General features: G+C 68.2%; 83 protein-coding genes and 1 pseudogene. 51 read left to right on the top strand and 33 right to left on the bottom strand.

Going from position 1 to position 90,512, the window contains the following annotated elements; genetic code table 11:
- Positions 1 to 31: 31 nt before the first annotated feature.
- Complete coding sequence (locus A5781_RS03555; RefSeq protein ID WP_082939202.1) at positions 32 to 1,234, bottom strand: serine/threonine-protein kinase; 1,203 nt, start codon at positions 1,232 to 1,234, stop codon at positions 32 to 34.
- Between the two features lie 172 nt (positions 1,235 to 1,406).
- Here A5781_RS03555 and A5781_RS25440 point away from each other — a divergent pair, with 172 nt between their 5' ends.
- From A5781_RS25440 to A5781_RS03590, 8 genes are all read left to right on the top strand, one after another.
- Positions 1,407 to 2,234: a hypothetical protein gene (locus A5781_RS25440; protein ID WP_156624357.1), complete on the top strand. Its 828-nt coding sequence runs from the start codon at positions 1,407 to 1,409 to the stop codon at positions 2,232 to 2,234.
- Between the two features lie 452 nt (positions 2,235 to 2,686).
- Positions 2,687 to 3,130, top strand: a complete 444-nt coding sequence (gene rplM, locus A5781_RS03560) for a 50S ribosomal protein L13 (RefSeq protein ID WP_067201282.1) — start codon at positions 2,687 to 2,689, stop codon at positions 3,128 to 3,130.
- Positions 3,127 to 3,642 (top strand): 30S ribosomal protein S9, encoded by a 516-nt coding sequence (rpsI, locus tag A5781_RS26040; RefSeq protein WP_067201285.1) that lies wholly within the window; start codon positions 3,127 to 3,129, stop codon positions 3,640 to 3,642. The genes rplM and rpsI overlap by 4 nt, the downstream gene beginning before the upstream one ends.
- Before the next feature lie 149 nt (positions 3,643 to 3,791).
- Positions 3,792 to 5,129, top strand: coding sequence for a phosphoglucosamine mutase (gene glmM / locus A5781_RS03570; protein ID WP_067201288.1), 1,338 nt, complete (start codon positions 3,792 to 3,794; stop codon positions 5,127 to 5,129).
- Between the two features lie 224 nt (positions 5,130 to 5,353).
- Positions 5,354 to 7,696 carry a hypothetical protein gene (locus tag A5781_RS03575; protein WP_067201291.1) on the top strand — a complete coding sequence of 781 codons (2,343 nt, stop codon included), beginning with the start codon at positions 5,354 to 5,356 and terminating at the stop codon, positions 7,694 to 7,696.
- Positions 7,693 to 8,526, top strand: coding sequence for a hypothetical protein (locus tag A5781_RS03580; protein ID WP_231990584.1), 834 nt, complete (start codon positions 7,693 to 7,695; stop codon positions 8,524 to 8,526). The genes A5781_RS03575 and A5781_RS03580 overlap by 4 nt, the downstream gene beginning before the upstream one ends.
- 157 nt (positions 8,527 to 8,683) lie before the next feature.
- Positions 8,684 to 9,013, top strand: a complete 330-nt coding sequence (locus A5781_RS03585; RefSeq protein WP_067201294.1) for a type VII secretion target — start codon at positions 8,684 to 8,686, stop codon at positions 9,011 to 9,013.
- A 2-nt stretch (positions 9,014 to 9,015) separates the two neighbouring features.
- Positions 9,016 to 10,374, top strand: a complete 1,359-nt coding sequence (locus A5781_RS03590; protein ID WP_067201297.1) for a hypothetical protein — start codon at positions 9,016 to 9,018, stop codon at positions 10,372 to 10,374.
- Positions 10,375 to 10,378: 4 nt separating this feature from the next.
- Here the strand turns inward: A5781_RS03590 and A5781_RS03595 are convergent, their stop codons facing one another.
- From A5781_RS03595 to A5781_RS03610, 4 genes are read right to left on the bottom strand one after another with little or no spacing between them, the layout of a single operon-like run.
- Positions 10,379 to 11,422, bottom strand: a complete 1,044-nt coding sequence (locus A5781_RS03595) for an LLM class F420-dependent oxidoreductase (RefSeq protein ID WP_067201499.1) — start codon at positions 11,420 to 11,422, stop codon at positions 10,379 to 10,381.
- Between the two features lie 50 nt (positions 11,423 to 11,472).
- The gene (locus A5781_RS03600) at positions 11,473 to 11,823 is read right to left on the bottom strand and encodes an ester cyclase (RefSeq protein WP_067201300.1); all 351 of its coding nucleotides are present in this window, start codon (positions 11,821 to 11,823) and stop codon (positions 11,473 to 11,475) included.
- A 25-nt stretch (positions 11,824 to 11,848) separates the two neighbouring features.
- A complete protein-coding gene (locus A5781_RS03605) occupies positions 11,849 to 12,688 on the bottom strand; it encodes a dienelactone hydrolase family protein (RefSeq protein WP_067201304.1) in 840 nt (279 codons plus the stop codon).
- 23 nt (positions 12,689 to 12,711) lie between these two features.
- Positions 12,712 to 12,924, bottom strand: coding sequence for an Rv1535 family protein (locus A5781_RS03610; protein ID WP_067201307.1), 213 nt, complete (start codon positions 12,922 to 12,924; stop codon positions 12,712 to 12,714).
- Between the two features lie 766 nt (positions 12,925 to 13,690).
- Here A5781_RS03610 and glmS point away from each other — a divergent pair.
- The 21 genes from glmS (at position 13,691) to A5781_RS03715 (ending at position 36,659) form a co-directional block, all read left to right on the top strand.
- Positions 13,691 to 15,556 carry a glutamine--fructose-6-phosphate transaminase (isomerizing) gene (gene glmS / locus A5781_RS03615; protein ID WP_067201310.1) on the top strand — a complete coding sequence of 622 codons (1,866 nt, stop codon included), beginning with the start codon at positions 13,691 to 13,693 and terminating at the stop codon, positions 15,554 to 15,556.
- A 90-nt stretch (positions 15,557 to 15,646) separates the two neighbouring features.
- Complete coding sequence (locus tag A5781_RS03620; protein WP_067201313.1) at positions 15,647 to 16,537, top strand: DUF4436 domain-containing protein; 891 nt, start codon at positions 15,647 to 15,649, stop codon at positions 16,535 to 16,537.
- Between the two features lie 123 nt (positions 16,538 to 16,660).
- Positions 16,661 to 17,512 carry a DUF4436 domain-containing protein gene (locus A5781_RS03625; protein WP_067201317.1) on the top strand — a complete coding sequence of 284 codons (852 nt, stop codon included), beginning with the start codon at positions 16,661 to 16,663 and terminating at the stop codon, positions 17,510 to 17,512.
- Between the two features lie 150 nt (positions 17,513 to 17,662).
- A complete protein-coding gene (locus tag A5781_RS03630) occupies positions 17,663 to 18,340 on the top strand; it encodes a rhomboid-like protein (RefSeq protein WP_067201321.1) in 678 nt (225 codons plus the stop codon).
- A gap of 33 nt (positions 18,341 to 18,373) precedes the next feature.
- A complete protein-coding gene (locus A5781_RS03635; protein ID WP_067201503.1) occupies positions 18,374 to 19,798 on the top strand; it encodes a bifunctional ADP-dependent NAD(P)H-hydrate dehydratase/NAD(P)H-hydrate epimerase in 1,425 nt (474 codons plus the stop codon).
- A 23-nt stretch (positions 19,799 to 19,821) separates the two neighbouring features.
- Positions 19,822 to 21,204 carry a glutamate decarboxylase gene (locus A5781_RS03640; RefSeq protein WP_067201324.1) on the top strand — a complete coding sequence of 461 codons (1,383 nt, stop codon included), beginning with the start codon at positions 19,822 to 19,824 and terminating at the stop codon, positions 21,202 to 21,204.
- 39 nt (positions 21,205 to 21,243) lie between these two features.
- On the top strand, positions 21,244 to 23,085 hold the full coding sequence (locus tag A5781_RS03645) for a molybdopterin-dependent oxidoreductase (RefSeq protein ID WP_082939203.1): 1,842 nt from the start codon (positions 21,244 to 21,246) through the stop codon (positions 23,083 to 23,085).
- Between the two features lie 131 nt (positions 23,086 to 23,216).
- Entirely contained in the window at positions 23,217 to 24,383 is a 1,167-nt protein-coding gene (gene alr / locus A5781_RS03650) for an alanine racemase (protein ID WP_197503684.1), read from the top strand.
- A 49-nt stretch (positions 24,384 to 24,432) separates the two neighbouring features.
- The gene (locus A5781_RS03655; RefSeq protein WP_197503685.1) at positions 24,433 to 25,485 is read left to right on the top strand and encodes an alpha/beta fold hydrolase; all 1,053 of its coding nucleotides are present in this window, start codon (positions 24,433 to 24,435) and stop codon (positions 25,483 to 25,485) included.
- Entirely contained in the window at positions 25,478 to 25,936 is a 459-nt protein-coding gene (gene tsaE, locus A5781_RS03660) for a tRNA (adenosine(37)-N6)-threonylcarbamoyltransferase complex ATPase subunit type 1 TsaE (RefSeq protein WP_067201333.1), read from the top strand. The genes A5781_RS03655 and tsaE overlap by 8 nt, the downstream gene beginning before the upstream one ends.
- Positions 25,933 to 26,556 (top strand): tRNA (adenosine(37)-N6)-threonylcarbamoyltransferase complex dimerization subunit type 1 TsaB, encoded by a 624-nt coding sequence (gene tsaB, locus A5781_RS03665; RefSeq protein WP_067201336.1) that lies wholly within the window; start codon positions 25,933 to 25,935, stop codon positions 26,554 to 26,556. Before tsaE ends, tsaB begins: the two co-directional genes overlap by 4 nt.
- Positions 26,553 to 27,020 (top strand): ribosomal protein S18-alanine N-acetyltransferase, encoded by a 468-nt coding sequence (gene rimI / locus A5781_RS03670; RefSeq protein WP_067201340.1) that lies wholly within the window; start codon positions 26,553 to 26,555, stop codon positions 27,018 to 27,020. Before tsaB ends, rimI begins: the two co-directional genes overlap by 4 nt.
- On the top strand, positions 27,017 to 28,051 hold the full coding sequence (tsaD, locus tag A5781_RS03675; protein ID WP_067201343.1) for a tRNA (adenosine(37)-N6)-threonylcarbamoyltransferase complex transferase subunit TsaD: 1,035 nt from the start codon (positions 27,017 to 27,019) through the stop codon (positions 28,049 to 28,051). Before rimI ends, tsaD begins: the two co-directional genes overlap by 4 nt.
- A gap of 199 nt (positions 28,052 to 28,250) precedes the next feature.
- Positions 28,251 to 28,553: a co-chaperone GroES gene (gene groES / locus A5781_RS03680; protein ID WP_007167930.1), complete on the top strand. Its 303-nt coding sequence runs from the start codon at positions 28,251 to 28,253 to the stop codon at positions 28,551 to 28,553.
- A 191-nt stretch (positions 28,554 to 28,744) separates the two neighbouring features.
- Positions 28,745 to 30,367 (top strand): chaperonin GroEL, encoded by a 1,623-nt coding sequence (groL, locus tag A5781_RS03685; RefSeq protein WP_067201346.1) that lies wholly within the window; start codon positions 28,745 to 28,747, stop codon positions 30,365 to 30,367.
- 217 nt (positions 30,368 to 30,584) lie between these two features.
- A complete protein-coding gene (locus A5781_RS25445) occupies positions 30,585 to 30,914 on the top strand; it encodes a hypothetical protein (protein ID WP_156624359.1) in 330 nt (109 codons plus the stop codon).
- Between the two features lie 166 nt (positions 30,915 to 31,080).
- Positions 31,081 to 31,812 (top strand): hypothetical protein, encoded by a 732-nt coding sequence (locus A5781_RS03690; protein WP_231990586.1) that lies wholly within the window; start codon positions 31,081 to 31,083, stop codon positions 31,810 to 31,812.
- 685 nt (positions 31,813 to 32,497) lie between these two features.
- Positions 32,498 to 33,598, top strand: a complete 1,101-nt coding sequence (locus tag A5781_RS03700) for a ferritin-like domain-containing protein (protein ID WP_067201351.1) — start codon at positions 32,498 to 32,500, stop codon at positions 33,596 to 33,598.
- A gap of 273 nt (positions 33,599 to 33,871) precedes the next feature.
- Positions 33,872 to 34,591, top strand: a complete 720-nt coding sequence (locus tag A5781_RS03705; RefSeq protein WP_067201514.1) for a nitroreductase — start codon at positions 33,872 to 33,874, stop codon at positions 34,589 to 34,591.
- A 96-nt stretch (positions 34,592 to 34,687) separates the two neighbouring features.
- Positions 34,688 to 35,086 carry a MarR family winged helix-turn-helix transcriptional regulator gene (locus tag A5781_RS03710; RefSeq protein WP_197503686.1) on the top strand — a complete coding sequence of 133 codons (399 nt, stop codon included), beginning with the start codon at positions 34,688 to 34,690 and terminating at the stop codon, positions 35,084 to 35,086.
- A gap of 70 nt (positions 35,087 to 35,156) precedes the next feature.
- Complete coding sequence (locus A5781_RS03715; RefSeq protein ID WP_067201357.1) at positions 35,157 to 36,659, top strand: adenylate/guanylate cyclase domain-containing protein; 1,503 nt, start codon at positions 35,157 to 35,159, stop codon at positions 36,657 to 36,659.
- A gap of 357 nt (positions 36,660 to 37,016) precedes the next feature.
- On the opposite strand, the gene A5781_RS03720 is transcribed toward A5781_RS03715, so the two are convergent.
- The 5 genes from A5781_RS03720 to A5781_RS03740 form a co-directional block, all read right to left on the bottom strand.
- A complete protein-coding gene (locus tag A5781_RS03720) occupies positions 37,017 to 37,424 on the bottom strand; it encodes a hydrogenase (protein ID WP_067201359.1) in 408 nt (135 codons plus the stop codon).
- Between the two features lie 131 nt (positions 37,425 to 37,555).
- Positions 37,556 to 38,323, bottom strand: coding sequence for a superoxide dismutase family protein (locus tag A5781_RS03725; RefSeq protein ID WP_067201361.1), 768 nt, complete (start codon positions 38,321 to 38,323; stop codon positions 37,556 to 37,558).
- 37 nt (positions 38,324 to 38,360) lie between these two features.
- On the bottom strand, positions 38,361 to 38,840 hold the full coding sequence (locus A5781_RS03730; protein WP_067201363.1) for a hemerythrin domain-containing protein: 480 nt from the start codon (positions 38,838 to 38,840) through the stop codon (positions 38,361 to 38,363).
- Positions 38,837 to 39,616, bottom strand: coding sequence for a Rieske 2Fe-2S domain-containing protein (locus A5781_RS03735; RefSeq protein WP_231990626.1), 780 nt, complete (start codon positions 39,614 to 39,616; stop codon positions 38,837 to 38,839). The genes A5781_RS03730 and A5781_RS03735 overlap by 4 nt, the downstream gene beginning before the upstream one ends.
- A 324-nt stretch (positions 39,617 to 39,940) precedes the next feature.
- Positions 39,941 to 40,249, bottom strand: coding sequence for a WhiB family transcriptional regulator (locus A5781_RS03740; protein WP_066907726.1), 309 nt, complete (start codon positions 40,247 to 40,249; stop codon positions 39,941 to 39,943).
- Positions 40,250 to 40,603: 354 nt separating this feature from the next.
- Here A5781_RS03740 and A5781_RS03745 point away from each other — a divergent pair, with 354 nt between their 5' ends.
- The 3 genes from A5781_RS03745 to A5781_RS03755 all read left to right on the top strand — a co-directional run bounded on the left by A5781_RS03745 (position 40,604) and on the right by A5781_RS03755 (position 42,839).
- On the top strand, positions 40,604 to 41,422 hold the full coding sequence (locus tag A5781_RS03745) for a hypothetical protein (RefSeq protein ID WP_197503687.1): 819 nt from the start codon (positions 40,604 to 40,606) through the stop codon (positions 41,420 to 41,422).
- Positions 41,423 to 41,512: 90 nt separating this feature from the next.
- Positions 41,513 to 42,088 carry a sigma-70 family RNA polymerase sigma factor gene (locus A5781_RS03750; RefSeq protein WP_067201369.1) on the top strand — a complete coding sequence of 192 codons (576 nt, stop codon included), beginning with the start codon at positions 41,513 to 41,515 and terminating at the stop codon, positions 42,086 to 42,088.
- Positions 42,075 to 42,839 (top strand): anti-sigma-D factor RsdA, encoded by a 765-nt coding sequence (locus A5781_RS03755; protein WP_231990588.1) that lies wholly within the window; start codon positions 42,075 to 42,077, stop codon positions 42,837 to 42,839. Before A5781_RS03750 ends, A5781_RS03755 begins: the two co-directional genes overlap by 14 nt.
- Positions 42,840 to 42,843: 4 nt before the next feature.
- Here the strand turns inward: A5781_RS03755 and A5781_RS03760 are convergent, their stop codons facing one another.
- A complete protein-coding gene (locus A5781_RS03760; RefSeq protein WP_046186907.1) occupies positions 42,844 to 43,251 on the bottom strand; it encodes a DUF5319 domain-containing protein in 408 nt (135 codons plus the stop codon).
- Between the two features lie 163 nt (positions 43,252 to 43,414).
- On the opposite strand from A5781_RS03760, the gene guaB reads away from it, so the two are divergent.
- The 3 genes from guaB to A5781_RS03775 are packed head-to-tail and all read left to right on the top strand — an operon-like array spanning position 43,415 to position 47,944.
- Positions 43,415 to 45,013 carry an IMP dehydrogenase gene (gene guaB, locus A5781_RS03765; RefSeq protein ID WP_067201377.1) on the top strand — a complete coding sequence of 533 codons (1,599 nt, stop codon included), beginning with the start codon at positions 43,415 to 43,417 and terminating at the stop codon, positions 45,011 to 45,013.
- A gap of 7 nt (positions 45,014 to 45,020) precedes the next feature.
- A complete protein-coding gene (locus A5781_RS03770) occupies positions 45,021 to 46,148 on the top strand; it encodes a GuaB3 family IMP dehydrogenase-related protein (RefSeq protein WP_067201380.1) in 1,128 nt (375 codons plus the stop codon).
- Between the two features lie 59 nt (positions 46,149 to 46,207).
- On the top strand, positions 46,208 to 47,944 hold the full coding sequence (locus A5781_RS03775) for a GMC oxidoreductase (RefSeq protein WP_067201383.1): 1,737 nt from the start codon (positions 46,208 to 46,210) through the stop codon (positions 47,942 to 47,944).
- On the opposite strand, the gene A5781_RS03780 is transcribed toward A5781_RS03775, so the two are convergent.
- On the bottom strand, positions 47,941 to 48,834 hold the full coding sequence (locus tag A5781_RS03780) for a TauD/TfdA family dioxygenase (protein WP_067201387.1): 894 nt from the start codon (positions 48,832 to 48,834) through the stop codon (positions 47,941 to 47,943). The two genes, A5781_RS03775 and A5781_RS03780, sit on opposite strands and share 4 nt — an antisense overlap.
- Positions 48,835 to 48,896: 62 nt before the next feature.
- On the opposite strand from A5781_RS03780, the gene A5781_RS03785 reads away from it, so the two are divergent.
- Positions 48,897 to 49,463 (top strand): TetR/AcrR family transcriptional regulator, encoded by a 567-nt coding sequence (locus A5781_RS03785; RefSeq protein ID WP_067201390.1) that lies wholly within the window; start codon positions 48,897 to 48,899, stop codon positions 49,461 to 49,463.
- Positions 49,464 to 49,466: 3 nt separating this feature from the next.
- Here the strand turns inward: A5781_RS03785 and A5781_RS03790 are convergent, their stop codons facing one another.
- The 7 genes from A5781_RS03790 to A5781_RS03820 form a co-directional block, all read right to left on the bottom strand.
- Complete coding sequence (locus A5781_RS03790) at positions 49,467 to 51,833, bottom strand: glycoside hydrolase family 65 protein (RefSeq protein ID WP_067201392.1); 2,367 nt, start codon at positions 51,831 to 51,833, stop codon at positions 49,467 to 49,469.
- Entirely contained in the window at positions 51,830 to 52,570 is a 741-nt protein-coding gene (locus A5781_RS03795; protein ID WP_067201395.1) for a beta-phosphoglucomutase family hydrolase, read from the bottom strand. The genes A5781_RS03790 and A5781_RS03795 overlap by 4 nt, the downstream gene beginning before the upstream one ends.
- A 104-nt stretch (positions 52,571 to 52,674) precedes the next feature.
- Positions 52,675 to 53,559, bottom strand: a complete 885-nt coding sequence (locus A5781_RS03800) for an alpha/beta fold hydrolase (protein WP_231990589.1) — start codon at positions 53,557 to 53,559, stop codon at positions 52,675 to 52,677.
- A gap of 5 nt (positions 53,560 to 53,564) precedes the next feature.
- The gene (locus A5781_RS03805; RefSeq protein ID WP_067201403.1) at positions 53,565 to 54,368 is read right to left on the bottom strand and encodes a class I SAM-dependent methyltransferase; all 804 of its coding nucleotides are present in this window, start codon (positions 54,366 to 54,368) and stop codon (positions 53,565 to 53,567) included.
- A complete protein-coding gene (locus tag A5781_RS03810; RefSeq protein WP_067201406.1) occupies positions 54,365 to 55,183 on the bottom strand; it encodes a methyltransferase domain-containing protein in 819 nt (272 codons plus the stop codon). The genes A5781_RS03805 and A5781_RS03810 overlap by 4 nt, the downstream gene beginning before the upstream one ends.
- Positions 55,180 to 56,259, bottom strand: a complete 1,080-nt coding sequence (locus A5781_RS03815) for an NmrA family NAD(P)-binding protein (RefSeq protein WP_067201409.1) — start codon at positions 56,257 to 56,259, stop codon at positions 55,180 to 55,182. Before A5781_RS03815 ends, A5781_RS03810 begins: the two co-directional genes overlap by 4 nt.
- Positions 56,256 to 57,773: an MFS transporter gene (locus tag A5781_RS03820; protein WP_067201413.1), complete on the bottom strand. Its 1,518-nt coding sequence runs from the start codon at positions 57,771 to 57,773 to the stop codon at positions 56,256 to 56,258. The genes A5781_RS03815 and A5781_RS03820 overlap by 4 nt, the downstream gene beginning before the upstream one ends.
- A 79-nt stretch (positions 57,774 to 57,852) precedes the next feature.
- Between A5781_RS03820 and A5781_RS03825 the strand changes: the two genes are divergently transcribed.
- Positions 57,853 to 58,494: a helix-turn-helix domain-containing protein gene (locus tag A5781_RS03825; RefSeq protein ID WP_067201416.1), complete on the top strand. Its 642-nt coding sequence runs from the start codon at positions 57,853 to 57,855 to the stop codon at positions 58,492 to 58,494.
- 3 nt (positions 58,495 to 58,497) lie between these two features.
- On the opposite strand, the gene A5781_RS03830 is transcribed toward A5781_RS03825, so the two are convergent.
- Positions 58,498 to 59,151, bottom strand: coding sequence for a TetR/AcrR family transcriptional regulator (locus tag A5781_RS03830; RefSeq protein ID WP_067201419.1), 654 nt, complete (start codon positions 59,149 to 59,151; stop codon positions 58,498 to 58,500).
- Positions 59,152 to 59,211: 60 nt separating this feature from the next.
- On the opposite strand from A5781_RS03830, the gene A5781_RS03835 reads away from it, so the two are divergent.
- The 5 genes from A5781_RS03835 (at position 59,212) to cmaA1 (ending at position 65,576) form a co-directional block, all read left to right on the top strand.
- Positions 59,212 to 60,402 (top strand): acyl-CoA dehydrogenase family protein, encoded by a 1,191-nt coding sequence (locus A5781_RS03835; RefSeq protein ID WP_067201423.1) that lies wholly within the window; start codon positions 59,212 to 59,214, stop codon positions 60,400 to 60,402.
- Positions 60,403 to 60,418: 16 nt separating this feature from the next.
- Positions 60,419 to 61,987: a glutamine-hydrolyzing GMP synthase gene (gene guaA / locus A5781_RS03840; protein ID WP_197503690.1), complete on the top strand. Its 1,569-nt coding sequence runs from the start codon at positions 60,419 to 60,421 to the stop codon at positions 61,985 to 61,987.
- 170 nt (positions 61,988 to 62,157) lie between these two features.
- A complete protein-coding gene (locus A5781_RS03845) occupies positions 62,158 to 62,838 on the top strand; it encodes a hypothetical protein (protein WP_067201430.1) in 681 nt (226 codons plus the stop codon).
- Positions 62,839 to 62,876: 38 nt separating this feature from the next.
- Positions 62,877 to 64,418 carry a DNA polymerase Y family protein gene (locus A5781_RS03850; protein WP_067201520.1) on the top strand — a complete coding sequence of 514 codons (1,542 nt, stop codon included), beginning with the start codon at positions 62,877 to 62,879 and terminating at the stop codon, positions 64,416 to 64,418.
- 270 nt (positions 64,419 to 64,688) lie between these two features.
- Positions 64,689 to 65,576 carry a cyclopropane mycolic acid synthase CmaA1 gene (gene cmaA1, locus A5781_RS03855; protein ID WP_067201433.1) on the top strand — a complete coding sequence of 296 codons (888 nt, stop codon included), beginning with the start codon at positions 64,689 to 64,691 and terminating at the stop codon, positions 65,574 to 65,576.
- A gap of 91 nt (positions 65,577 to 65,667) precedes the next feature.
- Here cmaA1 and A5781_RS03860 read toward each other — a convergent pair whose 3' ends face one another.
- The 5 genes from A5781_RS03860 to A5781_RS03880 are packed head-to-tail and all read right to left on the bottom strand — an operon-like array spanning position 65,668 to position 70,723.
- The gene (locus A5781_RS03860) at positions 65,668 to 66,126 is read right to left on the bottom strand and encodes a hypothetical protein (protein WP_067201436.1); all 459 of its coding nucleotides are present in this window, start codon (positions 66,124 to 66,126) and stop codon (positions 65,668 to 65,670) included.
- Positions 66,123 to 67,154, bottom strand: coding sequence for a nucleoside hydrolase (locus A5781_RS03865; RefSeq protein WP_082939205.1), 1,032 nt, complete (start codon positions 67,152 to 67,154; stop codon positions 66,123 to 66,125). The genes A5781_RS03860 and A5781_RS03865 overlap by 4 nt, the downstream gene beginning before the upstream one ends.
- Positions 67,155 to 67,174: 20 nt before the next feature.
- Positions 67,175 to 67,918, bottom strand: a complete 744-nt coding sequence (locus A5781_RS03870) for a 2OG-Fe dioxygenase family protein (protein WP_067201527.1) — start codon at positions 67,916 to 67,918, stop codon at positions 67,175 to 67,177.
- A gap of 43 nt (positions 67,919 to 67,961) precedes the next feature.
- Positions 67,962 to 69,959, bottom strand: coding sequence for an SDR family oxidoreductase (locus A5781_RS03875; protein WP_067201439.1), 1,998 nt, complete (start codon positions 69,957 to 69,959; stop codon positions 67,962 to 67,964).
- Positions 69,960 to 70,009: 50 nt separating this feature from the next.
- Positions 70,010 to 70,723 (bottom strand): histidine phosphatase family protein, encoded by a 714-nt coding sequence (locus A5781_RS03880; protein WP_067201443.1) that lies wholly within the window; start codon positions 70,721 to 70,723, stop codon positions 70,010 to 70,012.
- Positions 70,724 to 70,806: 83 nt separating this feature from the next.
- On the opposite strand from A5781_RS03880, the gene A5781_RS03885 reads away from it, so the two are divergent.
- Positions 70,807 to 71,679 (top strand): MaoC family dehydratase, encoded by an 873-nt coding sequence (locus A5781_RS03885; RefSeq protein WP_067201446.1) that lies wholly within the window; start codon positions 70,807 to 70,809, stop codon positions 71,677 to 71,679.
- Here the strand turns inward: A5781_RS03885 and otsB are convergent.
- Both otsB and A5781_RS03895 read right to left on the bottom strand, forming a co-directional pair.
- Positions 71,676 to 72,803 carry a trehalose-phosphatase gene (otsB, locus tag A5781_RS03890; protein ID WP_067201449.1) on the bottom strand — a complete coding sequence of 376 codons (1,128 nt, stop codon included), beginning with the start codon at positions 72,801 to 72,803 and terminating at the stop codon, positions 71,676 to 71,678. The genes A5781_RS03885 and otsB overlap by 4 nt on opposite strands.
- A 41-nt stretch (positions 72,804 to 72,844) precedes the next feature.
- Positions 72,845 to 74,191 carry a wax ester/triacylglycerol synthase domain-containing protein gene (locus A5781_RS03895; protein ID WP_067201453.1) on the bottom strand — a complete coding sequence of 449 codons (1,347 nt, stop codon included), beginning with the start codon at positions 74,189 to 74,191 and terminating at the stop codon, positions 72,845 to 72,847.
- A 173-nt stretch (positions 74,192 to 74,364) separates the two neighbouring features.
- On the opposite strand from A5781_RS03895, the gene A5781_RS03900 reads away from it, so the two are divergent.
- Positions 74,365 to 77,643, top strand: a complete 3,279-nt coding sequence (locus A5781_RS03900) for an error-prone DNA polymerase (protein ID WP_067201455.1) — start codon at positions 74,365 to 74,367, stop codon at positions 77,641 to 77,643.
- A 25-nt stretch (positions 77,644 to 77,668) separates the two neighbouring features.
- Here the strand turns inward: A5781_RS03900 and A5781_RS03905 are convergent, their stop codons facing one another.
- Positions 77,669 to 77,917, bottom strand: a complete 249-nt coding sequence (locus A5781_RS03905) for a hypothetical protein (protein ID WP_067201458.1) — start codon at positions 77,915 to 77,917, stop codon at positions 77,669 to 77,671.
- A gap of 167 nt (positions 77,918 to 78,084) precedes the next feature.
- Complete coding sequence (locus A5781_RS03910; protein WP_067201461.1) at positions 78,085 to 78,570, bottom strand: hypothetical protein; 486 nt, start codon at positions 78,568 to 78,570, stop codon at positions 78,085 to 78,087.
- A 241-nt stretch (positions 78,571 to 78,811) separates the two neighbouring features.
- On the opposite strand from A5781_RS03910, the gene A5781_RS03915 reads away from it, so the two are divergent.
- Complete coding sequence (locus tag A5781_RS03915) at positions 78,812 to 79,456, top strand: nitroreductase family protein (protein WP_067201464.1); 645 nt, start codon at positions 78,812 to 78,814, stop codon at positions 79,454 to 79,456.
- Here the strand turns inward: A5781_RS03915 and A5781_RS03920 are convergent, their stop codons facing one another.
- Positions 79,457 to 79,783, bottom strand: a complete 327-nt coding sequence (locus A5781_RS03920) for a YciI family protein (protein ID WP_067201467.1) — start codon at positions 79,781 to 79,783, stop codon at positions 79,457 to 79,459. It abuts the gene before it with no gap.
- Between the two features lie 37 nt (positions 79,784 to 79,820).
- Positions 79,821 to 80,285 (bottom strand): tRNA (cytidine(34)-2'-O)-methyltransferase, encoded by a 465-nt coding sequence (locus A5781_RS03925; protein WP_067201470.1) that lies wholly within the window; start codon positions 80,283 to 80,285, stop codon positions 79,821 to 79,823.
- A gap of 17 nt (positions 80,286 to 80,302) precedes the next feature.
- Between A5781_RS03925 and A5781_RS03930 the strand changes: the two genes are divergently transcribed.
- From A5781_RS03930 to A5781_RS03955, 6 genes are all read left to right on the top strand, one after another.
- On the top strand, positions 80,303 to 80,908 hold the full coding sequence (locus tag A5781_RS03930) for a bifunctional 2-polyprenyl-6-hydroxyphenol methylase/3-demethylubiquinol 3-O-methyltransferase UbiG (protein ID WP_067201473.1): 606 nt from the start codon (positions 80,303 to 80,305) through the stop codon (positions 80,906 to 80,908).
- 245 nt (positions 80,909 to 81,153) lie between these two features.
- Positions 81,154 to 83,892, top strand: coding sequence for a sensor histidine kinase (locus A5781_RS03935; protein WP_067201476.1), 2,739 nt, complete (start codon positions 81,154 to 81,156; stop codon positions 83,890 to 83,892).
- A complete protein-coding gene (locus A5781_RS03940) occupies positions 83,889 to 84,311 on the top strand; it encodes a roadblock/LC7 domain-containing protein (RefSeq protein ID WP_067201480.1) in 423 nt (140 codons plus the stop codon). Before A5781_RS03935 ends, A5781_RS03940 begins: the two co-directional genes overlap by 4 nt.
- Before the next feature lie 6 nt (positions 84,312 to 84,317).
- On the top strand, positions 84,318 to 84,692 hold the full coding sequence (locus A5781_RS03945) for a DUF742 domain-containing protein (RefSeq protein ID WP_067201483.1): 375 nt from the start codon (positions 84,318 to 84,320) through the stop codon (positions 84,690 to 84,692).
- A complete protein-coding gene (locus tag A5781_RS03950) occupies positions 84,673 to 85,269 on the top strand; it encodes an ATP/GTP-binding protein (RefSeq protein ID WP_156622592.1) in 597 nt (198 codons plus the stop codon). Before A5781_RS03945 ends, A5781_RS03950 begins: the two co-directional genes overlap by 20 nt.
- The gene (locus A5781_RS03955) at positions 85,266 to 85,817 is read left to right on the top strand and encodes a pentapeptide repeat-containing protein (protein WP_067201489.1); all 552 of its coding nucleotides are present in this window, start codon (positions 85,266 to 85,268) and stop codon (positions 85,815 to 85,817) included. The genes A5781_RS03950 and A5781_RS03955 overlap by 4 nt, the downstream gene beginning before the upstream one ends.
- A gap of 5 nt (positions 85,818 to 85,822) precedes the next feature.
- Here A5781_RS03955 and A5781_RS03960 read toward each other — a convergent pair whose 3' ends face one another.
- On the bottom strand, positions 85,823 to 88,384 hold the full coding sequence (locus A5781_RS03960; protein ID WP_067201492.1) for an ATP-binding cassette domain-containing protein: 2,562 nt from the start codon (positions 88,382 to 88,384) through the stop codon (positions 85,823 to 85,825).
- 1 nt (position 88,385) lies between these two features.
- Positions 88,386 to 90,470, bottom strand: a pseudogene (locus A5781_RS03965) (ATP-binding cassette domain-containing protein); the annotation flags it as partial.
- Positions 90,471 to 90,512 lie beyond the last annotated feature (42 nt).

The following is a 90,512-nucleotide window of genomic DNA, read 5'->3' on the forward strand; positions in this document are numbered from 1 at the left end:
GAATCGTTACCGGCACGAGACCAACGCGCCCCTAACATCGTGGGGTGCGGCTCATTCCATTGACGCTAGGCGCCGGAGGGGGTTGCACCAACGCTGGGCTCGGCGCCTGATAATTCGTCGGGAGCGCTGATGTGGAGCCAGCCGTCGGCGTAAGAGTGGTCGACGGAGAGTGGTTCTGCTGGGCGAGGAGTGCAATGACGACACCTATACCTCCTAGTAGGAGCACGGTGGCGAAGATGATCACAGCGGGCATCAGCCAGGGCCGGCCCTGGTCTGGAACCTGTTGATTGAATTGCCATGCAGGACGGGTTGGTTCGCTGGCGTAGTCTCCTGCGCCGCCAGCGCCGCTTGCGGCATGTTGGGGAGCCGCGAACGGACCGGTGCTGGGCCCTGACGAAGAGGTTGAGCCCAGAGCGCGTTGCGCGGCACGGCCAAGCGCTCCCGGGCTGCCGTAGCGGTCGTCGGGGTCTTTGGCCATTCCACGCGCAATCACCTCATCAATGGCGACGGGTAGCCGGGGATTGACTGCACTGGGTCGCGGCGGGGGGGATGACAGGTGGGCGGCCACGAGTTGGTCTATGCCGCTCGCTTGGAACGGGGCCTCACCAGTTAGCGCCTCATACAGCACTGCGGCCAATGAGTACACGTCTACCGCTGGAGTGCTTGGCCGGTCTTCGAACCGCTCGGGTGCCATATACGCGAAAGAGCCTATTGCCGAGCCCGCGACCGTCAACCGAGTGTCTCGAAGGTCATCCGCGATTCCAAAGTCGATCAGATAGGCGAAGTCTTCCGTTGACGTGACCAAGATGTTCTGCGGCTTGACATCCCGATGGATCAACCCCTGCGCATGGGCGGAATCCAGCGCCGATGCAATCTGGCGTACGATCGCGACGGCCCGCGCCGACCCGAGAGGACCGCGCTTTAGCAATTCTTGTAGATCGTGGCCTCTTATCAGCCGCATATCGATGAATAGACTGCCGTCAATCTCACCCCAGTCGTAAATAGGGATGACGTGAGGCTCCTCCAGCGCCGCTGCGACGCGGGACTCACGCTTAAATCTCGTCCGGAACTGCTCATCATGCGAGAACTCTTGGCGCAAGATCTTCAAGGCGACCATTCGGTCTTTACTCGTGTCGTAGGCCTCGTACACCTCGCCCATACCGCCTTGCCCGAGCAACCTATTCACCTTGTACTTTCCAAACATCGACCCGGCGCGAGCATTAGTTGCCGACACGGCACCCCCTTACGGAACTCAACTCGATTAGCAGTATCCGTCGCGGCCGTTAACCGCGGGCCGGTATGCCAAGACCCGTACGGCCGTGGAGGGCGGTTCAATCGTCACGGGAAGTGGTGCGACTAAAGGATTTCCGCACACCTCGTTCCGGCATGAGCGATAGCATCGGCGCATGGTGTCGAATCCGCCGCCAGGCTGGCAGGCCGGCGCTCCTGGCCCGTGGCAGGGTTATCCACAGCCGACTGGATCACAGGGGTTATCGAAGCAGAAGAACGTACTTGGGCGAATCGCACTGGTTGTAGGCATAGTTGGCTCCATCTTTGCGTGCATACCAGGGGCGCTCATTGTCGGATGGGTGCTGCTGCCAATCGCGTTCATCCTCGGCGTCGTGGGGTTGCTCTCGGCCGGTAAGGCCAAAGGGACAAGCATTGCTGCGGTCATAATCGCAATCGTCGGAACTGTTGTCGGCGTCAGCGTTTTTGCTGTTGTAGTGGGAAATTCGTTCAGCAAGGCTTTTGGGAAAGCAGACCTCTCCCCAACATCCCCGACAGCAACCAATGGGGACGGCGGCGAGCGCTCCGATGGTCGAGGTAGCAGGGACAATCCGCTTCCCATCGGCGAGACCGTAAGAAACCCAGACTGGCAGGTCACACTCGGAACTCCCCGCGAAGCATCGGCCGAAATAGCTGCGACAAACCAGTTCAACGAACCACCCAAAGCGGGCATGCAGTACTGGATTGTGCCAATCTCAGCTACCTACACCGGAGACAAAACCGGCAACCCAACGTTCGGGATCAGTGTCAAATTCGTGGGATCAGATAACCGAACCTATGACGGCCACTGTGGAGTGATCCCTGATCCCCTTACGGACGTTGGCGACCTCTACAAAGGCGGTGTGGCGAAGGGGAACACATGCGTCGCTGTCCCCGCCGGGGCCAACGGACTGTGGACTGTGTCCACCGGGTTCGTCGGGAAACCCGTCTTCTTTGTCGCCAGTTAGTGCGGGCACTGCAAAACCTTCCTGACCAAGCGTGGATTGCGATATAGAAGGCGTCTGCCTGCAAGCGCCGGCGTAGCCAGATCGGACATCGGCTCGTACGCCCTCTCCGCGTATTCAAGCCAAGGAATCGTCTGCGGCCGATGGGGATGATCTCGGCGCCGGGCTGACGGACCGACATGAGAGTCACTACGGATTGGCCCTCACCCACCGATCGCCGGGCCTGCGCGGGTCCGTCAGATCACCCGCTGCGAGAGGTTCGCGCTCATCTTCGACGTAATCGGGCACCAGCCGTTTTGACCTGCGGGGACGCTCATCGGTAAGCTCCTCGGTTGGCGTGCGGTACGCGGGGGCCTCGGGTCAATGCCGGCCGCCGAGATCAGCCCCCACCGCGAACGCCTGACCGGCACCCGGCTCGACCCGGGATCCACCTCGAGAAGAAGAAGGTAAGCGCTGTGCCCACCTACGCGCCAAAGGCGGGTGACACCACGCGGTCGTGGTACGTCATCGACGCCACGGACGTGGTGCTTGGCCGCCTTGCCGTCGCGGCAGCCACCCTGTTGCGCGGCAAGCACAAGCCGACGTTCGCCCCCAATGTCGATGGCGGTGACTTCGTCATCGTCATCAACGCCGACAAGGTCGCCCTGAGCGGCGACAAACTGCAGAGCAAGCTGGCTTACCGCCACTCGGGGTATCCCGGCGGCCTGCACTCGCGCACCACCGGCGAGCTGCTGGAAAAGCACCCCGACCGCGTCGTCGAGAAGGCGATCGTCGGCATGCTGCCCAAGAACAAGCTCAGCCGTCAGATCCAGCGCAAACTCCACGTCTACGCCGGCCCGGAGCACCCGCACGCCGCTCAAAAGCCGGTTCCGTACGAGATCAAGCAGGTGGCCCAGTGACCGAAACGACCGAGGCCCTGGAAACCACGGCCACCCCGGAAACCCTGGAAACCACGGCCACCCCGGAAACCCCGGACGTTCCGGCCGAGGCGCCCGCCCCCGCGGCCGCCGAGTCCTACGTCTTCGACCGGCCCATCCAGACCGTCGGCCGCCGCAAGGAGGCCGTGGTGCGGGTGCGCATGGTGCCCGGCACCGGCAAGTTCGACCTCAACGGCCGCAGCCTGGAGGACTACTTCCCCAACAAGGTGCACCAGCAGCTCATCAAGGCCCCGCTGGTCACCGTCGACCGGGTGGAGAACTTCGACATCTTCGCCCTGCTGCACGGCGGCGGCCCGTCCGGCCAGGCCGGTGCGCTGCGCCTGGGCATCGCCCGGGCGCTGATCGTGGCCCAGTCCGAGGACCGGCCCGCGCTGAAGAAGGCCGGCTTCCTCACCCGCGACCCGCGCGCCACCGAGCGCAAGAAGTACGGCCTGAAGAAGGCCCGCAAGGCGCCTCAGTACAGCAAGCGCTGATCAACCATCACTTTCTGGCCGCAACGGGGCCTCAAACGGGGAAGTCACGCGCTTTCTTCGGCGTGTCTGCGCGCAAACGCGCCCCGTTTCGGTCAGAAAAGAACGGGCACCATAGGTGCTAAACCGTCGATTGTGAGAGGTTTGTCCGCATGGGCCGACTATTCGGCACCGATGGTGTCCGCGGGGTCGCCAATCGGGAGTTGACCGCCGAGCTGGCGCTGGCGCTGGGTGCCGCCGCCGCGCGGCACTTGGCGAGCTCGGGTGGACCGGGCCGGCGCGTCGCCGTAATCGGGCGCGACCCGCGGGCCAGCGGCGAGATGCTGGAGGCCGCGGTGATCGCCGGGCTGACCAGCCAGGGCGTCGACGCGCTGCGGGTCGGGATCCTCCCCACGCCGGCGGTCGCCTACCTGACCGGCGCGTACGACGCCGACTTCGGGGTGATGATCTCGGCGTCGCACAACCCGATGCCCGACAACGGCATCAAGATCTTCGGCCCCGGAGGGCGCAAGCTCGACGACGACACCGAGGACCGGATCGAGGCGCTGCTGACCGCGGAACCCGGGCTGCGCCCCGTCGGCGCCGGCATCGGCCGCGTCATCGACGCCGAGGACGCCGACGACCGCTACCTGCGCCACCTGAGCAAGGCCAGCACGTTGCGGCTCGACGGCCTGACCGTGGTGGTCGACTGCGCCCACGGCGCGGCCTCGTCGGTCGCGCCGCGCGCCTACCGCGCGGCCGGCGCCCGGGTGATCGCGATCAACGCCGACCCCAACGGCCTGAACATCAACGACAACTGCGGCTCCACCCACCTGGACTCACTGCGCTCGGCGGTCATCGCGCACCGGGCCGACCTCGGCCTGGCCCACGACGGGGACGCCGACCGCTGCCTGGCCATCGACTCCAACGGCGAACTCGTCGACGGCGACCACATTATGGTCGTGCTCGCGCTGGCCATGCGCGACGCCGGCGAGCTGGCGTCGGACACGCTGGTGGCCACCGTGATGAGCAACCTCGGGCTGCACCTGGCCATGCGCTCCGCCGGGATCACCGTGCGCACCACCGGCGTCGGCGACCGCTACGTCCTCGAGGAACTGCGGGCCGGCGACTACAGCCTCGGCGGTGAGCAGTCCGGCCACATCGTGATGCCGGCGATGGGCTCCACCGGCGACGGCATCGTCACCGGGCTGCGCCTGATGAATCGCATGGTGCAGACCGGATCGTCACTGACCGCGCTCGCCGCGCCGATGCAGACGCTGCCGCAGGTGCTGATCAACGTCCGCGTCGCCGACAAGGACACCGCCGCCGCGGCGCCCGCCGTGCGCACCGCGGTCGGCGACGCCGAGGCCGAACTCGGCGACACCGGCCGGATCCTGTTGCGCCCCTCCGGAACCGAGCCCGTGATCCGGGTCATGGTCGAAGCCCCCGAGGCGGACGTCGCCCAGCGCGTTGCGAATCGGGTGGCCGAGGCGGTCAGCGCCGCGCGCTGAACGCGGCCGGAAGCCCCGCGCTCCCCGGTGCCGTGGGTGCTTTACCACGCCGCCGACGGGCGTGACTGAATTGATCCCCAGGCCTGGGACAGTAATCTTGTCGCCAGCGCGGAAGGGGTGGTGATGCTCGTCGGTGGCGGTTCGCGGCGAATCGGGGTTCGCTCCGCTGATCGGCGTGCGAAAAACGCGGTCGGCCGGCGATCGCGGCGCGGTGTGGAGCTGCGGTGCAGCTGAAGCATCTCACCATCGGGGAGCTGGTGGCCGGGGCCGGTGGTGATCCGTGGGAGGTCAACCGGACTCTGCAAGCCGGCCAGCCGGGGCAGATCTCCAACCTGGCCAACGCCTTTCATGGCGCTGGGCGCTCCACCGCCGAGGCCGACCACGCCTTCGAGCAAGCCCGCAAGCGCTTCGAGGCGGCCTGGAATCGTCAGAACGGGGATCACCCGATCAACGACGCCGCCGAAGTGCAGCGCACCGCCCAGGCGCTGGGAACGCAGTCCGAGCAGTTGCCCAAGATCGGCGCAGACCTGGAAAACATCGCCGCCGCGTTGGCCGAGGCGCAAAAAGCCGGCGCCGGAGAGATCGCCACGTTGGAAGGTCAGTTGGAGCAGCTCGACCATCTGATCGACTTGGCGATGCTGGACCTGCAGGACCATCCCGACGCGGCGAGCCAGCAGGAGCTGCAGTCGATTATCAGGGTGCTCAAAGCCGCAGCGGTCAGTGACACCAAAGATGCCCTCGACCAGCTGCATGCCACCCGCGACACCTATTCGAGTTCTCTTCGCCAAGCGCAGACCACCTTGGCTAACGACGGGTACGACCCCGGCCATGTCTTGGGTGTTGACGGTCACGAGGCCGAGACGCCCGAGCAAGCCGAACAAGACGTCAAGGGCGCGCTCGGGGGTGATAAAGGGGCCGCCGCCCGCGTTAACGGGGTGCTGAACTCGATCACGCCCGATCAGCGGGCCGGGAAGGTGCCGCTGACCGCCGAGCAGGCTTCGGTTTTGAGCCAGCTGCAAGCTCAAGAACACGGCATGTCGATCGATGCACTCAACACCGCTGAACAACGGCTCGGCGACGAGAAGGGCATGATCGGCAACTCCTGGCAGCTGATGAGTAACCCCAACCTCACGTTCCCCAAGACGCCGCTCCAGGTCGGCGCGAAACAGGGGACCGACACGGTCAAAGGTGGGGCCGCGCAGCTGCCGGAGAGTGTCCAGCAGGCGCTGAATTCCTCCGGCCTGGAATACATGCGCCAAACCAACGACATCGCCAACATCGTCAAGGACGGCGACAAGTCCTTCCAGACGAACACCGATCTGGATCGGGCGATGATCCGCAAGGCGGGGGCCATGATGGACACCCCGCTCTGGCAGCACGACCCGGCCAGCCAGGGCCAAAACGTCGAGCGCGATCCCGCCATGGACCCCGCGGTGTCCAACGTGCTGTCCGCGGTGTCTCCGGATCACCAGGTCGTCCACGACACGATGACCGGCAACGATCACGACAAGTTCCTGCAGAACCTGACCCATCACGCCTGGAAGGACAACGGCCAGGCGGTCGGTTCGCTGTTCTCCTGGACTGGCGACGCAGCGCAGGGACCCGAAGCCAAAATCGCCGGTGAAACCGCCCGCGCGTACTCGGATTACCTCGGCCATCATGCGTCCACAGACTTGCTACACCTCCCGGGCAACCACACCTTGGGGCAAGTGAACCCCAACCTCGTCCAAGCGATGGGCCACGGCCTCGACCCGTACGTCAACAACATCGCGGGAACATCGGGCGGACTTCCGGAATTCGGCAAACCGCTCGATAACAACGGTGACATCCATTCCGGCGCACTGCCTCTCGCCAAGGGCATCTTCTCGGTGATCGACAGCGACCCCACCGCGGCGCGCGACTTCAACAAGAACGCGTACACGCAGGCATTGCTTCACGACTCTTCTTTCGCGTTGAATCCGCATCATGACGGTTACAGCGACCAGCTCTACGACGCCGCCACATTGCGGGGGCTGGTCGACGTCGGCACCCACAATGCCTACCAAGCGAACGAACAAAACGGTTACCACCAACAGCTCTCGGAATACGACTCGAAGAAGCTGGCCTATGAAGACGGCGTCCAGGCCGCCAGCACGGCCGGTGGTTGGGTCCCGGGGGTGGGCAAAGTCACCGGGCCCGCGATTGGAATGCTCGGGCACAACCTCGAAAACGACATGTTGGGGCCGGCGCCCACCGCGCCGGGCCAGACGCCGATCCAACCCATGGACATCGGAAACGCCGACGAACACATGCTCGATGCGATGCTCGGGGCAAACCAACACATCTCGGGATTGCCGCCCGAATATCTCGTCTACGACCATGATCACCCCAACGGGCGAATTGCGACCCTAGACGAGATGCAAGCCAAACACCCTGATCTCACCGCCGGTCAATACAACAATGTCCTCGGCCCCGCGTTGTCCCAGACGCTTGACCTGCCGCCGAACGAGAAGATGTCGCCGGACCAATACATGGTCGACCGCTACAACAACATCATCGGGGTGCCCGAACCCCCTGGGAAGAAATGATCAGCATCCCGCGCGCACTGCGCACTTTGACGGCCCTGTCGACCATCACGGTCTCGATGGTCACCGGCTGCGCCTCAGGCAGTCACCCCGGCCAGCCCGCGTCGCCCACGTCCACGACGCCGGCCGGGTGGCCGCCGACGCTGAACGATTTAAGCGTGGTGTGGAGCGCGGAACCGGGTATTGCCGTGACCACCTGGCCCGCCGTGGTGGTGCGGGCCTACACCGAGTCCTACCTGCTGGCCTCCATCACGGGTGACGACAAGTTCCTGTACCCGGGATTCAAGCAGGCGGTAGATCCCAATAAGTCAATCGATAACCCGACCGGCAGCCGGTTCCTGTGGCCGAAAACCGATCGCAGGCCGGAAAAACCCTGGGTGGGAACCGAACAGGCCCATATCCTTTCGATCGCGACATCTGGCCGTGACGTGACGGTGGTGGTCTGTGACTATCTGTTCGGTACCGCGCAAGCACAGGGTCACGGATACACCCCGAACATCGCCCAGCCGCCCCCCGATTCGGGCATCGACCCGATGCGAATCACGATGACGGCTCCCGCCACCACCGGTCCGCAAATGCCCGACCAGCAGGGACCGGCGCGCGCGCCGTCGATCGATGTGTTCGGCGGTTGGAGGATTACCGGCCATCAGGGTGGTTACTTCGCCGAATACGGGCTCGCATCCGAATGGCCTGATGTTGCCCACGACACTGATGCCTGCCGTTCCAAAGCGCCCCCACACCCCGAACTCATCCGCGGCGGTGAATATCCCCGCTCCGACTTTCCCACCCTGCCGCCATCTCCCGGCTGGCCGGCTCCCAGCCCGAAGTCGTGAGGAGAGCGGTCAATTCTGCTCGGCCGCAACGAATTTCGATGTTGCGCTGGTGTCACATCGGTGGGCGCATCCGGCCCACGGTGCGGGATGGTCGGCGGTCAGCGCGTGCGTTGATTGCGGCCGGAACCACTGGGCGTTCCCCGGCGTCGGATTAGGCATGAGATTCGACAGGGGAGTACGACCGGCCACCGTGGCCCGCACCGAGATCGACGTCGCGGCGACGCACCGCATCGCCGACCAATTCAGCGCCGCCGCCGACATCATCGACCGCGCCCTCAGCGATCAGCTGGGCCGATTGACTTTCGGTGGGCCCAGCGCGGGGCGGGCGCACACCGCGCGCGGTGAGGCGCTGCGGGTCGAGCTGGAGCGCCTGGCCACCGAAGTAGCGCAGTGGTCGCGCGCGTCGGTCGAGATCGCCACGGTCCTGCGGGCCAGCGCCGACCGCTACGCCGACGCCGAACGGTATGCCGCGGCACGGATCGCCTGATCGTGGCCGACCGGTTGGACGTCGCCGAACGCCTCGCCGAGGGCCTGACCGCCGTCGAGCACACCCAGAGTTATGTACAGGCCTGCCATGTCGTGGGCTACCACCATCCCGACCTGACGGCGCACCTCGCCCAGGTCCGCGACTGGTACGACACCGAAGACGGCCTGGACCTGCGCACCCTCGACCGCGACTGCGTTGAACTGCGGGCGGCGGGCGAGGCGGTCATGGAAGCGCTGCGGATACAGCGCGCCCAGGCGGCCGAGCTGGCCACGGCGTGGACCGGGCCGGGCGGGGACGCCGCGGCGCGGTTCCCGGAGCGCCACTGCGACACCGCCAGCGCCCTGGCCACAGAACTGCGTGCGGCGGCCCAACGGTGCGAATCCCTGCGCGACAACCTGTGGTACCTGGTCGATACGAAGGTTGCGACCACCATCGCCGTCGACGACCGCACGCAGGCACAGCGGCCGGCGTGGTTGGCGGCCTCCGCCTCGGTCACGGCCGGGCTGAGCGATCGGCAAGCCGCCGAAGAGGTTGTGCGCGAGCAGGTAATGCCCTACGTGGACAATGAGATTCGCGACGACTGGCTGAGCACGATGCGCTCGACGCGCGACGGTGTGGCGACCTCGTACGACATGGTCACCGACAGAATGGCCGCCGCGCCGACGGCGCGCTTCGAAACCCCCGGTGATCTCGGGCCCGGCTACCAACCAATGCGGCCGTCCGCGTCCAGCGCACCGCCCGTCGCGGTCACGCCCGCGGCCGCGGCGGTCCCGAGCCCGTCGGTGGATCCGGCTCCGAGCCCGTCGGTCGATCCGGTACCGACCGCGGCGACGCTCGCGCCGGCTCCGCTCCAGGCCGCGCCGCAGCCGGACTGGGGAACCGCGCTTGGGGGCGGCGGCGGCATGCCGGCGGGCGATCTGGGCGGTGGGCTCGGCGGCGGTGGTGCCGGTCTCCTCGGGTTGGCCGGCAGGATCGTCGACGCGGTCGGCGGTCTGCTCGGCTCGGCCGGCGACGAGGCGGGCGCCGCCGATCCCTTTGGCGACGGAAACACGTTCGACGAGGACCCCTTTGAGGCCGACGACACGGACGACGCCGACGACGAGGACGACGAGCCCGCGAAAACGGAAGATAACGAGGACACCGAGGAAGCCAAGCCCGACGCGGCGGTTCAACCGGTCGACGCGCCGGTGCCCGTCGATCCGCCGGCACCTGCGGATCCGCCGCCACCACCGGCTGCCGCGCCGGTCGACGCACCCACACCGGTGGCCGCTCCAGCGGCGGGCGAGCCGGCGCCCCCGGCCACCGACGGGAAGACGCCCTGCGAGATCGCGGCGGACCAGTTGCCGCAGGCGGGGCAGTGACGGCTCAGGCCGGGCGCAGCCGCAGCACCTCCTCGACGAAGCGCACGGATTCGGCGCGGTCGGTGGCCAGCGGGCTGAGCAACAGCGTCGTCACCCCGGCCTCGGCGAAGGCGGCCAAGCGTTCGGCGACGTACCCGCGCGGGCCGACCAGCGACATGCCGCGCACCAATTCGTCGGGCACCGCATCAATGGCCTCCCGCTTACGGCCGGACAGGTACAGCTCCTGGATGCGGTCGGCGACCTCGCCGAACCCGTAACGCGTCGCCAGGGCGTGATAGAAATTGCGGCCCTTGGCGCCCATGCCGCCGAGGTACAGACCGAGCTGCGGCTTGACCCATGCCAGCCGCTCGTCGACGTCGTCGCCGATGGCCACCGACGCGTGCACCATGACGTCCAGCGGCCCCAGCGCCGGATCCCGCTTGGCCGCACCGGCCGCCAGCGCGTCACCCCACACCGAGGCGGCCTTATCCGGGAGATAGAAGACGGGCTGCCAACCTTCGGCGATCTCGGCGGTGAGCTCGACGTTCTTTGGGCCCAGCGCAGCGATCGTGATCGGAATGCGTTCGCGCACAGGATGATTGATGAGCTGCAGGGCCTTGCCCAGACCCGTTCCGCGGTCGGGCGGCAACGGGATCTGGTAGTGCTTGCCGTTGTGCTGCAGCCGTTCCCGGCGCCACACCTTCCGGCAGATCTCCACGATCTCTCGGGTGCGGCCCAGCGGCGCGTCGAACTCGACGCCGTGAAAGCCCTCGATCACCTGCGGTCCGGAGGTGCCGATCCCCAGCCGGAACCGCCCGTCGGACACGAAGTCCAGCCCCGCGGCCGTCATCGCCAGCAGCGAGGGCGTGCGGATGTAGATGGGAAACACCCCAGAGGCCAACTCGACGGTGTTCGTCTTGGCGGCCAAATACCCGAGCTGGCTCACCGCGTCGAAGGCATACGCCTCGGCCACCACGGCGATGTCGATGCCGGCCTTCTCGAGTTCGACGACGCGGTCCACGGCCTGGTGAAAGCCGCCCGAATAATCCAGAGCGATCCCGATGCGCATCCACGACAGATACCACGGCGGCACCCGCGCGCCGCGCGGGCTCGGGAACTTCAGCCCGCCGAGGTGCCCGTCCAGTACTCCGCGAACCGTCGACCGTCGCCGGCGAGGCGCAGGATGTCGTTGCCGGTGAAGGAGACCGGGCCGTCCGGGCCGTGGCCCGTGCCGACCCACCGGCCGGCGACCAGGTCGCCCTCGGACAGGGGGCCGAGCTCGATGGCGAAGGTCAAGTCCGCCATCATGTTTCGGGTCTCCTCGACGATCTGCTGCAGCTCCTCCGGACCATGCACGTCCCGGTCGGGCCAGTGACCGACGAAGTCGTCGGTGACGATCTCGGACCCGACGGGGCGGCCGGCCCAGAGCTCGGTGATCCAGCGGGTGTACAGCGCTTGCACGGTCGACACAGTGGGCAATTACCCAGTTACCGCATCACTTCAACAGCGCGACGATCTTCTCTTCCAGGGCGACCGGCGGCGCCTCGGGATCCAGCGGATCCGTCTTGGGCAAGTGGGCGTCGGGATCGGCGAAGTCGCGGTAGGTCTTGTCGCCGCCCAGCGTGTACAGCAGGTAGCCCGTGAGCAGTGCGCGGACCGTGCGCTGCGTGCGCCGGTGCGGGCTGGCCAGGCCGAACACTTTGGTCAACCGCCGGCCCTCCGCGAGTCCGCCGGGCTGGGCCTTGCTGACGATGCGCAGCGTGGCGGCGTCCCACGCGCGCGACAGCGACAAGGCGTTGGACGTCAGCGACTGCGGATCCCCCGGCGCGGTCAAGATCAACCCGGGGAGCTTGAGCGTCGTCGCCGGGGCCTCGGCCGGGGGGCTGGTGACGGCGGGAAACAGCGCTGCCGCCGCGGCCAGCTTGTTCGGCATGCCGGCCGCGGCGAACACCGCGGCCGAGCCGCCGAAACCGTGCCCGGCCACGCCGAGCTTGGCGGGATGCACGCTGATCTTGCCCGGCCCGAGCCGCACACCGGACACGATGTCCAGCGCGGTGCCGAGGTCGAAGGCGAAGTTCAGGACGGACGGGGCCAGCCCGCGCTCGGTGTCGGGAGCGCCGGCCACGATGCCCCACGACGCGAGGTGCTCGAGCAGACCCGAATAGTTGGCGGACTTGGTGAGCCAGTCGTGACCGAACGCGATCCCGGGCAGATTCAGCCCTTCCTCCGGGGTGTACACCACCCCGGGCAAACCGGCAAACGCCAGGTCACCACGTAAAACGCGGTGCGGGCCACGGCGGCTGAGGGCTGCGACGAGCTTGCGGGTGCGGGCCACGCGTCGACGTTAGCGCATCGCGCTCAGGCCCTGACCTCGATCACGCCCACCCGCCAGAGCGCCGCATACATGTGGCGCAGCGGGATGCTCAGCAACCGGGCGGCCGTGTCCACCATCGGGTCGCCACTGGCGATCGGCGCGCGGTGGCGCTTGGCGGCCGGTCTCGGTGCCGGCGCCAGCGTCAGGCTGGGTGCGGGCGAAGCCGTCATCACATCGTCGAACAGAACCGCAGTCATGATTCTCCCCTTGAAGAAGGCTACAAAAATTTCGGATTAACACTTATGAACGTTTATCTATCCGGCGGTTTACTTGTCTGTGTCCAGCCGAATTAATGGCAGGGTTTCAAACTCGCTTACCGGGTAGCTGGACTATCGGCTTTGATGTCAGTCATAAACGGTTATTGTTGAAAAGATTTGGTCGCGCTGCGCGCATGAGCACCGGAGAATCCAGTGATTAACCAGGTGGTGGGGATCAAGCGGGCGTCAACAAGCTGTCCTTTCTGCTGGCTTCGGCGGTTGCCAGTCATGGCCGATATGCAGAATTCTAGGTAGCTGTATTGCTAGATCGATGGCTCAGACGAAAACGTCACAAATACATCAGGTGAAAAACGTTTCTACCGTTTATGAAGACGGCATGAAGTGGACCGTCAGCGTCCTTGCGGTGGAAATCCGGGCGGATTTGGTCCACGACGTCCTCCCGACCCCGTCCCAGTAGCGGTGTCCGGGTCAACGAGGGTCGCCGTACCACCCCGGCGGCGGACCGGCGGCTGCGGGCGGGGCGGCGGCGCCGGGCTGTTCGGCGAACCTGCGCACCATCCGGATGGCGCTCCAATTGGAGATCAGCGGCCGTGCTGCCGGACGAAGACCGCGCCCGTGTGCTCGCACAGTGGGAGATGAAAGCGGCGATAAGGGCCGGTCAACGTGGGCCTTTCGCGCAGGTGGGCGGCCTAACGTTAGCGTCGGCATGCCGTGGCGGGCCGACGGCTGCACTACCCTGGTGTGAATGTGCGGAATCGTCGGCTACGTCGGGCAGCAGCCTGCCTGCCAGGTCGTCATGGATGCGCTGCGCCGGATGGAGTACCGGGGCTACGACTCGTCGGGGATCGCACTGGTCAACGGCGCCGGGACGCTCACCGTGTGCCGTCGCGCCGGGCGGCTGGCCAACCTGGAGGAAGCGGTAGCCCAGATGCCGCCGGAGTCGCTGGGCGGCACGACCGGCCTCGGCCACACCCGCTGGGCCACCCATGGGCGCCCCACCGACCGCAACGCGCACCCGCACCGCGACGCGGCCGGCAAGATCGCCGTCGTCCACAACGGCATCATCGAGAATTACCCGAGCCTGCGCCACGAGTTGGAGGCCCTGGGCGTGGAATTCACCAGCGACACCGACACCGAGGTGGCGGTGCACCTGGTGGCGCAGGCCTACCGGCACGGCGCGACCGCGGGTGACTTCGCCGCCTCGGTGCTGGCGGTGCTGCGGCGGCTGGAGGGCCACTTCACGCTGGTGTTCGCCAACGCCGACGAGCCCGGCACCATCGTGGCCGCCCGCCGCTCCACACCGCTGGTGATCGGGATCGGTGACGGCGAGATGTTCGTCGGCTCCGACGTGGCCGCGTTCATCCCGCACACGCGCAACGCCATCGAACTCGGCCAGGACCAGGCCGTGGTGATCACCGCCGACGGCTACCGGATCACCGACTTCCACGGCAACGACGACGTCGAGTACCGCGAGTTCCACATCGACTGGGACCTGGCCGCCGCGGAAAAGGGCGGCTACGAGTACTTCATGCTCAAGGAGATCGCCGAGCAGCCCGCCGCCGTGGCCGACACCTTGCTCGGGCATTTCGTCGACGGCCGGATCGTGCTCGACGAGCAGCGGCTCTCCGACCAGGAGCTCCGCGAGATCGACAAGGTGTTCGTGGTGGCCTGCGGCACCGCGTATCACTCCGGGCTGCTCGCGAAATACGCGATCGAGCACTGGACCCGGCTGCCGGTTGAGGTGGAGCTGGCGAGCGAATTCCGCTACCGGGACCCGGTGCTGGACCGCAGCACGCTGGTGGTCGCCATCTCGCAATCCGGCGAAACCGCCGACACCCTCGAAGCCGTGCGGCACGCCAAGGAGCAGAAGGCCAAGGTGCTGGCCATCTGCAACACCAACGGCTCGCAGATCCCGCGCGAATGCGACGCCGTGCTCTACACCCGCGCCGGTCCCGAGATCGGCGTCGCCTCGACGAAGACGTTCCTGGCGCAGATCGCAGCCAACTACCTGGTTGGCCTGGCGCTGGCGCAAGCCCGCGGCACCAAGTACCCCGACGAGGTCGAGCGGGAGTATCAGGAGCTGGAAGCCATGCCGGACCTGGTCGCGCGGGTGCTCGCGATGATCGAGCCGGTGGCCGCCCTGGCGAATCGGTTCGCGCAGTCTTCGACCGTGCTGTTCCTGGGGCGCCACGTCGGCTACCCGGTGGCGCTGGAAGGCGCGCTGAAACTCAAGGAACTGGCCTACATGCACGCCGAGGGATTCGCCGCCGGCGAACTCAAGCACGGGCCCATCGCGCTGATCGAGGACGACCTGCCCGTCATCGTCGTCATGCCCTCGCCCAAGGGGCAGGCCACGCTGCACTCCAAGCTGCTTTCGAACATCCGCGAGATCCAGGCCCGCGGCGCGGTCACCATCGTGATCGCCGAAGAAGGCGACGACACCGTGCGGCCCTACGCGGACCACCTGATCGAAATCCCATCGGTATCAACCCTTTTGCAGCCGCTGTTGTCGACCATCCCGCTTCAGGTGTTCGCCGCGTCGGTTGCCCAGGCCCGAGGTTACGACGTTGACAAACCGCGAAACCTCGCCAAGTCCGTCACGGTGGAATAGTTCAGCCGCTTCGGCTGTATCGCCGCGAGATCCACGGTCGCTCCGTTAGATTGCCCTGGGAAACAAGCCTTCCATAGCGGTAGGAGCAGCATGCGATCGGCGGCCAGAAGATTCGCCGCGGTGGGTTCCATCGTGCTCATCGTCGGGACCTACGTCGCGTTGGTCGAGCTCTACCAGAACACGGTCGAAGGATCTTCGGCCGGCACGCTGAGCGACAACGCGGAGACGGCCAGCCAGACTATGGCGACGTTGACCGTGGAAGAGATGCAGTCGAACTACAGCGCGGTGGTTGCCAACGTGGCTGTCGCGCCCGGACCCGCGATGCTGGATCCGGTCACCCACCGCCTCAAGGAAGACCTCATGCTGCGCGTCCGATCGTCGGCGCAGCCCAGTCGACGCGACTACACGAAAGGCATGCTTCCCGGCGTCTTTCCGCTCCCGCTGACCATCGCGGGTCACGTCGAACGATGGCCGTTCGATAACTACACCTCGGGACCGATCGAGGTGCAGCTATTCCACGGTGGCGACACGACGAAACCGCCCGAACTCATCCCGGTGCGACTCATCGACCACCTGCCCGGATTCAAAGTCTCCGCGACCAAGGTCGCCAGCCACGAGGGGTACAGACTGAGCGTGCGCCGCGCGCCGAGTACCGCGGTGTTCGGGATCGTGATTTGCGGCGTCCTCATCGCCATCGCCGGCCTGGGCCTGTTCGTGGCCATTCAGACGATGCGTGACCGGCGAAAGTTCCAGCCCCCGATGACGACGTGGTACGCGGCAATGCTGTTCGCGGTGGTACCTCTGCGCAACGCGCTTCCGGGCTCGCCCTCATTCGGGGCGTGGATCGATGTGACCATCGTGCTCTGGGTGATCGTCGCGTTGGTGGTAGCGATGCTGCTCTACATCGCCTGCTGGTGGCGCCATCTGAGGCCTGAGGTTGTCGCCCCGCCGCCGGATCCGGTCCCGGCGCCAACGAGCTGACCTTCGGTTGAATCGAATTCCTTCCGTTTCAAGGCGTTTCCGCCAGCCGTTCAACTACATTGCCCGTGGGCAAGCGATTCAACCGTTAGATGGCCTCGGTGGCCGGTTCGGGTAGGGGGCGTCGTGAGATACGGGATCATCGCGCTGATCGTGGGCATCATCGCGGCGTATGTCGGCTCGGTTGCGCTGTATGCCAACAGCGGCGGTCACCGCTACCACCAGGAAACCGCGGCCGGCGGTGACCGGAGCACGGCCACGCTGGTCATCGAAGACATCCAGTCCAACTACAGCGTGCTGATGGCCAACCTATCCATCTCGCCCGGATCGGCTCTGTTGGATCCGCAGACCGGGCACCTCAACGAAGACCTCAGCCTCCGAGTGCGATCCGTGGCGACGCCCGTCCGCCGCTCGTGGAGCAAGGGCATGCTGCCCGGTGTCTTCCCCGTTCCGCTCACCATCGCAGGGGAGATCGAGAATTGGCCCTTCGACCACTACGGCTCGGGGCCGGTAGAGATCGAGCTCATGCACGGCCCCGGCAATGTGCCCGAACGGGTGCCGGTGACCTTCGTCAACCACCTCTCCGGTTGGCAGGTTACCGCCGACGGGTCCGGCCCCTACCAGGTGAGCGTGCACCGCTCGCTCAGCGCGGCGGCGTTCGGAATCGTCATCCTCTGCGTCCTTGTCGCCATCGCCGGCCTGGGCCTGTTCGTCGCCGTTCAGACGGTGCGCGACCGCCGCAAGTTCCAGCCGCCCATGACGACCTGGTACGCGGCGATGCTCTTTGCGGTGGTACCGCTGCGCAACGCGCTTCCGGGTTCGCCACCCTTCGGGGGCTGGATCGACATCACGCTGGTGCTGTGGGTACTCGTCGTCCTGGTGGTCTCCATGCTGCTCTACATCATGTGCTGGTGGCGGCATCTGCGACCGGAGGTTCCCGTGCCGGCGAATCCGGTCCCGGCGCCGTCAAGCCCGTGACAACCCGGTTGCGGCAATGCTTTTCGCGGCCCCGCGGTCGCCAGATGGCCGACGGCCCGGCGCGTCCGCAGCTTAGGCGCCCCAGCGCGACGGGCCTCGTGCGAAGGTAATGAAGTGACGAATGCACCGGTGCGGTCCCGACTGCGCAAGATGGGGCTCGCGGTCTGGCACTACGTCAGCCACGCGCCGCTGACGTACGGGTGGCTGCTCGTCCTGCTGATCACGACGCTCGTCCGGCACTGGCTGCCCCAGCGGCAACTGCACTCGATGCTGATGCACCATTCCACCAACATCCACGGGTTGGCGCGGGACCCGCTCGATGTGCTGTTCTCCAGCCTGCTGTGGATCGACGGCGACAACCTGGCCCCGTACCTGATCCTGTTCTCGTTGTTCCTGGCCCCGGCCGAACACTGGCTGGGCCAGTTGCGCTGGCTCACAGTGGGATTGAGCGCCCACATCCTGTCCACATATTTCAGTGAGGGGCTGCTCTACTTCGCGATCGAGGAACACGATGCGTCGGAACGGCTGGTGCACGCCCGCGACATCGGCGTGAGCTACTTCCTGGTCGGGGTGATGGCCGTGCTGGCTTATCACATCGCTCGCCCGTGGCGCTGGGGTTACCTGGGTGTCCTGTTCATCATCTTCGGCTTCCCGTTGATCGCGATGGACCGGATTGAGCTGAACTTCACCGCGATCGGGCACTTCACCTCGATCCTCGTCGGGCTCTGCTTCTACCCGATGACGCGGCACATGGACCCCCGGCAGCTGAACCCGGCGCGCCTGCGGGCCATGGGGCGACGGAACCGGTCGCCCGAGGCATCGGCCTGAGCCACGCGGCCGCTGACCCGTAATGTGGCACTCGTGCGGCACTACTACTCCGTAGACGCGATCCGCCAGGCCGAGGCGCCGCTGCTGGCTAGCCTGCCCGACGGAGCCTTGATGCGGCGCGCGGCCTTCGGGCTGGCCGTCGAGATCCTCGCCGAATTGCGGGCCCGCACCGGCGGGGTGGCCGGGCGCCGGGTGTGCGCGGTCGTCGGCTCGGGCGACAACGGCGGTGACGCGCTGTGGGCTGCCACCTACGTGCGCCGGCGCGGCGCGGCCGCCGACGCGGTGCTGCTCAACCCGGAGCGCACCCACCGCAAGGGACTGGCGGCGTTCGTGAAGGCCGGTGGGCGCATCGTCGAAAGTGCTTCGCCGACAACCGATCTCGTCATCGATGGGGTGGTGGGCATCTCCGGATCCGGGCCGCTGCGCCCGGCCGCGGCCGAGGTTTTCGCCGCGTTGAAAAAGACAAGCGACGCGCCGGTGGTCGCCGTCGACATCCCCAGCGGCATCGATGTGGCGACCGGGGCGATCACCGGCCCGGCGGTGCACGCAGCGCTGACGGTCACCTTCGGCGGGCTCAAGCCCGTGCACGCGCTCGCCGATTGCGGCCGGGTGAAGCTGATCGACATCGGGCTCGATTTGCCGCGGACCGACATGCTGGGTTTCGAGGCCTCGGACGTGGCCGCCCGCTGGCCGGTGCCCGGGCCGCACGACGACAAGTACACCCAGGGCGTGACCGGTGTGATGGCCGGCTCGTCGACGTATCCGGGTGCGGCCGTGCTGTGCACCGGCGCCGCCGTCGCGGCGACGTCCGGCATGGTCCGCTACGCCGGCAGCGCCCACCGGGAGGTGCTCGCGCACTGGCCCGAGGTGATCGCGTCGCCCACCCCCGCATCGGCCGGCAAGGTCCAATCCTGGGTCGTGGGGCCAGGATTGGGCACCGACGACACCGGGGCCACCGCGTTGTGGTTCGCGCTGGAAACCGACTTGCCGGTGATCGTGGACGCCGACGGGCTGACCATCCTGGCGGCCCACCCCGAGCTGGTCGCCAACCGGAGCGCGCCGACCGTGCTGACCCCGCACGCCGGTGAATTCGCCCGCCTGGCGGGTAGCCCCCCGGGGGACGACCGGGTTGGCGCGTGCCAAAAGCTGGCCGACACGTTCGGGGCCACCGTGCTGCTGAAGGGGAACGTCACCGTCATCGCCGAACCGGGCGGCCCGGTCTTCCTCAACCCGGCCGGGCAATCCTGGGCGGCCACCGCCGGTTCCGGGGACGTGCTGTCCGGAATGATCGGCGCGCTGCTCGCGGCGGGACTGCCGGCGGACGAGGCCGCCGCGGCGGCCGCTTTCGTCCACGCGCGGGCCGCGGCGCTGTCGGCCGCCGACCCGGGCCCCGGTGAGGCGCCGACATCGGCGTCGCGCATCGTGCCGCACATCAGGGCCGCCCTGGCCGCCATATAGCGCCCTATCGAGAGGATCCCGCCGTGCCCCAACACCCGTCCCTGCCCGCCCACGCCATCGCCCCCGCCTACACCGGCCGCCTGTTCACCGCGCCGGTGCCCGCCCTGCGGCTGCCCGACGAATCGATGGACCCCGAGGCCGCCTACCGCTTCATCCACGACGAGCTGATGCTCGACGGCAGTTCGCGGCTGAACCTGGCCACGTTCGTCACCACGTGGATGGACCCGGAGGCGGGCCGGCTGATGGCCGAGACGTTCGACAAGAACATGATCGACAAAGACGAGTACCCGGCGACCGCGGCCATCGAGCAGCGCTGCGTCTCCATGGTGGCCGACCTCTTCCACGCCGAAGGCCTGAACGACGCCGACCCCCACAGCGCGTGCGGGGTGTCCACGATCGGCTCGAGCGAGGCCGTCATGCTGGGCGGGCTGGCCATGAAGTGGCGGTGGCGCCAGAAGGTCGGTAAAGGCTGGGAAAGCCGCCGGCCGAACCTGGTGATGGGCTCCAACGTCCAGGTGGTCTGGGAGAAGTTCTGCCGCTACTTCGACGTCGAGCCCCGCTATCTTCCGATGGAAGAGGGCCGCTACGTCATCACCCCGGAACAGGTCGTCGACGCCGTCGACGAGGACACCATCGGCGTGGTCGCGATACTGGGCACCACCTACACCGGTGAACTGGAACCGGTCGCCGACATCTGCGGCGCACTGGACAAGCTCGCGGCCGGCGGCGGGGTGGACGTCCCTGTCCACGTCGACGCTGCCAGCGGCGGGTTCGTGGTGCCCTTCCTGCACCCCGAACTGAAGTGGGACTTCCGGCTGCCCCGGGTGGTGTCGATCAACGTCAGCGGCCACAAGTACGGGCTGACGTACCCGGGTGTCGGCTTCGTGGTGTGGCGCAGCAAGGAGTACCTGCCCGACGAGCTGGTGTTCCGGGTCAACTACCTCGGCGGCGACATGCCGACCTTCACTCTGAACTTCTCCCGCCCCGGAAACCAGGTGGTCGGCCAGTACTACAACTTCCTGCGGCTGGGTCGCGACGGCTACACCAAGGTGATGCAGACGCTGTCCGGGACGGCGCGGTGGCTGGGCGAGCAGCTGCGGGTCAGCGACCACTGCGAGCTCGTCTCGGACGGTTCGGCGATCCCGGTGGTCGCCTTCCGGCTCTCCGGGGACCGCGGCTACACCGAGTTCGACGTCTCGCACGAGCTGCGCACCTACGGCTGGCAGGTGCCCGCATACACCATGCCCGACAACGCCACCAACGTCTCGGTGCTGCGCATCGTGGTGCGAGAAGGGCTCTCGGCCGACCTGGCCCGCGCGCTGCACGACGATGCCGTCTCGGCGCTGACCTCGCTGGACAAGCTCAAGCCCGGCGGCCACTACGACGCGCAGCACTTCGCGCACTAGGCCGGTTTCGCAGCCCGACCGCCGGGTAAGCGCAATCGCATGACGAGCGATGCCAGCGCGGGCAAGGACGCCGTACAGCACATCAATTGGCCTGGGACCGAAGTCGCCGCGACGGCGGAATCCACGCGACTCAAAGACGTGGAACTCGTCGAGCTGGCCCTGGAGTCCTACAGCGCCGAGATCCATCCGGCGCACGACCAGATCGACCTGAAGACCTACGGCGGCGGATTCGACCTCAGCAGACGCGCGACCGCGCCGAAGCTGCGGGTGGGCCGGGACAAATGGCTCAACCTGCTCTGGCTGATCCCCATCGGCTTCGCGCTCCTGGTTGCGGCGGTGGCGATCGGCAAGGGCCTGCACAACATGCCGGCGGTGCAGGCGTTCATTCGGCGCTACCCGGGCACCGACACCCGCGGCGTCACCCCTGGGATGCACGCCTGGGAGGGCTGGACGCACTTCTTCAACCTGTTCCTGATGACCTTCATCATCCGGTCGGGGATCCAGATCCTGTGCGACCACCCGCGGCTGTACTTCAGCCGCAACTGCACGCCGGGCAAGGACGAATGGCTGCGGGTGGGGCCACCGGTGCCCGAGGGATATTGGACCGCCAACGACGACACCGTCGCCCTGCCCGGGCAATTCGGGCTGCCCGGGTTCCGGCACTCGATCGGCCTGGCCCGCTGGTGGCACCTCGGCACCGACATGCTGTGGCTGCTCAACGGGCTGGTCTTCTACGTGCTGCTCTTCGCCACCGGGCAATGGCGGCACCTGGTGCCGACCAGCTGGACCGTCTTCCCCAACGCCGCGTCGATGGCGATCCAGTACATGTCGCTGGACTGGCCGGCAGGCGACAACGGGTGGATCGCCTACAACGGTTTGCAGTTGCTGGCCTACTTCACGGTGGTCTTCATCGCGGCGCCGGCTGCGCTGATCACCGGATTGGGGATGTCCCCGGCGCTGTCGATGCGGCTGACCGTGATCAGCAAGCGGTTGAGCATCCAAGCCGCGCGCTCGCTGCACTTCCTGGTGCTGGTGTTCTTCCTTTTCTTCATCCTCGTGCACGTCACTCTGGTCTTTGCCACCGAGGCGCTGCGCAACCTCAACCACATGTTCGCCACCCGCGACGACACCAGCTGGATCGGTTTCGGCGTCTTTTGTGCGGCCATGGTGGTGACGGCGGTCGGTTGGGTGGCGGCCACCCCCGTCACCATCCGGCATCCCCGCGTCGTGCAGCGCGTGGGTGACGCCCTGATCGGACCCCTGCAACGTCTGCTGGAGCGGATGAATCCGGAACCGGGCGCCTTCACCGAAAAGGACATCTCGCCGTACTTCTGGCACAACGGCCGGCTGCCGGACAGCCTCGAGTACAAGGAGTTGGAGCGCAACGGCTTTCGCGACTGGCGGCTGCGGGTCTCCGGCCTCGTCGAGCATCCGAGGGAGTTCTCACTCGAGGAGTTGAAGGCGCTGCCCTACCACGAGCAGATCACCCAGCATTTCTGCATTCAGGCCTGGTCGGGCGTCGCGAAGTGGGGCGGGGTGTCGATGCAGACCATCATGGACATCGTCAAACCGCTGCCGGAGGCCAAGTGGGTGGCGTTCTATTCGATGGGCCTGGGCGCGACCGGCGGCATCTACTACAACGCGCACCCCATCGAGCAGATGGGCCACTACCTGAGCATGCTGGCCTACACGATGAACGACGAGCCGCTGAGCTACGGTCACGGCGCCCCGCTGCGGCTGCGCAACGAGCTCCAGCACGGATTCAAGCAAGTGAAGTGGATCAAGGGCATCGAGTTTCTGGCCAGCTACTCCGAGATCGGCAGCGGTTACGGCGGCTATAGCGAAGACCACAAGTACTTCGGCCGACACCAGACGATCTGAGCGGATTTGTCGCTCGAGGGTGGGCAAATGGTGTGTCGGCCACCACAGGCACTGACGTGACGGCCTGGGCGAATGTGAGCTTCGTGGCTCAACGGTCGGTTTGCCCGACCGGTTCTGGGACAATGGCGGTCGTGGCTGTTACGCCGATATCGCTGACACCCGGCCTCCTCGCGGAGGCCGTGGTGGACCTGCGCGCCATCGAGCACAACGTGCGGTTGCTGTGCGAGCACGCCGGCCGCGCGCAGGTGATGGCCGTCGTCAAGGCCGACGGCTACGGCCACGGGGCCACCCCGTCCGCGCGGGCGGCGTTGGCCGGCGGGGCGACCGAGCTGGGCGTCGCCACCGTCGCCGAAGCGCTGGCCCTGCGCGCCGACGGGATCACCGCGCCGGTGCTGGCCTGGTTGCACCCGCCCGGTATCGACTTCGGGCCCGCGCTGCTGGCCGACGTGGAGATTGCCGTTTCTTCGGAGCGTCAGCTGGACGAGCTGCTGGACGCGGCGCGCCGGACGGGCCGGACCGCGACCGTCACGCTGAAGGTCGACACCGGGCTGAACCGCAACGGTGTTCACCCCGCCCGATACCCCTCGATGCTGGCCGCGTTGCGGCGGGCCGTCGCCGAGGAAGCCGTCCGGCTGCGCGGCATGATGTCGCACATGGTGTTCGCCGATCAACCGGCCAACCCCATCAATGACCTTCAGGCTCAACGCTTTAGCGACATGCTGACGCAGGCGAGCGACCAGGGGGTGCGGTTCGAGGTCGCGCACCTGGCGAACTCGTCGGCCACCATGTCGCGTCCCGATCTGGCCTTCGACCTGGTGCGGCCCGGCGTGGCGGTGTACGGCCTGAGCCCCGTGCCCGAGCTCGGGGACATGGGGCTGCTGCCGGCGATGACGGTGAAATGCCCTGTGGCGCTGGTCAAGTCGATTCGCGCGGGCGAGAGCGTGTCGTATGGGCACACCTGGACCGCGGAGCGCGACACGAATTTGGCCCTGCTGCCGATCGGCTACGCCGACGGCGTCTTCCGGTCGCTGGGAGGACGATTGGATGTGCTGATCAACGGCAAGCGGCGGCCGGGGGTCGGGCGGATCTGCATGGACCAGTTCGTCGTCGACCTGGGGCCCGGCCGGACCGACGTGGCCGAGGGCGACGAGGCGATCCTGTTCGGGCCCGGCAGCAGCGGGGAACCCACCGCGCAGGACTGGGCCGACCTGCTCGGCACCATCCACTACGAAGTGGTGACCAGCCCCCGCGGGCGCATCACCAGAACCTATCGCGAGGCGCAGACCATTGAGCCCTGAAAGAGCCCGCAGGCGCCAGAGGGGGGCTTGGCTTGCGGGAGGGGCGGGGGTGACTGCCCTCGCCACCATCGTCGGAGCCTCGGCCCGCCGTTCGATGATCCAGCGCAGCCACGGCACCGAAGATCCCTACGCCGACGAGGATTTCGACAGGATCGACGACGATCGCCGCTCCGTGGTGACCACCCCCGACGGCGTGTCGTTGGCGATCCGGGAAGCCGGTCCGGCGGATGCCCCGCTGACCATGGTGTTCGTTCACGGGTTCTGTCTGCGGATGGGCGCCTTTCATTTTCAGCGGACGCGGCTGCCCGAGCAGGTGGGCCCGGGCGTCCGGATGGTCTTCTACGATCAGCGCGGGCACGGGCAATCCGGCGAGGCGGCACCCGAAACCTACACGCTGACTCAGCTCGGTCAGGACCTTCAGAGTGTGCTTCAGGTGGTCGCGCCGCGGGGGATGGTCGTGCTGGTCGGCCACTCCATGGGCGGCATGACGGTGTTGTCGCATGCTCGCCAATTCCCCGGCCAGTACGGGCGCCGGATCGTCGGCGCCGCGTTGATTTCCTCTGCGGCGGAAGGCGTTGCCGAGTCGCCGCTGGGCGAAATCCTGAAAAACCCGGCGCTGGAAGCGTTCCGGTTCACCGCGCGGTCCGCGCCGAAGTTGATGCACCGCGGCCGCAACGTGTCGCGCTCGCTGATCGGCCCGGTCCTGCGGGCGGCCTCCTTCAGTGACTTGCACGTCAGCCGGAGCCTGGACGCCTTCTCGCAGCGAATGATGAACGGCACCCCGATCCCGACCATGGTGGAGTTCCTTGATGCCTTGGAACACCACGACGAGACCGCCGGGCTGTGGACCCTGCTGCGCATCCCCACCCTCATCGCCTGCGGCGACCACGACCTGCTGACCCCCGACGAGTACTCCCGCAAGATGGCGGCCTCGCTGCCGCAGTCCGAGCTGGTCATCGTTCGCGGGGCCAGTCACCTTGCGCTGCTGGACAAGCCCGGGGCGATCAACGACGGGCTGGTGCGGCTGGTCAATCGGGCCACCCCGGGCCGCACCGCGCTGGCGGCCCGGTGGATGCGCGAACGGCTGCGGCGCCGTGGATGAGGGGACTGCCACGCTGCCGCGCGTCGAGGACACCATCGCACTGGGCTCGCGGCTAGGTGAGGGGCTCCGTGCGGGCGACGTGGTGGTGCTCACCGGTCCGCTCGGCGCGGGAAAGACCGTGCTGGCCAAGGGCATTGCCGCGGCCATGGACGTCGACGGCCCGGTCACGTCACCGTCGTACGTGCTGGCGCGGGTGCACCCGCCGCGGCGGCCCGGATCACCGGCGATGATCCACGTCGACATGTACCGGCTTTTGGACCAGAACGGCGCCGACCTGCTGGGCGAGCTCGACTCGCTGGACCTCGACACGGATCTCGATGGCGCGGTGGTGGTCGTGGAGTGGGGCGAGGGCCTCGTCGAACGCCTCGCCGAGCGGCACCTCGACATTCGTCTGGAACGCCTCAGCCGATCCGACGTGCGGATCGCTTCGTGGCAGTGGGTGCGTTCATGAGCCTCCTGCTCGCCCTCGACACCTCCACCCCAGCGGTCACCGCCGGGATCGTGCGCCGCGACGATCTGACCGTGCTGGCCGAGCGGGTCACCGTCGACGCCCGTGCGCACGCCGAACGGCTCACCCCGAACGTGCTGGACGCCCTCGCCGACGCCGGGCTGACGATGGGCGACCTCGATGCCGTCGTGGTGGGCTGTGGGCCCGGCCCGTTCACCGGCCTGCGGGCCGGGATGGCCACCGCGGCCGCCTACGGGCATGCGCTGGGCATCCCGGTGCGCGGGGTGTGCAGCCTGGACGCAATCGGTGTGCGCACCACCGGTGAGACGTTGGTGGTGACCGACGCGCGCCGGCGCGAAATCTATTGGGCCCGTTACCGTGACGGGTTTCGGATGGAGGGGCCGGGCGTCAACGCCCCCGCCGACGTCGACCCGGGTGCAGCACAGGCGGTGGCCGGCTCCAAGGAGCATGCCGCGCTGTTCGGCCTGCCCCACCGCGGGCCGATCTATCCCACAGCGGGCGGGCTCGTCGCCGCGGTGCCCGATTGGTCGCAGCGCCCGTTGCCCTTGGTGGCGCTGTATCTGCGCCGCCCCGACGCCAAACCGATGGCGGCGCGCGGATGACCGCCCTGGGCGAGCCCGTGACGCTCGGCGCCTTGGTCCCCGCCGACGCGGCGCGCTGCGCCGAACTCGAACGTCAGCTGTTCGACGGCGACGACCCCTGGCCCGCGGCGGCGTTCAACCGGGAATTGGCCAGCCCGCACAACCATTACGTCGGCGCTCGGGCCGGCGGCGCGCTCGTCGGCTATGCCGGCATCTCGCGGCTGGGCCGCACCCCGCCGTTCGAGTACGAGGTCCACACCATCGGCGTGGACACCGCCTACCAGGGCCAGGGGATCGGCCGCCGGTTGCTCGACGAGCTGCTGATCTTCGCCGACGGCGGCGTCGTCTTCCTGGAGGTGCGCACCGACAACGAGGCGGCCATCGCGCTGTACCGCAGCGTGGGATTCGAGCAGATCGGCCTGCGCCGGCGCTACTACCGCGCAAGCGGCGCCGACGCCTACACCATGCGGCGGTCAGCACGATGACGACCATCTTGGCCATCGAAACCTCTTGCGACGAAACGGGAGTCGGTATCGCGCGGCTGGACGGCGACGGCACGGTGACGCTGTTGGCGGACGAGGTGGCATCCAGCGTCGACGAACACGTCCGCTTCGGCGGCGTGGTCCCCGAGATCGCGTCGCGGGCGCACCTGGAGGCGCTCGGCCCCACGATGCGCCGCGCGCTGACCACGGCAGGGCTGCAGAAGCCCGACATCGTCGCGGCCACGATCGGCCCGGGTCTGGCCGGCGCCCTGCTGGTGGGAGTGGCTGCGGCCAAGGCGTATTCGGCCGCGTGGGGGGTACCGTTCTACGCCGTCAACCACCTTGGCGGGCACCTGGCCGCCGACGTCTACGAACACGGGCCGCTCCCCGAGTGCGTGGCGCTGCTGGTGTCGGGCGGCCACACCCACCTCTTGCATGTGCGCTCCCTGGGCGAACCGATCGTCGAGCTGGGCAGCACCGTCGACGACGCCGCCGGCGAGGCCTACGACAAGGTGGCGCGGCTGCTGGGGCTGGGTTATCCCGGCGGCAAGGTGCTCGACGACCTGGCCCGCACCTGCGGCCGGGAGGCCGCAGAGATCCCCGCCTTCCCGCGTGGCATGACCGGCCGCGCCGATGACCCGTACGCCTTCAGCTTCTCCGGCCTGAAAACGGCCGTGGCGCGCTATCTGGAGAGCCACCCGGACGCGGTGAACGCGGATGTCGCGGCCGGCTTTCAGGAGGCCGTCGCCGACGTGCTGACCATGAAGGCGGTGCGCGCGGCGACCGGACTCGGCGTCTCGACGCTGCTGATCGCCGGGGGAGTGGCCGCTAATTCGCGGCTGCGGGAGCTGGCGGAGCAGCGGTGCGCGGCGGCCGGGCTGACGCTGCGGGTCCCCAAGCCCCGGCTCTGCACCGACAACGGGGCGATGATCGCTTCCTTCGCCGCGCACCTGGTGGCCGCCGGCGCGCCGCAGTCACCGCTGGACGCGGCCACCGACCCCGGGCTCCCGGTGGTAAAAGCCCAGGTGAGCTGATCGCCCGTAGCGAACATCGCGGACGCACCGGGGCGCCCTTGAGTGCTAGCACTCTCGTGTATAGAGTGCTAGGTGGCAATCGGCCAAACCCTGTGCCGGCACCCGCGACGACGGCGCTCGGGCTCGGACGGCTGCCGAATCCCTTGATAATTCCGGGGCACCCGCCCCGGACCCGATCTAACTAGTGGAGGCTCCAATCGTGGCGAAGGTGAACATCAAGCCACTCGAGGACAAGATTCTCGTGCAGGCCAACGAGGCCGAGACCACGACCGCGTCCGGTCTGGTCATTCCTGACACCGCCAAGGAGAAGCCGCAGGAAGGCACCGTCGTCGCAGTCGGTCCCGGCCGCTGGGACGAGGACGGCGAGAAGCGGATCCCGCTCGACGTCTCGGAAGGTGACACCGTCATCTACAGCAAGTACGGCGGCACCGAGATCAAGTACAACGGCGAGGAGTACCTGATCCTGTCGGCGCGTGACGTGCTGGCCGTCGTATCGAAGTAAGCACCGTGTTCCGCCCCGGCGATCCCCGCGCATGGCCGCGGGTGATTTCCGGGGCGGCATGCGTTAGCGGGTAGTGGCGATCGCAAGCCCGGCGAGCCGGGCGAAGCGGGTCGCCACCATCAAGCAAGTGGCGATCGCAAACGCGGCGAAGCCGGGCGAAGCGGGTCGCCACCATTCAAACAAGGAGCCTGATGAGCAAGGTTATTGAGTACGACGAGACCGCGCGCCGCGCAATCGAGGCGGGCGTCAACGCGCTGGCCGACGCGGTCCGGGTGACGCTGGGGCCGCGTGGTCGGCATGTGGTGCTCGCCAAGGCATTTGGCGGGCCCACGGTCACCAACGACGGCGTCACCGTCGCGCGTGAGATCGACCTGGAAGACCCGTTCGAGAATTTGGGTGCGCAACTGGTGAAGTCGGTGGCCACCAAGACCAACGACGTGGCGGGTGACGGCACCACGACCGCGACCGTGTTGGCGCAGGCGCTGGTCAAGGGCGGGCTGCGCCTGGTTGCGGCCGGTGTCAACCCCATTGAGCTCGGCGTGGGAATTTCCAAGGCGGCCGACGCGGCGTCCGAGGCACTGCTGGCGGCGGCCATCCCGGTGTCCGGCAAGGAGGCGATCGCTCAGGTGGCGACGGTGTCGTCGCGTGACCAGCAGCTCGGCGAGCTGGTCGGCGAGGCGATGACCAAGGTCGGCACCGACGGCGTGGTCAGCGTCGAAGAATCCTCGACGCTGAGCACCGAGCTGGAGTTCACCGAGGGCGTCGGTTTCGACAAGGGTTTCCTGTCGGCGTATTTCGTCACGGATTTCGATTCGCAGGAAGCCGTGCTGGACGACCCGCTGATCCTGTTGCACCAGGAGAAGATCAGCTCGCTGCCCGACCTGCTGCCCATGCTGGAGAAGGTGGCCGAGTCGGGGAAGCCGCTGTTGATCATTGCCGAGGACGTCGAGGGCGAGGCCCTGGCGACGCTGGTGGTCAACTCGATTCGCAAGACGCTCAAGGCGGTTGCGGTGAAGGCCCCGTTCTTCGGCGACCGGCGCAAGGCGTTCCTCGAGGACCTGGCGGTGGTTACCGGCGGCCAGGTGATCAACCCCGACGCCGGCCTGCTGCTGCGGGAGGTCGGCACCGATGTGCTGGGCTCGGCCCGCCGCGTGGTGGTCAGCAAGGACGACACCATCATCGTCGACGGGGGCGGCTCGAAGGACGCGGTTGCCGACCGGATCAAGCAGCTGCGCGCCGAGATCGAGAAGAGCGATTCCGATTGGGACCGCGAGAAGCTGCAGGAGCGGCTGGCGAAGCTGGCCGGCGGCGTGGCCGTGCTCAAGGTGGGTGCCGCCACCGAGACCGCGCTCAAGGAACGCAAGGAAAGCGTCGAGGACGCCGTCGCGGCCGCCAAGGCCGCCGTTGAGGAGGGCATCGTCGCGGGCGGCGGGTCGGCGCTCATCGGAGCGCGCAAAGCGCTGAAGGAGTTGCGCGGGTCGCTGTCCGGCGATCAGGCGGCGGGGGTCGACGTGTTCGCCGAGGCGCTCGCGGCACCGCTGTACTGGATCGCCACCAACGCCGGCCTGGACGGCGCGGTCGCGGTGAACAAGGTCGGCGAGCTGCCGGCCGGGCACGGGCTCAACGCCGACAAGCTCACCTACGGTGACTTGATTGCAGAAGGCGTGATCGATCCCGTCAAGGTGACCCGGTCCGCGGTGCTCAACGCGGCGTCGGTAGCGCGGATGGTGCTCACCACCGAGACGGCCATCGTCGACAAGCCCGCCGGCGACCACGACGACCACGGGCATGGCCACGGTCATCACCACCACTGAGCGAGCAACGCAAAACACCCCCGGTTCGCATGGGCCGGGGGTGTTCTCGTACGGGCGGAGTTGCGTCCGGTTCATCCGCGAGGCCCGCGTGGCTTCGAGGGGTGGTTGCACCACTTCTTGATGGGCTGTTGATTCCTCGGATTCCGTTTGTTGGGATCGGTAGCGACGTGAGGCTTGTGCACTGGTTGCCACGAACACACCAGAGAGGACGGCCATCATGCTGCTTGCCCGCATGACGAAGAGGCTCGTCGCCGCCGCACTACTGGCGGGGGGTACCGCACTAACCGGGTGGGGAGTGGGCATAGCTCACGCGGACACGATGGAACCGCACCGTTGGTGCCCGGGCAACCCCAAGCAGATGCCCTACGTCGTGAACCAGTACATCGACTGGGACTGGAATGTCTGCCACACTTGGTATCCGACCCAATACGGGATGGGCAACGTCACCATGCAGGGCCGGCCGACCTCGATCTGGGACGGCGACACCCCGCCGATCGAGGCGATCACCATCAGGCATTGCCCGCCGATCAGCTTCATGTGCCCCTAGCCCGGTCGCACGCGTGTGCGTCCATGCCCCGCCACCGAGGTCTACCGCCGAGCCACCACTGAGCCAGCGACGCAAAACATCCCGGGCTTGATTGCCGGGGTGTTTTGGTCTTCGAGGTCTGCGCCGATTGCTATGCTTGCCGCACGATGACGTGGGGGGCGCCAGCGTGAGCTATCCGCAGCAATGGCCACCGCAACCACCGCAGCACCCTCAGCAATGGCCTCCGCCCTACCCGCCGCCCGGGCCGTACCCGCCCCCGGCGCCCGCGCCGCGCAACACCAACGTCCTGCTGATCGTCGTGCTTACGCTCGCGGCGATCGTCGTCGTCGTGCCGGTGGCATTGGTCGGGTTCTTCGTGATCCAGGACATGGCCCGCGACGGGCGCGGCGAAAGCAGGAAGGCCGCCTCCCTCACGAACTTCGCCGTCGTGTGCGATGGCGGGTCGATCAGCAATGCCGTTACGTACCAGAAGCCGTACAAGATCGCAGCGTTCGCCCCCTACGACGAGCCGAACCCGATGCGCGAACTGGCATCCGTCCACTGGAGCGAAGTGCCACCAGATTCCCGCGCCGACTACCGGGTGAGTCCCAACGACTTCCAATCGGTGAATGTTGTTGCCTGCCTTACCCGCAAGCCCGGAACCGAGGTGAAGTCACGCACGTGCGACTTCAAGACCGATGCGGGCGAACACATCGCCGTCGACTACTACGCCGTGCAGTACGACATCGAACTCCGCGAGGCGAGGACCGGCAAGCACATCGAACAACTGGGAGCGGTGGACGGCCCCGCGGCCAGCTGCCCGTTCCTCGTATGGGTCAAAAAGCGCGATCCGAAGATGTACGCGGGACCGGATCCTGCGGCAGTCAATGCCAAGCTCGCCGAATTCGCGCACAGGTAACTGATTAGTGGCCGCTGCTACTGGGCTACCGGCTGGATCGATACCAGCCGGAACCAGCCGGCGTGGGTGTCGTCAGGCATGAACCGGACTACGAGGATGCCGGGCGGAAATTGGCTTGCCAGGCCATTGAGGGTCCTGGGCAAGAACGCTCGTGACTTGGCGTTTCCATACCAATTGGGGTCTGAGGGCTCGGCATGAGTCACCCCGTCAATCGCAGCATCCCAGCGTTGGACCGGGTCCGGTGGCGTATCCCCGAATCCCTGCGACTTCAGGTACGCATCCGCTTGGCCCCAAAGCGTCATCGGAGCCGCGCCACCGACCGGGGTCCCTGTGATCGTTCCGTCAGTGGTATTGGCGGTCACCGAACTCAGCCTGGCGGCGCACGCGTTGTTGTCACCGCCGGGGGCCGGCCTGCAGGTGTCGGGCGGCGGGTCGGCGTGCGCCCGGGAGATGCTGAGTAATAGCAAAAACGCGACCGCACATAGTGCTGCCCGCGCAGTGGCCAATGCACCGCGGCGAAAGTTAGCCATCGGAATCTCCCTTTTTGAAGCCTACGAATGTATTCGGCCTCGTCATTATCGGCTCGCATGTGGGCCGAAAGTCAGGCTTGACGCGCTGCCGCACGCGGTGCAATGTGATACGCGCCATATGACCACTGGTCACGCCGGGCAGAGAGGCGGAGCGCATGACTACGAGGGACAAGTACACGACCGTTCCCACGCCGTACTCGTGGGAGGTCCCCAGCATCGGCAATGCCCGCTTCACCTGGGAATACGACGAGGGGCGCGCGCGACTCCTGTCCCTGTACCAGAAGGGAAAGGACAAGCAGTGGGACGCCCAGTTGCGAATCGACTGGGCGCAGGACGTCGACCCGATGAACCCGATCGAACTTCCCATCGAGTTCCATCCGCTGTTCGGCAGCCCGATGTGGGACGCCGCGACCGAAGCCCGTCGCGCCGAGATGCGTCAGCACTTCCAGGCCTGGCAGCTCTCGCAGTTCCTGCACGGTGAGCAGGGCGCGATGGTGTGCGCAGCCAAGATCGTCGAGGTCGTGCCGGACCTGGACGCGAAGTTCTACGCGGCCACGCAGACCATGGACGAAGCCCGCCACGTCGAGGCGTTCTCGCGATTCCTGCAGGAGAAGGTCGACCTCGTCTACCCGATCAACAAGAACCTGACCGCTCTGCTGGACGACACCCTGCGCGACTCACGCTGGGACATGCCGTACCTCGGCATGCAGGTACTCATCGAAGGTCTCGCGCTCGCCGCCTTCGGGGTGCTGCGTGACATGGCGGCGCCGGACTCGCTCGCCAGACAGGTGCTGGCCTACGTCATGCAGGACGAGGCCCGCCACGTCGCCTTCGGCCGAATCTCGCTGAAAGACTACTACTCCGAGCTCACCGAAGCCGAACGTGACGAACGCGAAGAGTTCGTCGTGGATGCCTGCTACCTGATGCGCGACCGCTTCCGCGGCGAGGAGGTTTTCGAAACTCTCGGCATGAACGTCGAGGAATGCGCCGCGTGGGTGGACACATCGCCGCTGATGATCCAGTTCCGCTCACACCTGTTCAGCCGGATCGTGCCGATCGTCAAGGACATCGGGTTGTGGGGCGACAAAGTGCAGAAGGCGTTCAGAGACATGGGCGTTCACGACATGGCCGCGTTCGACATCGAAGCGCTGATGAAGGCCGATGAGGATCAGGCCGAATCGTTGGACAAGGCACACGCCGAGATGGCCGAGCGGGCCCTCGAGGTGGACCAGGTGATCGCGGCGGGCGCGAGCTAACTCGACGATCGGTCGCTCGGCGAGGCGGCAATTTGCCGCCGATTGACGCACCGCCCGGTTCCTGACGCGCATCACGGCGATGAGGTCGGCGCGGGCCGACAAGTGCGCCAAACGACCACGGACCACGGCCGCGAGCAGCACCCACCACTAACGACGGCGCTTCGCTTGGTTAGGGCCTGCGCAGCTGAGACTTCGCCGACTACCCCAGAAATAGTATCAACTGATACAGTGTTGTATGAAACGGAAAGAAACCGAATGGTGAGGGAGGCAGTCATGGACGTATACGAGGCGGTCACAAGCAGACGCGCAGTACGCGGCTTCACCGACCAGCCGGTGCCGAGAGAGGTGCTGGAGCGTGTGCTGTCCGCCGCGGCATGGTCCCCGTCGGGATCGAACATCCAGCCGTGGAATACGTATGTGGTAACCGGCGAGCTGCTTGGCGAGCTCAAGACGCGCGCCGTCGAGCGCGTGGCCCATGGTGACCCCTGGGACGAGCGGGAGTACGAGATGTACCCACCCGGAATGAAGTCGCCGTACGGCGACCGACGATCCGCCTTCGGCAAGGAGCGCTACAGCGCACTCGGCATTGCGCGCGAGGACTGGGAGGCGCGCCAGCGCGCGGCCATCGCGAACTGGAACTGTTTCGGTGCGCCTGCCGCGCTGTTCTGCTACATCGACCGCGATCTCGGCGTGGCACAGTGGGCCGACGTCGGGATGTATCTGCAGTCCGTCATGCTGCTACTCCGCGCCGAAGGGCTACACAGCTGCCCTCAGATGGCGTGGTCGCAGGTTCGCGAAACGGTCGCGGAGGTCTTGTCGCCCCCGGACGGACTAATCCTCTTCTGCGGCATGTCGATTGGATACGAGGACTCCGCAGTGAAGTACACACGCACAGGCCGGGCGCCGCTCGAAGAGACGGTCACGTTCGTCGACCACGAGTCGTCTGGTCTGGAACATGCCATCCGGTCGGAGTCCGGTGTTCAATCCGGATAAACGGATGCCAGTTCGATGACTCGCGATGCTTCCAGCCGCGCCACCGCTCGGCGTGCGACCGACCGCCCTGGAGACCCCTCGCCTTTCGCTCTTGGTTTGTCGCTGCGCAGGGCGCACTGGCGCGCGGCCGCGGTGATGTCGGAGGCGCTTCGGCCCCTGGGCATCGAGCTGCGGCATTTCGCCGTGCTGCTCGTCCTGGTCAACCGCGGACCCACGGAGCAGCGTGCCTTGGTCGAGGCGACCGGTTCGGACAAGGCGGGAATTATGCGGGTCGTGGACGACCTGGAGCGCAAGGGGCTCGCCGTCCGCAAACCCGTTCCGGGTGACCGGCGGGTGCGGGCGGTGGAGATCACCCCTAAAGGTCTTGAGGTTTTCGACGCCGCCCATATGGCCGCGGAGCCGCTGGCTGAGCGCCTCGTCTCCATGCTGGGTCCCGGGGAGGCAGAACAACTGACGGATTTGCTCACACGATTCACCGCGCCTGCCGAGCAGTAGGGCTGTAGGTGAGCGCGCCGTCTTCGACAAGTTCGTAGCTCAGCAGTCGGCGGGCGTTTAGTCTCCCGGCATGGACCGCTTTGCGCAGTGGGCATGGAACCGGCACGGCGCGCGGTATTCGTGGGTCATCTGCGCGCTCTCTTACGTCATACCGTTTCCGATCTACCTCTCCTTATCGTTTGTCATCGTGGCTTCCGAGAAATCCGGTCACTACCTCGAAGCGGCAGCGGCCACTGCTATTGCGATGCTGGCGCTCGCTTATGGGCTGGTCCTGCCCGGCGTCGGTGCGCTGCGGCTTGTCGAACGCTGGGCCGCGGGTGAAGAGGTCGCTCCAGCGAAGGCTCTGGAAGCCACCTACACGTGGGCCCGTGGTGCCGTTGTCCGGGGGTTAGTGGTCATCGCCGTGTGTGCCGTTATGTTGTCGGTGACCGTGGGTGTCATTGCCGGCGCAAGCGGACTGCGGCTGGTTGAGTACGCGGTTCTAGGCGGCGTTATCGGAACGGGTTCGCACCTGATCGGGGTGCACAGTGTGCCGGAAACGCCGATGCGGCCGGCGCGGGTCGCCCTCGCCGGTGCCACCGATATCGGCGACTCCCTGCCCCGCTCGCGCCCGACATTCGCCGCGTGGTCGAACTTGGCAATGCTTGCGGTCGCATTCGTCTTTTCCATCGTGGGCGCGACGGCGGCGGCCGTGTTTGGCCGGGCCGGTCAGGGCCCGGTGCTGTGGGTGGTGATCGGCTGCTTGTTGACTCTGGGCTTCGCAGTGCCGATTACCGTCGGCAGTGTCTTCGCGCCTTCCCTTCAGCCGATTCGGGATCTCGCCGAAGGCACCAAACGTGTCGCGGCGGGTGACTACAGCCAACGACTGCCGGTGGTTCAGGATGATGACCTCGGTGCGTTGGCGGCGTCGTTCAACCGCATGCAGACGGGTCTGGCTGAGCGGCAACGACTTCAGGCCGCGTTCGGAACTTACGTCGATCCGGTCCTGGCAGCCCGGTTGCTTCAGCAGGGTGACGAAGTGTTCACCGGTGAACGACGCGAGGTCACTGTGATGTTCGTCGACATCCGCGACTTCACTCCGTTCGCCGAGGCCAACAGCGCCGAGGACACTGTCACACGGCTTAACGCTCTGTTCGAGATTGTCGTGCCTGCCGTCGTCGACGCAGGTGGGCATGTGAACAAATTTCTCGGCGACGGCGCCTTGGCGGTCTTCGGTGCCCCCAACGAACTCGCAGACCACGCCGACGCCGCGACGGACGCTGCCGCGCTGATTCATCGTCTTGTCGCAGAACGATTCGACGGCGCGCTACGGATCGGTATCGGGATCAACACCGGCGTGGTGATCGCCGGCACCATCGGCGGTGGGGGCAAGCTGGAGTTCACCCTGATCGGCGACACCGTCAACGTTGCGGCTCGCGTCGAGCAGCTCACGAAGACCACCGGTGACGCGATCCTTCTCACCCAGCAGTCAGTCGATGCGTTGACTTCCCGACCAATAAGACTGACGGACAGGGGATTTCACGCCCTGAAGGGCAAGTCGGCCGCCGTGCAAGTTTTCGGCCTGGGCCTGTGATGACGCCCCCAGGCCGGCCCGGCTACTGAACGTCGGAGCGGCCTGTCTGCGTGACCATGGAGACGGCCGTCGGGCCGAATTCCGGGCGGACGCACCACGGCCGGCGGCCATCAGAGTTCTGGCTGTGCACAGCACCGGTCGGCAGTGGATGATGATGCGGTGACGCGGCCTGACGACTACCGATCCCGGTATCAGTCCTATCTCGATCGCTGTAATGGGCACGATTTCGATTCAATGGCCTCGTTCTACACACCGACCATCAGGGTCAACGGCGTTCCCATGGACCGGCTTCCGTGACCGAGCAATTCGCGCCTTTCATCTCCGCGTTCCCCGATTGGCATTGGGAGATGAAGCAGATCAGTTGAGCAGCCCGGCGATGACGATGCCCACGCCAACCACGATCGTCAGCGCGAGTGACACCAACAGGAAGCTGACGGTCCGCTCTTTTGCCGCCGAGGCCTCGTGATCGGCCGCAGCGATGGGTGCGAGTCGGCGGCCGGCGCCCCAGGCCGAGGCGAGTAGGGTCGCCAGCCAGTTCGCATAGCCGGCATACACAATCAGTCCGACTGCCGTCACACCCCACGCGTTGGGCAGGTGGATGTGTGGCCAGAGCAGGCCGATTAGCACGAGGAACATGCCGTTGAGGACGGCCTCGAGGTGGCTCGACAGCCCCATCCGCGGGTTCTTCAGTGCCGGGATGGCGAATCCAGTCAGCAGGCCGATCAGGAACAGGACCAACCCAAGTGTGAACAGCACCGTCTGCATGTCAGAAGAGTAGGCCGCCCGCGCCCGTCGTTATGGCGATCCGCTTTCCCCACGAGACATAAACCGCTGCGGGCGTTCTCGGCGTGTCGTCGCAGAGGTTTATGTGTCGTGGCGGCTCCGACCGCCACGCGTCAGCGGGTTCCGGGCGGAAGGCTCGGCGGAGTCGTCGTCACAGTGGTAATCGGCGTGGACGTGTACGTCGGGCTGCTGGTGACGGTGACCGTGCTCGTGCTGGTGGAGGGCGGTGGCACTTCGGTCGTCGTCGTGATCGTCGTGACGCTGGTCGTCGTCGAGGTGGACGACGTCGTCGTCGCGGCCGCCGCGGCGAGCACACCGCAGGCCACCCGCTTGCCCGACTCGCCGGCGGAACTCCCGCTCAGGTTGTCCGCGTTCTGGTGGACGATCAGCGCGGTGCCCGAGCTGTTTCTCAGGTCCGAGGCGGTGAGCAAGCTGGTGGTGGTGACCAGCTTCGCCGAGCCGTCGTTGCGTACCTGCAACGCGGTCAGGTCGCCGCTGGCCGGAAAACCGGTGTGATTCGGTGCCTGGTAGACGCTTCCGGCCGAATTGAAGTCCCCGGTCGAGCCGCCGGACGGCGCGGTGGAATTAGCCTCGCATTTGCCCACAGCGTGGATCATCAGCGCGTGGAAACCCGGGCTCAGGACTTGGTTGGGTCCGGCCTCCACGGTCACCGTCGCGTACCCGTTCGCGAAATCAATGGTGGCGGTGCCGACCTGGTTTCCGTCGGCGCTCTTCAACTGCGTGGTCATCCGCTCGGTGCCGGGGGGCGCGCTGGAGGACGTTGACGTGGCGGATTGGCCACCCTGCTGGTTTGCGCACGCTGCCAACGGTGCGATGGTGGCGGCAAGCGCCACGGCCGCGAAGGTTACGCCCTTATTCATGGGCCGGTCGTACCCCGATTGGTCGCGGTCCAAACGACTACAGCGAACTCAACAGGGCGGCGCGGCCTCGGACGCGAAGCTTATTCATCGTGGATCGACGCAAACGGGTGATGCGCTCCACCATTCGATCTCCGAGTGCATCGAGCATCTCGGCACTCAAATCTATTGGCGCCGGGCATAAGTCGCGCTCCTCTTCGCTGGCGTGTGCATCCAGGACCGTGACGAACGAGTGCCACTCGCCCTCGTATTGCGGCGCCGTCGGCGGAGTCCGAAGTAGCACCGCCAGCTGATCCCAGACTTGCCGGTGCTCCGCGTGAGCGATCGCGACGAGCGTGCTTGCCTCCGACACCGCCGGATAGAACAGGTCGTCCTCGATCCGCATGTGAATGTCGAGTTCGATCAACAATTCATCGAGGGCGTCCTGCCGCTCGCCGGTATCCGGAGCTAACGCGGTGATTTTCTCGCAAAGCCCGCGTAAGACCTTGTGGTGTTCAAAGAGCACGTCGTAGGCGTTCATTTCGCGTCTCCGCGCACCTCGACGTATCCATCCCGGATGCGTGTCGGGTAGTGCGGCAGTGCGGCCGTCGCCGGTCCGCGCAGCACTTCTCCCGATTCGCAGGCGAACCGGGAGCCATGCCACGGACAAACGATGCGACCGCGATCGATCCAGCCGTCGTCCATCGGCGCACCGAGGTGGGGGCAGCGCGCGCCGACGGCCAGGACCCGGTCGTCGGTGCGGTAGAGAACCACGCCGACGCCGTCCACCTCGACCCGTCGCGGCTGGCCGTCCAGGGCCGTTGCCGGCAACACCGGCGTCCAGTGGGCGGCACTGAGCCGAGCCCCCGAGCGGTCCACTCCGGCTCCCGATCCGTATACGAGAGCTCCGCCCAGATAGCCGCTACCCAGGGTGATGCCGTAGCCCAGCGCACTGCAAGCCATCCCGCGCTGATGGCGACCGTTGCGGCGGTCCCACCACGACAACGCGTACAGGCTCGTCGCGACCCCGTTCAGCAAGCCATGGACAACGCCGACCCGTCGCGATTGCTCATGCGTGTGTTGCCAGTCCGTCAGACCGGTCGCGGCCGCGCCGACGCTTCCGGCGAGTCCGACACCCAACGCGAACCTCGACGCGTCACGCCATTGCGCGCCACTCCCCGAGAGCATGGACGCCGCATCCATCGCGACCGTCGTCGTGATCGCTCCCGTCGGCACCGACGTCAACGCGGGATGCAGCGGATGGCCGAGCCAGGTGCCGTGCAGCGCATTGCTGACCCGGTCGCGATATCGGCCCATGGCCGCGAAGAGGAATGTCAGGCCGTGCTCGAGGCGGTAGCTCGGCCGGTCTAGCCATTCCTGTCTTCCCAGCCTTCTGACTGCGGCATGGCCGTAATTGCGGACGCGATCCGGAGATCGATGTGATCGTTCAGTCACGGCACCCTCCTGTGCGCGTGAGCGAACCGACGCGGGGCCCCCGGCACGACGGAACGCCCGAATCTAGCCCGACGCGACGCAAGGGTTGTTGAGTGCCGCGTCGATATGGACGCGGCCAGCCGGCGGCCTAGCCCATGACTAGTAGACGGACCGCGACGGCCATTCGTTCAACCGAGTCGTGCGCCCTTAGGCCGAGCGGCGAATGCCGCGCGTGCGGCCGATGTCGCCCTTCAGCAACATGTCGCGCTCCGATTCGGACAAGCCGCCCCAAACTCCATAGGGCTCACCGACTTCGAGCGCGTGGGAACGGCACTCCTGAATTACCGGGCACTGCCGGCACATTTCTTTGGCGCGCTGCTCGCGCTGCATGCGGGCGCGGCCGCGCTCACCGTCGGGGTGAAAGAACATCGACGAGTCAACGCCGCGGCACAAGCCCTGCAGTTGCCAGTTCCAGATGTCGGCGTTGGGTCCAGGTAGCTGCTCCGGCTGTGGCATTGGTGTTTCCCTCTCTGCACGGCACGCCCAGTAAGGTCAGGTTCGCGAAGCGATTGTGCAACTGAAATGAAGTGGCGTCACCGATGACTACCCGTCATGCGTAGACGTTAGGGCGGGCGGTGAATTTGCGTCAATAGCCACTTAGCCCGACAAAGTATGTAATGGTTATAAAAGAATTAACGCCGCGTTCATCTGCTACCCATTGTCGAAACACGCACCGTGCTACCAGGCACTTGACCGGAACGAGATTTCCCAGCTCACGGGCCAGGGGAGGGCCGGCCGCGATTAGTACAGGATCTATTGTGATTAACAGTTCGGTAACGCGAACAGCACAAACTGTTTACTCCTATCGTCGTGATTGAAACTCGTCACACTTCCGTGATTGGCCGAGAGTTGGCCGCCGCCGCCTTCGGAGACCGGCCCGGCACCTGGCCGCTGCCGACGGCGGTCACTCCGGAGGGCTTATGGCTGCGCGCGGTCGCAGCGGGCGGGCAGGGCCGCTACGGCAGCGCCTACCGCGATCTGGCCGCGCTGCGGCGCGACGCCCCCGCCGGTCGGTTGGCGTCCCTGGCTCACAGCACGCAGGGATCCTTTCTGCGCCAACTGGGTTGGCACACGCTGGCGCGCGGGTGGGACGGGCGCGCCCTAGCGCTGGCCGGCGTGGACCCCGAGGCGCGTGCCGACGCCGTGATCGGGCTGGCGGCCGACGCGCTGGGTGTGGGCCGCTTCGCGGCGGCGGCGGCGTTGTTGCGCCGCGCGGACTCCGAGCTGGGTGCGGGGCCGCTACCCCAGCGGCAGCCGGTGCGCCGCGGGTGGGTGGCCGCCGAATTGGCGATGGCCCGCGGCGACGGCGAAACCGCCGTCCGCCATGCGAACGAAGCGGTGGAGCTGGCGGGCGCCATGGCCGTCCCGTCGGCGCGGCACGCGGTCAAGAGCGAGGTGGTGCTGGCGGCCGCCCTGTGCAGCGCCGGGGCCGTCGAGCGCGCGCGGGCGGTGGCGGAGGCGGCGCTGGAGGCCACCGGCCGGCTCGGGCTGGTCCCGCTTCGTTGGGCGTTGGCGTGCTTGCTGATTGATCTCGGTAGCGTCACCGTCTCGACACAAAAGCTACGCGAAATTCGCGATGTCTCCGCAGGCCAAGTGCGGCGCGCCGGTGCGACGTGGCGTTCCGCTTGAAATGGCCTCCGGGCCGTTATTGTCAATTCGTTAGTTAGCCCGGTTAGCCCGCGATGTGTCCGGTTCGTAACGTTGGAGATACCGCCGTCGATGACAATTCAAGGGGATCGTCTCGACGCTGTGGTGTCCAAGGCCGTGGCGGGGGACAGTAACGCACTACGGGAGGTGCTGGAGACCATCCGTCCGATTGTCGTGCGATATTGCCGCGCGCGAGTCGGGACAGTCGAGCGGGGTGGGCTGTCAGCGGATGACGTGGCACAGGAGGTGTGCTTGGCGACTATCACGGCTCTGCCGCGCTACCGGGACCGAGGGCGTCCCTTTCTCGCCTTCCTGTACGGCATCGCGGCGCACAAGGTCGCGGACGCCCATCGGGCCGCCGGCCGTGATCTCTCCTATCCGACCGAGGTCATTCCCGAGCGTTGGTCGTCCGACGCGGGCCCCGAACAGCGGGCCATCGAAGCCGATTCCGTCAGCCGGATGAGCGAGCTGCTCGAAATCCTGCCCGCCAAGCAGCGCGAGATCCTGATTCTGCGTGTCGTCGTCGGCTTGTCCGCCGAGGAGACCGCATCCGCCGTCGGCAGCACCACGGGAGCGGTCCGGGTGGCCCAGCACCGCGCGCTGTCCCGGCTGAAGTCCGAAATGATCGCGGCAGGTGACTGTGCCTGAACCCCTGGACGAATTCGCCCGCACCAACCTGCTTCTCGACGCGCTCGCCGAGCGGCGGCCGGTGCACGTCGGTGACCCCGACATGGACGCGATGGCCACGCTGCTGGAGGACTGGCGCGACAACCTGCGGTGGCCACCGGCGAGTGCGCTGGTATCGGCCGAGGAAGCCGTCGACGCCCTGCGCGCCGGCCTGGCCGACCGTCGCCGCGGCCGGCGCGGGCTGGCGACGATCGGATCGGTCGCCGCGGCGCTGTTGGTGATGAGCGGCTTCGGCGCGATGGTGGTCGAGGCGCGCCCCGGCACCCCGCTGCACGGGCTGCACGCGATGTTCTTCGACCAGCCGCGCGTCAACGAGAAGAATCAGGTCATGCTGTCGGCCAGGGCCGACCTGGCCAAGGTGCAGGAATCGATCGACCGCGGTCAATGGGACCAGGCCCAGAACCAGCTCACCGAGGTGAGCAGCCTGGTCCAGTCGATCGACGACCCGGCCAGCAAACAGGAGCTGACAAACCAGCTGAAGCTGTTGAATCTCAGGGTTCAATCGCGAAACCCGAATGCGACGCTGCCGCCCCCGGCGAACACGCCGTCGGCGTGGTCGACTCCGACCACCGCTGCGCCGACGGCGGCAACCACACCCTCCGAAGCTTCGCCGAGCCCGTCAGTCACGCCCTCGCCGAGTCAGTCGTGGAGCAAGCACCGGCACCACGGGCAGACTTCGACGCCGTCGGCGGTGACGCCGAACAACCCCTAGCGGTCTAGCGGCGGTATCCGTCGGCGTCCGAGGTGGCCTCGTTGAGTGAGGCGTCGGCATATCCCCGGCAGTAATCCCACGTGACGTAGGCGTCCGGCTCGGGGTCGTAGGCAGGCTCGTGCGGGCGGACGGTGCCGTCGATCAGCAGCTGCAGCAGGTTCGCGCGCAGCATGTCCCAGTCGTGATAGTGATCCTGCTGACATTCGTCGCAGCACACCACGAGCCCGCGAATGCCCTTGTGCGCCAACAGTGCCTCGTAAACCGCCAGGTCTGCAAGGTCCGCCTCGACCGCCATCCGCTCCTGGGCGTCCAGGGGTTGCCCCGGCTCTACGGCTTCCAGCGCAGCCGACGGATCGCAGGGGTCGTCGGCGAAGGGGTCGGGCGGCAAACCCGGTGGGAGGTGATCGCGCACGCACACTAGCCTACGCAGCCGGGCCGGGATAACGCCAGCAGCCAGGCCGCCCGTCGTCTCCGGGCCCTTTGCCGTTCGCGGCGCGCCCCGACAAGCGGGTCGGGGCGACGGGCGAGCCGATAGGATGGGGGTCTCGCGCCGCATCGTATGGAGGGCCCCACCGATGACCCGTGGCATGTCCCACCTGGAAGACAGTTCCGACCTCGTCGGCAGCCCCTACGTGCGCGACCCCGATATTCGAGGACTGATCGACGACCCCGCGCCGACCGGGGGTGACAACCCGCACAAGATCGCGATGCTCGGCCTCACCTTCGACGACGTCCTGCTGCTGCCCGCCGCTTCCGATGTGGTTCCCGCCAGCGCGGACACGTCCAGCCAGCTGACCAAGAAGATCAGGCTCAAAGTGCCGCTCGTCAGTTCGGCGATGGACACGGTCACCGAGTCACGGATGGCCATCGCGATGGCCCGGGCGGGCGGCATGGGTGTGCTGCACCGCAACCTGCCCGTCGCCGAGCAGGCCGGCCAGGTCGAGATGGTCAAGCGCTCGGAGGCCGGCATGGTCACCGACCCGGTCACCTGCCGCCCGGACAACACCCTGGCGCAGGTGGACGCGCTGTGCGCCCGGTTCCGGATCTCGGGCCTGCCGGTGGTCGACGACGTCGGCGCGCTGGTCGGCATCATCACCAACCGCGACATGCGGTTCGAGGTGGACCAGACCCGCAAGGTCGCCGAGGTGATGACCAAGGCCCCGCTGATCACCGCCCAGGAGGGCGTCAGCGCCGACGCGGCACTGGGCCTGTTGCGCCGCAACAAAATCGAGAAGCTGCCCGTCGTCGACGGCCACGGCCGGCTCACCGGGCTGATCACTGTCAAGGACTTCGTCAAAACCGAACAGCACCCGCTGGCCACCAAGGACAGCGACGGCCGGCTGCTGGTGGGCGCCGCTGTGGGCGTCGGCGGCGACGCGTGGGTGCGCGCGATGATGCTGGTCGACGCCGGGGCCGACGTCCTGATCGTCGACACCGCGCACGCGCACAACCGGCTGGTGCTCGACATGGTCGGCAAGCTCAAGGCGGAGGTGGGCGAGAAGGTCGAGGTGATCGGCGGGAACGTGGCCACCCGGTCCGCGGCTCTGGCGCTGGTCGAGGCGGGCGCCGACGCGGTCAAGGTCGGCGTGGGACCGGGCTCGATCTGCACCACCCGGGTGGTGGCCGGGGTCGGAGCGCCACAAATCACGGCGATCCTGGAAGCGGTCGCGGCCTGCGGGCCGACGGGGGTGCCGGTGATCGCCGACGGCGGGCTGCAGTACTCCGGTGATATCGCCAAGGCCCTGGCCGCCGGCGCATCGACGGCCATGCTGGGCTCGCTGCTGGCCGGCACCGCCGAGGCCCCCGGCGAGCTCATCTTCGTCAACGGGAAGCAGTTCAAGAGCTACCGCGGCATGGGGTCGCTGGGGGCCATGCAGGGCCGCGGAGGGGCGAAGTCGTACTCCAAGGACCGCTACTTCGCCGACGACGCTTTGAGCGAGGACAAGCTGGTGCCCGAGGGAATCGAGGGCCGGGTACCGTTCCGCGGACCGCTGTCCTCGGTGATCCACCAGCTCACCGGCGGTCTGCGCGCCGCGATGGGCTACACCGGATCGCCCACCATCGAGGCGCTGCAGCAGGCGCAGTTCGTCCGGATCACCTCCGCCGGGCTGCGCGAAAGCCATCCGCACGACGTCGCCATGACCGTCGAAGCGCCGAACTACTTTGCGCGCTGAGGCCGGGATGGTCGAAATCGGGATGGGCCGCAACGCCCGTCGCACCTATGAACTGAGCGAAGTCAGCATCGTGCCGTCGCGGCGCACCCGGTCGTCGCAGGACGTGTCGACCACCTGGCAGCTGGACGCCTACCGCTTCGAGATCCCGGTGGTGGCCCACCCGACCGACGCACTGGTGTCGCCCGAGTTCGCGATCGAGCTCGGCCGGCTGGGCGGGCTGGGTGTGCTCAACGGCGAAGGCCTGATCGGCAGGCACGCCGACGTAGAGGGCAAGATCGCCCAGCTCGTCGAGGCCGCCACCAAGGAGCCCGAACCGTCGGCGTCGATCCGGCTGCTGCAGGAATTGCACGCCGCCCCGCTGAACCCCGACCTGCTGGGGTCCGCGGTCGCGCGCATCCGGGAGGCCGGGGTGATCACGGCGGTGCGGGTCAGCCCGCAGAACGCGCAGGCGCTGACCCCGGTGCTGCTGCAGGCCGGCATCGACCTGCTGGTCATCCAGGGCACCATCGTCTCGGCCGAACGGGTGGCCAGTGACGGTGAGCCGCTGAACCTGAAGACCTTCATCTCCGAGCTCGACGTCCCGGTGGTGGCCGGCGGGGTGCTCGACCACCGCACCGCGCTGCACCTGATGCGCACCGGCGCCGCCGGCGTCATCGTCGGCTACGGCTCCACCCGGGGCGTCACCACCAGCGACGAGGTGTTGGGCATCAGCGTGCCGATGGCGACCGCCATCGCCGACGCCGCCGCCGCGCGGCGCGAATACCTCGACGAGACCGGCGGCCGTTACGTGCACGTGCTGGCCGACGGCGACATCCACACCTCCGGCGAGCTGGCCAAGGCGATCGCCTGCGGCGCCGACGCGGTGGTGCTCGGCACCCCGCTCGCCGAATCCGCCGAAGCGCTCGGCGAGGGCTGGTTCTGGCCGGCCGCGGCGGCGCACCCGTCGTTGCCGCGCGGGGCATTGCTGCAGATCGCGCTGGGCGAGCGCCCGCCGCTGGAGCGGGTGCTCAACGGGCCTTCCGACGACCCGTTCGGTTCCCTGAACCTGGTTGGCGGCCTGCGCCGGTCGATGGCCAAGGCCGGCTATTGCGATCTCAAGGAGTTCCAGAAGGTCGGGCTGACCACTGGAAGCTGAGGCCAGCTGAAGACCGGGGGCACTGGCTCGTTACCCGTGAGTAAGGCCATACTGGTGCGATGAGGCCGGATTACGACGTTCTGATTATCGGTTCGGGTTTCGGGGGCAGCGTCAGCGCGCTGCGGCTGACCGAAAAGGGCTACCGCGTAGGCGTATTGGAGGCCGGGCGGCGCTTCGCCGACGAGGACTTCGCCGAGACCTCCTGGGATCTGCGCAAGTTCCTGTGGGCGCCCGGGCTGGGTTGCTACGGCATTCAGCGGATCCACCCGCTGAAGAACGTGCTGATCCTGGCCGGCGCCGGGGTGGGCGGGGGCTCCCTGAACTACGCCAACACGCTCTACGTGCCGCCGGAGCCGTTCTTCAAAGACCGGCAGTGGTCGCACATCACCGACTGGCGCGACGAGTTGATGCCGCATTACGAGCAGGCGAAACGGATGCTCGGGGTGGTCAAGAACCCGACCTTCACCGACGCCGACCGGGTCCTCAAGGAAGTCGCCGACGAGATGGGCTGCGGTGACACCTTCGTGCCCACCCCGGTCGGGGTGTTCTTCGGCCCCGAAGGCGCCAAGACCCCCGGCAAGACAGTGCCGGACCCTTATTTCGGCGGCGCGGGACCGGAGCGCACCGGCTGCCTGGAATGCGGCTGCTGCATGACGGGCTGTCGCTACGGCGCCAAGAACACGCTGCTCAAGAACTACCTCGGCCTCGCTGAATCGGCTGGGGCACAAGTCATTCCGATGACAACGGTCAAGGGCTTCCAGCAGCGCTCCGACGGGGCGTGGGAGGTCCGCACGGTGCGCACGGGAAGCCTGCTGCGCAGGGACCGGCGCACCTACACCGCGACGCACCTGATCCTGGCCGCGGGCACCTGGGGAACGCAGCATCTGCTGTTCAAGATGCGCGACAAGGGCAAGCTGCCGCGCCTCTCCGAGCGGCTCGGCGTGCTGACCCGCACCAACTCCGAGTCCATCGTCGGGGCCGGGAAGCTCCAGGTCGACCCGAAACTGGACCTGACGCACGGGGTGGCCATCACGTCGTCGATCCATCCCACCGCAGACACCCACGTCGAACCCTGCCGCTACGGCAAGGGGTCCAACGCGATGGGGCTGCTGCAGACGCTGATGACCGACGGCACCGGTCCGGAGGGCACCGACGTGCCGCGCTGGAAGCAACTGCTGGACCAGGCCCGCGAGGATCCGCGCCGCATGATGCGGATGCTCAACGTCCACCAGTGGAGCGAGCGCACGCTGATCGCCCTGGTCATGCAGCACCTGGACAACTCGATCACCACCTACACCAAACGCGGGAAGCTGGGCATCCGCTGGTACACCAGCAAGCAGGGGCACGGGGATCCCAACCCGGCCTGGAACCCCGTCGGGAACAAGGTCACCCGGCGCATCGCCGAAAAGATCGACGGCGTGGCCGGCGGCACCTGGGGTGAGCTGTTCAACATCCCGCTGACCGCCCACTTCCTCGGCGGCGCGGCGATCGGCGACAGCGCCGAACACGGCGTGATCGACCCGTATCACCGGGTCTACGGCTATCCCACGATGTTCGTGGTGGACGGTGCCGCGATCTCGGCGAACCTGGGCGTCAACCCGTCGCTGTCCATCACCGCACAGGCCGAACGGGCCGCCTCGCTGTGGCCGAACAAGGGCGAGAACGATCAGCGCCCAGCGCAGGGCCAGCCCTACCGCCGGCTGGACCCGATCGCGCCGCAGCAACCCGTGGTGCCCGCGGACGCGCCGGGTGCGCTGCGCTGGTTGCCGATCACCCCGGTGCCCTCGGCCGGCTAGCTCGCGATCGCCTCAAGTGGGGCGCCGCTGACCACCCGGCTGCGTTGCCGGTGCACGTTGAAGGGCACGTCGCCCATCAGGGTGACGCGGTGCATCAGCCGAGGCTGGTCGTCGTAGTCGTCGATGGCGCGGTGCTGGGTGGCCCGGTTGTCCCAGATGGCCACGTCACCCGGCGCCCAGTTCCAACGAATGGTGTTCTCGGGGACGGTGATTCGCCGTTGCAGCAAATCGAAGAGCACCGTCGACTCGTAGTTGTCCAGGCCAACGAACCCGCGCACGAAATCTCCCAGTAGCAGGGTGCGTTCACCGGTCTCCGGGTGTACCCGCACCACGGGATGCTCGGTGCGGAAATCCGGCTTCTCGAAGGCCTGCCGGAACGCGCGCTGCGCGTCGGTCATTGCTTCAGGGGTGACGTAGTCGTACCGGTTGGTGTGCACCGCCCAGAGGTCGTCGACGAGCCAGGCGAGCGGTTCCGGCAGGTGCTCGTAGGCGGCGGCGGTGTTGGCCCACAGCGTCGAGCCGCCATACCTGGGCAGGGTAACTGCCCGCAGGATCGAGGCGGCCGGGTAGTTCGCGACGAACGTGACGTCGGTGTGCCAGCGGGTCGCCTTGCCGTATTCGGAGTTGATCGGCGTGATGACCGGCGCGTTCTTGGCGGCGAGCACCTCGGCGGCCGGATGGCCGACGGGCGTGCCCAGCTGTGCGGCGAACGCGAGTTGCTCCTGGTCATCGAGCTGGTGCTGGTGGCGAAAGAAGATCACCTTGTGGGCCAGCAGCGCCTGGCGGATCTTCTCGATCGCGTCCGGGTCGAGATCGCCCCCGAGGCGCACCCCGTCGACCCGCGCGCCGATGCGGCTACCCAGCTTGGTGACGGTTATCTGACCGATCATTTTCATCAATCCTCGTGTGAAAGGGGGTGTAGTCAACTGACTACATCGAGTACTGTAGTCACATGACTACACGTTCCGCAAGTGGCCGCGCGAACATGCCCACCGGGCGGGCCGAGGTCGCTGCGGCGATCCTGGAGGCCGCCACCGACCTGTTCGCCGAACGAGGCCCGGCCGCGACGTCGATCCGCGACATCGCCGCGCGATCCAACGTCAACCACGGGCTGGTTTTTCGCCACTTCGGCACCAAGGAGAATCTGGTCGGCGCCGTGCTCGATCACCTGGGCGCCAACCTGAGCGCCCTGCTCAGTGAGGAGGCGCCGGCCGACGTCCTGGACCGGGCCCTTGACCGGCAGATGCGGGTCATGGCCCGCACGGTGCTCGACGGGTATCCGGCGGGGCAGCTGCAAAAGCGCTTTCCCAACATCGCGACGCTACTCGGCTGGGTGCGGCCGCTTCACGACAACGAGATCGATGCGCGCCTGGCCGTCGCCAATGCGCTTGCGCTGCAATTTGGTTGGCGGCTGTTTGCGCCGATCCTGCGCTCGGCGACCGGGATCGACGAGCTGACGGACGACGAGATACGGCAGGCGGTGGGCGCAGAGGTGGGGCGGATCCTCAAATCCGGCTGACGCTCACTTTTTCCGCGTCAGTGCCCGGCGGTGCAGTGGCTCGCGGCCAGGAGGCTGCTGTGGGGGCGGCATCAGCGGCTTGCGGGCTTGCACCGCAACGGTTTTCGGCGCATCGGTGCTCAGGGTGATCTCTTCGCCCGCGTGCCGGATGGTGAGTTGGCCGCCCGGGCCGTCGCGCACCGTGTAGGTGACGTCTGAATGGTTCACGTCGACGGTAAGCCGGAAATCGCGCCACCGAAGCCTGAATCTCAGCCGCGAAATACCGTCGGGCAGAGCAGGATTCAGCGACAGGATGCCCTCGTCGTCGCGCAGGCCGCCGAAGCCGCCCACCAGCGCCGTCCAGGCGCCGGCGAGCGACGCCATGTGCAAGCCGTCGCGGGTGTTGTGGTGTAGGTCGCGCAGGTCGATCAACCCGGCCTCGTAGGCGTAGTCGTGCGCCAATTCCAGGTGCCCGACCTCGGCGCACATCACCGCCTGGGTGCAGGCGGACAGCGACGAGTCGCGCACCATGCGCCGCTCGTAGTAATCGACGTTGCGCGCCTTCTGTTCCGGCGTGAAGAAGTGGCTCTGCCACTGCATCGCCAGCACCAGGTCGGCCTGCTTGATCACCTGCGCCGGATAGAGCCGCACGTACGGGTCGTGCAGCAGCAACGGATAGGCGTGGTTCTCCTGGAAGTCCCACTCCGCGAGGGTGGTGAACCCCTCGCACTGCTGGTGGACCCCCAGGCCGGCGTCGTAGGGGATGTTCGCGGCGTCGGCCGCGTCGCGCCAGCAAGCCGTCTCCTCGGTGGTGACGCCCATCGACTCCGCCACCTCGGGGTGGCGGATGCAGGCCTCGGCGGCGGTGCGCAGGTTGTGCGCGGCCATCAGGTTGGTGAAGACGTTGTCGCGCACGATCGCGGTGTACTCGTCGGGGCCGGTGACGCCGTCGAGGTGCCAGACGCCGTGCCGGTCGTGGTGGCCGAGGGAGAGCCAGAGCCGGGCGGTCTCGACGAGGACCGCGAGCCCGCAATTCTTCTCCAGTTCCTCGTCGCCGGTGACGATGCGATACCGCTCGAAGGCCATGGCGATGTCGGCGTTGATGTGCCAGGCCGCCGTGCCGGCCGGCCAGTAGGCCGAGCACTCCTGCCCGCGAATGGTCCGCCAGGGGAACGCGGCGCCCTGCAGGCCCAGCTCGGCCGCCCGATCCTTGGCCAGGTCCAGGGTCGACGCCCGCCACCGCAGCGCGTCGGCCACCGCATGCGGCGCGGTGTAGGTGAGCACCGGCAGCACGTAACTTTCGGTGTCCCAGAAGGCGTGGCCGTCGTAGCCGGTTCCGGTGAGCCCCTTGGCCGGGATCGCGCGGCGCTCGGCGCGCACGCTGGCCTGCAGTAGGTGAAAAAGCCCGAACCGCACCGCTTGCTGTGATTCCGGGTCGCCCTCGACCTCGACGTCGGCGCTGTCCCAGAAGTCGTCCAGGTAGGCCCGCTGCGAATCCAGCAGCCCCTGCCACCCGGTGTAGCGGGCGCTGTGGATGGCGGCGGCGGCCTGGTCGCGCAGGGCCGGGCGCGAGCGCATGCTCGACCAGCCATACGCCAGGTATTTGACGATGCGCAGCTTCTGCCCGGCGCGCAGCCCGCAGATCACCGTGGTCCGCGCCAGATCGTCGCGGGCGTCGGTGCTGAACTCGACGCGGCCGGGAACGTCGATCTCATGGTCCATCGCGGCAGACATCATCAGGGCGCTGCTACGGGTGCGGTGCATGAGAAGCGCCCCGGTCTCGGTGTTTTCGTGATCGACGGCCACCAAGGGGCTCTCCAGAATGGCCGACACCCGCGGGTCACCCGACGTCTGGGGTTGGTCCTCGTTGGTGACCAGCTCGGACTGCACCGTCACGCGAACGAAATCGCCGACCGCTTCGACGACGTATTCGACGGCGGCGACACCACGCTGCGCAAGCGACACCAGCCGGGTGGACACCAGCTTGATCTCCTTGCCTGCGGGGGAGCGCCAATGCGCGCCGCGGGTCATCGTCCCGGCGCGCATGTCGAGAACCCGCTCGTGCGAGAGCAATTCGCCGTAGCGGACGTCGAACGGCTCGTCCTCGACCAGCAGGCGGATGATCTTGCCGTTGGTGACGTCGACGATGGTCTGGCCGGCCTCCGGATAGCCGTAGCCGGCCTCGGCGTAGGGCAGCGGGCGGATTTCGTAGAAGGAGTTCAGGTAGGTGCCGGGCAGACCGTAGGGCTCACCCTCGTCTAGGTTGCCGCGCAGCCCGATGTGCCCGTTGGACAGGGTGAACAGGGACTCGGACTGGGCCAACAGGTTCAGGTCGAGCTTTGTTTCGCAGACGTGCCATGGATCGACGGGGAATGCTTCGTCGTCGATCATGACTGCAGCAGCTCGGCGAGGTCGGTGACCACCACATCGGCGCCGTTGCGTCGTAGATCGTCGGCCTGGCCCACTCGGTCGACTCCCACCACGTAGCCGAAGTTACCGGCATGGCCGGCCTGCACGCCCGAAATCGCGTCCTCGAACACGGCCGCGGCCCCGGCCTCGACGCCGAGCAACTCCGCCCCGCGCAGATAGGAGTCTGGCGCCGGCTTACCGGCGATGTGCTCGTCGCGCAGCGTGACGCCGTCCACCCGCTTCTGGATGAACTGGTCCAGGCCGGTGATCTCGAGGACGTCACGGGTGTTGGCGCTCGAAGACACCACGGCAATTCCCAGGCCGGCCGCCGAGACCGCCTCCAGATATCGCCGCGAGCCTTCGAAGACCTCGACGCCGTCCTCGCGCAGCACCCGTTGGAACATGTCGTTCTTGCGGTTGCCCAGGCCGTATACCGTCTCGGCGTCTCCCGCGTCATCGGGGTTGCCGTCGGGCAGCTCGATCCCGCGGCTCTGTAGAAAGGACCGGACCCCGTCCTCGCGTTTCTTGCCGTCGACGTATTTCCGGTAGTCGTCGGCCGCATCGAACGGAACGAATTCGTCGCCGGTGCGTTTGGCCCGTTCGGACAGGTAGTCGTCGAACATGGCCTTCCAGGCCTTGGTGTGCACGCTCGCGGTATCGGTGAGCACACCGTCGAGGTCGAACAGACAGGCATGCACCTTCTCGGGCAGACCGAGCACGGGTGGACCTCGCTTCCTGGCCTTGGAGGACTAGTTAAGCGATACCCACTCCACCATGCAGAGCAATCCGAGCGCTACCTCGGCCCACCAGGCGCTGGTGCTCGTTACGTACGTCGACGGCTTTCCAGGATGACGCGGACCATTTCCATTGGGCGCTCGAGGGCCGAGAAGTGGCCCGCGCCGGGAACAGTGATGGCTTCCGCATTCAGCTGGACAGCGACGTGCGAGCGCTCCGCCGCACGGGACCAGTCATGCTCGCTGTAGACGAGAGTGACGGGAACGCTGACCTGCGTGTAGCGGCTTCGGGCGGCCACGAAGCCGTCGAGGCTGCGCATGATGGCCCGGTTCACCCTGGGGTAGCCGTGTCGACGGCCGGCTCGGCGCAGCTCGCCGAGGAAGCCTTCGGGTAGCGCGTGGTGATCGGTGAGGCCGCCGCGCAGCACCGCCCGCAGGATCATGCGATTTTCCAGTCGGGCGAAGACCTGCCCCGTGCCGGGCAGGCGGACGGCGGTCCCGATCACGCGGGCGAACCAGTTGCCGCGTTCCAGGCCGCTCGGGTAGTCGTAAGGATTGAAGGCGACCACGTTGCGCACTTCGCCGGTCAGCTCGATCGAGGCCAACAGCGCGATCGCCGCACCCATCGATTCACCGGCTAACGTGACATCATGCAGCTCAAGCGTTTCGATGAATTCGACGACGGCGCTGCGTAGTTCCGGTTCGCCATATCTGGCACCCGGGACTATGTCGGACCACCCCATGCCGGGCAGATCCAGCGTGTAAACCGTGAATTCGTCCCAGAGCGCGGGCACCACCCGCTGGAAATAGTCCAGCTGCGTCCTTACGGTGTGCAACAGGACGAGCGGCGGACCGGTGCCGGTCGTGAAGTAACGCAACCGGGATCCGTCGGAGCGCCGCAGGAACTTCACTTCACCGCGGCCGCCGCTCCACGTCATCGTGTACCGCTGATTAGCAATCTCATTGGGCGCCAAGGCCTTCACCTTCCACACACTGCTTGGATGGCCCGAAGCCGCCCGTCGGCCAGCGCGCGGGTTAGATTGCCGACCTTCAGCTCGAAGTCGTCGACGAACGCGTGCAAACCCAGCGGGGTCGAGGGCTGGGCCAGCAGCGCGTGCATGAACTCGGTCGCCTGCGCGGTCAGGTCGCTCCAGTGCTCGACGGCTAACCCGGCGGACTCGACGACTGCGCGTAACTCGTCGGGGGTGACCAGATGGCTGCGCTCGGGTTCGTCGGCCCACGGCAGCGGATATTCCAGTTTGCCATGATCCCCGGTCATGATGTCCCACAACGCAACCCGGCCCCCGGCCGCCAGCACCCGGTGCGCTTCGGAGTAGAGGAGCGCCTTGTCGGCGACGTTCATCTGAACGTGCTGGCTGATGACGACGTCAAAAGTGCCGTCAGCAAAGGGAAGTTCGGTGACGTCCGCCTGCCGGACGGATATCCGGTCGTCGAGACCGACCAGGCGATTGAGCCAACGGCTCGTTTCGCAGTACTCGTCGGTGAGATCAACGGCCGCCACCGTGCAGCCGCACCGGTCGGCGACGTAGCGGGCGGTGCCGCCGATCCCGCTGCCCGCGTCGAGCACCCGACTTTCGCTGATGATGCCCGCGAGATCCACCAGTTGGCTGGTGGCGAAGCGGCCCATGGTGTGAAAGTCCTCCAGCGTGCCCAGGTCGGCGGGTTCGAGCCGGTCGAGGTCTTTCCCGGCGGACGTCAGCGCGCGCTCGATGTTGGGTCGGGACAGGCCGGTCGAGTACTGGCTCTGGATTGTCTCGTTCATCTGTGGACCTCCGTCCAGGCCGTGATCAGCGGGGGCATCGTGACCAGGGCGCCGGCCGCAAGCACCTCCCGGCGGAATAGCGCCACGAAGTCCTCGATGTCGGCGAGCTCGTCGATGGCGAAGCCGCCCTGCTCCGCGATGGGGGAGACCAACCGCCAGACTTCGGCGGCGTAGGCCAGGATGTCGGCGTCGGCGGCAGTGCCGATGGGCGTCCCCTGAGTCAGGCGCGGCGCGCCCAGTCCGGCCTCGGCGAATACGGAGTGCAGCGTGGTGCCGAACCGCGCGGACAGGCCCATCGCCTCGAAGGCGCGGACGATGCCCGCCGTGACCCGTCCGAACAGCGGCAGGTCCGGGATGCTGCGCGTCGCGGTGATGTCGTTCTCGGAGAAGGCGACAACGCCGCCGGGGCGCACGAAGGAGCTCAGCTGCCGCAGTGACCCGGCCGGGTCGGGCAGGTGCATCAGGATCAGCCGGCCGATGACCGCGTCCACCGGTTCGTCCGGCGCGATCGCGTCGACGGCGGCCTGCGTGAATTGCACTGTGCGCAGACCCTGTTCGGCGGCGCGGCTGCGTGCGAGCTCGACCATCGCGGGTGCGGCGTCCACGCCGAGGACACTTCCCGTCGGACCGACCAGCCGAGCGGCGACGAACGACACGTCGCCGGGCCCGCACCCGATATCGAGCACCCGCATGCCCGGGCGCAGTCCGGCGAGCCGCAGCGCGTGCTCGGTGTAGTCGTTGTACAGCCGCCCCTGCAGGATGAGCCGCCGCACCTCCACGTCGGCGTGGCCGAGAACATAAGTGCTCGTGTTCATCGCGTTCCTATCCTCTCCGGTGCGGTGTGCTCGGCCCGCCAAAGCGCAGACTGACCGGCAAACCGGGGACGTGCGGGTTGCGGATGTTGTTGAAGCCGGTCGAACTTGTCGAGGCGGTGCATCGGTACGAGACCGGTCAACAGAAAGTCGCCGAGTTGCCGGATGAAATTACCTGCGGTGCGCCGTGTTTCGGGGCCGGTGACGTAGCGGCGTGCGATCGTCAGGAAATCTTCGGGTTCGACACCGGCAACGTCACGAACGTGTGTGGTGGGACCACCTACCTCCCAGGTTCCCAGGGCGGATTCGGGCAGGTAGTGGCGCAGGCTGGACTGGAAGAACATGTCGGCGCCGAGCCGTTTGGCATTGACGCGCACGGCGCGCATGAACATCCATGGGGGGATATCGATGTGGCGCACCCGTCGGCCCAACGCCTCACCGACCGCGTCGGCGATCTCGGTTCCCGATAGCAGGGTCGGTCCGGTCGGGCGGTAGGCGCGGCCGTTGTGACGGTGCGGGTCAAGCAGGGCGCCAACGGCAACTCGGGCGATGTCTTCGTTGGATGGAGGCGCATTTCGGCCCTTCCCGGTGGGCACCGGCAGGATTCCCAGCGCTGCGGCGAGCGGCAGCACCTGCAAGTAGTTGTCGGCGAAGTAGCCGGGATCGACGGCGACGTGGGCGGTGTCCGGCAGCAGGTCGAACAGCTTGTCGGTCAGCCATGCTTGCCGGGTCATCAGCGAAGGGTGCTCCGGGCTGGCCGTCCACTGTCCGAGCGCCACCACCGCTTCCACGTCGGCGCGCCGTGCGGCCACCGCGAAGGCAACCGCGCTGTCGAGTGCATGGGGGTGGTACGGAGGGTTGAAGTACAGCCGATCCACCCCGTCCAGCGCGGCCGTAACCGCTTGGATATCAAACATATCGGTCACGACCACCTCGGCGCCCAGTTCCCGCAGGCGTGCACTGCGCGCATCTTCGCGATGCACCATGGCCCTGGTGGCGACGCCCTTCTCCAACAGCTGGGCGGCGACCGCGCTGCCGATCCTGCCGGTGGCGGCAGTCACCAACACTCGGGTATTCATGCGGTTGTCCTTTCGGTTTGACGTGCCGGCAATAACCAGCCGACGACGATCGCGGCGCCGAGCGCGATGCCCGCGCAGACCAGCGAGCTCACCTGCAGGCCGTCCAGGAACGCGCGGTCGACCGCGGCGCGGACGCCACCGGCCCGCTGCGCCGGCAGCTGCTCGATCACCCTGTGCGCGAGCGCCATTGAGTGCCGCATCGCGTCCGCGGGCAGCCCGGTCAGCGCCTCCGTTCCGAGATGTCCCGAGTACACCGACGCGAAGATGCTGCCGGCGATCGCGACGCCGAGCGTGCCCCCGAGTTCGCGCGTGGTGTCGTTGACGGCCGAGCCCACCCCGGCCTTGTCGGCGGACAACGACCCCATGATCGCCTCGGTGGCCGGCGAAACGGTCAGGCCGAGGCCGCCGCCGAGCAGCAGCATCTGCGTGGCGATCTGGGTGTACGGCGTGGCGGCGTCGGCGGTGGACGCCCACGCCAGCCCGGTGGCGAAGACGGTGAGGCCGGCGGCGACGACGGCGGTGGTGCCGGCCCGTTCAACCAGCCGGGGTCCCGCGATGCTCGCCAGCGCGATGGAGGCTGCGACCGGTAGCAGCCGCACCCCGCTCTGAAATGCGGTGTAGTCCTTGATGAATTGGAAGTACTGGGTGATGACGAAGATGAAGCCGAACAACGTCAGGAAGCCGGCGGTCACGGCCAGGCTACCGCCGGAGAACCGGCGGTCGACGAACACCGACACGTCCAGCATGGGGTGGTCGCTGCGCCGCTCCCACAGCGCGAACCCGGTCAGAACCGCTGCGGCCGAGGCGAACCCGATCGCGGTCCGGCCGTTGGTCCATCCCCAGGTGGGCGCCTCGATGACCGTGTAGACCAACGCGGTGATCCCGACCGCCGACAAGAGCAGGCCGCCGACGTCGACGCGCGGTGCGGCCGGGTCGCGCGAGGTCGGCACGAACAAGATGCCGCCGACGATGGCCAGCGCCGCGATCGGGATGTTGACCATGAAGATCGAGCCCCACCAGAAGTGTTCGAGCAGCCAGCCGCCGCTGATCGGCCCCACGGCCACCCCGACGCCGACCATCGCCGCCCACAGGCCGATCGCCTTGGCCCTGGCCGCCGCGTCCGTGAAGATGTTGGTGATCAGGCCCAGGGTGGTCGGGAAGATCACCGCCGCACCCACCCCCATGGCGGCGCGTGCCGCGATCAACTGGGCGGCCGAATCGGTATGCGCCGCAACGGCAGAGGTTACGGCGAACAGCGCCAGGCCGGAGTTCAGCCAGCCCCGTCGGCCGAAGCGGTCGCTGAGGCTCCCCGCGGAGAGCAGCAGCCCGGACATCACCAGGGTGTAGGCGTCGACGATCCACTGCAGCTGGGCGGTGTCGGCGCCGAGTCCGCGAGACAGGGTCGGCAGGGCGACGTTGACGATGGTGGCGTCGACGCTGATGACGAAGACCCCGAGGCAGATGACGGCCAGCGCCGGGATGGGGCGGTTCGGGAGGAGGGGTTCGGGACGCATGAACAAGACACTAAAGCCAAGAGACAAAGAAATCAAGTAACTAATAGAAAATCATGTCTACCGCTGGTAGGCTGGCCTGGTGGCGACCCGCAGGACCTACAACCAGAACTGCCCGATAGCGCTCGGGCTCGACGTCCTGGGCGAGCGCTGGACGCTGCTGATCCTGCGCGAGCTGGTCGGCGGCCCCCGCCGCTACGGTGACCTGCGCGCCGAGTTGCCCGGCATTGCAACGAATCTGCTGGCCGAGCGGCTCAAAGAACTGCAGGATGCGGGACTCGTCGACCGCACCGACCTGCCCGCCCCGATCGGACGGACCGTCTACACCCTCAGTGACATGGGCTGGCAGCGGGCGTTGCCCGTCTTGAGGAGCGTCGCGTTGTTCGGCCTGGACCGGTTGGACCCGGTCGGGGGCGGCGGGGTATCGCCCCTCAACGGGTTTTTGGCCGGCATCCTGCTCGGCTTCGACTCCGGCAAGGCGGCCGGGTTGGAGGCGACGTGCCGGGCCGAGATCGACGGTCGGCGCTTCGACTTCGCGGTGACCCAGGGCCGCCTAGCCGGTGGTCACGGTGAACCTTCCGTGACGATCACCGCTGGCGCGGCGGATCTGGTGACCGCCCGCCTGGGCGCGAGCGAGGCCAAGCGCGCGGCGGCGCTGCGGCGAATCACCGTGACGGGCGACCCGGCATCCGTCGACGCGGTGCGGGCGGCCTTCTCGCTGTAGGCCTCAATCCGGGCGGTCGAGCAGGGCGTCGGTCAGCGCCCGGGCGATGAACTTGCCGTAGCGGGTGGCCGACCACCCGCGTTCCAGGACGAGAAGCTCGTACAGCTCCGGGGCGTGATACGTCCACAGGACATCGCGCGCTTGCCTGGCGCTGACTCGAAGCCGCCCGGTGCGGGCGAGATCGGACGCGAACATCGTCATGGCGGTCAGTGTCTCCTGCCGGATCTGCTTCCAGACCTCGGCGGCGTCCGGCGATGAGGCGGCGCCGTCGCGCGCGAGCAGCTGGACCGGCGCGCTGCGCGGCATGGTGGCGGCCAGGTGCTCGGCGTAGATTTCCAGCTTGCGGGCCGCGTCGGTCGCATCGATCACGTTCTGGATCACGTCTCGCTGAGCCATCGGGATCGGCTCGTCGTCGCCGGCGACGGACACATCGAAGAGCGCTTTGAGCACGCCCGCCTTTGTGGCGAACGCCTTGTACACTGTTTCAACCGATATGCTTGCGTCGCTTGCGATCTCGGCGATGGTCGTCGCCGCGTAGCCCTGAGTCAGGAATCTCCGCCGGGCGGCGACGAGCACCGCGTGCCGGTTCTGCTGGGCCTGTTGGCGACGGCGGGTCGAGTCGTAACGCCGCGGAGGCCGGCCCTTGACAGATCCCATAATTGAATACATGCTCCTGTATCTATTACTGGTTACTGTATCAGACGAAGGGAGCGTGACATGACAACCGCAACACGCCCCGCCCTGTCGGACGGCGCCCATCCCACGGACGTCGCGCGTGCGCTGGCGCCCGAAATCACGGCGCGCGCCGATGAGGCCGAGGCGCTCGGCACATTGCCGCTCGATCTGGTCGAGCGTCTGCGTGCGGCCGGCGTCTTCCGCGCCTTGCAACCGCGCTCGCTCGGCGGATTCGAAGTGGCCCCGGTCGACTTCATCCACCTGGTCGAGGAGCTGGCGCGTGCCGACGGTTCCACGGGCTGGATCGCGGCCATCGGTGCCGGGGCGCCCGCATTCACCGCCTGGCTCGAACCCGCCGTCGCCACAGCGCTGTTCGGCTCGCACGCCGACTTCTTGGCGGCCACGGTGTTCGCCCCCACCGGCCGTGCCGTCCCGGATGGCCACGGACGGTTCGCGGTCGAGGGCCGGTGGCCGTTCGCCAGCGGTTGCCGCCATGCCGAATGGCTGCTGACCGGGATGTTCGTCTTCGACGGCGAGACGCCGCGAATGATCTCGGGGCAGGGCCCCGACTGGCGCCTCGCCTTCTTTCCGCGCGCCGACGCCGAGATCGTCGAGAATTGGGACGTTCTGGGTCTGCGCGCCACCGGCAGCAACGACCTGATCGCCCGGGATCTTTGCGTCGCCGAGGAACACACCATCAGCCCGTTCTTCCAGGCGGCCCGCCAGGACGGCACCCTGTGGAGGCTGGCCTTCTTTACCCTCGTCGGGGTCGCCCTGGTCGGCGTCCCGCTCGGGATCGCGAGGCGCGCACTCGACGAATTCACCGACCTCGCGACAACCAAGACGCGCGCCGGCGCGTTCGAGCCGCTGGCGAAGGACCCGTCCGCCCAAGTCGAGTTCGCCAATGCCGAAGCCGGTTTGAGGTCGGCCCGGGCCTTCGTGCTCGATGAGGCCGGCGCGCTGTGGGAAACCGCCCTTGCCGGTGATCCACCATCGCTGCAGCAGCGCGCAGGCTTCCAGCTCGCCGCCCAGCAGGCGATGCGTGCGGCGCGTCAAGTGGTTGATACGACGTTCGACTTGACGGGCGCGGGCGCGGTGCACGCGAGCCATCCGCTGCAACGCTGCTTCCGGGATCTGCACACCGCCGGCCAGCACGTGTACTTCGGCCCGTCCGCCCTGAAGCGCTACGCCGGCACCCGTTTCGGCATTACCCAACCGACTCATCTGATGTGAGGGTGCGGCCACTAAGCTGGCTGCCGTGGAAGCACCCTCGCCGCGGCCCGTGTTGGTCGTCGATTTCGGCGCACAGTATGCGCAGTTGATCGCCCGGCGCGTCCGGGAGGCGCGGGTCTTCTCCGAGGTCATCCCGCACACCGCCTCGATCGACGAGATCAAGGCCCGCCGGCCGGCGGCGCTGGTGCTCTCCGGTGGGCCGTCCAGCGTTTACGAGCCGGGCGCCCCGCAACTCGATCCGGCGGTGTTCGATCTCGGCGTGCCCGTGTTCGGCATCTGCTACGGATTCCAGGCCATGGCGCAGGCCCTGGGCGGGACCGTCGCCCACACCGGCACCAGTGAGTACGGCCGTACCGAGCTGAAAGTGGTTGGCGGCGAACTTCATTCGGGATTGCCGAACTCCCAGCCGGTCTGGATGAGCCACGGTGACGCGGTCACCGCCGCACCGGACGGATTCGACGTGGTCGCCAGCAGCGCGGGCGCGGCGGTGGCGGCCTTCGAGAACCGGGCGCGCCGCCTGGCCGGTGTGCAATATCACCCCGAGGTCATGCACACCCCGCACGGCCAGCAGGTGCTCAGCCGCTTCCTGCACGACTTTGCCGGGCTCGGCGCCGAGTGGACGCCGGCCAACATCGCCAGCGCGCTGGTGGAGCAGGTGCGCGAACAGATCGGCGACGGCCACGCCATCTGCGGACTCTCCGGCGGCGTGGACTCGGCGGTGGCCGCCGCACTGGTGCAACGCGCCATCGGTGACCGGCTGACGTGCGTCTTCGTTGACCATGGGCTGTTGCGCGCCGGCGAACGGGCGCAGGTGCAGCGCGATTTCGTCGCCGCCACCGGCGCCAAACTGGTCACCGTCGACGCGGCCGACACCTTCCTGCAGGCGCTGTCGGGAGTGACCAACCCCGAGGGCAAGCGCAAGATCATCGGTCGCCAGTTCATTCGCGCCTTCGAGGGCGCGGTGCGGGATATCTTGAGCGACACCGGGTCTGAGGTTGATTTCCTGGTGCAGGGCACGCTGTATCCGGACGTGGTGGAATCCGGCGGGGGGAGCGGGACCGCCAACATCAAGAGCCACCACAACGTCGGCGGCCTGCCCGACGACCTGAAGTTCAAGCTCGTCGAGCCGCTGCGGCTGCTGTTCAAGGACGAGGTGCGCGCCGTCGGGCGTGAGCTCGGCCTGCCAGAAGAAATCGTTGCGCGCCAACCCTTTCCGGGCCCCGGCCTGGGCATCCGGATCGTCGGCGAGGTCACCGCGAAGCGGTTGGAGACGCTGCGCCGCGCCGACTCCATCGCGCGCGAGGAACTCACCGCCGCCGGCCTGGACAACCTGATCTGGCAGTGCCCGGTGGTGCTGCTGGGCGAGGTCCGCTCGGTCGGTGTGCAGGGCGACAACCGCACCTACGGGCACCCGATCGTGTTGCGTCCGGTGTCCAGCGAGGACGCCATGACCGCCGACTGGACCCGGGTGCCCTACGAGGTGCTCGAGCGCATCTCGACCCGCATCACCAACGAGGTGGCCGAGGTCAACCGCGTGGTGCTGGACATCACCAGCAAACCCCCCGGCACCATCGAGTGGGAGTGATTGGTGGGCGCGTAAGCGCCGCCACATCACACCCATCCGCCCCACCGGTATCGATCGCATAAAGCCGCCCCTCCCGTTTCTTGACGGTTGTCGGAGGGCGGGTGTTTACTCTCAATCAGTCGAACATACTTTCGAAAATAGTCGTGCGGGAGTGGCGGTAGGAGGCGGTCATGACTGCGGCTTTCGCCCCCGATCGCCGGCGGGAAACCCGCGCTGAGCAGCTCGAATCGCTGCGCCGACGGATGGCCGTGATCACCGGGAAGGCGCCGGGGCCCGCACCCGCCCGCGCCGACGACCTGCTGCCGGAATCGGAATCCCAGCTGGCGCTGCCGCCGTGGCTGGCGGAGTCGCTGCCGGCGCCCCTGCCGCGCGGGACGGTGGCGGTGCTCTCGGGCGCCCGGTCGCTGCTGCTTGGCATGGTGGCCGCGGTGACGGCGGCGGGCGGCAACGTGGCAATCGTCGGCCAGCCGGACATCGGGCTGCTGGCCGCCGCGGAGATGGGGGCGGATCTGAGCCGGGTCGCGGTGATACCGGATCCCGGAACCGATCCGGTGGAGGTGGCCGCGGTGCTCGTCGACGGTATGGATCTGGTGGTCCTCGGCCTGGGCGGGCGCCGGGTGCCGCAGACCCGGGCGCGGGCGGTGGTGGCGCGGGCCCGCAGCAAGGGGTGCACCGTGTTGGTCACCGACGGCGACTGGCAGGGCGCGCCCACGCGGCTGGAGGCCCGGGTCTGCGGCTACGAGCTCACTTCGGGAAGCCGCCCTGGATTCGGCCGGATCAGCCGGGTGCGGCTGCAGGTCAGCGGGGTGTGTGCGGGACGACGGGTGACCGCCCGGGCGCGAGCCGGGTGAATTCTGAAGTGGCTTCCCGGGTGCTGGCCATCTGGTGCATGGACTGGCCCGCGGTCGCGGCGGCCGCGGCCGCGGGGCTGCCCGCGACCGCCCCGGTGGCGGTCACGCTGGCCAACCGGGTGATCGCCTGCTCGGCGGCCGCCCGTGCGGCGGGGGTGCGGCGGGGACTGCGGCGCCGGGAGGCGGCGGCCCGGTGCCCACAGCTGCACGTCGGCACCGCCGACGCGGACCGCGACGCCCGCTTCTTCGAGGCGGTCGTTGCGGCGGTGGACGACCTGGTGCCGCGCGCCGAGGTGCTGCGGCCCGGGCTCTTGGTGTTGCCGGTACGCGGGGCGGCCCGCTATTTCGGTTCCGAGACCGATGCCGCCGAACGGCTGATCGACGCGGTGGCCGTGAGTTCAGCGGCCGGCGCCGAGTGCCAGGTCGGGATCGCCGACCAGTTGTCCACCGCCGTCTTCGCCGCGCGGGCGGGTCGGGTCGTCCCGCCGGGCGGCGACGCGAAGTTTCTGTCGGTGCTCTCGATCCGCCAGCTCGCCACCGAGCCCAGCCTGTGCGGCGCGGGGCGGGAAGAGTTGACGGACCTGTTGTGGCGGATGGGAATTCGCACCGTCGGGCAGTTCGCCGCACTGTCGGCCACCGACGTGGCGTCCCGGTTCGGCGCCGACGGGGTGACCGCGCACCGGTTGGCCCGCGGCGAACCCGAACGGGGGCCGTCCGGTCGGGAGCCGCCGGAGGAGCTGGAGGCCGTGCTGGACTGCGACCCGCCGATCGACCGGGTCGACGCCGCGGCCTTCGCCGGGCGCTCGCTGGCCGGCGCGCTACACCGGACGCTGATGGCCGCCGGGGTGGGCTGCACCCGGCTGGCCATTCACGCCGTCACCGCCAACGGCGAAGAACTGCAACGGGTGTGGCGGTGCGCCGAGCCGTTGACCGAGGACGCCACCGCCGACCGGGTGCGCTGGCAACTCGACGGTTGGTTGAGCAGCCGGACCGCGCGCAACCCTCGCCCGACGGCCGCGGTGACGCTGTTGCGGCTGCAGGCCGTCGAGGTGGTGTCGGCGGGAGCGCTGCAGTTGCCGCTGTGGGGCGGCCTGGGTGAGGAAGACCGGTTGCGGGCCCGCCGGGCCCTGGTGCGGGTGCAGGGCCTGCTCGGCCCGGAGGCGGTGCGGGTGCCGGTGCTGTCCGGCGGGCGCGGGCCGGCCGAACGCATCACGTTGACCCCGCTGGGTGACGAACCGGTTCCGCGGGCCGACCCGGGTCTGCCGTGGCCCGGCCGGCTGCCCGAGCCGGCACCGGCGGTGCTGCTCGACGACCCGGTGGAAATGCTTGACGCCCAAGGGAACCCGGTACGGGTGACGAGCCGGGGGCTGTTCTCCGCCGACCCGGTGCGGCTGACCGTGCACGGCCGGGACGAGCGGCTGGACTGGTGGGTCGGACCGTGGCCGGTCGACGAGCGGTGGTGGGATCCCGGCGTCGGAAAAGGCCGCACCGCCCGCGCGCAGGTCCTGCTGGAGGGCGAGCGGGCGTTTCTGCTGTGCTATCGCCAGCGGCGCTGGTACCTCGAGGGCAGCTACGAGTAGCGGTGCTTACCCGTACCTTGGCGGGCGTCAGCCGCACGCTGCCCCAACTCTCGACCGTGCGAATCTTTGTCGGGCACCACCTAATTGGCGCACAAAGGATCCTGCCCGTTCGATGAACCGGTCGAAGAAACGCCCGCGTGTCACAAGAGTTCCGGATCCAGCGCGACGGCGGCGGCGCGCCACTGCGTCGTCCTCGCCGGTATCGATGCCGAAGCAAACGGGAGACTTCACTGTTTCCGCGATGCTCAGATCGGCGACTAGGCTGTCACGATGCCTACGACGTCGGAGCCCCCCGAGGGGACTGATTTAACGCCGCACTTCGACGATGTGCAGGCCCACTACGATCTGTCGGACGAATTCTTCCGGCTATTCCTCGACCCGACCCAGACGTACAGCTGCGCCTACTTCGAGCGCGACGACATGACGCTGGAAGAGGCGCAGATCGCCAAGATCGACCTCGCCCTCGGCAAACTTGGATTGCAACCGGGCATGACGTTGCTCGACGTCGGCTGCGGTTGGGGGGCCACCATGATGCGCGCCCTCGAAAAGTACGACGTCAACGTCGTCGGCCTCACCCTGAGCCGCAACCAGGCCAACCACGTCGAGCAGCTGATCGCCCAATCCGATAGCCCACGTTCCGCGAGGATTCTGCTGCGAGGCTGGGAGCAGTTCGACGAGCCCGTCGACCGGATTGTCAGCATCGGCGCCTTTGAACACTTCGGGCACGAGCGCTACGACGCGTTCTTCACCCTGGCGCATGACCTGCTGCCCGATGACGGGATCATGCTGCTGCACACCATCACCGGGCTGCATCCGACGGAGATGATCGAACGCGGCATGCCCATATCGTTCACATTCGCCCGATTCGTCAAATTCATTGTCACCGAGATCTTCCCGGGTGGGCGGCTGCCCTCGATACCGATGGTGCAAGAACGCGCCACCGCGAATGGCTTCACAGTAAGTCGCGTCCAGTCGCTGCAGCCGCACTACGCGAAGACGCTCGACATCTGGTCTGCCGCACTGCAAGCCCACAAGGACCAGGCCATCGCGCTGCAATCCGAGGAAGTTTACGAGCGGTACATGAAATACCTGACCGGCTGCGCCGAGATGTTCCGTATCGGATACATCGACGTCAATCAGTTCACGTTGCAGAAATGACGTTCAGTGCACGGCGGGCACCCAGGCGGACCAGCCGCCAGCGCCATGACCGTGGGCGTCACCCACACTCCGGGTGCGAACGACTCGCGCCCTAGGTCCGCTCGGCGCGGACCGCCTGCGCCTGCGCCATCAGCGGGCCACCGCCGGGCAGCGCACCCACGACCGCGCGGGCCAACCGATCGCGCCCGCGGACGCCGTCCGTCCTGGCCTTACCCGCCCGCAGGTGGCGCCAGCCCAGGCCCGCCCACGACGCCGCGACGGCGGCGTCGGTCACCCCGCCGCGCGCCCGGCGCCGATCGACCACCGCCAGGCCGAGAGCGGTGATCGAGTGCACCGTGTCGACCCAGACGCCGGCGGCCAGCACCTCCGGGCCCGGGTTGATGCCCGACAGCAGCGCCTGGGTGAGGTGACGCGCGCCCAGGATCCGGGTGACGACGAGCGCCTTGCGGTCGGCCTGCACCCCGTGGATGTGGTTCAGCACCTCTGACGGGGCGGCCAGCAGCACGGTGCCCCATCCCGCGCGCAGGACTTCGATGAAACGAATCTTCATGGCGTACAGGGTGCCCTGCGCGCAAACGGCCCAACCCGCTCGATGAAACGGTCGAAGAAGGCCGCCGCGTCCACGTCGATCCCGATCAGCGCATTGGGTTCCCGGCGCCCCGACCAGTCGGTCACCGTCATGGCGCGGGTCAGGGTCCCCGTCAGCTCGATGTCGACCGTCGCGGGCCGGGTGGTGACCAGCCCGGGGTCCAGCGCCACGGCGGCGGCCAGCGGATCGTGCAGATGTGCCTGGTATCCGTGGCCGATGTCGTGGTAGGCCTCCAGGTAGAACCGCATCGCGTCCTCGATCACCCGGATCAACGGGTTGGACGCCGTCGACCGGGTGCCGGGCTCGTCGTCCGCGCTCATCGGCGTGGCCGTCGACCCCGCGGCGTCCGCCAACCTGGCGAGGTGATCGGGCGTCATCGCCACCTTGCGGGTCAGGTCCAGGCCGCACAGGACCGGAAGACGCTCTTGGCCAACGGTTTCGGGGTCCCAGGCCGCCAGCACCTCGGCCGCGGCCTCGGGGTCCACGCTGATGTTCCATTCGGCCACCGCGGTGGTGTTGCCCCGGTGATCGTAGGAACCGCCCATGATGACCAGGCGGCGCAGCAGCGTCGGCAGCGCCGGTTCGGCGCGCAGCGCCAGCGCCAGATTGGTCAGCGGGCCGGTCGCCACGCCGATGAGCTCACCGGGAAAGGCGTGCGCTGCGCGCACCCAGGCGGTCGCCGAGTCGTGGTCGGTGAGGCGGCGAGCGGTGGACGGCAGGTCGGCATAACCCAATCCCCTGGGGCCGTGGACCTTCGAGGGCAGGCGCATCGGCCCGGTCAGGGTCTCGTCGGAGCCCTTGGAGACCGGCACGCCGGTGACGCCGCACAGCTCGAGCAGGCCCAGGTTGTTCTCGCAAACCTGCTGCACCGCAACGTTTCCCCCGGTGGAGGCGATGCCGACCACATCAGCGTCCGGGCTGGCGAACAGGTACATCAACGCCAGCGCGTCGTCGACGCCGGTGTCGACGTCGACGAAAACGGGGGCCACCGCCGCAACGATACCGACGCTTACGACCAGGCCGAGGCGAAGGTGACCACCAGGACGTCGCGCTGCGCCGGGCCCGAGCCGTCGATGGGCCGGATCCGGGAGACGTCGTGCAGGGTGCGGCGGTCGTCGCCCAGCATAAGCGTGCCGGGCTCGGCCAGCGTCGTCGCCAGCAACTGCCGGCCGTCCAGGTCGCACACCGTGCTCTCGCCTCCGATGGCGTTGCGCCGTCCGACCAGCAGCGAGGTGACGAGCGTGACGCCGTCGCGGTGCACGCCCTCTGGCGTCGGATGCGCGCCCTCGTCCGTCGACGACCGGGTGCGGAACGGATGCACCTTGACGTTCCAGTCCGCCACGTCGTCGAGCGCCGCGGCCACCCGGGCCAGCAGCCCTATCACCTTGTGCAGCAAGGGGTCCCGGGCGAACGCATCGGTCAGCGACTCGAACTCGCGGTCCCTGCCGATGTAGAGGGGGTTGGAGTCCTCTGGCTGCACGAACATGCTCCTGGGCATCGGGCGCAGCAGGCCATCGCGAAACGAGTACTGGCCGTAGCGGCGCAGCCGCTGCACGCCCAGCTCCGCCGCGTAGGGGTCGGGGGCCAGATGCTGCCAGTGCCGGGCGAACCGGGTCCACTCTTCGCGGCCCGCGCCCAGGCTTCGGGTCACGTCGAGCGAGGACATCACCGCGGCGCCCGTCGCGGCGACCTGGCGTGCCGCGACGGCCACCGGGTCGGCGTCGGCCCGCTTCGCGGAAAGAGTCCGGGTCATCGCGCCGGAATACCGCAATCGGCTGCGCCTGAAACGCGCTGACCTACCAATGCACCCCGGGCATCAGGCGCACCAAGCGCTTGACCGATCGCGGTGTCCGGATGCCGCGGGTGACGCCCCGCGCCGGGCGCCTCGGCTTGCGCGGGGGAGCCGCCGCCGGTTCGGTGGTCAAGCCGCGGGCGGCGGCCGAGTCGGGGTAACCCAGATAGAGCTGGTGCAGGATGCGTCGCGACGTCCGCGGCGCGAAGTAATTGCCGACTTCGGCCAGCGTGCCCAGCGGGGTGTCGATGCGCGCCGGCTTTTCCACCAAGCCGCGCACCACCATGGCGGCCGCGCGCTCAGGGCTGATCGCGGGCACCGGGTTGAGCCGGTGCGACGGCGCGATCATCGGCGTACGAACCAGTGGCATATGGATATTGGTGAAGGTGATGTGGTCGGACAGCGTCTCCGACCCAACCACGTCGGCGAACGCGTCCAGCGCCGCCTTGGTGGGCAGGTACGAGCTGTACTTCGGGTTGCGCGCCTGCACGCCGGCGCTGGAAACGTTGACCACGTGCCCGAAGCGGCGCTCGCGCCAGTGCGGCAGCAGCGCCAGCACCATCCGCACCGAACCGAAGTAGTTGACCGCCATCACTCGCTCGTAGTCGTGCAGCCGGTCGGTGGAGTTGACCACCGAGCGGCGGATCGACCGGCCGGCGTTGTTGACCAGGTAATCGACGTGGTCGAACCGCCCCAGGATGTCCTTGATGGTGTGCTCGACCGAGGTGGAATCGGTGACGTCACAGGTGAAGGCGTGGGCGTCACCGCCGCCCGCGCGGATCTCGGCGACCAGCTCGTCCAGCGCCTCGGCGTTGCGGGCCAGGGCGAACACCGTCGCCCCGCGCTCGGCGACCGCGATCGCCGCCGCCCGGCCGATGCCACTGGACGCGCCGGTGATGATGACGTGCCGGCCGCGCAGCGGTCCCTTCGGATCGTCGCGGCGCGCCCGGTCCGGGTCGAGGTGCTCGGCCCAGTACCTCCACAGCTGGGGCGCGTAACTGGAGAACTCGGGCACGTCGATGCCGGTGCCGTGCAACGCTTTCCGGGTCTGGTCGCTGACGAAGGTGGGCTTGGAGTCGACGAGGTCGAAGACCTCGGCCGGGATACCGAGCTGAGTGGCCGCCATGTTGCGCAGCACCCGGGCCCGCCCGCGCACCTTCAGCACCGGGGCGGCCACCGAGCCGGGCAGCGACCCGCGCGCCGGCGGGAGCCCGGCCGCCTTGGCGACGCCGCGGTAGATGCCGCGCAGCCCAACGGTTTTCGGGGCGGTCAGGTGGAAGGTGCGGCCGTCCAGGCCCTCGGCGTGCATCAGCGCCACGAGAGCGTCGGCGACATAGTCGACTGGCACGATGTTCGTGCGGCCGGTGTCGGGCAGCAGGATGGGCGTCAACGACGGCAACAGCGCCAGCTTGGCCAGGACGCCGAAGAAGTAGTACGGCCCGTCGACCTTGTCCATCTCGCCGGTGCGCGAGTCGCCCACCACCACCGCCGGGCGGTAGATCCGATAGTTCAGCCCGGGCGCCGACCGCACCAGCAGCTCGGCTTCGAACTTGGTCTGGTGGTAGGGGGTCGGGAGTTGCTGGCCGACGTCGAAGTCGTCCTCGGTGTACTCGCCGGAGAAGTCGCCGGCCACGGCGATCGAGGACACGTGGTGCAGCGTCGCGCCCAGCCGCTGAGCCAGCTCGATGACGGCGCGGGTGCCTTCGACGTTGGTGGCCCGCTGCTCGGCCTCGCCCGCGGTGATGTCGTAGATGGCCGCGCAGTGCACGACGTGATCGATGCGGCCCAGCTCGGCGAGGGTCTCGTCGGTCAGCTCCAGCTCCGGTAGCCCCGCGACCAGTGCTTTCGCCCGCTCACCCCACCCGGCGGCGAGCCGTTCGAAGCGGCCCAGCGACTGCCGCCGGACCAGCACCCACACCTGCGCATCGGGCCGCGTTTCCAGGAGACGGTCGACGACGCGGCGACCAATAAACCCGGTACCGCCGGTAACGACATAACGCATGGAGCCATCGTGGCGGCTGACGACCGCCCACGTCAACCGGCCAACCGGTATCAGCTGTGGAAGTCCCGGATGCCGTCCCACTCCACCAGGGTCCAGCCGGTCATCGGGTTCCCCGTGATCACCACGCGCCCGGTGTTGGGCAGCGGGTGGCTGGTCAGCAGGGTGTCCTTGGCGTTCTTCGTATTCATCAGCGTCCAGTACTCGATGGCGAATTTGTGCGAGAACACCACCGGATTGTGCTGGCCACTGTTGTAGACCTTCTGGACGGCCGCGGTGAACCCGTCGTTGAACTGTTTGCCGCTGACCGACCCCGGGATGCTGTCTTGCATGTCGCCCCTGAGCCAGTCCGCCGGCGCCAACAGGTACGTCGCGTTCTCCTGGGCGAACGGCTTGCCCTCGAACCAGCCGGCGTTGATCTCCTGGATGCCTTGCAGCACCTCGACTTGCTTGCCCAGCTCGGAGGCCAGCGGCGCTGCGGTCTGCTGGGTTCTGACCATGGTGGAGGCGTAGACGCCGTCGTAGTCCTTGCGGCCCGCTTGGTGCGCGATCTGTTGGGCCTGCCCCTGACCCTCGGGCGTCAGGCCGGGGCCCGGCACCGAGGTGTCGATGATCCCGCTGGCGTTGGATTCGGACTGGGCGTGCCGGATGAACGTCACCGTGATGCTGCGCGCCTGGGGCGATCCGCCGCAGGCACCGACAATGAGGACCGCGGTGAACGCCGCGACCGCCTTCGAGACATTCCGGACCAAGCTGCGCTTCGGCATGTCGATAGCCTGCCCTGCCGACGGCATCGGTGGGAAGGGTTTGCGATGGTTAGGTGGAGAAAATACTGGCTAAGGAGACTCAGATGGCGATTGACCCGAGTGCCGTCGGCGCGGTGACCGAACCGATGCTGTTCGAATGGACCGACCGGGACACCCTGCTGTACGCGCTCGGCGTCGGCGCCGGCCTCGACGACCTGTCGTTCACCACCGAGAACAGCCACGACATCGACCAGCAGGTGCTGCCCACCTACGCGGTGATCTGCTGCCCGGCGTTCGGGGCGGCCGGCAAGGTCGGAACGTTCAACTGGGCCATGCTGTTACACGGCTCGCAGGAAATCCGGCTGCACGCGCCGCTGCCACCCGCGGGGAAGCTGTCGGTGGTCACCGAGGTCGCCGACATCCAGGACAAGGGCGAGGGCAAGAACGCGATCCTGGTGTTGCGCGGCCGGGGCACGGACCCCGACTCGGAGAAGCTGATCGCCGAGACGCTCACCACCCTGGTGATCCGGGGCGAGGGCGGGTTCGGTGGCATGCCGGGTCAGCGGCCGGTGGCCCCGGAGATCCCCGACCGCGAGCCCGACGCCCGGGTCGCGCTGCCCACCCGGGAAGACCAGGCGCTGATCTACCGGCTCTCCGGTGACCGCAACCCGCTGCACAGCGACCCGTGGTTCGCTCGCGAGATGGCCGGCTTCCCCAAGCCGATCCTGCACGGGCTGTGCAGCTACGGGGTGACGGGTCGCGCGCTGCTCGCCGAGCTGGGTGGCGGGGTCGCGGCCAACATCACCTCGATTGCGGCGCGATTCACCTCGCCGGTGTTTCCCGGCGAGACGCTGACCACGCTGATCTGGCGCACCGAGGGAGGCAAGGCGGTGTTCCGCACCGAGGCGTCCGGCACCGAGGGCGTCGGGACGCGGGTGGTGCTCGACGACGGCGCGGTGGAGTACGTGCAGGCCTAGCGGGACAGCTCGCGCGCCAGCCGGGCGGTGAACTCGCTGGCGCGCGCGGGGCTGTCCAGCGCGAACTCCGCCGCGGTGGCGCGGTCGCCGTCGTCGTTGTGCCGCACCAGGATGGGCACACCACCGTCGTGGATCGCGTCGAACGCGTCCTCATCGGTGATGTCGTCGCCGAGATAGACCGGCGTGAGCGGACCCGACTCCGCCCCGGTCAGGTGGTCGAGCACCCAGCGCAGCGTTTTCCCCTTGTCCCAGTCCAGGTCCGGCCGCAGCTCGATGACCTCGCGGCCGGTGGTCACCCGCAGCTCGTCGCGCCGGCCCGCCGCGCGCACCGCGGCCGCCACCTCCCCGACGCGGTCGCGGCTGGCGTTGCGGTAGTGCACCGCGACCCCAAAGCGCTTGTGCTCCACCATCACACCCGGGATGGAGCCCAGTCGCTCCCGCAATTCGCCGGCCGCACGCTCCAGCACCGGTATGGCCGCCGCGGCGGCGTCGTTCTGGTGGTGCCTGCCGTCGGGTGCGGTCAGCTCGAAGCCGTGGCTACCGGCATACCAGATGCCTTGCACGCCAACCCGCTTCGTCACGTCGGCCAGATCGCGACCGGACAACACCGCGACCGGGCACTGTTGGGCCAGCTGCCGCAGCGCCTCGGTGGCGCCGTCGACCGGGATGGCCGCATCCGGATCGTTGACGATCTCGGACAGCGTGCCGTCGAAGTCGAAGAACACCGCCGGTCGCCGCGCGGCCAGGTCGTCGAGGGCCGTCAGCGCGTCGAGCAGCTGTGACATCCGGCGGTCCCCGGTGCGCACGGTCACCTCGCCGGGGTCCGCGACGACCGCGTCCGCGCCGGCGTCCCGCAGCGCGCCGCCATTCCCTCGGTCGACACCGATGACCAACGCGAATCCGCCGGCGCGCGCCGCCTCGACGCCCGCTTCGTCGGCGGTGACGACCACGCACCGGCCGGGAAGCACCTGCAGCCGCCGAGCCGCTTCCACCGGGTCGTCGGTAAAGGTCGCGGTGCCGACCCCGATCCCGCGCAGCTGCCCGTCCAGGGCGGGGTCGAGCGCGTCGAACAGCACCGCGTCATGGCGGCGCGGGTCGATGACGACCGACCCCGACTCTGGCATGACCCAACCTTCTCACGGTGGTCATCCCGAACGGGAGCGGGTCAGTGCCGCGCGTGCCCCGGCGCGGGTGGGCGCGCGCCCGGCGCGCGACCGGGAAACGCGCGCGGCGACCGCTTGCGGCGGCGATCGCCGAACAGCAGCACCGAGTCCTGGCTGAGCGCCACCAGCCGCGCCATGCCCAGTTCGATGCCGGCGGCCAATTGCTTGACGTCAAACGCGGCGCCGGGCTCGGCGGTGATGCCGAATACGAGTTCGTCGCCGTAGCTCAGCACCGCGACCCCGGTGCTCAACTGGACGTCGGTCGGGGGGATGGGCAGCAAACGCTCCATGGTCTGGCCCATCAGGCGCAGCCGGTCGCGGGGCCCGGGCACATTGGTCGCCAGCGTGACGATGGCGCGCTGCGGCAGCCGAGTCAGCAACTGGATGACGCTGTCCCGCAGCACCGTTGGCAAGGAATTGAGCACCGACCCGACGATGCCCCCGGACCGCGGAGGGCCCGTTTCCTTGTCGTTCCACCTGGTCTGCACGGTCCGCAAGCGCTGCACCGGGTCGTCGCCTTCGACCGGCAGATACGCCGAACGGATCGGCGTCGGCACCAGGGCGCGCAGCGAGTCCGCCCGCGGCTCCTCGCCGCGCCCGAGCAGCACCGTCCGGAAGCCCTCGCTGGTGGCGGCCAGCGCGACGTCGTTGACGGCCACACCGAACTTGCGGCAGACGCGGTCGACGTCGGCGATCTGGACCCGCACTGTGGCATAGCGCCGCGCAGTGGCGACCCGGTCGTGCGCCGGCAGCACGGGCCACACCGCGCCGAGGGCGGCGCCGGTCGCGGTCCAGGACGCCCGCCACAGCACATCGGGCCAGCCCTGGCGCCGCGCCGGTTGCCGCGGGACCCGTTGGGCCGCAGGATCATTGGCGAAGGTCGCGACATCGGCGTCGTCGCACAGCCTGGTGAGCAGCTGGGCGGGAGAGTCGCCGCCCAGGAGGCGGTGATGCGTTTTCATCAGGATCGCCCAGCGGTTGCCCTTGAGGCCCTCGATCACCCAGCACTCCCACGGCGGACGATCCGGGCCCAGGGGGCGCTCGAGGGCGTGCGCGATGGCCCGGGCCAGCTCGGCTTCGTCACCGGGCCGGGGAATCGCCATTCGGCGCACGTGGCGGGCGAGGTCGAATTCCGGGCAGTCGACCCATTCCTGGTGCAGCGGGTGGGCGCGCAGCAATTGCGTGCAGCGCGGTATCAACCGAATGCGTTCCGCCAGAAGTCTTTTGAGGCGCTGAAAGTCGGGTGCGCCGCCGTCGACGATGGCCACCGCGCCGGTTGCGAGGCCGGCGTGCTGATCGGGGTCTTGAGCCGTCAGGAACGCCGCATCCAGTGCCCTCACCTGCGCCATGCTCGCCCCCGCGGTCGATTTTGCCCTCGTACCAGTGTCTGCCCGGGTTTGTGCCCGGGCTAGGCCCTCGGCGTTAAGACCTTGTTTAGGAGTTGAAGATCGGTTTAACAACGGTTGTCCTGGGCGGGAGGCAATTCGAACAAACATTCGATAGACTGCGGTCGTGGGCTGGTATGGGTTGGTTTAACGGCCCGCCGAGCTGGGCGGAAATGGAGCGCGTGCTCGACGGCAAGCCGCGCCATGCCGGCGTGCCGGTGGTACCCGGGGAGGACGCCCCCCTGTCGCCCAAGCGCGGAACCTACCGACCGCCGGACGACACCCGGGGGGCCCACTCGTCCGTTCCCTATGCCGAGCTGCACGCGCATTCGGCGTTCAGCTTCCTCGACGGGGCCAGCACGCCGGAGGAGCTGGTCGAGGAGGCCGCCCGGCTGGGGTTGCGTGCGCTGGCACTGACCGACCACGACGGCCTGTACGGGGCGGTGCGGTTCGCCGAAGCGGCCGCCGAACTCGAGCTGAACACCGTGTTCGGCGCCGAGCTGTCCCTGGGGCCAGGGGCCCGCACCGAGACGCCGGACCCGCCCGGCCCGCACCTGCTGGTGCTGGCCCGCGGCCCGGAGGGCTACCGGCGGCTGTCGCGGCAGCTGGCCGCGGCGCACCTGGCCGGCGGGGAGAAGGGCAAACCCCGCTACGACTTGGACGCGCTGACCGAGGCCGCCGGCGGGCACTGGCACATCCTGACCGGCTGCCGCAAAGGCCATGTGCGCCAAGCCCTGTCGCAAGGCCCGGACGCGGCGGGGCGGGCGCTGGCCGACCTGGTGGACCGGTTCGGCGCGGACCGGGTCAGCATCGAGTTGACCCACCACGGCCACCCGCTCGACGACGAACGCAACGCGGCGCTGGCCGCGCTGGCACCGCGCTTCGGCGTCGGCGTCGTCGCCACCACCGGGGCGCATTTCGCGGGGCCGTCGCGGCGCCGGCTGGCCATGGCGATGGGCGCGATCCGGGCGCGGCAGTCCCTGGACGCCGCCGCCGGGTGGCTGGCCCCGCTGGGCGGCTCGCATCTGCGGTCCGGCGAGGAGATGGCCCGGCTGTTCGGGCAGCGGCCCGAAGCGGTGACCGCCGCCGCCGAGCTCGGCGAACAGTGCGCGTTCGGGCTGGCGTTGATCGCGCCGCAGCTCCCGCCGTTCGACGTGCCCGCCGGGCACACCGAGGACAGCTGGCTGCGGCAGCTGACCATGGCCGGGGCGCGGGACCGCTACGGGCCGGCCGATGCCGCGCCGCGCGCCTACTCCCAGATCGAGCGTGAACTGAAAGTCATTGCGCAGCTGACATTTCCGGGTTACTTCCTGGTGGTGCACGACATCGCCCGGTTCTGCCGGAAGAACAACATCCTGTGTCAGGGCAGGGGATCGGCGGCCAATTCCGCGGTCTGTTATGCCCTGGGCGTCACCGCGGTGGATCCGGTGGCCAACGAGCTGTTGTTCGAGCGGTTTCTGTCGCCCGCCCGGGACGGGCCGCCCGACATCGACATGGACATCGAGTCGGACGAGCGCGAAAAGGTCATCCAGTACGTCTACGACAAATACGGCCGCGACTACGCCGCCCAGGTCGCCAACGTCATCACCTACCGGGGCCGGATCGCCGTGCGCGACATGGCCCGCGCCCTCGGCTTCTCGCAGGGTCAGCAGGACGCGTGGAGCAAGCAGATCAGCCACTGGAACGGCCTGGCGGACTCGCCCGACATAGAAGGCATCCCAGAGCCGGTGGTCGATCTGGCGAACCAGATTCGGAACCTGCCGCGGCACATGGGCATTCATTCCGGCGGCATGGTGATCTGTGACCGCCCGATCGCCGACGTGTGCCCGGTGGAGTGGGCGCGCATGGAGAACCGCAGCGTCCTGCAGTGGGACAAAGACGACTGTGCGGCAATCGGTTTGGTGAAGTTCGACCTGCTAGGGCTGGGCATGCTCTCGGCGCTGCACTACGCCATCGACCTGGTGGCCGAGCATAAGGGGATCGAGGTGGACCTGGCCAAACTCGACCTCTCCGAGCCGGCGGTGTACGAGATGCTGGCCCGCGCCGATTCCGTCGGCGTGTTTCAGGTGGAGTCGCGGGCGCAGATGGCGACCCTGCCGCGGCTGCGGCCGCGGATCTTCTACGACCTGGTGGTGGAGGTGGCGCTGATCCGCCCCGGACCCATCCAGGGCGGGTCGGTGCACCCCTACATCCGGCGGCGCAACGGTCTCGACCCGGTCACCTACGACCACCCGTCGATGGAGCCGGCGCTGCGAAAGACGCTGGGGGTGCCACTGTTTCAGGAGCAGTTGATGCAGCTGGCGGTCGACTGCGCCGGCTTTTCCGCCGCCGAGGCCGACCAGCTGCGGCGCGCGATGGGTTCCAAGCGTTCGACCGAACGCATGCGACGGCTGCGCGGCCGGTTCTACGACGGCATGCGCGCGCTGCACGGCGCCCCCGACGAGGTGATCGACCGGACCTACGAAAAGCTGGAGGCCTTCGCCAATTTCGGTTTCCCGGAAAGCCACGCGCTGTCCTTCGCGTCGCTGGTGTTCTACTCGTCGTGGTTCAAGCTGCACCACCCGGCGGCATTCTGCGCGGCGCTGCTGCGCGCGCAACCGATGGGCTTCTATTCGCCGCAGTCGCTGGTGGCCGACGCGCGCAGGCACGGCGTGACGGTGCACGGCCCGGACGTCAACGCCAGCCTGGCGCACGCCACGCTCGAGAACGCTGGAACAGAGGTCCGGCTGGGGTTGGGCGCGGTGCGCCACATCGGCGAAGACCTCGCCGAGCGGCTGGTCGAGGAGCGAAAAGCCAACGGTGCGTTCGCGTCTCTGCTGGATCTGACCACGCGGTTGCAATTGAGCGTGCCGCAGACCGAGGCGCTGGCCACGGCCGGGGCGCTGGGCTGCTTCGGCATGTCGCGGCGCGAGGCGCTGTGGGCGGCCGGGGCGGCCGCCACCCAGCGCCCGGACCGCCTGCCCGGGGTGGGCTCGTCGTCGCACGTCCCGGCGTTGCCCGGAATGAGTGAGCTGGAACTGGCCGCCGCGGACGTGTGGGCGACCGGCATCTCCCCGGACAGCTATCCGACGCAGTTCCTGCGGGTTGACCTGGACGCGATGGGCGTGGTTCCCGCCGGGAAGCTGCTCGACGTGCCCGACGGCGACCGGGTGCTGATCGCCGGTGCGGTGACCCACCGGCAGCGGCCCGGCACGGCCCAGGGGGTGACGTTCCTCAACCTCGAGGACGAGACCGGGATGGTCAACGTGCTGTGTACGCCGGCGGTGTGGGCGCGGCACCGCAAGCTGGCCAACACCGCACCGGCGATGCTGGTGCGCGGCCAGGTCCAAAACGCCAGCGGCGCCGTCACCGTCGTCGCCGAGCGGCTGGGCAGCATCACCCTGGCCGTCGGCTCGAAGTCCCGTGACTTCCGGTGAGCCTAAGCGTCTTGCGTTCGCGGCCTCAGAACGAGTAAATCCCGTGAACGCTCACGAACATGCCGTGACCGGTGCGGTCATTGGTGAACCGGGTGCCATGATCCGTCGGCAGCACCGTCCAACCCTGCAGGTGATACGTCTGGCCGTAATGCAGCACGATATCGCGATCGGGGTCGCCGACCATGCCCACGCCCAGGTATTGCAACTTGCCCGTGTCGTCGACCTCGGCCGCGTTGTTACCGAATCCTACTGGCAATTCCAAGGTTTGGCTCACGCATAGAACTTCGTGTGTTCCGATGGAACACCGCGTCCTTCCGGACTCGGTGTGCACATACAGGTAGTCTTCGGCGTTCGCCGGCTCACCGGATGTCGTAGCGAGCGCGAGCGTCAACGTCACTGCTGCGGCCCAAATAAACGGGCTGCCAAGCATTCTCATCTGCTTCATCCTTCGGCTGCTAGCTGACCCGGTTGTGCCGGTACGGGCATAGGTTCGCCGCTCTGCTTGACCAGCCGTCCGTGGATCCATTTGTCCACGCCGCCCCACTGTTGGTCCCAGTTGTAGTGAAGCGTCCAGTCATTGGTACGGCTGTAGAAATAGGTTCCCGCGAACACACTGCCCTGCAGACTGCCGTCCGGATTCACGGTGCCCCAGAGGTATTCATCGTGATACTGCTCGCAAAAGCCCCAAGGGGAGTAGCTCATCTTGCCGTGGAACTCGTTGAAAACGACACTGGTGACCTCCAGGGCCGCGGTGCCCTTGGAGCCGTCGTAGCACTGCGCATCTCCAAGCCACTTCCCGGGCAGGCCTTTGTCGCCGGTGGGCATCGCGTGGCTCGGCGTCCTGGACGCCCACCCCACGGCCACCACGATGAACACGACCAGCGCGAGCACACCGATGCGCTCGACGGCAGTAGCGTTGCCGCCCAATCGGTTCCGTGGTGAAACCCCGCAATGCGCATGAACGCTCGCACCCACGGATCGGTTGCCTGCCGGCATCAAAATCGCCCCCTCATCATATGGGTGTCCTGCAGAAAACTGCTGTTCGGGACGACTATCGCCGCATATCACGGGCCTGACGTAGGGCCGTTGGTCACAGACGCTTCGGCCATCGGTCCCGATTCGTCGAGCGAAACGAAACCCCTGATTGCGGCATCGGTAGTCTCCAAGCATGACCCTCAACTTGTCCGTCGACGAAGTCCTCACCACCACCCGCTCGGTCCGCAAACGTCTCGACTTCGACAAGCCGGTCGGCCGCGAGGTGCTGATGGAATGCCTCGACCTGGCGCTGCAGGCCCCGACAGGATCCAATTCGCAGGGCTGGCAATGGGTGTTCGTCGAGGACGCGGAGAAGAAGAAGGCGATCGGCGAGGTGTATCTGGCCAACGCCCGCGACTACCTCAGCGCGCCGGCGCCGCAATACGGCGAGGGGGACACCCGCGGCGATCGGATGGACAAGGTCCGCGATTCCGCGACCTACCTCGCCGAGCACATGCACGAGGCGCCGGTGTTGTTGATCCCCTGCATCGAAGGCCGTGACGACAAGTCGCCGTTGGGTGGGGTGTCGTTCTGGGCCTCGCTGTTCCCGGCGGTCTGGAGTTTCTGCCTGGCGTTGCGCTCCCGCGGGCTGGGCTCATGCTGGACGACGTTGCACCTACTGCGCGACGGCGAGCAGCAGGTGGCCGACGTGCTGGGCATTCCCTACGACAAGTACAGCCAGGGCGGGCTGTTCCCGATCGCCTACACCAAGGGCACCGACTTCCGCCCCGCCAAGCGGTTGCCCGCCGAGCAGGTCACGCATTGGGACGCTTGGTAATCAGGTCTGAAGCGGCCACACCTCGACGATCCCGTGCGCGACCGCGCAGGGCGTTTGACTCACCCGCTCGATCGCCGCGTCGAGATCGTCTGCCTCCAACACCGCGAACCCGGCGATCGGCATCGCCGATCGGAGGAAGGGGCCCTGCTCGATCCGTACCCCTGCACCGTCCGGGTTGCGCACCTGCACGGGGTCTCCGGCTCGGGCGACGAACGCGCCGGACGCGCTGAGTTCGTCGTCGCGGGCGTGCGCGGACTGTCGGCGGTCGTCGCTCAACTGGAGGTATCCGGCTTCTTCGCCGTAACCGATCGTGATGAAGGTTGCCATGTCACTGCTGACTCGCGCCGCGCCCGGAACTCATCGCTTAGAGCGCCCCGTCATAGCCGTGCTGCCGCCAGGCCTCGTACACGGCGACGGCCGCCGCGTTGGACAGGTTCAGCGAGCGGCGGCCGGCCAGCATGGGGATCCGCACCTGCTCGGTGATGTGCGCGTCGGCCAGCGTCTCCGCGTCCAGCCCGGTGGGTTCGGGCCCGAACATCAACACGTCGCCCGCCCGGTAGCGGACGTCGGCGAACGAGGTGGGCGCGTGCGAGGTGAACGCGATCACCCGGGCCGGCGCGAGCGCCTCCCAGGCGGCCTCGAGTGAGGCATGGACGGTGACCGACGCGAGGTCGTGATAGTCCAGCCCGGCCCGCCGCACCTTCGGTTCGGACAGGTCGAAGCCCATCGGCTCGACGAGATGCAATTCGCAGCCCGTCGCCGCCGCCGTCCGGATCGCATTGCCCGTGTTAGGGGCGACGCGCGGGGAGTAGAACATCAGCTTGAACACAACGCGATAATGGTCGCATGGTCGAGCAGAGCATCTGGATGCAGAAAGTCGCTGCCGATCCCGGACATTCGCAGTGGTACATCGAGCGGTTCCGCGCCATGGCCCGCGCCGGTGACGACCTGGCCGGCGAGGCCCGCTTCGTGGACGCGATAGCGCCAAGGGGCGCCCGGATCCTCGACGCGGGTTGCGGCCCCGGTCGGCTGGGCGGTTACCTGGCCGCCGCCGGTGACCACGTCGTCGGCGTCGACGTCGATCCGGCGCTCATCGAAGCCGCCGAGCAGGATCATCCCGGCCCGCGCTGGCTCGTCGGCGACCTCGCCGAACTGGACCTGCCGGCCCGCGGCATCGCCGAGCCGTTCGACGTGATCGTGTCCGCCGGCAACGTGATGACGTTTCTCGCCCCCAGCACCCGGGGGCGGGTGCTGGGCCGGCTGCGCGCCCACCTCAAGGGTGACGGCCGGGCGGCCATCGGCTTCGGCGCCGGCCGCGATTACGCGTTCGCCGCCTTCCTCGACGACGCCGCGGCCGCCGGCTTCGCGCCGGATCTGCTGCTCTCCACCTGGGACCTGCGACCGTTCACCGATGACTCGGATTTCCTCGTCGCGGTCCTCCGCCCGGCATAGCTTGCCGGCGGGCGGGTTTGCCAGAATCGTCGGCCCGTGCGCGGGTCCACCTTGGAGGGACCTGTCTGCTCAGTAACGATTCTGGTGACCTGGGCCGCGGGCTGTCATACTCGTCGGATTGCCACGTTGACGCGCTCGCGCCCATCTGGCGTGGTACGGGTGGATAAAGCAGGAAGTCTCATGAGCCTCTCGATTTCTCGGGCGCTGACCATCAGCGCGGCGGCCGGTCGCACGGCCGTGGCGACATGACCATGTTCGCCCGCCCGGCCAACCCGGCCGAGGCGGCCGCCTCCGAGTCCTCGCAGCCGCACGCCACCGACCCGGTGCCGGACAAACGGCCGCCGACCTGGTCGCTGAGCAACTGGCCGGTCCGGTGGAAAGTGCTGGCGATTGTGCTGGTCCCGCTGGTGTTGGCGACGGTGTTCGGGGTGCTGCGCATCGAGGGCGCGATGGCGAACGCGGGCGGTCTGCGGCTTGCCGCCGCCCGCGCCGACGTGGTCCCGGTGGTCACCAAATACATGTCCGCCCTGGACGTCGCCCTGATGGCGGGCAGCACCGGGCGCGACGTGGAGGGGGCCAAGAAGAACTTCGAGGCGCGCAAGTACGAGTTGGACACGCGGCTGAACGACACCGACGTGAGCGCCGAAGTGCGGTCGGGCGTGAACAACCTGCTCGACGGCGGTCAGATGCTGGTGAACAAGGCGTCCGACAACGGCCTCGGTTTGCGGGAGCGGGTGACCCTGTATGCCCCCATCCTGCTGACCGCGGAGGACGTCATCAACGCGTCGGTGCGCGTCGACGACGAGAAGATCCGCGCGCAGACCGAGGGGCTGAGCCGGGCGGTCGGGGCGCGCGGGCAGATGACGATGCAGAAGATCCTCGTCACCCGCGGCGCCGAGCTGCCCGAGCCGCAACTGCGGACCTCGATGATCACCCTGGCCGGGACCGAGCCGTCGACCCTGTTCGGGATGAGCGAGGTGCTCGGCGCCGGATCGCCCGAAGCCAAGACGCTGCAGCAGCAGCTGGTGGCCCGGATGGCGATCATGTCCGATCCGGCCAGCGTGCTCGTCGACAACGCCGACCTGCTGCGCTCGATCCAGGCCACCGACGACATCGCCGAGCAGGTCATCAAGGACGCCACCGCATCGGTGACCAAGTCGGTGCACGCGCAGGCCGCCGACAAGCGCAACGCCGCGATCCTGGACACCATCCTGGTGCTGGCCGCGATCGTCATCGCACTGGTCGTCGTGTTGCTGGTGGCGCGCGCGCTGGTGCGGCCGCTGCGCATCCTGCGTGACGGCGCCCTCAAGGTGGCCCACACCGACCTCGAGGAGGAGATCGCCCGGGTCAAGGCGGGCGGCGCCGAGCCGACGCCGCAACCGCTGCCGGTGTACACCACCGAGGAGATCGGCCAGGTCGCCCACGCCGTGGACGAACTGCACACCCAGGCCCTGCTGCTGGCCGGTGACGAGGCGCGGTTGCGACTGCTGGTCAACGACATGTTCGAGACCATGTCGCGGCGCAGCCGGTCGCTGGTCGACCAGCAGCTGTCGCTCATCGACCGGCTGGAGCGCAACGAGGAGGACCCCGAACGCCTGGACAGCCTGTTCCGGCTGGACCACCTCGCCGCCCGGCTGCGCCGCAACAGCGCCAACCTGCTGGTGCTCGCCGGCGCGCAGCTGGCCCGCGACCAGCGCGACCCGGTGCCGCTGTCGACGGTGCTCAACGCCGCGGTGTCCGAGGTCGAGGACTACCGCCGCGTCGAAGTCGCCGGACTGCCCGACAACAGCACGCTGATCGGCGCGGCCGCCGGCGGCGCCATCCATCTGTTCGCCGAGCTGATCGACAACGCCCTGCGCTACTCACCGCCCTCGACGCCCGTGCGGGTCTCGGCGGCCCGCGGCGGCGACGGGGGAGTCGTGGTGCGGATCGCCGACTCCGGCCTGGGCATGAACGACACCGATCGCCGCATGGCGAACATGCGGCTGCAGGCCGGGGGCGAGGTCAGCCCCGACAACGCCCGCCACATGGGGCTTTTCGTGGTCGGCCGGATCGCGGCCCGGCACGGCATCCGGGTGGGGCTGCGCGGTCCGGCGGCCAACGAGACGGGCTCCGGCACCACCGCGGAGATCTACCTGCCGCCGACCATCCTCGAGGGCGCGGCCCGGCCCGTCCGAGCGACGCGGATCCGGGCGGTTTCGTCCCCCAGCGCACAACTCGCCGCGCCGGCCGAGGAACGCAGGCCCGAGCCGGCGATCCAGCACGCCGCCGAGGATCCCGTACCGCCGGTCACGCTGCTGCCTCGCCGCAACCCCGGTTCCAGCGGCATCACCGAGGTGCCCGCCGACGAGCAGCCCCAGCGGCACCGGCGCGAACTCCCCACCCCGTGGTGGGAGAGCGGCACCCCGGCGGAGCCGGATCCCAAACCCGCGCCGGCGCGGACGGCGTCGGACACGTCGGCGTTCTTCGCCGCGCGGTCGCGGGAGGCCGACAAGCCGGCAGCCCCCGCCCCGAGCGCGCCCGGCCCGTCGATTCCGGCCGCGCCCAAGAGCGACAGCCCCCCGGCCGACGACGACGTGATCTACCGGCGGATGCTGTCGGAGATGCTCGGCGACCCCCACGACCTGGTCAACAGTCCCGACCTGGACTGGCAGTCGGTGTGGGACCGCGGTTGGACGCTGGCCGCGGCGGCCGAGGACAAGCCCGTCGAATCGCGCACCGCCGAGCACGGCCTGCCGGTCCGCACGCCCGGCGCCCGGCTGGTGCCCGGGACGGCCAACGGGACGGGCCTGCCCGACCAGGACCAGCCGGGCGAGGAAGGCCAAGGAACCAACGGCGGCACTCACTCCGATCGCGAGCCGCAGCACGCCGCGGCGGCGCGCGATCCCGAGGCGGTTCGCGCCTCCTTCAGTAACCACTTCGGCGGCGTGCGCACCGGCCGGTCGCACGCGCGCGACACGACTCAAGGGCCCGATCAGGAATGACTTCACCTGACAATCCCCCGCAAGCGGGCGGTACCCCCCCGCTGGACTGGCTGGTGACGCGGTTCGCCCGCGAGGTTCCCGGTGTGGCGCACGCCTTGCTGGTCTCCGTCGACGGGCTGCCCCTCGCCGCCAGCGAGCACCTCCCACGCGAGCGCGCCGACCAGCTGGCCGCGGTGGCCTCAGGTCTGGCCAGCCTCGCGACCGGCGCCGCGCAGCTGTTCGAGGGCGGCCAGGTGCTGCAGTCGGTGGTCGAGATGCAACACGGCTACCTGCTGTTGATGCGCGTCGGCGACGGCTCGCACCTGGCCACGCTCGCCGCCACGTCGTGTGACATCGGTCAAATCGGCTACGAGATGGCCATCCTGGTCGAGCGGGTCGGGGGTGTGGTGCAGTCCACCCGCCGGTCTGGCGTCTCGTGAGCCGCGATGGACGAACGCGAACCCCGGCCGGGCGCACGTAGAGGGAATCTGGTCCGCCCGTACACCCTGACCTCCGGGCGGACCGGCACCGACGTCGACCTTCCCGTGGAAGCGCCGATTCAGACGCTGCAGGCCGGCCTGGCTTACCGGTGGCCACCCGACGACGCGAAAGGCAAGATCATCCAACTCTGTGTGGGCAGTCCGTCGGTCGCGGAGATCTCCGCCCGGCTGGATTTGCCGCTCGGTGTCACGCGCGTCCTGGTCGGCGATCTGGTTTTGTCCGGCTACCTTCGGGTGCATAGGACGTTGTCCGAGCGTTCGACCTCCGATGAGCGCCACGAACTGATAGGAAGGACGCTGCGTGGCCTTAAGGCACTCTGAGGCGCACTCCGAGATGTACTCCGACTCCGCCCACGCCTCCACGAAGATCGTCATCGCGGGTGGGTTCGGTGCCGGCAAGACGACGTTCGTCGGGGCGGTGTCGGAGATCATGCCGTTGCGCACCGAGGCGATGCTCACCGACGCCTCGACCGCCGTCGACGCGCTGGAGGCCACCCCGGACAAGCGGACCACCACCGTCGCGATGGACTTCGGCCGGATCACGCTGGACGAGGACCTCGTGCTCTACCTGTTCGGCACGCCGGGGCAGCGCCGGTTCTGGTTCATGTGGGACGACCTGGTTCGCGGCGCCATCGGGGCGATCGTGCTGGTGGATTGCCGGCGCCTGGAGGACAGCTTCGCCGCGGTCGACTTCTTCGAGCACCGCAACCTGCCGTTCCTGGTCGCGGTCAACGAGTTCGATGGCGCGCCGCGCTACCCCGTTGCGGAGGTGCGCGAGGCGCTCACCTTGCCCGCGCACATCCCGATGATCACGGTCGACGCCCGGGATCGCCGGTCGGCGACCGATGCGCTGATCGCGGTCAGCGAATACGCTCTGGCCAGCCTGACGGCCAGTTGAGCACGCGGTGGGTTGATCGTCACTTCGAAGGCCACGACTTCACCGATGAGGACCTCAGCCGGTGGCAGACCGAACGGGTCGTGTTCGACGAGTGCAACTTCAGCAGCGCCAACCTGGCCGAGTCGCAGCACCGCGGGTCGGCGTTCCGCAATTGCACGTTCCAGCGAACTTCGTTGTGGCACAGCGAGTTCGCGCAATGCAGCATGTTGGGCTCGATCTTCGTGCAGTGCCGGATGCGGCCGATCGCCTTCGACGAGGTGGACTTCACGCTCGCGGTGCTCGGCGGTAACGACCTGCGCGGCGTCGACCTGAGCGGCTGCCGGTTGCGGGAGGCCAGCCTTGTGGAGGCGGACCTGCGCAAGGCGGTGTTGCGCGGCGCCGACCTGTCCGGCGCGCGGACGACGGGCGCCCGGCTCGACGACGCCGACCTGCGCGGCGCGACCGTGGATGCCTCGTTGTGGAGGACCGCGTCGCTGTCGGGTGCCCGCGTCGACGTCGGCCAGGCGGTGGCCTTCGCGGCGGCTCAGGGCCTGCGCCTCGACGGCTGATCGGCTCAGTGCTTGAGCCGGATGCGCCAGCGCACCAGCGCGGCATAGCCGACCGACAACACCGCGAGCATGCCCATGTCGAACAGCCAGGCCCCCGACGTGTGCTGGAAGTGGCTGTCCCGCGGGCTCTGCGGGCCGGGCGCCACCGTCCACAGGTCGACCGTCGACGCCTGCGCGGCGTACCCCCAACGCGAGGGCACCGCCCAGGACAGCTGGTCGAGGAAGATTCGGTTGGTGACCGGCACCATCCCGCCGGACAGCACCATCTGCCCCATGAGCGACACCACCAGCAGCGGCATGATCTGCTCGTTGGAGCGCGCCAGCGCCGACAGCAGCAGGCCCAGCATCGCGGCGGCCACACACGTCGCCGCGACGGTGACGAACAGCTCGAGGGTGGGGTTGCCGAGCAGCACGGCCGGCCGCTTCGGGGTGCCCTTGCCGGCCACCACGATGGCGGTGGCGATGGCCGCCTGGATGACGGCGAACACGCAGAACACCGCGATCTTCGCCAGCAGATAGGCGGTCGTCGACAGCCCGACCGCCTGCTCCCGCCGGAAGATCGGGCGCTCGCCGATGAGGTCGCGGATCGTCAGCGCGGTGCCCATGAACGCCGCTGCCATGGTGAGCAGCGTCAGGATCGTCCCGGCCTCGCCGGCCGAATCGCTCGTCGGGTCGGCGTAGCCGAAACCGTTGTGGCCGGGAACGGTCAGCGACAGCGCGCCCATCACGAACGGCAGCAGCGCCAGGAACACGAAGTAGGCGCGGTCGGAGACGACCAGGCGAACCTGGCGGCGGGCGACGGTGGAGAACTGGTGGCGCATGCTGGTGCGCGGCGCGACGCCGAGGTCGGCGGGCGCCTCCGTTTCCGGGGGCGGCGGGGGTTTGTTCTGCGCCAGGAAGCGGCGGTTGGCCTCGTCGGGGTCGGCGCCCACCTTCGCAAAAATCTGCGCCCAGTTGGTGGTCCCCATGACCGTCCCGATCTGGTCGGGCGGCCCCAGGAAGGCCGTCTTGCCGCCGGGCGCCATCAGCAGCACCTGGTCGCAGACGTCCAGGTAGGTCAGCGAGTGGGTGACCACCAGCACCACCCGGCCGGCGTCGGCCAGCTGGCGCAGCATCGTCATGACCTGAAGGTCCAGCGCCGGGTCCAGACCGGACGTCGGCTCGTCGAGGATCAGCAGCGACGGCCCGGTGAGCAGTTCGAGCGCCACCGAGGCACGCTTGCGCTGCCCACCGGAAAGCTTGTCCACCCGGGTGTCCGCGTGCTGCGTCAGCCCCAGCTCGTCGAGCACCTGCGCGACGACCTCTTCCCGGTCGGCCTTGGTGGTGTCGGGCGGCAGCCGCAGCTCGGCCGCGTAGCCGAGGGCCTGGTTGACCGTGAGCTGGCGGTGCACCACGTCGTCCTGGGGGACCATCCCGATCCTGGTCCGCAGCGACGCGTACTCGGTGTGGATGTTGTGGCCCTCGAACGTGACCAGCCCGGAGGTCGGGGTGGCGTACCCGGCGATCAGCCGCGACAGCGTGGTCTTGCCGGCGCCAGACCCGCCGATGAGTGCGGTCAGCGTGCCCGGGCGGGCCGTCATGGAAATCTTTTCGAGCAGGTTCTTGCCGTTGACGCTGAAGTCGACGCCACGCACCTCCAGGCCGCCGGTTCGCGTGGCCGCCTCCTGGCGGCGGACCAGGATGCCGCCGGAGAACACCAGGTCGACGTTGCCGATGGTCACCACGTCGCCCTCGGACAGCACCGCGGACGCGGCCTTGACCCCGTTGACGAAGGTGCCGTTGCTGCTGTTGGCGTCGCGGATCTCGGGGCCCGCCGGCGTCGGCGTCAGGAACGCGTGGTGGCGCGACGCCAGCACGTCGTGAATGACGATGTCGTTGTCGAGGGCGCGACCGATCCAGGCCGCGCGCCCGGGCCGCTCGGTCCCCCGCTCGGAATCGGGACCCAGGTTCTTCACCCGCGTGGTCGGGAACTCCGCCACCTGGCCGCTCACGCCGATCTGGGTCGGCTGAATGAGCTCCGGCGACCCGCCCGTCTGCGGTACCGAACGGGTCGCGGCGTCCGGCCGGACGATCGGTACGGCGGTGGTGCGGTGCGGCCCCTCCCACGGGTGCGGGCGCGACGGCTGCGCCGGTGGTTGCCGCGGTGGCGCCGGTGGCCGCTGGCCGGCCGGCTGCGCACGCACCGGCTGGGCGTCGCTGGGCGGCGAGATGACCGGGATCGACTCCGTGGTCGGCGGGAGCATGCCCACGGCCCCGGTGTGGTGGCCGATTTCGAAGGTGATCCGGGGGCCGTCGGGCTTGCCGATGTTGACGGTCTGGCCGTCCTCGATGTCGACCAGCGGCACCCGCTGGCCGTTCGCGTACACCCCGTTCAGCGAATTGTTGTCCAGCGCAATCCACTTGCCGCGATCGAAGCGCAGCAGCAGGTGCGAGCGGGCGACCAGTGGATGCGCCACCCGCAAGTCCGCGCGCAGGTCGCTCCCGACGACCACGTCGCGGCCGGCCGCGAAGCTGCCCTTCGATCGGTCGGATCGAACAGTGAGGACGGGCGCCGCGGCTTGAGTCATCTCAGCGTTTCAGCCGGATGTGCCATCGGACGAAGCCGGTGTAGGCGGCGGACAGGAACGCGAGCATCGCCATGTCGAACACGAAGATGTGTTTCGAGTGCTGCCAGATCGGGTCGTTGGTGGGGATCTGTTTGACCTTCACCAGCGACGGAAAGTCGATCGACGACGCACCCGCGGCGTAGCCCCAGCGGGCCGGTGTCAGCCACGCGAGCTCCTCGAGGCCGAAGCGCTGATAGACCGGGATCATGCCGCTGGAAAACACCAGCTGCGACATGATCGACACCACGAGCAGCGGCATGATCTGTTCGTTGGACTGCGCCACGGCCGACAACAGCAGGCCCAGCATCGCCGACGCCACACAGGTGCCCGCGACGGTGACGAACAGCGAGAAGGTGGAGTTGCCGAAGAACGGCGGGTGGGCCGTCGGCGCACCCTTGCCCAGCCGCACGATCATCGTCGCCACCGCCGCCTGCATCGTCGCGAAGACGCAGAACACCGCGATCTTTGCCAGCAGGTAGGCGGTGGTGGACAGCCCGACGGCCTGCTCCCGCCGGAAGATCGCGCGCTCGCCGATCAGGTCGCGGATCGTCAGCGCGGTGCCCATGAAGACTGCGCCGATGTTCAGCAGCACCATGATGTACTGCGGCTGCGTGGGGGCGATGCCCAGCGGATCGGCCGGGCCGAGGCCGGGGTGGGGGCCTTTCACCGTCAGCGACAACGCGCCGATGAGGAACGGCAGGATCGCCAGGAAGATCGTGTAACCGCGGTCGGATACGACGAGGCGCACCTGGCGGCGGGCGATCGTGGACAGCTGCCGCCACAGGTCGGTCCTCGGCGGTTCGCCCAGGTCGGCCGGGCTCTGCGGGGACGGCGCCTGGGACTGCTGCTGATTGCGCTCCTTGAACCGGCGGTTGGCCTCGTCGGGATCGGCGCCCACCTTCGCGAAGATGTCGGCCCAGTTGCGGGTGCCCATGGCCGCCTCGACCTGATCGGGTGGCCCGCAGAACGCGGTCTTGCCGCCCGGCGCGACCAGCAGGATCTGATCGCACACGTCCAGGTAGGACACCGAGTGCGTCACCACCAACACCGTGCGTCCGGCGTCGGCGAGCTGGCGCAGCATCAGCATGACCTGACGGTCCAGCGCCGGGTCCAGGCCGGAGGTCGGCTCGTCGAGCAGCAGCAGGGAGGGCTGGGTGAGCAGCTCGAGGGCCACCGAGGCGCGTTTGCGCTGGCCGCCCGACAGCTTGTCGACCCGGGTCTCGGCGTGCTTGGTCATGTCGAGTTCTTCGAGGACCTGGGCGACGATCTGAGCCCTCTCGGCTTTGCTGGTGTCGGGGGGCAGTCGCAGCTCGGCGGCGTAGTTCAGGGCCTGGTTGACGGTCAGTTGGCGGTGCACGACGTCGTCCTGCGGGACCATTCCGATCCTGCTGCGCATCGAGGCGTACTCGGCGTGGATGTCGTGACCCTCGAAGGTCACCGTGCCCGAAGTGGGGCTGGTGTAGCCCACGATCAGCCGCGACAGCGTGGTCTTACCGGCACCCGAACCGCCGATGATGGCCGTCAGCGTGCCGGGCCGGGCGGTCAGCGAGATGTGGTCGAGCAGCTGCTTTCCGTGGTCGACGGTGTAGCACACGGAGTTCACTTCCAGGCCGCCGGTGCGCGTCGCGGCCTCGGTGCGGCGGAGCAGCTCACCGCGGGTGAACACCAGGTCGACGTTTCCGATGGTGACCACGTCGCCCTCGGTCAGCACCGCGGACCCCACCCGCACACCGTTGACGAAGGTGCCGTTGACGCTGTGGGCGTCGCGGATCTCGGTGCCCAGCTGCGTCTGGGTCAGGAACGCGTGATGGCGGGACGCGAGGACGTCCTGGATGACGACGTCGTTGTCGGTGGAACGGCCGATGGTCAGCGCGCCGGAAGGCTTCTGGATAGCCCCGGTTCGCGAAGGCCTGAGCGCGTGGAACATCTTCGTCGCCAGGTTGGCCACCTCGGGCGGCTTGGCGCTGGTGGGTGACATCCGGGTCTCCGGCGCCGGCATCTGCGGGTGCGGCTGGAAACTGGGGGGCGGTGCCGGTGCGGCCGGTGTAGGTGTCTCTTATACACATCTGACGCTGCCGACGATCGCATA

The organism is Mycobacterium sp. 852002-30065_SCH5024008 (assembly GCF_001665645.1).
Lineage (GTDB): Bacteria > Actinomycetota > Actinomycetes > Mycobacteriales > Mycobacteriaceae > Mycobacterium > Mycobacterium paraffinicum.

Bases quoted from the DNA above. Each gene is read 5' to 3' on its own strand.
- A5781_RS25440 (WP_156624357.1), top strand. From the start codon at position 1,407: ATGGTGTCGAATCCGCCGCCAGGCTGGCAGGCCGGCGCTCCTGGCCCG.
- glmM (WP_067201288.1), top strand. From the start codon at position 3,792: ATGGGCCGACTATTCGGCACCGATGGTGTCCGCGGGGTCGCCAATCGG.
- A5781_RS03580 (WP_231990584.1), top strand. From the start codon at position 7,693: ATGATCAGCATCCCGCGCGCACTGCGCACTTTGACGGCCCTGTCGACC.
- A5781_RS03585 (WP_067201294.1), top strand. From the start codon at position 8,684: ATGAGATTCGACAGGGGAGTACGACCGGCCACCGTGGCCCGCACCGAG.
- A5781_RS03595 (WP_067201499.1), bottom strand. From the start codon at position 11,422: ATGCGCATCGGGATCGCTCTGGATTATTCGGGCGGCTTTCACCAGGCC.
- A5781_RS03610 (WP_067201307.1), bottom strand. From the start codon at position 12,924: ATGACTGCGGTTCTGTTCGACGATGTGATGACGGCTTCGCCCGCACCC.
- glmS (WP_067201310.1), top strand. From the start codon at position 13,691: ATGTGCGGAATCGTCGGCTACGTCGGGCAGCAGCCTGCCTGCCAGGTC.
- A5781_RS03620 (WP_067201313.1), top strand. From the start codon at position 15,647: ATGCGATCGGCGGCCAGAAGATTCGCCGCGGTGGGTTCCATCGTGCTC.
- A5781_RS03630 (WP_067201321.1), top strand. From the start codon at position 17,663: ATGGGGCTCGCGGTCTGGCACTACGTCAGCCACGCGCCGCTGACGTAC.
- A5781_RS03645 (WP_082939203.1), top strand. From the start codon at position 21,244: ATGACGAGCGATGCCAGCGCGGGCAAGGACGCCGTACAGCACATCAAT.
- tsaB (WP_067201336.1), top strand. From the start codon at position 25,933: ATGAGCCTCCTGCTCGCCCTCGACACCTCCACCCCAGCGGTCACCGCC.
- rimI (WP_067201340.1), top strand. From the start codon at position 26,553: ATGACCGCCCTGGGCGAGCCCGTGACGCTCGGCGCCTTGGTCCCCGCC.
- tsaD (WP_067201343.1), top strand. From the start codon at position 27,017: ATGACGACCATCTTGGCCATCGAAACCTCTTGCGACGAAACGGGAGTC.
- groL (WP_067201346.1), top strand. From the start codon at position 28,745: ATGAGCAAGGTTATTGAGTACGACGAGACCGCGCGCCGCGCAATCGAG.
- A5781_RS25445 (WP_156624359.1), top strand. From the start codon at position 30,585: ATGCTGCTTGCCCGCATGACGAAGAGGCTCGTCGCCGCCGCACTACTG.
- A5781_RS03700 (WP_067201351.1), top strand. From the start codon at position 32,498: ATGACTACGAGGGACAAGTACACGACCGTTCCCACGCCGTACTCGTGG.
- A5781_RS03705 (WP_067201514.1), top strand. From the start codon at position 33,872: ATGGACGTATACGAGGCGGTCACAAGCAGACGCGCAGTACGCGGCTTC.
- A5781_RS03715 (WP_067201357.1), top strand. From the start codon at position 35,157: ATGGACCGCTTTGCGCAGTGGGCATGGAACCGGCACGGCGCGCGGTAT.
- A5781_RS03720 (WP_067201359.1), bottom strand. From the start codon at position 37,424: ATGCAGACGGTGCTGTTCACACTTGGGTTGGTCCTGTTCCTGATCGGC.
- A5781_RS03725 (WP_067201361.1), bottom strand. From the start codon at position 38,323: ATGAATAAGGGCGTAACCTTCGCGGCCGTGGCGCTTGCCGCCACCATC.
- A5781_RS03730 (WP_067201363.1), bottom strand. From the start codon at position 38,840: ATGAACGCCTACGACGTGCTCTTTGAACACCACAAGGTCTTACGCGGG.
- A5781_RS03735 (WP_231990626.1), bottom strand. From the start codon at position 39,616: ATGGGCCGATATCGCGACCGGGTCAGCAATGCGCTGCACGGCACCTGG.
- A5781_RS03740 (WP_066907726.1), bottom strand. From the start codon at position 40,249: ATGCCACAGCCGGAGCAGCTACCTGGACCCAACGCCGACATCTGGAAC.
- A5781_RS03750 (WP_067201369.1), top strand. From the start codon at position 41,513: ATGACAATTCAAGGGGATCGTCTCGACGCTGTGGTGTCCAAGGCCGTG.
- guaB (WP_067201377.1), top strand. From the start codon at position 43,415: ATGACCCGTGGCATGTCCCACCTGGAAGACAGTTCCGACCTCGTCGGC.
- A5781_RS03770 (WP_067201380.1), top strand. From the start codon at position 45,021: ATGGTCGAAATCGGGATGGGCCGCAACGCCCGTCGCACCTATGAACTG.
- A5781_RS03775 (WP_067201383.1), top strand. From the start codon at position 46,208: ATGAGGCCGGATTACGACGTTCTGATTATCGGTTCGGGTTTCGGGGGC.
- A5781_RS03780 (WP_067201387.1), bottom strand. From the start codon at position 48,834: ATGATCGGTCAGATAACCGTCACCAAGCTGGGTAGCCGCATCGGCGCG.
- A5781_RS03785 (WP_067201390.1), top strand. From the start codon at position 48,897: ATGACTACACGTTCCGCAAGTGGCCGCGCGAACATGCCCACCGGGCGG.
- A5781_RS03790 (WP_067201392.1), bottom strand. From the start codon at position 51,833: ATGATCGACGACGAAGCATTCCCCGTCGATCCATGGCACGTCTGCGAA.
- A5781_RS03805 (WP_067201403.1), bottom strand. From the start codon at position 54,368: ATGAACGAGACAATCCAGAGCCAGTACTCGACCGGCCTGTCCCGACCC.
- A5781_RS03810 (WP_067201406.1), bottom strand. From the start codon at position 55,183: ATGAACACGAGCACTTATGTTCTCGGCCACGCCGACGTGGAGGTGCGG.
- A5781_RS03815 (WP_067201409.1), bottom strand. From the start codon at position 56,259: ATGAATACCCGAGTGTTGGTGACTGCCGCCACCGGCAGGATCGGCAGC.
- A5781_RS03820 (WP_067201413.1), bottom strand. From the start codon at position 57,773: ATGCGTCCCGAACCCCTCCTCCCGAACCGCCCCATCCCGGCGCTGGCC.
- A5781_RS03830 (WP_067201419.1), bottom strand. From the start codon at position 59,151: ATGGGATCTGTCAAGGGCCGGCCTCCGCGGCGTTACGACTCGACCCGC.
- A5781_RS03835 (WP_067201423.1), top strand. From the start codon at position 59,212: ATGACAACCGCAACACGCCCCGCCCTGTCGGACGGCGCCCATCCCACG.
- A5781_RS03845 (WP_067201430.1), top strand. From the start codon at position 62,158: ATGACTGCGGCTTTCGCCCCCGATCGCCGGCGGGAAACCCGCGCTGAG.
- A5781_RS03850 (WP_067201520.1), top strand. From the start codon at position 62,877: ATGGACTGGCCCGCGGTCGCGGCGGCCGCGGCCGCGGGGCTGCCCGCG.
- cmaA1 (WP_067201433.1), top strand. From the start codon at position 64,689: ATGCCTACGACGTCGGAGCCCCCCGAGGGGACTGATTTAACGCCGCAC.
- A5781_RS03860 (WP_067201436.1), bottom strand. From the start codon at position 66,126: ATGAAGATTCGTTTCATCGAAGTCCTGCGCGCGGGATGGGGCACCGTG.
- A5781_RS03870 (WP_067201527.1), bottom strand. From the start codon at position 67,918: ATGACCCGGACTCTTTCCGCGAAGCGGGCCGACGCCGACCCGGTGGCC.
- A5781_RS03875 (WP_067201439.1), bottom strand. From the start codon at position 69,959: ATGCGTTATGTCGTTACCGGCGGTACCGGGTTTATTGGTCGCCGCGTC.
- A5781_RS03880 (WP_067201443.1), bottom strand. From the start codon at position 70,723: ATGCCGAAGCGCAGCTTGGTCCGGAATGTCTCGAAGGCGGTCGCGGCG.
- A5781_RS03885 (WP_067201446.1), top strand. From the start codon at position 70,807: ATGGCGATTGACCCGAGTGCCGTCGGCGCGGTGACCGAACCGATGCTG.
- otsB (WP_067201449.1), bottom strand. From the start codon at position 72,803: ATGCCAGAGTCGGGGTCGGTCGTCATCGACCCGCGCCGCCATGACGCG.
- A5781_RS03895 (WP_067201453.1), bottom strand. From the start codon at position 74,191: ATGGCGCAGGTGAGGGCACTGGATGCGGCGTTCCTGACGGCTCAAGAC.
- A5781_RS03900 (WP_067201455.1), top strand. From the start codon at position 74,365: ATGGGTTGGTTTAACGGCCCGCCGAGCTGGGCGGAAATGGAGCGCGTG.
- A5781_RS03915 (WP_067201464.1), top strand. From the start codon at position 78,812: ATGACCCTCAACTTGTCCGTCGACGAAGTCCTCACCACCACCCGCTCG.
- A5781_RS03920 (WP_067201467.1), bottom strand. From the start codon at position 79,783: ATGGCAACCTTCATCACGATCGGTTACGGCGAAGAAGCCGGATACCTC.
- A5781_RS03930 (WP_067201473.1), top strand. From the start codon at position 80,303: ATGGTCGAGCAGAGCATCTGGATGCAGAAAGTCGCTGCCGATCCCGGA.
- A5781_RS03935 (WP_067201476.1), top strand. From the start codon at position 81,154: ATGACCATGTTCGCCCGCCCGGCCAACCCGGCCGAGGCGGCCGCCTCC.
- A5781_RS03940 (WP_067201480.1), top strand. From the start codon at position 83,889: ATGACTTCACCTGACAATCCCCCGCAAGCGGGCGGTACCCCCCCGCTG.
- A5781_RS03945 (WP_067201483.1), top strand. From the start codon at position 84,318: ATGGACGAACGCGAACCCCGGCCGGGCGCACGTAGAGGGAATCTGGTC.
- A5781_RS03960 (WP_067201492.1), bottom strand. From the start codon at position 88,384: ATGACTCAAGCCGCGGCGCCCGTCCTCACTGTTCGATCCGACCGATCG.